Below are 115,343 nucleotides of genomic sequence, written 5' to 3'. Positions count from 1 at the left end.
GACACAGCCAGGTCACGCAGCCCCAGCATAAGGGACTCTGCGTCAACTCCTTCAAAAGACAGGTTGAGTATCCCGGGGACTCGCCCCGTATCACTGCCGTTAAGAGTGACCCCTGCCAGTCCTGACAGCCCCTCCAGAAAAGCATTACGTAGCTGTTCAAGCGCTTCTATTTCAGCGGACAGGCTCTGAGCAGCAATTGCAAAGGCCTTTCCCATACCCACGATCTGGTGAGTCGGAAGCGTGCCGGAACGCATACCCCGCTCATGGCCACCACCGTGAATCTGAGCTTCAATTTTTACATCGGGCGAACGACGGACATAGAGCGCGCCGATCCCTTTCGGTCCATAGACCTTATGACCCGACAACGCCATAAGATCCACTGGCATAGTTGTTACATCAACCGGCATCTTACCTGCTGCCTGAGCGGCATCAACATGGAACAGAATGCCCCGCTCTCTCAACATGCCGCCGATAGACGCAATATCATTAATAGTCCCGAGCTCATTATTCACCAGCATCAGGCTGACCAGAACGGTATTATCCCGCAACGCCCCTTCAACCTGAGCCGGGCTGATCCGGCCCTCGTGATCCGGTTTCAGCCAGGTCACATCCACACCACGACCTTCCAGCCATTTACAGGTATCAACAACCGCCTTGTGCTCGATAGTCGACGTGATCACATGCACATCGGTGCGACCCGCAACAGCGCCCTTGATTGCCAGGTTATCGGATTCCGTCGCGCCGGAGGTCCAGACGATTTCCCTCGGGTCAGCGTGGATCAGGTTAGCCACCTGCTTTCTGGCGGATTCAACGGCAGCCTCAGCCTGCCAGCCAAACGCGTGGGAACGTGAAGCAGGATTACCAAATATGCCGTCCGGGGTCAGGTACCTGACCATATCGTCGGCAACAGAAGGATCAACGGGCGTGGTGGCCGCGTAGTCCAGATATACGGGCTTTTTCATGGCTATTTTTTCAGGACTTGGTTTCAGACCGCCGCCTGGTCTGACAGGCGTTCGGTGTTAATGGTTTCAGAATCGACACCTGATGACTGGAGGCGATTCTGCCGATCCGCCACGTTGCGGATTTCCCGCTTTTTCATCAGATCGCCGAGGCTGATTTGACTGAGGAACTGGTGAATCTGATCACTCAGATCTGACCAGAGATGGTGAGTCAGGCACTTCTCGCCATTCTGGCAGTCGCCCTTGTTACCGCAACGAGTCGTATCCAGGGACTCGCTGACAGCATCGACAACTTCGGCAACATACACTTCATCGGCATTGCGGCTCAGACGGTAACCACCACCAGGGCCGCGTATGCTGATAACAAGCTTTTGCCTGCGCAGACGGGAAAAAAGCTGTTCCAGGTAGGACAACGAGATTTCCTGACGAGCGGAAATGTCCGCAAGACTGACCGGCCCCTGATCTCCATGGAGAGCAAGATCCAGCATTGCCGTAACGGCATAACGGCCTTTGGTGGTCAGTTTCATAGCGTCAGCCCCAAGGCGGGATTGAATCTCGGTTAACAGCAGCGAGTATGTATTGACCGAGTAAATCAGTCAAGTATTCAACCCTGCTTCTCCTCGCCCGGATCACGAACACAATCGAAATCCTCTTCCTGCAATGGCGGCAACTCTCCATTCTGGTATTCACTGTTGACCGTGCGAAGTGCCTTGCACATAGAGTCGATGCGATCATCCACCGCGTGCATGTGATCCAACAGCGAACGAACAGCACGAGCTACCGGGTCCGGCATCTCTTCAGTAACACCGTAGGCATCAAAGCCCATGCGCTCTTCCATTTCTTTGCGGCGCACCTCATCTTCGGTTTGACGCTTGATGATGACCCGCCCTGGAATGCCAACGACCGTAGCACCGGCAGGCACTTCCTTGGTGACCACAGAATTGGAACCTACTTTCGCTCCCTCACCCACCTCAAACGGACCGAGAATTTTGGCGCCGGCGCCAACTACAACGCCGTTACCGATCGTGGGGTGCCGCTTACCCTTATTCCAACTGGTTCCACCAAGGGTGACGCCCTGGTACAGGGTGACGTCATCGCCTATAACCGTTGTTTCGCCGATCACAACCCCCATACCGTGATCGATGAAGAAACGCCGACCGATGGTTGCCCCAGGATGGATCTCGATACCGGTCAGCCACCGGGAAATCGTCGAAATGGTACGAGCGAGCCATTTCAGACCCAGATTCCACAACCAATGAGCAAACCGGTGAAGCAGAAGGGCATGGAGCCCCGGATAGTTGGTGAGAACTTCAAACGTGTTCCGCGCAGCCGGATCCCGATGAAAAACACTGCTAACGTCTTCCCTCAATCTCTCAAACATGCCCATCTTCCTGTTCTGCCGCTTTGTCGACGGCCTCATTGTTTTTACCCAAACCCTGGGCTTTGCCGTGAGTGCCTGCCGCCTTTTGCACGGCGGTCAGTATGCCTCGCAGGATATTAATTTCCATTTGGTCAAGCCCGGCACGCTGAAACAGCCTGCGCAGCCGGGTCATCAACTGACGCGGATTTTCGCGACGATGAAAGTCCACATCCACCAAAACCTGCTCAAGATGACCAAAGAATCCCTCTACGTCATGCACTTCCGCTGGAGGGACATCCCACCCCTCATCCCCCGGCCGAGTCATGGCCTTTAAGTATGGGCTCCCTTCTTCACCTTCAAGCCCCCGTAAGTAGTGCATCCGCAATTCATAGCACATGACCTGAACCGCCATAGCAAGATTCAGCGAACTGTATTCGGGGTTAGACGGGATATGGATGTGGTAATGACAACGCTGAAGCTCATCATTACTCAGACCATGGTTTTCACGGCCAAACACCAGGGCAACCCGGCCGCCTTTTGCAGCCTCTGAGGCTGTAGCCGCTGCATCGGGCGGCGCAATAACCGGCCAGGGAACTTTCCGCCCGCGGGCACTGGTACCCATAACCACAACGCAATCAGCGATGGCTTCATCCAGCGTGGACACCACTGTTGCCCGATCGAGAACATCCGAGGCACCGGAAGAGCGGGCATAGGAAGCTTCATCAGGGAAAGAGTTGGGATTGACCAGCCAGAGATTACCCAACCCCATATTTTTCATGGCGCGGGCAACCGCACCGATATTGCCTGAATGGGAAGTTTCGACCAGTACGATACGAATCTGGTCCTGGAACGTGTCAGTACCTTCCAGAGGAAGTGCCGGCTTGTGCATTGCGAACGAATCCAAGCAGAATGAGTAAAGGACGCAATGATAGCAGAAACTGCCACGCCCCCGCGCCTCCGAAGAACCCGCAATTAGCCATCATCCGTGGTATTGCTGAGTCAAAAAACGTACAAGCGCAGCTATCTTTTGCTATCATACCCGGCCTTCACACATCCGGATAATGAACACTCAGATGCAACCAGCGATTAAAATGGCCCTGCGCGTTGCGCGTCAGGGGTCGGACTATCTGAAAGCCCACTTTGAGCGCCAAGCCTCCAACGCCAACGACGACGAAGAACGCCGTCGCCAGCTGGACCGTGTAGAACAGTCCATTTATGACAGTTTCCTGGAGCAGCTTGAAAAGGCCTACAAGGATCACAGCATTGCCCCTCTGAATGAGGCAGATGCTGGCAGCAGCGAGAAGAGCTGGCACATTTTCCCGGTACTCGGCCGCGACAATTTCCTGCGTGGTATCCCGGAGTTTGCCATTGCTCTCGCGCAGAAGAAGAACAACCGGACCGAGAATCTGTTGATCGTTAACCCGATTACTGGTGAAGAGTTCTCGGCCAGCCGAGGCCACGGCGCAGCACTTAACAGCCGCCGTATCCGCACATCCGACACCAAGGTCACAGGCAAAGCCGCCATTGCGAGCAACCTGCTGGACCAGACCCGCAAGAGCGAAGATCCGCAATTGTGGGGCGAAATGTCTACCGTGCTGGCCCAACACTCCGCAATGTTCCGGACCTCCGGTTGCGCAGTTCTCGATATTGCACGCGTCGCCTCAGGCAACCTGGATGCAGCGGTTATCTTCCGGCCGGAAGCCACAGACCTCGAACTTGGTGCAACCCTGGCTATGGAATCCGGCGCGCTGACCGGAGACTTCTCCGGCAACCCTTCTACCGCCGGTGCTCGCCAACTCGTTGTCGCAAACCCGAAGCTTTTCCGGGAAGTGCTCAAAGCCCTTCATCCGTACCGGGGCCGCCTGCCGCGTTAATCGGCATCAAGCAGGCATAAAAAAACCGCCACTCCTGAGAGTTGGCGGTTTTTTTGTACCACCTACGTGGCGACACCCTTACATCCGATTCAGCCATTCGGGCGGCTGTTCTTCTTCCTCTGCGCCCGCAGCGCCTTCCTTTGCTGGAAGGATCAGATCCTCTCGGGTAACTCCAAACGCGATCAGAAGGTTCGCCGAAACGTAGATGGAAGAATAAGTACCCACAACCACGCCAATAATCAGCGCCAGGGCAAAGTTGTTAATTGCCTCACCACCAAATACGTAAAGAGCGATCAGAACAACCAGCGTCGTCCCCGATGTATTGATGGTACGACCAATGGTCTGGTGAATTGAGCTATTGATGATTTCCCAGGAATCGCCGACCCGCATCTTTCGGAAGTTCTCCCGAATTCGATCAGCGACAACGATCGTATCATTCAGCGAATAACCGATGATCGCCAACAATGCAGCCAGTACCGTGAGGTCGAACGTCCACTGGAACAACGCAAACACCCCCAGAACAATCACAACGTCATGGGCGAGCGGAAGAACAGAGGCAATACCAAACTTGAACTGGAACCGCATGCCGACATAGATCAGCACTACAGCCAGCGCCAACAATAACCCCAGACCGCTGCTCTCACGGAGCTCATCACCAACCTGAGAACCGATAAACTCGGAACTCACAAGTTCCAGCTGCTCGCCACCGGCCTGCAGCGCCGACGTCACATCTTTCGCAAGCTCGTCATTGCCGGCTTCGGCAAGGCGAACCAGCACCGTCGTGTCCGCACCGAAGTTTTGTACAACAAACTGGTCGTACCCGGCCTCAGTGAGGGTTGTCCGAATCTCATCCAGAGACGGGGCTGACGCGTACTCAAACTCTACCGACGTTCCGCCAGTGAAATCCATGCCGAGATTAAGGCCCCGCACAGACAGAAGAATGACAGACGCTACCAGCAAAGTGATAGAGAACACGGAAGCGATTTTCCGCAGCCCCATAAAATCAAATGGCTTTTTCGCTTGATCAGACATTGACCTGCTTTCCTCCGATCGACAATTTCTCGATCTTTCGACCTCCATAAACCAGATTGACGATGCTACGACTGACCATCAGACCACTGAACATGGAGGTCATGATCCCGAGGCACAGCGTCACTGCAAAGCCCTTCACAGGACCTGAGCCCATAGCGAACAGGATCACAGCCACCAGAAGCGTGGTGATGTTGGCATCGAAAATAGACACAAACGCCCTTGAATACCCGGAATTGATCGCCGACTGCGGTGGCACCCCAGCCTTCAGCTCCTCTCGGATTCGCTCGAATATCAGCACGTTGGCATCAACCGCCATACCGACTGTCAAAACGATACCGGCAATACCGGGAAGGGTCAGAGTCGCTGACAGAATCGACATACAGGCGATCAACAGCATCAGGTTGAGAGTCAGAGACACATTGGCAATCAGACCGAAGCCACGGTAGTAAGCCAGCATATAGGCCAGTACCAACGCAAAGCCCAATGCCACCGACATCATGCCGGCATCAATGTTCTGCTGCCCCAGGCTGGGACCAATCGTACGTTCCTGAACAAAATACATCGGCGCTGCAAGCGCACCGGCCCGCAACAGCAGGGCCAGCTCGGACGCTTCCGGAATCGAATCGAGACCCGTAATCCGGAAACTACTGCCCAGCGCGGACTGGACCGTCGCCAGACTGATAATGCCCTTGTCGACAACGCGCTTCTCGACCGCGGTCATCTCACCATCCACCATGCGATTCTCGGTTTCCGTACGGAACTCAATGAAGAGCACAGCCATACGGCGGCCAATCGCATTGCGGGTTGCCCTGTTCATCTGGTCACCACCCACGGAGTCCATGGTGATATTGACCTGAGGCTGACCATTCTCGTCAAACGCCTGCTGGGCGTTGGAAACGTTGTTACCCGTAGTGATAACGTCTTTTTCAAGGCGAGCTGTTCGCTGGGGGGTATCCCGGAACCCGAACGTTTCAATCTCGGCAGCGGAAGCGTCCTGGCGGGCTTCCATACGGAATTCCAGGTTGGCAGTTGCCCCCAGGACCCGTTTGGCCTGAGCGGTATCCTGCACACCTGGCAGCTCAACAATAATGCGATCAGCACCCTGGCGCTGAACCAACGGCTCAGCAACGCCCAGCTCGTTCACCCGGTTACGGATGGTGGTAAGGTTCTGCTCAAGGGCGTATTCCTGAATAGATTTCACTTCAGCTTCAGAAAGCGACAGAACAATCTGGAGATCGCCATCTTCAGTTTGCTCGTCCATCAGGAACTGGTTGTACTTACCACGGATCAGGTCGAATGCTTCCGCCCTCGCCTCTTCATCACGGAAGCTCAGTACGATCTCACGCTGACCCTGTACATCACCGCCGCGATAGCGAATCCGCTCTTCCCGAAGGTCTCCCTTGATCTGGCTGGACAGCGCTTCAAGACGCTGGTTAACCGCCGTTTCCATATCCACTTCGAGCAGGAAGTGAACCCCACCACGCAAATCAAGGCCAAGCTTCATCGGGCCAGCGCCCATGCTCTTCAGCCATTCAGGGGTGGATGGCGCCATATTCAGGGCAACCAGGTACTCACGACCCAGCGCACTCTGGACCACAGGCCGGGCCTGCAACTGGGCATCAGCGCTGGTCAGACGAATAAGGGCGTTACGATCCTGCAGCGCGCTGCTTTTAACCTCGATACCCTCAGACTCAAGGGCCTGAACAGCGCGATCCAGAATGTCGGTGTTCACCTCGGTGCTGCTCCGGGCACCAGTAATCTGAACAGCGTAATCATCAGGGAAGAGGTTAGGTAAGGCGTAGATAAACCCGATCACAAGCGCGACCAGGATAACCAGGTTTTTCCAGAGCGGGTACTTGTTAAGCATGGGATCCCTTTTAGCCGACCGGCTGGACGGCCGTGGTGTTTCTGCCAGAAAAAATCAGGCCGCCATAAAAGGCGGCCTCAGGCTCAGATATCTTTCAGAGTGCCCTTCGGAAGAGCCGCTGCAACAGCAACCTTCTGAACCTTGATTTCAACATTGTCGGCAACTTCGATAACGATAAAGTCGTCAGTTACCTTGGTGATCTTGCCGGCAACACCGCCAGAAGTCACAACCTCATCACCTTTGTTCAGGCCGGACATCAGGTTCTTGTGCTCTTTCGCACGCTTGGATTGCGGACGCCAGATCAGGAAGTAAAAGATGGCGATAAAACCGGCAAAGAAGATGACCTGCCCCATTACACCCATACCCTGAGCTGCCGGGTCCTGTGCCATTGCCAGTGCCGGCATCATCGCTACCAGACCAGCGAGGAGCATTTTGATTGACTTCATTAAGTTTCTCCGTTGATTAAGCAATTAATTCAGACTTCCAATTCAGGCTTCGGCCAGCGGTGGTACGCTTTCGCCGCGAAGTGCGTAGAACTCTGATACAAAGTCCGACAATGTACCTGCTTCAATGGCCCCACGCAATCCAGCCATAAGGTTCTGATAGAACCTGAGGTTGTGAATTGTGTTCAACTGAGAGCCAAGCATTTCTCCGCACTTATCAAGGTGATGCAAGTAACTTTTAGAAAAATTCTTGCATGTGTAACAGTCGCATCGGTCATCCAGAGGACCCGTGTCGTGACGGTTCTTCGCGTTTCGGATCTTTACGATGCCGGTTGATGTGAACAGATAGCCATTCCTGGCATTCCGGGTCGGCATCACGCAGTCGAACATATCCACGCCGCGGCGCACAGCCTCAACAATATCTTCCGGTCGACCAACGCCCATCAGGTAGCGGGGCTTGTCTTCAGGCATTTTGGGAGGCAGATGATCCAGAATCCGGATCATATCGTCTTTGGGTTCACCAACCGAGAGTCCGCCGATGGCGTAGCCGTCAAAACCAATCTCTGTCAGGCCTTCCAGCGAACGATCCCGCAGGTGTTCATACATTCCGCCCTGAACAATACCGAACAGTGCCGACGGATTACCTTCGTGAGCCTTCTTGCTCCGACCGGCCCAGCGCAGAGACAGCTCCATGGAATCCTTAGCTTCGCGCTCTGTGGCAGGATACGGGGTACATTCGTCAAAAATCATGACAATGTCGGAACCCAGATCACGCTGAACCTGCATGGCAATCTCCGGTGACAGCTCAACCGGGGAACCATCGACCGGTGAGCGGAACTTTACGCCCTCCTCGGTGATTTTTCGCATGTCGCCCAGGCTGAACACCTGGAAACCGCCGGAATCGGTCAGGATCGGCCCTTTCCACTGGGTAAAGTCGTGGAGATCACCATGAGCCTTTACCACTTCAGTACCCGGACGCAGCATCAGATGGAAGGTGTTACCGAGAATGATTTCAGCACCGATTTCCTCGATATCACGGGGTAACATGCCCTTCACCGTTCCATAGGTCCCCACAGGCATGAAGGCCGGCGTTTCCACAGTGCCACGGGGAAACGTGAGCCTACCCCGGCGTGCGCGGCCATCCTCGCCGAGCTTCTCAAAAGACATGAAACAGGTCTGGGTCACACAGCCTCCCCGCCACTCTCTGGACGTGATTCGATAGATGATCCCGACGGAGCCTGAAGCATTCCGCGACTGGGCTCCTGTCCGGTGATAAACATGGCATCGCCATAGCTGAAAAACCGGTAACGCTCAGCGACAGCTTCCCGGTAGGCGTTCATAACGTTTTCATAACCGGCAAACGCGCTGACCAGCATGATCAGCGTGGATTCCGGCAAATGGAAATTGGTAATCAAGGCGTCTACGGTCTGGAAACGGTATCCCGGGTGGATAAAGATATCGGTTTCGCCCTGGAAGGCTTGCAGACGACCGCCTCTGCTCGCCGATTCAAGGGAACGCACAGACGTTGTGCCTACGGCAACAACCCGGCCACCCCGGGCCCTGGCGCGCTCAACCGCATCGACGGTTTCCTGGGATACCTGAACCACTTCGCTGTGCATGACATGATCTTCGATCCGGTCAACCCGCACAGGCTGGAACGTGCCCGCCCCTACATGCAGGGTAACGAACGCGGTTTCAACCCCCTGCGCGCGAAGTTTTTCCAGCATCGCCTCGTCAAAATGCAGTCCAGCGGTAGGTGCAGCGACGGCGCCCGCTTCACGGGCGTATACGGTTTGATAGCGTTCCCGGTCAGTGGATTCATCAGGACGGTCGACATACGGCGGCAGTGGCATGTGGCCAATACGCTCAAGCACATCCAGAACCGGCTCAGATGCCTCGCACTTCAGGTGGAAGATCGCATCGTCGCGCCCGGTCATTCTTAGCAGCGTACCGTCTTCGAGAATGACCGCCTGCCCCGTTTTCAGGGCCTTGGAAGCACGGACATGGGCCATGATCTCATGCTGACCGGTTACCCGCTCTACCAATACCTCGACCTGCCCGCCAGTTTCCTTTTTGCCGAACAAGCGCGCAGGAATCACCCGGGTATCATTGAATACCAGCAGGTCACCGGGCTGAAGCAGACCAGGAAGATCGGAAAATTGGCGATGATGCGTCCCACCGGTAATACCTTCAAGGCATAGAAGACGCGAGGCTGTGCGATCTGAAAGCGGATATCGGGCAATCAGTTCATCGGGCAGATCAAAATGAAAATCAGAGACGTTCATGGAGTGGGTATGTCGTGACACTGCAGGAAAGTGGTAGCGGCGGGCGGACTCGAACCGCCACGGGTTTTACCCCAACGGATTTTGAATCCGTCGTGTCTACCAATTTCACCACGCCGCCATCGGAGAGTGAGGGGATTATACTGAGCTTATCCGCGAAATCAACACGTCAGCGGGCAGATCTGCCCGCTGCGTCAATTATTTACAATCTATCGAACAAAGAAAGCTGGGAAACCTGTGCAAATGACTGCTGCGCAGCTTGCAACACGAAGCTCTGAAAGCTCAGGTTACTGATCGCTTCGGCGTAGTCCACATCCTGCAACTGGGAGCGAATTTCATTGCTGTAAACCGATGAATCCTCCAGGAACGTTTTTGTGGACTCAACCGCGTTCATCCGACCACCGATCTCGGTTTGCTTGAGGACCATACTTTCCTGAGCATTATCCAGGTTAACCAGAGACTGAGCGATCAGGTCATCATAGGCAGAATTCCCCTGCCCCGTGGATTTGTCCAGGGTCGTCAAGCCGGCAATCAGGTTTTCGATACTTGCAAAGACCGACTGTTTACCATTCACGTCGATGGTGAACTGATCCCCCGCTCCCGGTACAGCATCCGTAATGGTCATTTCGATGCCTGCAACCACGAACGGCTCTCCGCTCTCATAGGTTGCAGGCTCAACGGTTAACACATCCCCCTGCGCGTCGATCGCAAGGAGAGTACCGTCTGCCTGAATTTCTACCGTGATATCATCCGGAAACGCATTCGGGTATTCCGCCGCCAGATCCGCCTCACTCACCAGCTTGACCCCGGAAATATAGGCATCAGGGTTAACGAGATTGGTGTGCTCTCCAGTAATCGCCTCCGGAACATTCACAAAAATGCCCTTTCCATGGTCGCTGATCGGAACGGTTACGCCATCGTCGATCTCCAGCACCCGCTGGCCTTCGTCGCCCTGATAAACCCAACTGCCCGTCGCGTCCTGCTTGAACGACTGAACCGATCCCTGGAAGCCACTGAAGATATACTCTCCGGATGCATCCTGAGTGTTCGCGACCGTTGCTAACTGTTCCAGGCGCTCTTTCATTTCCGAAGCAATGGACTGCCGGTCATTGACAGACAATGCGCCGTTACCGGCCTGAACGGTAAGCTCCCTGATCCGCTGAATAATATCCGTGGCACTCTGGAGTGCGCTCTCTTCCTGGCTGAGCCGGTTATCCGCCAGATCGACATTGCGCTGATAGGTTTCTACCCGCGCCAGCTCCTGATCCAGCTTGAGTATCCTGGCGGCAGCAACCGGGTCGTCCGATGGCTGGTTAACCCGCTTGCCCGTGGATATCTGCTGCTGGGTATTGTTCAGGCTGGTATTCAGCTCTTGCAGCCGGCTGATACCGCTGGAAAAAATCTGTTGGGATGAAATTCGCATCATCGCACGTCACCTCTTACTGCTTGCGCCGCTGTGATCAACGAAACGTCTGCAGCAATGTATCGAACAAATCCTGGGCCACCGACATAACACGCGCCGACGCGTTATACGCTGCCTGGTACTGAATCAACCTGCCCGCTTCCTCATCCAGGTTAACGCCGGAAACACTCTCCCTCTGAGCGGTCGACTGCTCTACCAGGGTCTTGCTGGCCTCCATATCAAGCTGGCTCTGGCGGGTTTTTACACCAATATCTTCCACCAGCCCGGCGTAGCCTTCAGTGAAGTTCTGGGTACCGTTATTCATCGTATTGGCGGTACCAAGCCCAGCCAGAAGCTCTGCATTCCGGTTATCGGATATGCCGTTGCTGTTGTAGCCGATGGAGAAGGTATCCCCCGGTGCCGGTTCGCCAGTCACCCGGAACTGAAAGCCCTGATAGGCGGCCCCGGCTGCCGGGTCTTCCGTAAACAGCTCGTTGATTTCGCCAACCGCATAGGGCTGATTAGCCGCACCGATCACGGTTCCGCTAACGTCGGTTACGGTGAAGGTCAGCCCCCCCGCGCCATCGTCAGCAAATTCGACAGTTAACGGCCCGTTGCTGAGCTCTCCGGCCGACTGAAATCCCGGCAGCAACGAGTTAGTAAAAGGGTTCCGCACATTCAGCATGGTGCCCTGATCAATCTCGCCGGTTCCGATATTCTGATCGCTGGCGGAGGCCCGGATGGGACTGGCAAAAGCCAGATCTTCCTCACGGTTAATCTGCAGGCCTATGCTCTCCGCTGCATTGCGGGTTGGCTGAATCAGGTATTTGTCTCCGGCATTGAAGGTGCCACCCTCAATGCGGATGTTGAACCCGGGCAATGTGATTTCAGACTGAACAGGATCTGGCAGGCGCCCTTGATTCACTGTTTCGCCAGTGAGGTTGTCCAATACCTCATAGCTACTGCCATCACCTGAGAACTGGATGGTGTAGCTGTTGCCTCCCAGTGCCGAACTGTCGGTTATCTCAACCGCCAGCAATCCGTTCTGGGGCAACTGATTATTGGCATTGGTCACCACCCGGCTGCGCTGGGCTTCCAGGGAGTTGATGTCGTTAAAGAACAAACCGCCCAGATCACCTTCCAGGTCCATTCCAATTTCATGCTGGTGATTGATCGTATCGGCCAGCACAATCGCAATACGGCCCAACTCATCAAACGCGGGCTTCAGTGCCTGGTTATCAAAATAGTAGAGGCCACCCAGTTTGCCCCCGGTGATCTGCTCGTTGATGTTAAGCGTGCGACCACCGCTGGTCAGAGTGAAATCAAGGCGACTGGGGTCCTCGGCACTCTTGCTGGTGCCAAGGGTTGCGGCGTTGTTGCCCACGACCAGAGCCAGCCCGTTGCTTAGCGCAACATTGACCTGACTCCCTTCGGTCTGGGTCACTTTAATGCTCACCAGCTCTGAAAGTTCTTTCAGCTTCTGGTCACGCTGATCCAACAACTCGTTCGGCATCAGACCCTGGGCAATACCAGGCGACTCCGAAATAGCCAGATTCAGATCGGCAATGCTTTTGAGCAGCGTATTGGCATCGGCAACGCCCTGCTGCATTTGCGTTTTGACCGATTCTCTTTGCTGAACAAATTCCTCGTTCAGCCCCTGAAAGCGGTTAACGATCTGCTGGGCTTCGCTCAATACCAACTGGCGCTGAGGTAGGGATGTCGGGTCTTCCGCTGCATTCTGAAGACTGGCAAAGAAATTATTGAGGGCGTTGCTAAGGCCTGTCGTATCACCACCCAACAGGTTATCCAGCCGGCTTAGCTCGGAATTCAAGGCCTGCTGTTCGCCGTAAAGAGTGCTGTCTTCCCGAAGTTGCTGCGACAGGTACTCGTCCGCCAGCCTCCGGATATTGGTGATGGTAACGCCACTGCCCACGGTACCGGCACCGGTGCGCTGACCTTCCTGGGTTTCGAATAACACTTCCTGGCGGCTATAGCCTGGCGTGTTCGCATTGGTAATGTTGTTACCGGTGGTATTCAGTGCTGTCTGATGGCTTAACACGCCACTCAGACCAATGCCCAGCAATCCCGCCATAACGATTACTCCTTACGCTCGCCACTGTCTATGGACAGGGTCATCAGGGAATCCCGGGCCATGATTCTGCGAATCTTCTCGCCGTATGCCGGATCTGTTGCGTAACCTGCCTGCTGAAGTTTTTCAGCGAACACTTCCGGCTGGTCTGCTACTTCAAGCACATCTCGGTATCGGGGATTCGACTCCAGGAACGACACATAGTCCCTGAAACTGGATTCATAATCGGGGTAGGCCCGGAACGAAGCCTGCTCCTTCATGGGGATACCTTCCCGGTATTCTGTTGTCGTGATAGAGACTGAATTTCCTGCCCAGCGGCTGTCAGCCTTGATACCAAACAGGTTGAAGCTGTGCTGATGGTCCTGACCGTTCTGGCCGCGAATCATGTGTCGTCCCCAACCGGTTTCGAGCGCGGCCTGAGCGACCATAACTTTTGCATCAACGCCTGATTCCTCAGCGATGCGTTCCGCCATCGGCAACAGCGTACTCACGAAATGCTCCGGGGATTCAAATCGCTCGGGTAAATCATCAGTCGGCTCACTGACCACCATCGGTTCAGCCGCGGTGATGGCCTTCACCTGCTCAACCTGATCCGCCAGTTTTGGTGAGATCGCAGGCAAGGATCGGTCATAATCCGCGAGACTGCCCTTGTGACCGGCCAGTTTTTCGCCCTTGTCATCCATCCCCGGAATCTGCCGGCTCATTTGTTGCACCAATGCCTCCGCCAGGCCTGCGCCCCGACCGTTGGCCATCGTAAGGCTCAACTGGCTATCAAACATGTCCCGGTAGAACTGGGATTGATTGGTGTTGAGGTAATTACCCTCGGCAAACACATCACCCGCCTTGCGCATGGACTTCAGCATTTCCGACAAAAACATGCTTTCGAACTGACGGGCAACTTCCCGCAGCGCGGCCTGCTTATCGCTGTGCGCTTCGGACTTCAACGCATTCAATCCGCTGAAATCGGTATAAACCTGCGCCTGCTGGAGTTGATAGTCCTGCATCATGCCACCTAGATCACAATCAGCTCGGCGCGCAGTGCGCCTGCCTGTTTCAGCGCTTCGAGAACCGCCATAACATCACCCGGCGCAGCGCCCACCTGGTTTACCGCCTGAACAATCTCGTTCAGGGTGACAGCAGGACCGAACTTGAACATGCGCGCAGGGTCTTCAGTCACGGCAATCTGGCTATCCTGCTGCAGGGCCGTCTCACCACGGGAAAATGGATCAGGCTGTACGATTTCAGGATTTTCCTGAATGGTGACCGTCAGGTTGCCGTGGGTGATGGCCGCCGGGCTCACCTTGACGTTCTGGCCAACCACAATAGTTCCGGTGCGACTGTTGATGACCACTTTGGCCGCTTCTTCCGCAGGGTCGACTTCGATATTTTCGAGAATCGACAGGAAACTGACCCTCTGGGAGGGGTCCCGCGGTGCCCGAACGGAAATCGACGTGGCGTCGTGGGCGTAAGCCATGTCCGGTCCAAGGTAACCGTTAATGGCCTCAACCACCCGCCTGGCCGTAGTGAAATCGGACTGCAGGAGGTTGAAGGTAATGGTGTCTCCTTTGTTGAACGGCGAGGCCACTTCCCGCTCAATGGTTGCGCCATTGGGAATCCGGCCAACACTGGGAATATTTACCGTAATGCGGGAACCGTCCTGGCCACTGGCATCAAAGCCGCCGACCACCAGACTGCCCTGACCAATCGCATAGATCTGTCCGTCTGCGCCTTTCAGCGGGGTCATCAAAAGTGTTCCGCCGCGCAGGCTATCGGCATTACCAATCGATGAAACAGTAATATCGAGTTCCTGACCCGGCTTGGCAAAGGCTGGTAAGGTCGCGCTCACGGTGACCGCAGCAACATTCGCCAGATTGGGGTTTACCCCGTCCGGCAGAGTGACGCCGAACTGGCTCATCATGTTACGGAACGACTGGTTCGTGAATGGCGCCTTGTCCCCCGTCCCATCAAGCCCTACCACCAGGCCATAACCCACCAACTGGTTATTACGAACCCCCTTGATGCGGGCCATATCTTTGAGACGGTCTGCCAACACCGGAGATGCCAGTACCGACAGCATCAGAAACAGGGCAAAGGCCTTTCGCAGCATCATAGCGGCCACCACTCACTGTTGAAGAAGCGCGCAGCCCAACCCATCTGGTTGGCCTGATCAAAATCACCCGTGCCACCATAGGCAATCCGGGCGTCGGCAATCCGGGTGGAGGCCACGGTGTTATCAGGCTGGATATCCTGAGGACGAACCATTCCGGTCAGCCGGATATATTCATCGCCGTTGGTCAGCGACAGCCACTTTTCACCTCGAATCCTCAGCACACCATTTGGCAGTACCTCGGTGACCGTAACGGTGATATTGCCGTCCAGGCTGTTACTCTGGTCAGCTTCAGCCGAGCCCTCAAAATCACGCTCATGGTTGAAGGACGTGTTGAGCCCGAAGTTACCCTTCCCCAGGATCGTGGGCTCCGGCAGTGTCACCTCATTGTCCTTGGTGATACTGGTATCCGCGTTCTTGCTCGCCTGCGTCGATTCTTCCAGGGTGACCGTCAGAATATCGCCGATATTCAGTGCCGTTGTATCACCGTAGAAATTGTAATTCCGGGATGGCTGGAAGATGGCACCCGACGCCGGGTCCGCCTGCATCATTGCCTGGGCGCGGACCGGCGCGTACCGGGGGTCATCCGGCATCGCACGGGGGCGGCTCATCGCGGTGCAACCCTGCAGCACAATCAGAGCTCCGACAAGTGCCAGTGAGCTGGCTCTCCTGACGTTACTGATTTGAATGATGCGTTTCATGGCTTAACCAATATTGTTGGTGATGAATTGCAACATCTGGTCAGTGGTGGACACCACCTTCGAGTTCATCTCGTAGGCACGCTGGGTGGTAATCATGTTCACCAGCTCTTCCACCACTTCGACGTTGGAGGCTTCCACTGATCCCTGCTCAATGGTTCCCAGTCCCGCCAGGCCGGCTTCACCCTCGTTGGGATCACCGCTGGCATTGGTCGCCTTGAACAAATTGTTCCCAATCGCCTGTAACCCCTGCGGGTTAATGAAATCAACCAAGGTGATCTGGCCAAGGTTGACCGGTGACGCCTGGTCGTCGGTCACGGCAGTCACAGTGCCATCCTTGCCGATCGTTACCGTGGTTGCATTGTCCGGAATCGTGATGGCCGGCTCGAGCGGGTAACCATCAGGATTGACCACGTCGCCATTGGAGTTGAGCTGGAACTCGCCATCCCGGGTATAAGCGATCTGACCATCCGGCAACTGCACCTGCAGGAAGCCGCGACCATTGATCGCCATGTCCAGAGGCTGCTCGGTGATCTGGAGGTTGCCCTGGGAAAACTGCTTGGCAGTGCCGACAACCCGCACACCGGTACCCAGCTGAAGGCCAGAGGGCAACTCGGAATTCTGGGTACTCAGGCCGCCCGGCTGACGATGAATCTGGTACAGCAGGTCCTGAAACACCGCACGATCCCGCTTGAAACCGGTGGTGTTCACGTTTGCCAGGTTGTTCGAGATGGTGGACATATTGGTGTCCTGCGCGCTCAACCCGGTTTTGCTGACCCAAAGTGCTGGATGCATGTCTTTACTCCTTGCCGGGGACTTTCCCAAGCGGCCATTTTTTGCCGCTTTTAGCCCGCCAGACCATTGTATTCAGTCGTTATCAGAGGTTTTGCAACAGCCGTGCCGTCGCCTCAGAGTTCTCGTTTGCCGTACGCATGACCTTCACCTGCATTTCGTACTGCCGTGACTGCTCAAGATTGGCAATCATCTCTTCAACGGCGTTAACGTTCGAAGCTTCGAGAAATCCAGTGGCTACCCGCAGGTTGCCATCGGGCGGTTCGGGGCCATCAATAGCCTGGTCAGGCTTGCGGCGAATAAATCCATCGGTTCCCTTCTCGAGGGCTTCGGCTGGTGGGTTCACCAGCTTCAGGCGATCCACTTCCACCAATTCATCCGGTGCACCACCCACCGGAACAATGGAAATGGTTCCATCAGCGCCAACCTGAACGTTTTCAAAGGGAGGCAAGGCCACCGGCCCACCATTCCCCATGACCATCTCGCCGCCAGCCAGTCGCACAATTCCGTTCACATCGATCTGCAAGCTGCCAGTTCGAGTGAAAACTTCCTCGCCCTGGTCATTCTGAACCGCGAGCCAGCCTTCGTTTTCCACCGCAACGTCAAGTTTTCGTCCGGTATCCATCAAGGCGCCACCAGACAGATCGGTGCCTGGCCTTTCGGTCATGGCATAGGCCCGTGTCGGGTAGTGTTCACCAAACACCGGCATACTCCGGGCCTGGGCAAAGTCTTTCTTGAACCCTGTGGTATTAACGTTCGCCAGGTTGTTGGCATGGGCACGCTGGGCCAGCATATTCTGCTTGGCACCAGACATACCGATGTAGAGGGCTTTGTCCATGGGAAAACTCCTGCCGGAATTTTGACTGTTACCAGTCTTCCTGCAGGAGTCGTGCCATGTTCAGTTTATTGCAGATTAGCGGAGGTTGATGATGGTCTGGGTGACCGCATCAGAGGTCTCGATGGTTTTCGCATTGGCCTGATAGTTCCGCTGGGCGATGATCAGGTTAACCAGTTCCTGGGAGAGGTCCACGTTCGACTCCTCAACAGAACTCGCCTCAATAGACCCAAGGGTTCCGGTATCAGGGGAACCGATAATTGGCTGGCCAGACTCGAAGGTTTCCACCCAGGTGGTATCCCCCACCGGAGACAAACCATTGGTGTTACTGAATGCCGCCAGCGCAACCTGCCCCAGTGCCTTGGACTGACCGTTCGTATAACGGGCGAAGATCACACCGGTATCGGAAACATCCAATCCCGACAAGCGCCCTGTCGTGTAACCGTTTTGCTGCTGATCATTGACCCCGAAGGCTGCGCCATACTGGGTGGTTTCACTCAGGTTCAGCACAAACGCCGAAGTGGTTGGCGGCTCCGGAATCGGCGTAACCACCGTTGCTCCGACAGCAGGGGGGCCATCCGCACCGTTAGGCAGGCCAGCTTCGTCCTTGGGCGTCCAGTCGGTGATGACTATTTCGCCGGACGCGTCGCCATTGATGGACTGCAGGTTGCCGCTTTCATCGAAACGCGCCGTGTAGGGCGTGACATCCGTGCCGCCAACCATTTCGCCGTCAATCTGGAGGTAGATAGACCACTCACTGACACCCACGCCACCACCCGGAGACGGCTCCTTCACAAAGAACTGGGTGAACTCATGGGGATTACCCAGGCTGTCGTAAATCGTAGTAGACGTTGCGTGGTTATAGGTTCGCTGATCAATGGGATTGAACTCGTTGGTAATCCTGATCGGCGACGCAGCGTACGCCGCCACAATATCATCATCGCCACCCACGGGTACTTCTGTCAGACCGGCAACCACCCGCTCGCCGGTAATACTTACATCACCCTGAACCGTGGTCGGCCCAACGCTTCCGGATGCATCACCATAGGTGTACTCCAGGGTATCCCCCTGGTTATGAATCACCCTCAGCACATCGTTACCCGCGCCATCATCGACGATGGACGCAGAGATCGAGGTTTCACTGGAGTTATTGATGGAGTCCACCAGATCCTGCAGCGACGTGATATTGCTGGTATCCACCGTCAACGGCGATCCGTTGATGCTCAGACTGAAGGTAAAGTCCGCCGCTCCGGCTGCAGTAATGTAGGCGTCGGTGATTGGAGTCGTAGCCGTCGTGGTGGCCGAAGCGCTGAGCCCCGGCGCATCATTGATTGCTGCTGCCGCCTGACGGGCCGTTGTGATGGGCGTACCATCTGCTGCTGTGGTCAGATCAACGTTGTAGTCGGGAGTACCATCGTTGTATGACACATCAAAGATTTCGTTCTCGATGTCCGAATAGGTAAGAGGCCCCACATCCCGGACTCTCGTTTCAAGGACCGTTTCCCGTGAATCCAGGTTCAGATCAGATACGAGGTTCGTTGTACGATGCGGCGCCAGGTTATCGGTTTCGATCTGCAGATCACCACGAATCCCCGAGAGATTACCATCGTCATCGGCTGTATAGCCCTGCACCCGCATGCTCTGGCTGTTGACCACGAAGCCGTCTTTGTCGATACCGAACTGCCCCGCCCGGCTGTACCGGATTTCCCCGCCGTTGCTCAGGATAAAGAAGCCGTCGCCGGAGATGGCCATGTCGAGACCATTGTCGGTAAAGCTGACATTACCCTGACTAAACGACTGCTTAACGTCCTGAGCCCGAACGCCATCGCCAATCGGATTGCTGCCCGCGCTGAGGAAGCCACTGGCATAGAGATCGCCAAACTGAACGTCACTACCTTTGAACCCTACGGTACTGGCGTTAGCAATATTGTTGCCGGTTACGTCCAGATCCACCGATGCTGCCCGCAGGCCACTGAGTCCTGTATTAAATGCCATGGTTCACCTCTTGGTCTGACACCGGTATCAGTTGATTTGTTTAACGTCGGACAAGGCAAGAGAGCCAAGGCCGGCAAGATTCAGAGTGATGGAGCCATCCTGTCCAAGGGAAACACTGTCCACATTGGCGCTCACCATCGTTGAAAGCTGCTCGGACCCACCGGAATAACTGCCGGAGGCCACGATGCTGTACGGACCCTGCGGCAAGGAATTGCCGTTGCCATCTGTACCATCCCATGAGAACGACAACACACCAGGCTCACTGGCTCCCAGATCCAATTGCCTTACCAACTCGCCGCTGCTATTGAGGACATTGAGCTTCACACCGCCGGTAGAGGCCGGCACCTGAATGGTTCCCGTCACTTCGCCTTCAGACCCGAGAATACCAACACCGGACGGAGCCAGAACCGTTTTGCCAACCATCGCCGAGGCCTGAAGCGCCTGACTGGAACGGAACTGGCCCATCGCATCATCCACCGTACTGGACAGATTCTGAATCTCTTCCAGAGAACTGAACTGGGCCAATTGGGCGATAAAATCGCCATTATCCTGGGGCTCAAGAGGATTCTGATTCTTCAACTGGGCCAGCATGAGTTCCATGAACTCACCCCGCCCGAGTTCACTATTCCCGCTCGCACTGCTTTGCTGCTGGACCTGATACTGGCTCAGAACATCGCTGGCGTTGGCTGTGCTGGATACGCTCATTGTCTGCTCCTCACCGAATTACTGCTGACCCAGCGTCAGAATGCGCTGCATCATGGATTTGGCTGTATTCATCACGTCCACATTTGTCTGAAAGCTTCTGGAGGAAGACATCATGTCTGCCATTTCCTCAACCACATTCACGTTCGGGTAAAAAACGTACCCGTCTTCATTCGCCGCCGGGTGATTGGGCTCATAGCGCATCTGCAACTCAGCATCGCTTTCAACCACCCCTTCAACCCTTACTCCGGCACCAGGCCCGGACTGAACAGGAAATCCAGCCCCCTGCTGATCCGGGTTCAGCATCGACTGCTGGATAGCCGCAAACACCGGCTTACGGGCACGATAGGTGGTATCGATGCTGGAACTCGCCGTCTCCGCGTTGGCAATGTTGGACGCGGTGGTATTAAGCCGCAGTGATTGCGCTGTCATGCCTGAACCGGCGATGTCAAAAATATTGCCCAATGACATGGAGAATCTCCTTCGCTGATCGCGTTACTGCGACTTACTCGCCTTTAATAGCCTTGGTCAGGCCGGAAAATTTGCTGTTCAGGAACTGGAAGCTGGCCTGGTAGTCCATGGCATTACGCATGAAACGGGTCTGCTCCTGCTGTGCATCCACGGTATTCCCATCCACCGATGGCTGGTGTGGAACACGGTACATCAGGTCCGAATCAGCGCCACCTTTACCGGTATCCATGTGATGCTCGTTCGTACGGCTCATTTCGAACCCGCCCATATCCTGCTGGGCACGCGCCATCATAGTCTGAAAATCTATATCCCGGGCCTTGAAACCCGGGGTATCGGCGTTGGCCAGGTTATTCGCAAGCACCTCTGCGCGCTTGACTCGCGCTTCCAGCGCGTACTGGTGAATACCCAGAGCCTTGTCAAAAGAAATCGCCATACTGCCTCCCAAATCGGCACCTGAAGCCCGACAATCTTTGCCGGCTGTGCGTTATAAGAGGGTTAAAGCAAAGGCAGTGCCAGAATACCCAAACCCTTTAATACCGGGGGGCGGGCTGAATTGATGAGCAAAAAGCTGAACAGAGGAAGGGATAGGACCGGCAGAAGCGGCAAGGGTTTTCCCCGCCACTCGCCGGCGAGTAATCACTTGGGCCAGCGTCCCACGTAGTCACTCAGTTCCGGCCGGGGGACCGCCGGTTTTTCGGACGTGACTGTTCCGGTATAGAGAAAAGCGATAATGGATTCACCGTCTTCAAGCCCCAATCCCTGGTGGACCACTGGGCTATAGGCCGGTGAACCCGTACGCCACATGACCCCGAAACCGGCTTCCTGCAGCGCCAACTCTATAAAAGACACTCCTGCAGCGGCCGACATCACCTGCTCAACCTCGGGAACCTTGGGGTGATGTGTCGGTGAGGCAATACCAATAATAACCATCGGTGCCCGCAGCGGTGCATGTCGGGCTTTCTCTATTTCCTGAGAAGTACTGCCCTCGGAACAGGCGCTGGCAAACAGGTCTCCCAAAGCCTGAAGTCCTTCGCCTTCCACAACCAGATAACGCCACGGCCTCAGAAGCGCGTGATCAGGCGCGCGGGCAGCGCAGGCAAAGGCCTGTTCCAACGTCGCCTTATCGGGCGCCGGAGCCTGCAACCGGGGTTCGGAACGTCTGTTAAGCAGGAAATCGGTAACGGCAGTCATAGTGTCTCGCTGTGCCTTAAATTGTGACTTACACTTAATACTGTTAACCTTTAGTCGTAGTCCGGTCTGCCTCATCAAAAAAATAATCGAAGCGGTAGCAGCGCCATGAGTGACCAGCAAACCTTTAGCAGCTTTTCGGAATTCTATCCTTACTATCTGGAAGAACACAGGGACGTTACCTGTCGCCGCCTGCATTTCGTGGGTAGCCTGCTGGTTTTGCTAGTCGCCATCTCGGCACTGGGCACTGGCAAACTGGCCTGGCTCTTGATTCTACCAGTGATTGGCTATGGCTTCGCGTGGGTTGGGCATTTCAAATATGAGAAAAACCGGCCTGCAACCTTCAAGCACCCGATCTACAGCCTGATGGGCGACTGGGTCATGTTCCGCGACATGCTTACGGGCAGGATTCCTTTCTGACATGATGAGCGCACCTGCCGATCTTCGTAACGCCAGCACATGTGCAGGAAAGTCACTGGGTGTCGAAACCAGTGGCGGTACTGTTGCGATTCCTCCTATGCCGGATTACAACGGCCGCATTCTCGCCTATGCTGCTTCGGCCGTTATCGTGGTGTCAGGCGTGCTTCAGGAAGCTTTCCCGCAATGGACACTGTGGTTGGTTGCTGGCGCCCTGATCTGGCCTCATATCGCTCATACCCTGACCCGCAAAACCTTTCTCCGTCAATCGGCCCGCATCCGACAGAAAATTCTGTTTGTCGACTGTGCCGGCGGCGGCATGTTCATTGGCTGTATTGGCCTGGTCGGGATTCCATCAGTTTCTGTCGCCCTCATGCTGATGTTCAGCTGCCTCATCGTCGGTGGTATTCGCCAGTGGCTTGTAGGAACCGGATTCATGGTCGTAGCCATCGCCGCCACCGCAGCCATTGTCGGCCCGGCAGAAACACTACAGTCACCGCTACTGACCAGTATCGCGGCCGTAGCATGTACAGGCCTCTATATTTGCGTTACCGCTTATTACTCGCACCAGCAGGCCCGCGCTCTGATGCTCGCCAAAACCCAGATCCAGAACCAGCGGGAGCAATCGATTGCCCTTTCCCACAAGCTCTCCAAATACCTCTCGCCTCAGGTCTGGCAATCCATTTTCACCGGCGAACGCGACGTCCGCCTGGAAACCCAGCGCAAAAAGCTCGCCATTTTCTTCTCTGACATTAAAGGCTTTACGGAACTGTCGGAGGAGATGGAGCCGGAGGCGCTGACAGAACTGCTCAATCACTACTTCAATGAAATGTCCGAAGTGGCATTAAAGTATGGCGGCACGATCGACAAATTCGTTGGTGACTCCATCATGGTGTTTTTTGGTGACCCCACCAGCCGGGGGCCGAGAGCCGATGCCTTTGCCTGTGTCTCCATGGCGATTGAAATGCGCAAGCACATGAAAATCATGCGGCAGAAATGGCGCAGCCAGGGCATCAAGACGCCGCTGGAAATTCGCATGGGCATCAGTACCGGCTACACCACCGTGGGTAACTTTGGCGCCGAAAACCGGATGGACTACACCATCATCGGCAAGGAAGTGAACCTGGCAAGCCGACTGGAATCGCTGGCTGAACCAGGCGAGATTCTGGTGTCCTACGAAGCCTTCTCGCTGATCAAGGACAAGATCATGTGCCGCGACAAAGGTGAGATCACTGTAAAGGGGTTTGCGAAGCCTGTACCGATCTACGAGGTAGTGGATTTCCGTCGCGACATGGGACCAAACCGGAGCTTCCTGGAACATGAGCACAGCGGTTTTGCCATGTATCTGGACTCGGACAAGATTACAGAGAAAGAGCGGCTGGCTATTCTGACCGCCCTGGAAGACGCTGCCGATCGGTTACGGCGGGAAGAAGAGGACGCCTGAGCGCCCTCTCGCCAAACCATACTTCGAACGCTTCTGGATCAAGCCTACTGACGGATCAGCCTTGGGCCTGCATTACCGTCGGCGTCGGTGCTACGCCAGGGATTGATATCAAGCCCGCCACGTCGCGTGTAGCGAGCACATACCGTGAGCGCCTCCGGCTGGCAGCGCCCCATCAGGTCCGTAAAAATGGTTTCCACACAATGTTCGTGGAAGTCCTGCTTCTGCCTGAAACTCACGATGTACTTCAACAATCCGGCCCGATCAATTCTGGGGCCGGTATAGTCAATCAACACAGTGGCCCAATCAGGCTGCCCGGTCACCGGGCAGTTGCTCTTCAGCAGGTGAGAACACAAGCGCTCTGAGACAACAGCACCGGACGCTGTCAGGGAGTCAGGCGCGTACTCATACACCACCTCATCCAGCGCTTCGTCATCGACCAACAGGTACCCGCCCGGGCGCCCCACGGCTTCACCGGACTCATCAACGCTCCGCATCCACACATCGACGGCAGCGCCGCACGCACTCGACAGATCCGCCTTTATCGTCTCTGCCACCTGCTCGGCTGAAGAAAAGATGGTCTGATTCAGGGAGTTCAGATACAACTTCAGAGATTTCGATTCAATGATCGACGGCGAAGCAGCCGGAAAACGAATCTCGGCCCAGGCCACCGCAGGCACCCCTCCCGGTCGTACCCATGACACTTCCCAGGCCTGCCACAAATCTTCACCAAACCAGGGCCAGCGCCCGTCACTAAGGCCAAGCCGACGGCGATTCTCCTCCCTGGAAACCGGGAAGAGAAGATTTGGATCGTATCGATCCGGATAGGCGCTGTTTTTACCAAGCGGCGCATTATCAAGAGCCATAAAAATTCCTGTGCTCAGTGGCGGATACCTTTACCACGCGCCAGCATTCGCAGAGCAATGATGGTCAGCACGGTAATGAAAACCAGAATCATACCAAGAGAAACGAATGGATTAACGTCCGAAACTCCCAGTATGCCGTAGCGAAACCCGTTGACCATATACAGGATCGGGTTCGCCATGGACACGCCCCGCCAGAAATCCGGCAGCAGATCAATGCTGTAGAACACCCCACCGAGGTAGGTCAGGGGCGTCAGCACGAACGTCGGCACAATGGAAATGTCGTCAAACTTGGTGGCCAGCATTGCGTTGATAAAACCACCCAGGGAAAACAGGGCCGATGTCAGAAAGACGGTAGTCACCATGATGCCCAGGTTGTGAATCGTAAGGTTGGTAAAGGCCAGCGACAATACTGTGACAATCAGCCCGATACTCAGGCCCCGGGCCATTCCGCCACAGACCCAGCCGGCGAGGATGATCCAGTTAGGAACCGGCGACACCAGCAGCTCTTCAATGTTGCGCTGGAACTTCATCGAGAAGAATGACGAAACTACATTCGCGTAGGAGTTAGTGATGACCGACATCATGATCAGGCCGGGCACGATGAAGGCCATATAGTCGAGCCCACCCATCTGCCCGATGCGGGAACCGATCAGGTTACCGAAAATGATGAAATAGAGTGTCATGGTGATGACGGGGGGCAATAGGGTCTGTACCCAGATCCGGGTAAACCGGCGGATTTCCTTCACCACAATCGTTTTAAAAGCGGTGAACAGGGCGGCCGAACTCATACCACTCATGCAACGCCCTCCCCGGCTCTCCGTGTTTCTTCTGCGTTTTCTTCGATCATGCGTATAAACAGTTCTTCCAGGCGATTCGCCTTGGTCCGCATACTCAGTACCTTAATACCCAGCTTCTCGAGCTGAATGAACACACCATTCAGCCCCTGGCCTTTTTCGACATCCACCTCAAGGCTGCCTTCATCATCCAGGCGAACCTCAAAACCGTGGAGCACCGGAACCACATCAAGTGCAGTATCAGTGTCCAGCACGAACGTCTCGATGCTCAGTTGCTGCAACAGTTCCCGCTTGCTGGTGTGTCGTACAATCCGGCCGTGGTCGATAATGGCAATATTCCGGCAGAGCGCTTCCGCCTCTTCCAGATAATGAGTGGTGAGGATGATCGTGGTGCCCTCGCGATTCATCTCTTCCAGAAAGGCCCACATCGAGCGCCTGAGTTCGATATCCACCCCGGCGGTTGGCTCGTCAAGGATGAGCAGGCCGGGCTCGTGTACCAGGGCACGGGCAATCATCAGGCGCCGTTTCATACCGCCAGACAACATTCTCGCTGGCGTGTTGCGCTTGTCCCACAGCCCCAGCTTCCTGAGGTACTTTTCAGCCGAGACCGACGCTTCCTTCAGTGGGATGCCGTAGTAACCCGCCTGAGTAGTGACAATATCGAAGACCTTTTCAAACTGGCCGAAATTGAATTCCTGTGGAACCACGCCGAGATTCACTTTCGCATCCGAAAGATGGGTATCGATGTCGTAACCAAATACCCGGACCTTTCCCGCAGTCTTGTTCACCAGCGAGGAGACGATCCCGAGAGTGGTTGATTTACCTGCCCCATTGGGCCCAAGAAGGGCGAAAAAGTCGCCCTGCTTAACGTTCAGGTCGATGCCTTTCAGGGCCTGGAAACCGCTTCCATAGGTTTTTGTCAGGCCCTCAATTTCCAGTGCGTTGGTCATACAGGTTCCCGATCTGGGTCAGCGACCAGAATACCTGGCCCGCCGAAGAAATTTAGAATGCTATTCATTGTGGCAAGTCATGGTTTTTCAAGCCTGTCAGCCCAAACTGCGACAGATATCGCGATATCCCTGCAGGCCCACCCCTATAATCCGGTTACAACAACTTACAAATAGTGTGATGCCCGGATGCCGGCACCACGTACATCGCACGCGATTCAAGGGAATGTACGAAACACCATGAGATCCGCTCACCTCGTCCGTCTGTCCTTTGGCCTGGCTACGTCACTGGCACTTACTGCATGCCTCGGAGACAGTGGCGGTTCCGGTGGAACTGCTGCAAGCACAGGATACCTGAGCTACAACGGCCTTAGCGGTTTGAGCTACCAGACTGCCAGCCAGACGGGCACAACCGACAGCAGTGGCAGATTTCTCTACTATCCTGGAGAGACCCTGAGCTTCAACATTGGTGACCTGGCCCTGGCCGAAGGCGTTCCAGCCAGGGAGTATGTGACGCCACTGGAGTTTTTTTCCGATGTCCGGGCCGCACTGAATAACGCAGGGGTTGATGGCGAAGGACTCAGCACGCACACCATCACAGAACAACAACTCCTGCATGATGCGACTCTGAGCAACTTCACCCGATTCCTGATGTCTCTGAACTGGACAGAGAACGTAAAGGACGGCGAAGGCATGGACATCCGCGACCGCGTGATACAACAAATCAACGCAGCGTTACCCAAGCTAAGCGGCCCTATCGACTTTGCTGTTCCAGAGCCGGAATTTACCGCTACAGGGACAGCACCGTCTCCTGCCAACCAGCTATTGGCCGCTATCTGTTTCTATCCGGAGGGCGACGAACTCTGTGAAGCCCCCCCCACTCAGGATGAAATCGACAACGCTCCGGGAAAACCCGAGGAAGAAGCCGACTGGGACCCCGATATCGACTACAGCGAGGATCTTCAGGCCAAACGGGACCGGATTCTTGATTCCGTCAGAACCCTTGATGTGATTGATGAAGAAGACGCCAGAATCTATCTGACCCGTGAACTCAACGCCATCAGTACAAACCTGGCAAACCGCTATTACCTTGAAAACCACGTGGCCAGCCACCCAGCATCCGATACCGGGATAAAATCTCTGGAGATTCACGAAATCGGGAAGGTTCTGGCGCTTTCAGATCTGGAAGCCATCAGCACCCGACCGTCCGATGTGGTTATCCATGCAACGGACTGGCAATCAGGCAGAGTGGAATATTTTGTGGATGGAGAATCGGGCGGAGAGTCAGAACTGATCCTGAGCTTCCGCCCGGAGGGCACCTACCGCTGGGTACGAAAGCAGTTGCGAGTAATTATCCGCTGATCAACCGCGAGAAGTTCCAACGGGAATCAACGCCGGTGACATCGTAACCTGCAGGATTCAGCCCCTCAGACCCGTGCGGGAGACATTCACGGACAGTCACCGCCTCAGCTGCATCCCGTTCTTCATTGAACCGGGCCAGATCGACTATTTTTGCGGATTTAAGCGGCTTGCGATCGGTATCCGTCATCACCATGACCCGCGGCCACAACCGGCGCTCCCGGGAATGGGAAATCACAATGCCACGCTGGCCGTCAGTCAGTTCGACGAGGCTGCCGGTGGGGTAGATGCCAATGGCCTGAATGAATACTTCAATCAGGTCTTCCTGGAATTCAATGTTGCGCATGTCGTACAGCATGGTAACGGCTCGCGCCGGCGTCACCGGTTCGCCGCCATCCCGCGGGCCGACCAGCGATTCAAAAAACTCCGCCAGGCCTGCAATCTTCGCCAGCAAGGGAATCCGGTCACCCCGGACACCTTCCGGGAAACCTGAGCCATTATGACGTTCACGGTGTCCCTGAATCACACTCAGCACCGCTCGCGACAAACCCGTACCACTCAGTTTGGCAACACCGCGCGCCACGTAGGTTTTATATTCAGCGAACTCTTCCTGATCCAGTTGCCCTTCCCGAGCCAGCATATCCTGAGACAACTCGGTTTTGCCTACCTGGGACAACAGACATCCCACGCACAGGTGGTTAAGTAAACCTTCGTTAAGGCCAAGCTGCCGGCCACACACCAGGGCCCAAACCGCCGTGTTAAGCGCATGCCGGTAGAGGAAGTCATCATGCTGCCGGGTGCGAGCCAACCACAGCAACGCGTCTGGCTGACGCACGACACTACTTACCATTTGGCTGGTCAGGCGGGCAATCGGTTTGAGGTCCGCAACACCCTCGGACCGAATCGTTTCAAACAGACGATGCAACGACGCTTCGACGTCTCCCAGCAGCTGCCTGGACGTCCTGATTTCCTTCCTGAAGCTTGTCACTTCTTCGTAGACCAGAGGCTCGCGGATACTGATCGGCGGCAACTGCAGTACATCACGTCCACGCCCCCGGCTCTTGGCATTCCGGCCAAATACTACCGGCTTCGCATCGCTGAGTTCGAGGGACTCACGTATCTCCGCAACATCAACCATTACCCAGCGGCAATGGGAAGACACCGCTCGGATATCATCCTGGGAGCGAATATGAAAGCCCTGAATCGGGAAAGGTGTCTGGTGCCAGGGTCGATCAAGGTCTGACACAAACATGCCCACCTCCAGATCGTGTACCGCTACCTTTTTCTGTTGGACGCCCACAAGTCACCTCAGTGCATAAACTTTTTGATGATTACTATTCTGCCCGGCTGCCCGGAAGAGTCCATTACAGTTTGGTAGCACAAAGCAACCCGGGGCAACAAAGCGTAACGCAGATTATCCAAGAGAAACAAAGTGTAGCAGTGTGACGCCGTTCACAAGCCGACGTCAGAAAGTGTCAATTTCCGTCACAGATGCTTTCCTGAAATTCCGGAATGCGGGCCCTGAACGCGCCTCTTGGGGCCTTACGGGTGTATACCATGTAAGGGACTGGAGACGCCCGGAGGTAGTCCAGGTTCCGAATATTGTCACCTTCACCCTCGGAGACTCGTGCGGGCTGGCAGGACACGGCAAGCTCCAGTCTACCGTCGATATCGGCAATTCGCTTACCGGATCCTGATGGGTAGGCCGCCAGACAAACGGTTGAAGGCCCTACCGGAGAAGCACCCGGAAATGAGATGTCACGCTTCGGATCACCGCAGGCCCTGATACCCTCACCGCAACTACCTTCGCCGTCCTGGCTGCTATCTCGCAGACGCCAGATACGTTCACTACACTGGGTTTCGACACTGATCGGCGTTGCCTTATCACTGACCGGCCACCACCCCGGATACTCTGCCGTCTCCCAGGTAAGTCGCACCTGCCGGGGTTCACCGCGGGAATTCTCAGCCTGAAAAACAGCAGAATGGGAATAGTAAGAAGCGCACCCCTGCAACCATAAAGGAAGGAAAATCAGAATAAGGAATCGCTTCATATCAGTCGTCGCAATGGTCGAACTGCAAGCCGTACCCATCGTTAGTCTGGCGCACAACCACCATGTCCAGCACTGGAGCGGGCACCGGAAGCCCTTGCACCTGTACCGTAACACGGTCCCCCAGAACGGGCGTGAACGGTTCCGTATCTACCACCACAAACACGCCGCCGTCCGAAATATCCCGAGTAGAGAAAACGAATTCCCCGAACTCAGGATGGGTCACCTTTACCTTTGCAGTCATTGCCGTACGGATGTGCTCTCTTCGATCTTTCCCGGTCATGAAGTGATTTCCGTCAATTTTTGCATATTTTTTAGGGTGTTCCGAAGCATAGCACCATTCCGTTTGAAATATCCTATCGGGAGTATTGACTATACCTTTAATACTAATGAGAATAGTTGCTGTTTATAACTACCGGTGCAAACCGGAAAATGCATCCATTTCGTGGAAGGACAATTACATGCGAATGAAACTGGCAGCCGCCGCTGCAATCGCCCTGTCTGCTCTCCCCCTCAGCGCCAATGCCGATGGTGAGGTCAACATCTATTCCTACCGTCAGGCTTATCTTCTGAAGCCTCTGATGGATGCCTTTGAAAAAGAAACCGGCATCGATACGAACGTTGTTTTCGCCAAAAAAGGCCTCGCAGAGCGCCTTGAACGCGAAGGCCGCAACAGCCCTGCGGATGTTGTCATGACCGTGGACATTTCCCGCATCAACGAGCTGGTTGAGCGTGACCTGGTCCAGGGAGTGACCACAGACACTCTCGAGCACAACATTCCAGAGAACCTCCGTCACCCGGAGGGTAAGTGGTACGCCCTGACCACACGTGGCCGCCTGATCTTCACCTCCAGGGAACGTGTCAAAGAGGGTGAAATCACAACTTACGAGCAGCTGGCAGACCCTGAATGGGAAGGCCGCATCTGTACTCGCAGCGGCAAACACCCGTACAACATTGCCCTGATCTCATCCATGATCGCCCATCACGGCGAAGCGGATACTGAAAAGTGGCTGGCTGGCCTGAAAAACAACCTGGCCCGCAAACCGCAAGGCGGCGACCGCGACCAGATCAAGGCCATTGCCGAAGGCGTCTGTGACGTATCCATTGGCAACAGCTACTACTATGGCAACATGCTGCAGGACGAAAACCAGCGGCCTATCGCGGAACAGGTTCGCCTGGTATTCCCGAATGCCGAAGGCCGTGGTACCCACATCAATATCAGTGGTATCGCACTGACCAAGAGCGCACCAAACAAAGAAGAAGCCATCAAACTGATGGAATTCCTGTCTTCTCCTGAAGCACAGCGAATCTATGCAGAAGCCAACACAGAGTATCCGGCCAACCCGGATGTGAAGCCTTCAGGTCTTGTGGCCGAGTGGGGTGAAATCCACCCAGACGCACTGCCACTGCACACCATTGCCGAGAACCGCAACGCAGCCGTGAAAATGGTTGACCGCGTCGACTACGACGGCGAATAAGCCATACTGCCCCGGAGTAACCCAGCCTGCTCCGGGGCCACCCTCCCCTGATATCACTGTCGGAAATGACGCCAGTCATTGCAGCAGACTGTTTAGCTGACTAAAATCGACACCCTTTCTCATTCCGATTCAAAAAACAGGACACCGAATGACCGAGGCTGTCACCAGCGTTGAGCCCGGGCTCACTCAGCCCCTTCTGGCAAAGCGCACCTCGAAACGTTGGCTTATTTCAGCCATTGTGACAACCGCTGTCGTTGCCCTTCCTGTTCTATCTGTGATCTTCCTCGCCTTTTTTCCTGAGGAAAACATCTGGCCACACCTTCTGGATACCACCATGCCCCGGTATCTGGTAACCACACTGCAATTAATGGCTGGTGTAGGCATCCTCACCCTGGTGATCGGTCTGGCCTCCGCCTGGGCAGTCACCATGTGTGAATTCCCGGGACGGAAGTTTTTTGAATGGGCCATGCTCCTACCGTTCGCCGTGCCGGCCTACGTAATTGCCTACGTCTATACCAGCTTGCTCGATTATGCCGGCCCCGTTCAGGGCGCCCTCAGGGACTGGTTCGGGTGGCAAAATGCCACTGAATACTGGTTCCCCGAGATCCGTAGCCTTGAAGGCGCCACCCTGATGATCGGGCTGGTGCTCTATCCCTATGTTTATCTGCTTGCGAGAGCCGCTTTCCTTGAGCAGTCCCCGTCCCTGTTTGCCGTAAGCAGGAGTCTTGGGCACTCTGCGCTCAGCACCTTCTTCCGGGTAGTTCTACCCATTGCCCGCCCGGCAATTGCCGTGGGCCTGTCACTGGTCTTGATGGAAACCCTGAATGACTTCGGCACGGTCGACTTCTTCGCAGTGCAAACCCTGACGGCCGGCCTGTTCGATACCTGGATGAACCTTGGCAATCTTGGTGGTGCGGCCCAGATCGCCACCACTATGCTGATCTTCGTGGTTATCCTGGTGACGCTGGAGCGTTACTCACGACGCCGGCAACAGCAGTTTGCGGCCCGGGACAACCGCGACCCGATCCAGCGTTTCACCATGTCCATGCCACGCCAGCTGATCTGCGTTGCTGTTTGTGCCATACCGGTTATTCTCGGCTTTGCTATTCCGGGTGCCACTCTGGCGGTCTATGCGTGGGAATACTTCGACCAGAGCTGGAATCCTGACTTCCTTGAGAATGCGCTGAACAGCCTGCTGCTGTCCGGCACCGCGGCGCTGACAACCCTGATCGTCGGGGTCACCCTGGCGTACAGCCGCAGACTTCACAACACCAGGGGCATGCAGGTGTTGATGCGCCTTTCAAGCCTTGGTTATGCCATGCCGGGGGCCGTATTGGCGGTCGGTGTCATCGTTCCTCTGGCGGGTTTCGACAACTGGCTGGATGCCATTGCCCGGGACTGGTTCGGGTTCAGCACCGGGCTGCTGCTGAGCGGAACGGCGTTTGCCATGGTGTTTGCCTACACGGTCCGCTTCCTGGCGGTGTCGGCCGGAAGCGTTGAAAGTGCCTTGCAGAAGATCACCCCGAGTATGGACATGGCCTCTCGCTCACTTGGCCATACACCAGGTAAAACCCTGGTCCACGTGCACCTACCCATCCTTCGGGGAACCTTGATGACGGCAGCGCTGGTGGTATTTGTGGATTGCATGAAAGAGCTGCCCGCAACACTGATCCTGAGACCGTTCAACTTCGAAACCCTGGCAACCTACGTTTACCAGTTTGCTTCAGATGAGCGGCTGTATCACAGCGCACTGCCTGCACTGATCATCGTGCTTGCGGGGATTATTCCGATCATTCTGATGAGCCGGTCCATCTCCAACGCCCGGGCGATCGGATAAGCTGGGTCAGAGGTTCACCCGGGAACGGGCATCCTGAACAACAAACCGGCCCTGGAATACCGCCACCGGATCACCCTTGGGTTCCGTAGTGGGAGTGCCACAAAATACTTCCGCAGTCAGGTCCAGACGCCCCTTCCCGTGGCGGGCCAGGCTCTTGCGGAACCGATCAGGCACTTCATCGCCGGGCAGCCGGCAAATCACATAAAAATCGCTTTCAACCGGGTCCACATAATCGATGGTACCGGTCTGCACGACCACACTGCCCTTGAGCCCGAGGTCAGCCAACGCAAGTTCGGTTACTCCCCAGGCAGCGGTCACGGCAGCAGAGTAAACACTGCCTCCAAACCCGGTGCCCTGATGATTGCGGTTTGGCTCGAGAGGAGCCTGCAGCAACAGCGCATGGCCGTCCCAGGACAACAGGCGAATTCCCAAAGCGTTGGTTAGCGGTATCTCTTCATTGATACGCTTTTGAAAGACATCCAGCTGACTCATAAAATCTGATTTCCCTTCTGACATTGTGTCAGTCTATGCCCCCTTTCGGGTTTTCCAAATGCTACTTATGTACCCCAATGATTGATTTACGAGAAAACGCTTACGCCCGAACGAAATCAGGCCCGGCAATGCCGGGCCTGATTGTCTGAGTTATCGGAACCTGCCGGGAAGCACTACTGCCAGATGACGGGCTGCCTCTTGGCGTACCAGCTGTCTACCTTCGCCTGGTAGGCATCCTCAACCACATTCCGCTTCAGCTTCAGCGTGGGTGTCAGAAAGCTGTTCTCGATAGACCATTCGTCCTTCACAACGGTGATAAACGCCAGTTGTTCATGGGGATCCACGGTCTTGTTCACTTCCTGGATCAGGTTCTTGAAGCTGGCTTCCAGCTCCTTGCGGAAATTTTCATCAGCCGTCTTGGGCTGAACTTCCTCACCCAGCATGACGAGTGCATAAGGCTGGGTCTGGTTAGCACCAGACACACAAACCATTTCGATGGCATCGTGCGACATCAGACGATTCTCAATGGGCGCAGGCGCAATGTACTTGCCCTTGCTGGTCTTGAAGATCTCTTTGAGGCGCCCAGTCAGTTTCAGGCGACCCATTTCATCGATCTCGCCCTTGTCGCCGGTGCGCAGGAAGCCATCTTCGGTGAAGGCTTCTTTGGTTTTCTCTTCGTCCTTGTAGTAGCCCATCATAGTAGCCGGGCTCTTGATCAGAACCTCGCCCTGTTCGCTGATACGGACTTCAACACCCGGCGCCGCTTCACCCACATACCCGGTACGGGACCGTCCCGGTTTGTTCATATGGGAGTAGGCGAAGTTTTCGGACATGCCATAGCCTTCAAGCAACTCCAGTCCCAGGTTGCGATACCAATCCAGCACATCGCTGGATAAAGGCGCTGACCCGCTGCCGGCGAGCTTGACCTTGTCCAGGCCAAGGCCCTTGAGGATCTTCTTCTTGATCACCTTGTTCAGCAACGGAACCTTCATCAACCGATCGAGCTTCTTCTTCGGCATCTTTTGCAGAACGCCATGCTGGAATTTCACCCACAGACGGGGAACAGAAAGGAACAACGTAGGCTGCGCCCGCTGCAAATCCTGAACAAACGTATCAAGCGATTCAGCGAAGAACAGATGGAACCCCGCGTAGAGAGAACCAAGCTCCACAAACGTACGCTCAAACACGTGGGCCAGCGGCAGGTAAGACAGCATTCGCTCACTCGGCCCGACACCCAGCACTTCCATACCTCCGGTGGCCGCAAACGCCATATTCCGGAAGCTGAGCATCACGCCTTTGGGGCGCCCGGTGCTGCCAGAGGTGTACACAATGGTGGCCAGTTCGTCGGGATCGCGCCGGGTTTCACCTTCAAGGGGCGGGAATTTTCCGACAATATCGTCCCAGGTTTCAAAATCGTTAGGAGGGCTAAGCGGATAGGAGATGCACCGGACCGACTCCGGCACCCCCGGTTTCATCATGTCCCAGTCATCCAGCTTGCCAACAAATAGAACCTCGCATCCGGCGTGGTCCAGAATGTAGTTAACCGTATCTGCGTTCAGCGTGGGATACAAAGGCACAGAAATGTGGCCCGCCATCCAGATGGCCCAATCGGTCATAATCCACTGCGCGCAGTTTTTGGAAATCAGACCAATCCGGCTTTTTTCGGGCAGATTCAGTGATTTCAGATAGGCCGCCATACGGCGCGCCTCGTCAACGGCCCGGCCCCAGGTATACTCAACCACGTTGCCGTCGCCAATGGGCTGAGTCATGTACAAGGCATTCGCCTTGTTCTTTTCCCAGTGGTAGACCATCTCAAGGGGAAGTTTGTTCGTTGCGTCCATGGATCTTCCTTGCGTTATTTGTTCGAGTTATTTTGATCTTATTATTAGACTTTCGTAGGGTATTTCAACACACTATCGCCGGTCAAAACGTGACGCAAGCAAAAAGGTTCCCAAAAACAACTAACTCGTTTTTCTGCCCTTGCCCGCGTTGATTACCACTACCCATCAAAGACGCCCGCTGTGGTAAACTTGCGGGCTTTCGTATAACCAATTCGGAGAACGCCACATGGCCAAAAAAACCCTGCGCACCCTGATTGGTGCCTCGATGCTGGCAGCCGCCAGCCTGGTGCAGGCGCAAGAAGCCCGTACCGTTGCCATCACGCAGATCGTTGAGCACCCGGCTCTTGATGCCGTCTATCAGGGCGTGAAAGACGAACTTGCCGAGCAGGGTTATAACGAAGGCGAAAACCTGACCATCATGCACGAAAGTGCACAGGGTAACGCCGCCATTGCGTCCCAGATTGCCCGCAAGTTTGTGGGTGAAAACCCTGATGTTATCGTCGCGATCGCAACACCTTCAGCCCAGACTGTGGCTGCGGCCGCCCGCGACATCCCGGTGGTATTTTCCGCTGTAACCGATCCGGTGGGTGCCAAGCTGGTCAAAAGCTGGGAGCAGCCGGGAGCCAACATTACCGGTGTGAGCGACATGCTACCGATCGACAAACACCTCGACATGCTGCTGCGGGTGGTTCCGGATGCAAAGCGCATCGGTACCGTTTATAACCCGGGCGAGGCCAATGCAGTATCCCTCGTTGAAATGCTGGAAGAAAAGCTGAAGGCCCGGGGCCTGACTCTGGAGAAAGCGGCTGCCACCAAAACCTCAGAAGTCCTGGGCGCTGCCCGTTCCCTGGTGGGTAAGGCTGACGCAATTTACCTCACCACCGACAACACGGTGATCAGCGCCGCGGAAGCCGTTATCTCCGTGGGCGAGCGCGCCGATATCCCCGTATTTGCGGCGGACACGGCCACCGTTGAGCGTGGTGCCGTTGCAGCCCTTGGTTTCGACTACTACAACCATGGCCGCCAGGCCGGCCGGATGGTACTTCGGGTACTCGACGGCGCCAAACCAGCCGACATCCCGGTTGAAACCATGAGCACCCTTGACCTGTTCGTGAATCCGGCGGCAGCCGAACGGATGGGGATTACCCTGTCTGACGACCTGATTGCAGAAGCCAAAGAGGTCGTCAAAAGCGACAAATAACGCCTGACCTGAACGGGCGGACCCCACAAGGGCCCGCCCGTTTTCTTTCACAGTGAATATTACCCATGCTCAGTGAAATCGCATTTTATGGTGCCGTCGAAACAGGCCTTATCTACGGCCTGGTCGCGTTCGGCATCTACATCTCCTTCCGGGTACTCGACTTCCCGGACCTGACCGTAGACGGAAGCTTCCCCCTTGGGGCAGCCGTGGCTGCCATCCTTATCATTAACGGATGGAATCCCTGGATTGCGACCGGTGCAGCCGTGCTGGCCGGAATGGCCGCCGGTGCTGTCACCGCCATCCTGAATGTAAAGCTGAACATTCTTAATCTGTTGGCTTCTATTCTCACCATGATCGCGCTTTACTCCGTTAACCTGCGCGTCATGGGCCGGCCCAACGTGGCCCTGCTGACAGAAGATACCGTCCTCACCCCCTGGTACGACCTTGGGCTGGCCTATCACCAGGTTCCGGTGGTGCTGTTTATTCTTGTGGTGATCGTCGCCTTTATCCTGCTGTGGCGCTTCATGAAATCTGAAACCGGTCTGGCCATGCGCGCTACCGGCGCCAATGCCCGAATGGCCCGTGCTCAGGGCATTGCCACCGGCGGCATGATTATTCTCGGCGTCGCCCTGTCCAACGGCCTGGTTGGTCTGGCTGGCGCCCTGTTTGCCCAGAGCCAGGGTGCCGCGGACGTGACCATGGGTGTTGGCGTGATCGTAATTGGGCTTGCTTCGCTGATCGGCGGTGAAGCCGTTATCACACCGTCGTCGGTTGTGCGCGCCCTGCTCGCCTGCGTGTTTGGCGCCATCATCTACCGCCTCGCTATTGCGTTTGCCCTTAATGCAGACGTACTCGGCCTGCAGGCGCAGGATCTCAACCTGATCACGGCTGTGCTGGTGACCCTGGCAATTGTACTGCCGGGCGTTCGCACATCGGTGATGGGCAAACTTTCCCGCAAGAAGGCCTGAGGAGGCGATATGATCAGTGCAAGCGATCTCCGGCTGACCTTTGGCAAAGGCACGCCTCTGGAAAACCCCGCACTCCGGGGTATGAGCCTGACCGTAAACCAGGGTGAATTCGTAACGGTTATCGGCAGCAATGGCGCCGGAAAATCCACCTTCCTCAACGCCTTGGCAGGGGAAGTGCTGGTGGATAGCGGTGAAATCATCGTGGACAACACCGATGTCACCAAACTGCCTACCCACAAACGCGCCAACCGCGTTGCCCGGGTATTCCAGGACCCACTCGCGGGAACCTGTGAAGGCCTGTCCATTGAGGAAAATCTCGCTCTGGCCATCAAGCGCGGACAGCGCCGCGGCCTGACAACGGCTGTCAAGAAGCAGTACATGGAGAAATTCCGGGAGAGCCTCTCCTCCCTGAAACTGGGACTTGAAAACCGCCTTGGCGACAAGATGGGCCTGCTCTCCGGTGGACAGCGCCAGGCCGTTAGCCTGTTGATGGCGAGCCTGACGCCTTCCAGCATTCTCCTGCTGGATGAGCACACCGCAGCCCTGGACCCCAAAACGGCAGCCTTCGTACTGGAACTTACCCAGAAGATCATCGAAGAGCAGAAGCTGACGGCCCTGATGGTGACCCATAGTATGAAACAGGCCCTGGAAGTAGGCAGCCGGACCGTGATGCTGCACCAGGGACAGGTGGTGTTCGATATCGCAGGTCAGGAACGGGAAGGTCTTGAGGTTAAGGACCTGCTTGGTCTGTTTGAGAAGCAGCGCGGCCTCTCAGTGGATGACGACAGCCTGCTACTCGGCTGATCGTGCTCTCACTGGTAAAAAGCGGGGCCGGCGGGCCCCGTTTTTTATGAGCTTCACATACAGTGGTTAATGACCATATATGCGCATCGCCGTATTGGTGATCGCCAGGTTATCCATGGCGATCGAACCGATGGATGCACCACCCACAATCACACCACCCACCCGTATATCCGCCTCAAAGGTGTTCAGATCCACCGCAAGGCTCTCCACACCCGCATTATTGGGCGCTTTGTAGATGTCCATATCAACACTGGCAAACAGATCCAGCGGCTGAGGCGCCTGCAAGTCGTAATTCGCACCGGTCAACTGGAAATCCTGGATGCCGATGGCCAGGAAAGGCACATCAAAATCCATGTCATCAATGGCCAGGTTGGTCTTGAAGTTCAGTTTGTCTGTCGCAGTATCCACCCGTATCGTGCCTGAGCCAATCAGGGCATCCATCCGGAAGTTATCCAGAATGGTGGTGCTGTCGGCGGAGACCGCGCTGGTCAGGTTCCACGCTCCGGTTGCCACGGTCAGATCCACTGCCCCGAAGGTCATCGGGAGAATATTGATGATCGCATCACCATCCTGAGCAATGTCGATATTGATCCGCACATTATCCAGCAACTCCGACGGCGCAGCGCCCGTCAGGTTGAATCCCATCTCGGAGAAATAGTCGTTTCGGTTACCGCCACCCACGAAGATATCATTCACTTCCAGTGAGCCTTCGTCGGTATAGATAAAACGATCAATATTTACCCGGGTCTCCAGCTCAATGGTGACACCCGCCTGACCGGTAATGTTTCCCATCGAAGCATCATCCAGCAACTGAATCTCCGCCATGGCAACAGGTGGCGCACCTGCAACGCACAGCGCTAGCAAGGAAGGTTTCAGGCCTTTCATTTTTTATTCCTTTTATAGTGGTTATCACTTCCTGTGGGCCACTGCAGACTCCGACGCCACGCTCATACTTTAGCGACACGTTGTCTGCGGGTACGTGCAGAAGTCACAAATCGGCCCAGGCCAACACCACCCGCCCGGGAGACCATTTTTTAACCACAATATATAGTGGCAAGCGCCTATGTGACCGCAAACCCGCCAACGGCGCCATCTTGCAGGGATGCAAGTCCAGTTTGATTGATTTTCTTTGCGGCATCCTCTTCTTCAATAGTTCCGTTCTTATTCACAGAACACTATATCCTGTTATACTTTCCGAAAAACAAGCCCACATATAGGGCCAAAGACTTCCAGACCGCATAGCTCTCAGGCTATGGGGCAAATGGCCAAAGCCAGGCCTACAACAAGATCCAAAGCAAAAACAGACTCCGTTTCGTATGCCTCGCGGCACATTACGACCACCATATCTAGTGGTTTCGTACGAACAATCGGATAGTCTGGCAAAAACACGAATCAGAAGGGGTACAGACTGTCCAAAGGACAGTGCTGTCAAATCAGTACATACTGGGAAGACCGAGGGTGGCAATGAACGCTAAGGCACAGGCAGTGATCACAACGATTCCGATGCAGGAAGCTTCGCTAGACATCTGGAACAGCAAATATCAGCTGAAAACCAAGACCGGCGAGCCCGTAGATAAAGACATCAACGCCACCTACGAGCGCGTGGCCAAGGCCCTCGCGGAAGTAGAAAACAAGTCCGTGCGCACCAAGCACATGAAGGACTTTATCTGGGCGTTGCAGAACGGCGCCATCCCTGCTGGCCGTATCACTTCCAACGCCGGTGCAGAAGCCCACAAGCCTGCCACCTCCACCATCAACTGCACCGTATCGGGTACCGTTCACGACTCCATGAACGACATCCTGGAGAAAAACCACGAAGCAGGCCTGACCCTCAAGGCCGGCTGTGGTATCGGTTATGAATTCTCCACCCTGCGCCCTCGTGGTGCCTACGTTGCCGGCGCCGGCGCCACCACATCCGGCCCGCTGTCCTTTATGGATATCTTCGACCGCATGTGCTTCACCGTGTCTTCCGCCGGTGGTCGCCGCGGTGCCCAGATGGCTACGTTCGACATTCACCACCCGGACATCATCGAATTCATCCAGGCCAAGCGTGAAGATGGCCGCCTGCGCCAGTTCAACCTGTCCCTGCTGATCACTGAAGACTTCATCGAAGCCGTTCGCAACGGCGACGACTGGCACCTCTCCTTCCCCGTTACCCAGAAGGAAGCCGACGAAGAAGGTCTGGATCTGGCCGACGCTTCCCAGTTCCTGTACCGCGACTTCCCGGTTCTGGATGGCTACGTTGTAAACGACGAAGGCAAAGTGGCCTGCCGTATCTACAAAACGGTGAAAGCCCAGTTCATCTGGGACACCATCATGACCAGCACCTACGACTACGCCGAGCCGGGGTTCATCCTGATCGACAAGGTCAACCAGATGAACAACAACTGGTTCTGCGAAGACATCCGCGCCACCAACCCCTGTGGCGAGCAGCCCCTGCCCCCTTACGGCAGCTGCCTGCTGGGCTCCGTGAACCTAACCAAATTTGTGGACTACCCGTTCACCGAGAAGGCCAGTTTCAACTACGAGAAGTACCGCAAGGTTGTGGGCATCTTCACCCGCATGCTGGACAACGTAGTAGAGATCAACGGCCTGCCGCTGCCTGAGCAGCGCCACGAGATCACCCACAAGCGCCGCCACGGCATGGGCATCCTCGGCCTGGGTTCCACCCTTGCCATGCTGCGAATGCCTTACGGTTCGGACGAGTCTGTAGCCTTTACCGAAGAAGTGGTTCGTGAGATGGCCGTGGAAGGCTGGCGCCAGTCCCTCTCCCTGGCGGACGAGAAAGGCGTTGCCCCGGTGATGGACGAAGACTTCGAAATCACTCCGAAGATGATGGCCAAGCGCCCGGAACTGGCCGAAGACGGCTACAAAATCGGCGACGTACTGAAAGGCAAACTGCTGCACGCGAAATACAGCCGCTACATGCAGGAAATCGCCAAGGTAGAGCCGGAGCTGGTTAAACAACTGGCCGAGAAAGGTGGCCGCTTTACCCACCATACCTCCATCGCGCCGACCGGTACTATCAGCCTGTCGCTGGCCAACAACGCCAGTAACGGTATTGAGCCGAGTTTCTCGCACCACTATGCCCGTAACATCATCCGGGAAGGTCGCAAAACCAAAGAGAAGGTTGACGTATTCTCCTTCGAACTTCTGGCCTACCGTCAGTTGGTGAACGCTGCTGCGATGCCGTTCTCCGATGACGCAGACAAAAAGCTGCCGGCTTACTTCACCACCTCGGATGACGTAACCCCACAGCAGCACGTGGACATCCAGGCCGCCGCTCAGAAATGGGTAGATTCCTCGATTTCCAAAACAGCGAATGTTCCTACAGACTTCGCATACCAGGAATTCAAGGGCATTTACCTCTACGCCTATGACAAAGGCCTGAAGGGCTGCACCACCTTCCGCTTTAACCCGGAAGCCTTCCAGGGCGTTCTGGTTAAAGAGAAAGACCTTGAGAACACCATGTACGAGTTCACCCTGGACGATGGCAGCAAAGTGACGCTGCGTGGTAACGAACAGGTAGAATACGACGGTGAAATCCACACTGCCGCCAACCTGTTTGATGCGCTTAAAGAAGGCACTTACGGCAAGTACTGATCCGGGAACCGACATAGGACAACGAACATGACAGTCAAAATTACCAACCAGATCGTCGGCTACCGCGTTAAGAAAGCCGACGCAGACGCAACCGAACACCAGGCGCCGGTACACGCAGAAACCAAGCCCGTTGAGATGAACGAAAACATCGAACGGCCGGATTTCCTGCTGGGTACCACCTACAAGATCAAGCCGCCGGTGGCTGAGCACGCGATGTACATCACCATCAACGACATCCTGCTCAATGAAGACACCGACCACGAGAGCCGGCAGCCGTACGAAGTGTTCATCAACTCCAAGTCCATGGAGCACTTCCAGTGGGTTATCGCCCTCACCCGCGTTATCTCTGCGGTATTCCGCAAGGGTGGCGACGTGACCTTCCTGGTGGAAGAGCTTCGCTCTGTGTACGACCCGAACGGCGGCTACTTCAAGAAAGGCGGCGTGTTCATGCCGTCTCTGGTAGCTGAAATCGGCGCCGTGATCGAGAAGCACCTGAAGGCCATCGGCCTGCTGGAAAACGACGAACTCAGCGAAACCACCAAGCGCATCCTCGCGGAAAAGCGCGCTGAATTCGAAGCCAGCCAGAGCACGGCGACCAACGACGACACCAGCAACGACTACCCCGCCAACGCCACCATGTGCGGCAAGTGCAACACCAAGGCGGTGATCGTGATGGACGGCTGCGCCACCTGCCTCTCCTGCGGCGACAGCAAGTGCGGTTGAGGTGACTCAGTGGTGAGTTAAAGGAAAGGCCCGAGGTTAACGCTTCGGGCCTTTTTTTGTTTTCGGCTCAGCGAGATTGGAGCTGATCTGTATTCGCTTGACTGCTTCGTGATTGCGCGTTGTTATTTGTGCATCCCCTGCAGGACATAGAAGGAAATCCGATGACTGATCACTGTGGTTCTTGCCTGTGTGGCACTGTGAGGTTTGAGGTACACGGGGCCTTCGACAGTTTTTACCTGTGTCATTGTCAGCATTGCCAAAAGGATACAGGATCGGCCCATGCTGCAAATTTATTCTCGCGTTCAGCTAAATTGGTCTGGCAGTCGGGTGCAGATGCTGTGACTACCTTTACGCTCCCCGGCACTCGTCATAACAAAAGCTTTTGTAAGTTGTGTGGTTCCGCATTGCCAAACACTCAGATTACAGGTCTTCTCGTCGTTCCTGCAGGGTGTCTGGACACTGAGATCTCCGTGTTGCCCACCGCTCATATCTTTTCTTCCAGCAAAGCTACTTGGGAGGGAAAACTAGGGGAAGTGCCGAAGTTCGAGGGCTTGCCGGATTGAGCTACCATCACATAACCAGTGACTGATAGCAGGCGCTGTGTAGCCATCCTTTAAAATCGGTGAATGCGTCATTCAAGTTCGTTCCGGCTACAACCAAGGAGTAAATCGTTTTGCCCGAACTGAAAACCGTTGGCCTTTTCGTCGTTACCGCATTAGCGGAAATTGTCGGCTGTTATTTGCCTTACCTCTGGCTTCGAGAGGGCAAAACGATCTGGCTGCTACTGCCCGGTGCACTGAGTCTTGCACTGTTTGCCTGGCTGTTGTCATTACATCCTACCGCGGCTGGCCGAGTCTATGCGGCGTATGGTGGCGTTTATATTTTTATGGCAATCATCTGGCTTTGGGCAGTGGATGGCATCCGCCCAACTGTGTGGGACTTAGCTGGCTCAGCCGTCGCTTTATTGGGTATGGCCATTATCATGTTTGCACCGCGCAGCACATAACGGGGCCTTGTATGAAATGATGCAACCAATCTCAGGCTTCCACAAAGATGAAGAAAACCACTGGGTAGCAGAACTGGCATGTGGGCACTACCAGCATGTTCGGCATGACCCGCCATGGACCAACCGACCCTGGACTCAGAGCGAAGCTGGCAGATCCGGTATGATCGGCCATGAGCTAAACTGTGTGAAATGTGACCAGGGTAAACCCTTGGATCAGCCTGCCACGGATGGTCTGTTGGGAAGGCAGGTAAACGTCTGACTACGTTGGGGCGGTTTTATGGGTCGTATATTGATTACCCTGCTCTTAGCTGCCCTTGTAGCTGGCTGTGCCAACGTATCACGCTTTGAACGGGGTGCACTTGTTGCCTTTGGCGAGGTTCTTGGGGATTCGCCTGAACCGTTGTACTACCTGATTTCCATCGATCTCACAAAAGCAACCGACGATCATATTCTAGAAGCCCGCTTGCAGTTAGCCCCCGATACGGAATCCATCCCCCTTTCACAGCTGGGCCCGGAAATTGTTGCGAGCTATTTGCCCCCGTTTGTACCACCAACTGAATGGCCAGAAGCCTTGAGGCGCAGAGCCGAAGAAGACGACGGCTATTCGGGGGGAGGATTTTCGATTCGCTTTCGTGACGGCATACTTCTCTCGGTCGGCGCTTGTTCCCATTGCGCGGCTGGACGCGCCTCTCCGGTAATTGTTAGCCCTGACCAATTGCACTATTACCCGCTGCCGCTGACTTTCGATCAAATTACGGAAGTGTTTGGCGAGCCTGATCGGGTCTATAAAGTCGGCGAAGTGCGCTATTAAGATTGCAGAAGGAATATAACCATGCGCACTCCAAAGAACAAAATTTGCCTTTTGTAAGACGGCAATGCCGAAGAGGCAGCCCGCTGGGGATGAACTATAAAGAAAGGTTACAACGCTCCTCCGACGCTGTATAACATACATTGTGCATATTGTTTTAAGCTGTGAAACCGCAACCGCAAGTGAATGCGAACAAGGAGAAAAGGACGATGAAACGGGTTTTCTGCCTTTCAGCTATCATTCCCGTGTGTCTTGCCAGCACCATGGCTCTGGCATCCGAACAGGAAATAGACCGCACAGTACTCCCCATTAAATCACCTGAGTTCAAAGGCAACATCAGCGAGACCTTTGAAAACTCCACACAGGATTATCCTCAGCCGGTTACCCCGCCCGATGGCGCGCCTAACGTTGTAGTGGTGCTGATTGATGACTTCGGTTTCGGACATCCGGGAACATTCGGTGGCCCGGTGCCGACTCCAAACCTTGATCGCCTGGCCGAAGAGGGTTTGCGCTACAACACCTTCCACACAACGGCCATATGCTCTCCCACCCGCTCAGCCCTGCTCACCGGTCGGAATCATCATCAGGTCGGGTTCGGGACTATTACAGAACTCTCTACGGGCTATCCGGGTTATCACAGTATCTGGTCGAGCGAGACCGCGAGTATTGCAGAAATTCTGAAAGACAATGGCTACAACACAGCGGCCTTCGGCAAATGGCACAACACTCCCGACTGGGAAACCAGCCCGATCGGTCCATTCGATCACTGGCCAACCGGTCTCGGATTTGAATATTTCTACGGTTTTCAGGGCGGCGAAACCAGCCAATGGGAGCCCCAGTTGTTCCGCAATACAACTCCTGTCGAACCGGAAAAAACACCGGACGAAGGATATCATCTGACGGAAGATCTGGCCGACGACGCAATTGCGTGGATTAATCAGCAGCAATCCATCGCGCCCGACAAGCCCTTTTTCGTGTACTTCGCACCCGGTGCAACCCACGCGCCTCTGCATGCGCCCCAGGAGTGGATAGACAGGTTCGATGGCCAGTTTGATCAGGGCTGGGACAAGGTTCGCGAGGAGACCCTGGAGCGCCAGAAAGGGCTGGGAGTGGTTCCCCAGAACACCCGCCTGACCCCAAGACCCAAAGAGATTGAAGCGTGGGATTCTCTCTCAGATGATGCCAAGACGTTGTATGCGAAACACCAGGAGGCCTTCGCTGGCTTTGCTGCTCATACCGACCACCACATTGGCCGTATGCTGGATGCGGTAAGGGCCCTGCCAGACGGGGACAACACCCTGGTGATCTACATCGCCGGAGACAACGGCCCCAGTGCGGAAGGCAGTCCCACCGGTACACTCAACAACATAATGACCCAGAATGGCGTACCGGATACCGTGGAGGGCCAGCTCCCCAAGATAGACGAAATTGGCGGGCCGCTGCATGAAAACCATTTTCCGGTTGGCTGGGCCTGGGCCGGTTCCTCTCCATTCCAGTGGATGAAGCGTGTACCTTCTCATTTCGGCGGCACACGCAACGGTATGGTGATTTCCTGGCCTGCACAGATTAAGGATACAGGTTCAATTCGAACCCAGTTCCATCACGTGATCGATGTTGTCCCGACTATTCTTGAGGCCGCCCACCTACCGGAGCCGAAAACAGTCAACGGTGTTGATCAGGTGCCCATCGCCGGCACAAGCATGCTCTATACGTTTGAGGATGCCGACTCACCGAGTCACAGAACCACTCAGTATTTTGAAACCGGTGGGCATCGGGCCATTTACCACGATGGCTGGGTGGCCGCTTCTTTCCATGGCGTGCCCTGGGAGCTTTCTGGATCGACCGGCTTTGGGAACAGTACCTGGGAACTCTATAACATCGAAGAAGATTTTTCTGAAGCCGTTGATTTGGCGAAGGAGTATCCCGAGAAGCTTGACGAGCTAAAAGACATCTTCGATGCCGAGGCCAAAAAATACAGCGTATATCCGTTGGATGACCGGTTTGTAGAGCGCGGCCAGAACCCCGAAAGGCCCAGTGTTACCCGAGGGAAAACACACTTCGAGTACACACCGGGAGCCAAGCGAATTCCGGAAGGCAGTGCTCCACCCGCCTACGCGCGCAGCCACACAATTACCGTGAACCTTGAATCACCGGAGCAAAATGCCAACGGGGTCCTGGTGGCGAACGGTGGGTTAAGTGCTGGCTATACGCTGTATGTCATGGATGGCAAGCCAGTCTATGAGGTTAACTTCTTCGGCAAAGAACGTTACAGGGTCCGGTCTGACAAAACCCTGCCGGAGGGCAAGGTCACACTGACCATGAATTATACCCAACAAGGCAAAGCTCCGATGGGAGGCACCGCGAAGCTGCTGGTGAATGGGCAGGAGGTCGCTACTGGAAAAATCGAGAAGGTGCCGCCGGTCCGATACTCAGCTACGGAAACCCTCGATATTGGCATGGACCTCGGGTCCTCGGTATCCCTGGCTTACCACGGCAAAGGACCCTTCCCATTCAACGGTAAGATCGAAAAGGTCGTTATTGATCTTGAGTGATAAACAGCGGGCCGCGTGTCGTGGCCAGGGATAACCTGGCCACGTCGATAAGCGGTATTAGATTTCGATGCCTCTATATACAATTGCAATCACTGTCGTTTTATTCGTAGTGGCGCTATGGACCTGGCGCCGAATCGACCACTGCGCTGATCGCAAGGCCATGGATAATCTACATTCTCTGCAGCCTGTAGAGCCTGGACGCTTTCAAAGCGAAACAGTGTCAGCCCTCCCGGAGCCTGCCCGGCGTTTCTTCCAGTACACCATCGCCCCCGGCACCACGCTTTACACGGTGGCCGACATCTCCATGACAGGAAAGTTTGGTATGGGCTCAAAAGAACAGCCTAACTATTCCGATATGAAGGCTACGCAGGTTCTGGCGTTGCCGGCCGGATTTGTCTGGAAAATGAGTGCCCGAAAAGGCGCTTTGAGGCTGTCAGGATCTGACAGCGAATCCTGGACGCGTTTCTGGCTGATGGGGCTACTGCCAGTGGCTCGTATGGGGGGCAACATGGATCATGCCCGATCGGCATTTGGCCGGTACGTCGCTGAAGCGGTGATCTGGTCACCGGCAGCCCTACTGCCCGGGCCGGGTATCGAATGGAGCATAGTGAATAATGATTGCGCTCGCGTCACCGTCAGCCATGGGAATCTCACCCAAGCCGTAGACCTCACTTTGGCACCAAACGGGCAACCAATCCAAATCTGTTTCCAGAGATGGAGCAACGCCAACCCGGAAAAGAAATATAAGCTCCAGCCCTTTGGGGCCTCCCTGTCCTCGTTCCGGTTATTTAATGGATTCCAATTGCCTACTCATGTGGAGGCAGGCAACCACTTTGGAACAGAAGACTATTTCCCATTTTTCGTAGCGGACGTGGAATCGATCGCGTTCCCAAGTCCCCCTGATATAGTCAAAGATGATCACACTTAACGAGATCAGCTTTAGCCTTCCCGGAAAGCTTGAACATGCGCATCGGTGTTATTCGTTATCCAGTTCTTTAATGAATTCATCGTAGGAGTAGTCTTCAAAGCCACTACCCTCCCCCTCCTTCAATAACTTCCTGAGGGTGTTCAAGCGGGTCTCAGACTCTTCAAGCAGGCGCAATCCTGCGCGCACCACTTCACTCGTAGAACTATATCGACCAGTCCTGAGCTGTTCGGCGATGAAAGAATCGAAGTGTTGGCCCAGAGCGATGCTCGTATTCTTTTGCATGTTGACACCTCGTTAGTACCAATTATTGGTATATTCTGAGTTGCGCTCAGCACGGATGCAAACGACTTTGATAGGCTCGGAGAGCATGAACAAAACCTACAAAACCCGCATCGATACAGTCATTCAATACATCGAAAGCAATCTCAACTCCCGGATTACGCTCGCAGACGTTGCGGAAGTCAGCCATTTCTCCCCCTACCACTTCCACCGGATTTTTACGGGAATCATGGGTGAGACAGTCAACGACTTCATCGCCCGGCGCCGGCTGGAGAGAGCGGTAAACCAGCTCGTGTTCAATCCGGACATGCCCGTTACCCAGGTTGCGCTGGACCTCGGATTTTCATCAAGCGCCAACTTTTCCAAGGCCGTGAAGCTCCACTTCGGGTATAGCCCGTCGGAGCTCCGGAATCCGGACAAAGTCAAAGACAGCAAGATTGGAAAACTCTTTAGCAAGTATGGAAAAGAGTTCCAACCTTCTGATTTGTATCCTTCTTCCATCACAAATGACGTGATGAACCGAAAGACTTTCAAGGATACAAACATGAAAATTGAAGTAAGAGAACTGGAACGCAAACGGGTTTGCACTCTCGCCTCTGAAAGAGGCTACGAGCCGGAAGGAATCTATGCCGCCTGGGATAAATTGATTTCCTGGGCAAGTAACCATGGCATCATGCCCGGTAATCAGCAGCGATTCGCCCTGGCCTTTGATAACCCCGCGGTGACTCCGATCGATAAGTGCCGCTACACGGCAGCTATCGTGATTGGGGAAGAAACGTTGGTGAATGCACCATTCGAGTTGTCTGAAATTCCCAACGGAAAGTACGCAGTGCTGTACTATAAGGGCCCTGTAGAGGAAACCCTCAACGCCCAACTGAGCATTTACTCAGACTGGCTTCCCGATAGCGGCTTCGAGCCGGATAACTATCCGATGATGGAACGCTATCTGAACGATGCGCGCTCAGATGGGTTCGTTGAGATGGAAATTTACGTAAAGCTGAAGGAGATCTAGTGCCTTCTGCTCTGCGGCTTAAGGTGCTTTATTGATGATCAAATCGTTCGCCCTGGCAGGATTGCTTGTTGTCCTGCTGGGGTTTCTAGGTATTCAGTATTACATTACCTCAGTTCCGGGCCTGGATTCCCCTGTTACCGTTGAGGAAGTTCGGGATCTGGCGTCTGAAAAATCATTGGTTATTACCCTGGTGGATTCCGAAGGGCTGCGCTTTATTGTCGGCCTTCGCGGTGATTCAGATAAACCAGAGGACGCCGCACTTTTCTATATCCGTAACCCCGACGTCATCCCCTACGTTTTCTGGCCAAGCCTTCGCAGTAACGACGAAAAGCGTGTGCTGGAATTACTGGAAGACTGGCTTGAAGGCAACGGGAATGATTCTGCTGCTCCTCAGGTGGAACGCATCTATTCAGTGTTAAAGGAACGCAATTGAAGCTCTCTGGGTCCTGATTTCCCTAGCCATACCCTACAGATCCAAAGAGAAAATCCCCGTTCATACTTTACAAAAGCGGTATCACCCACAATCCTCAATCTGCAGACGTCCCAATGAGTACCGTCGCGCAATCATACACATAGCAGGTACACGCGGACGCCTGACGAAATCGCTACCACGCGTAAAAGTGTGCAGTGAAGTCCTGAAATGATGAAGTTGTCTCGCCCTTTGTGACTGCGCGATCTGTCCGGGCCCGGTTGTATTGTCTGAAGAGTCTGCCCCGCGGGTAATCAAGACACGGATGCAATAGCGACAAGAAGGGCCCCCATCATGCCAGATTTCCTCAAGCTGAGAATCGAACCCAAGGAAAGCGTCGACAGCGTGGAAGCCGAAACCTTACAGGTACGGTTGTCCTACGAAATCCCCGGAAAAGATGACGAAGGCGAACCCATTACCCACCCCGGCAGCGAACTCGTGCGCCTTGATCGCAACGCACGGGCTGAGGCACGAATAGAACCTGTCGCCCTGGATAAGCCGGTCTCCGCCATTCTGGAAAACCGGCAAGGCCTGGAGATTGCAGACCTTGGTTCGGTCAACACCGCGGCGGCAGCGAATGACGAGGCGGTGGTACTTGCCATACCGGCAGCGACCATAAAGCAAGCGCTGACACGTCTCGAACCCGATGAACAGCCGGCCCTGGTCAGGTCAGGACGATTCATCCGGCTAGGCAAGCCGGAGCAACGTTTTGACGGCTATGCCCTGAGCGTCGATCTGGTTGATACGGCAGCAAAGCAAAACGCTCTGAAAGCCCTGCTTGGCCTTGCGGATGGTGCCGCACTGCAGACAAACGCGAAACAGGTTCCTCTGGATGCCACCACTGCCGGTCAGCTTGGCGCCCTTTCTTTGACCGCTGCCGACCTCAAGTTCGATGGCAGCTTCCAGATCCGTCGGCCGTTTCATCCCCGAACAGAGGCCCCCGGCTGGGTCTGGATGCTTAACGGCCCCGAACTGCTCATTGGCTACCGTGAAGATGCAGAACTCAGGGTGCCCCAGCACGATCTGAGAATCCTGCTCCCCTGGCAAGACGACGAGCCCGCAGTGACTGACGGCACACCATCGGATTCCACTTCCGGATCGACGAATCCTCCGCTCGATGTTGACGAAGGCAGCCTTCTGAATGAACCGGACCTGTTCAGCGATGATCCAGGTTCTTTCTGCAAACCGTTCAGCAACCCCGCCAGAATTCTCGGGGAAAGGCGTTTCCACACGGTTTTCCGCGTGGAGCAGCCCGAGATAGAGTCCACCTCCAACAACAGGCCTGATTACAGCGGGTTGCTACACCCCAAAGATATGATTCAGCCCATGGTTGCGATGAATGCTATGGTGGCCAGCCCGGTTGGAGGTGGCAACGTTGTTTCTCCTGTGCCCACAATTACCAATCTCGGTTCCGGCCTCAACCGCTTCATTCCCAGAGACAGCTCGATTCTCAGGCCACCGTCGTCCGCAGTCGATTTCCTGCCGTTCCCGAAGCTTCCCTGGCGAAACCGTCGCCAGCCCGTAGGTCCTGACAATCCAATCGACTGGGATGGCGATTCAACCCAGTACCAGGCATTGTCAGTCGCCGGCGGCCACATTATGGAGTGGCGCGTGCAGTGGCGCTCTAACGGTTATTCCCTTGGGGATGTTGCACACACTCTCACGCTGGCTCCCCGGCAGACCCGCCGAATTGTCAAACTGGATTGGCGCAGGCGGGAACAAAGCGTTCGCCGGGAGCGTACAGAGTTCGGTGAAGAGGTGGCACAAACCACACTAAGGGAAAGGGATTACAACGACGCGGTGCGTTCCAACCTCAATGAATGGAGCAAAGGCGGCAGCAAGTCACAGACTACGGGCGTTGCCGGAGGTATCGGGTTTGCCATGGGCCCCGTGGTTATCGGTGGCGGCGCCGCCCACGGCAGGGCGAGTTCAAGCAGTTGGCAACAGGGTGGGCGCAGCGTGGCAGCGGCTGAAGAACAAAGCCTGCGGGATGCCGTTCGCCAGTTCGGTGATTCTCTGCGTCAGTTTGAAAGCACGGTGGTCAACGAAGTCAGCCAGGACGAATCCATTGAGGGTGTCTCAGAGGTGGTGCGAAACCCCAATTACTGCCACTCCCTCACCGTAATCTATCATGAAATTCTGCGTCACATGCGCGTGGACACGGTGTTGGCAGGCGTCAGGGAATGTCTGTTTGTTCCTTTCTCCATACGCCCGTTTACCCTGGCCCGAATCGCCCGTTGGCAGGATATTTTTGAGCGCTACCTGCTGAAGCCAGAACTCCGTTGGGCACTAAAATATTCCGATGAAATTGCCCGCAGTTGGGCGGGTGTAGAACTCCCCCCCGATGGGCCAAGGAAGTCTCAGTACCTGGTGAGTCTGTCCGGTTCCATCTACATCAAACTTGGTATCGAGCGTCCAAGAGACGAAGTGATGTCGGATGAAATCGACGACCAGCTCAAAGAAGACGGTGCGGTAGGCGAGCGTGTTACCACCAAAGTCTGGCAAACATACGCAAGCATTCTGCCAATCCCGGTAGGGCAAATTGTGGCGAGAATCCGAAGCTACACGGCGTCCCAGAGGGACACGTATTTCCAACGTGAAATCGCTCCGGCCATGGCTCGCCGATGGGTCGACAGGCTAACGGTCAGCGCATCATCTGGCCCCCTGCAAGGCGCGGATTTTACGTTGGTCGGGGAATACGGATTCAATCGCACGGTGCGAGTGGACTTCACCGTGCCGGCAGCAGCCCTGCAGGACGCCCGTCGTGAGAGTATTGAAACTCTCATTCTTTCCGCAACTGAACACCTGCCCAAGGGCTCGGTAGCCAACGTAACCGACGCAAACGTTGAATTTCATACCGACCATTATCACCGCCGCGTGAACTCTTCCGGCGGTACAGATGATCTCATCTCCCCTCCGGCCTGGGATGATGACGAATCTACCCGACCCGCGCCAACCGAAAGTGCCACCCTCAGCTTCACTGCATCGCACTGGGAAAACCAGAACCCAAGACGTAAAGCCGAGGAAGCCATCGACAAAATCCTGGACCACGTGAATGACAACCTTCATTACTACCACAAGGTGCTCTGGTGGACGATGGACCGGGATGAGCTCTACATGCTGCTTGATGGCTTTGCGATTTCGACCAGTGATCGCCGCTCCATAGCTTCCGTCGTCGAACGGGAGCCCATTGCCATTCTTGGAAATGCGCTCGTATTCCGAGTTGCGGCCGGCGCTTTCCTTGGGGTAAATGGCCATAAAAGTTATGAGGATGCATTTAAATACTACAAAGGCGAAGGCGCGCCTTCGACACCCATGCGTGTCAGCCTGCCTACAGATGGCCTTTATGCCCAGGCCATCATGGACCAGTGCGAAGCTTGTGAGGAGCATGAGGGTTCAACAGACTGGGTACTCAACGATGACGACCCTGCCCTCGCCGAGTTCCCCAGCAACTTCTTTGACTCCCGTCGGAGCCAGCCTCAGAACACGACTCCGACAGACATGCCCGACTCCATCATTAATCTTCAGAACGCACCTGCAGCGCCGGCTCCGCAAGGTTTTGGAGATATCCTGAGCACCCTCGGAAGTAACAGCGCATTCCGTGACATGGCGGGGCTCGAAGGAACTCAGAAGAATGCGCTGGGCGCACTCAACTCTGCGGCAAACCTGGCGGGACAGTTTGGGGGATTTGCACTTCAGGCACGTTTGGCGGAACTGCAGGCAGAACGTGACGCCGGGAAGAACTTCGATAAGAAACGCGCAGCCGTAGACCGGGCGGTCAAAAACGGCTCCATATCCAAGTCGGATGGCGAAGCCGCTCTGCGTAAAGAAGCCGAACAGATGGGCCAGAAAACGGCGAAAGGTGTCTCAGACAGAGCCAAGTCCATCATTGATGATTTCGGCAATAACCGGGACGTCACCATAACTGAACAGGATACCGATGGCTCCCGTACAGTCACGGTCAAAAAGCCGGAACCAACAGACAGCGGAGATGATCAGAACAAGCCGCCCCAGAAAAAAGAACCGACAGCCGCCGAGCTCGACGAACAACGGCGACTGGAAGCGCAGGCGCCTTTGTACTTCCTTGAGGAGAAAAGGCCGGGCGTTTGGGAGTTGGTTCTGCTGAACTTTGCTGTTGAATCCAGCAAGCTCAAACCCGGTCACGAAGAAGGCCTGCGTGCCGCGAGCCACCTGATGACGGAGGATCCCAGTCTCGGCACCTATAAAACCGAAGCCTACACAAGCACCACGGGGTCAGCCGCTTTTAACAAGGAGTTGGCCTGGAAGCGAGCTCGCTCTGCTCTCGACGGTATTCGGGAGAAAGGTATTCCCGATGTTCAGATTGACGGTACTGAGTTTTCTACCTTCCGGATACAACCTGTTGGAGAAGCAAGATCTCTTGCGAGTTATCTGAGGGACAATGGATACCCGATACCAGATACGCTGCCGGCGGAAAACCCATACGACCGGGGCGTGGTCATCCAGCTATCCGTGTACCCGGAATTACGCCAGGTAGATGCCGCCGCACCATACTGGAAGCAACCGACAAAAGACTGGCGTATGCGGCTGCTCTATCCGAAAGACGATACCGGCCCGGATCTGAGTATACCCACGAGCGTGAAAGACGTGTTCAATCTGGGACGCTACGGTGAAGTCGACTTTGAGGCCTACGGGATTTATGACGTTAATGGCACTCCCAAAAACGGACCGCTGATCAAAGGTTCGCTGCGCGGTAATCTCATCAAGGCAGTTGCTCTGGCAAAATCCCAAAGAGACGATTGGACAGACTGGCTTGAACTAACCCTCGACCATGCTCCCATGGCAACAGTTGAGCAAGACTGGCACTCAGCAGAGGTCAGCCTTATTGGCGGCCAGCTGGACATGTTCATCTCCAAACTTTTTGATTCCAATCCCATCCTGCGCAACCTTGTCGACATAGAGGACGTTCTCGAAGAAATCAGATCGCAGTACAACATTCCTCAGGGTGGCCAGTATGTTTTACGGATTCTCCGTCATATGACCAGCTTTACAGCGCCCTTTACCTTCGAGCATATTGAGCACGAGCGTATCCTCTTTGTCGCGCTGCAGGTGCCATTGCCCGACATCGTGGAGGAATGGATTGGAGGCATACCTCCGGCAGAATTTGCTATAGCATCCATTGCCGCTCAGCCATTCGTTGACAATTAACCTGAAATGGCCCGAAGCTCTTCGGGCCATTTCCTTTCGGAGCGAACATGAAAACCATCGGCCTGCTCGGCGGAATGAACTGGCACTTTCGGAGAACTGAATGAGCGATCTGGCCAAGCCAATATTCTGGCGCGATGAACGAATGCCCCACGTGGAACTTAGAAAGGTCAGTGATGGCCGCAAGGTCTGCTATGCTCTCCACAGCCACACGCAATGGTCTATAGGCGCCATTACCGGGGGAAAGAGCACTTTCCGCTATCGCGATGATCAGTACCGGATTCAGGAAGGTGACCTGGTGCTGATGAACCCAGACTGGGTGCACGCCTGTAATCCCATTGAAAACCAGCCCTGGGCCTACTTCATGCTCTATGTCGACACAGACTGGCTGACTCAGCTGAGGTACAGGGCAGGACTTCTGAACCAGCCCCGATGGCGCGATATTTCCACACCGGTCGTCTCCGGTCCCGTTTGGTATCAACGATACTGTCAGATGGCGGAGTGCCTGCTGGATGGAGAACGAGATCTGCTGGACAAGCAGACGGAAGTTGTCGAATTTCTCTCAGACCTCATGCACGACCTGGCCCAACAACCTATAGAAGCTATCAAACCAGCACCGTGTCAACTTATGGACCTGGCCCGTTATCTTGATCAGCATGCTACGGATGAGCTTTCTCTCGACACTCTCTGTGAGCTTTCCGGCTATAGCAGTGGCCACCTGATCCGCGCTTTCAAACAGTATTTCGGCCTCACACCGCATGCGTATCTCGTGAACCGCCGCATCCAGCTCGGACGTGATGAACTGCGCAATGGCACGCCTATCGCAGACGTTGCGCAGAACTCGGGATTTGCCGACCAGCCCCACTTCCACCGCACGTTCAAACGCCTTATGGCAGCGACACCCAACCAGTACCAGCGCAGCCTAGGCGAACAGAAGATAGAGACAACTGAGCACCAGTAACGAAGCCAGGGTCCGGTTTATTGTCATCAGCACGGATGGCTTCCGGACGTGCCGGCGAAGAAAGGCGCCTGCGTATACCCAGCAGGCCAGCGACAGCCAGCATATTGGCAGGTACAGGCCGGCAAACAGCAACACCTGATTCAAGTCGTTTGCACTGGTGTAGGCACCTATTCCGGACGCCGACGCCAGCCAGGCTTTGGGGTTTAACCACTGCATCATTGCGCCGGTTCCAAACCCTGGCGCGTCACCCTCATCCCGATCGGGAAGCACGCCACTGTCCATCGCCAGTTTGAAGCTCAGATACAGCAGGAAGGCCACACCGGCCCATCGAAGCAGGGTTTCAAGCACCGGCATCAGCGTGAGCACGGAATACAGCCCGAGCCCGACGCCGATGAATAGCGCGATAAACCCAAGAGTTGCTCCGGTAACAAAAATCAGCCCCTTTGATATGGGGTAGCGTGTACCACTGCTCAGGCACATCAGGTTAACCGGACCGGGGGATATCGAGGCTGCCAGTGCAAAGGCAGACATGGGAAGAATCAGGGACAGAGTCACAGCGTATTGCTCCTTTAACAGATACGCCGCAGTCTGCCCCTTTCTGAACCAGGCTTATTGAACAAAATTGATATTGAGTACCTTGGCGTTCGCGCCTTATGTCAATAACCCCAGCAGAATGCTTTTCCAGATAGAGTCCCGATAGCGTTCACGGAACCATCCAAGGTGGCCAACCTGCTCCTCGCCAATGTCCTCAGGCCGGACTCTGATCATCGTCATCGGAGCGTTTTTGTAGAACCCGTGAATAGAGAGGGTATTACGTTCAGACATCATCTCATCATCGCTGAAAGAGACGGCGGTTATAGGCACTTTTACATCAGCGTAATGCTGACGCAAAGCAGGCCCTTCAACACCTACGGCGTAATCAGGATCAAGGCACCAACGACGCCACTGCCGCATCACGTTGGGAGGAAGGTCGCCCACTATATTCAACCGCTTTCCCGGAAAATATCCGCACAACGGGACGGTCACTGGTACGAGAAAATACCAGAGAAACCACGCAATCCGTTTGGTTGGTGGTGAGTTTTCCCGCCAGTAACCACTGCCGCAGGCCACCGTTATAGCGTTATCCAGCAGGTTCACATTCGGCGTCATACCCAGCAGTTGTCCGCCAACACTATGCCCTACCCACTGCAATCGTTGGTCAGGAAATTTCCGGCGGGCAAATTCTATTACCTCCCTGCAGTCCTCCGTCCCCCAGTCGGTAATGCCCGTTGTGTGATGCTTTAGCTTGCCACTGACGGAAGCCCCCATGCCTGAGTAATCAAAGGTGATCACCGTAAATCCCTGTGCATTCAGAAAACGAGCAAACTTTTCATAGCAGTTCTGAACAACACCCATAGCGCCAGCCATGATCACCACAGACTGTGAAGCCTCAACACGGAATAACCGCGTCGCAATGAGGTGCCCGCCCTCGGTTGTCAGGACCATTTCTTCTGGCTGATGGGATTGCAAGCTGGTTTCCATAACACTCATGTTTCAGCCCTCTGTTAAAATTCGTTGGCCAGGTGATTCAGGAATTTGAGAATCACAGCAACTTCCTGCTCATCAAAACCTTCCGTCATACGTTCGTTCAAACCAGCAATGAGCGGTTTGGCCTGCCGAATCTTTTCGCGCCCCAGATCGGTTAAATAAAGTCTGGATGCCCTTTTATCCTGATCACATGGCCGCCGTTCCAGCAGCCCCCTACTCTCCATGCGCGCCGCAAGGCCGGTCAGTGCCGAGTTATTCAGATTGAGGTTTTTGGCCACGTCCTTCAGCAAGCAGCCTTCGTTCTCCTTGATCAGAAACAGAGCACCAATCTGGGTAACGGAAATACCGAGATTCGACTCGCTTTGTTGGTCAGCCACTTTGTAGACCCTGTGGCGCCCTTTGTTCAGCAAATAGAAAAAACGCTTGTCCATATCCCCACCATTTACTACACATGTGAACCACTTTACTTCACATGTGTATCAAATAACAAGAGTTGATAGAAGGACTGCCCGTTGCCGGCAAACGCCGGTATTAAATCTCATCCATCTACGGACACATTGTTGTCCCGCTAACATTTTCCCGGGTCCGGACTGCTATGCTGTTCCCCATCAATAGCGAGGAATAGTCCATGAAGATGAAAAGCATGGCCCAAGCGTCAATACTCTCTGTGGTGCTGACGTCTGTGCTTACCGGATGCGCAACCTTCGGCAACTCTCAGAGGCTCCACGACATCTGGGGTCTGGAGACAATGAACGGCAAGGAACTGGAGCTCAGTAGCGAGCGGCAACGGCCGAGAATGGAGATTAACCTTCAGGAGATGAAGGTTTCGGGTTTCGATGGCTGTAACAACTATCTCGGCCCCATCGAGGACGTTGGTTTCGGTGACATTGCATTCGGACAGATAGCCGTCACCCGCAGGTTCTGCACGGATATGGCAACTCCAGACCAGTTCGACAGCAATCTGGGCGAAGTCCAATCCTATTCACTTCAGGAACTTAAACTGTATTTCTACGACGACGAGGGCAACGAGCTCTTCTCCTTCCAGAAGACTGACTGAAACCTGGAAGACGAAGCACCCTAAAAACTGGATAATGGCGGGTTCCAGTCCACCGGGACTCGCCAAATTCTCCAATCCGGGTAGCTTCTTCCATGGAAATCAACGTCAACTTTCTCGATAACCTGCGGCTTGAAGCCAAGTTTGACGATTTTACCGTCATCACCGATCAGCCGATTCGCTACAAGGGTGATGGTTCGGCCCCCAGCCCCTTCGATTACTTCCTGGCATCTTCCGCGCTGTGTGCAGCCTATTTTGTCAGGGTTTACTGCCTGGCGCGGGACATTCCCACCGAGAACATCCGGCTTTCCCAGAACAACATTGTTGATCCGGAGAATCGCTACAACCAGATTTTCCGGATTCAGGTCGAGTTACCCGAGGACATCTCGGACAAGGACAGACAAGGCATTCTGCGTTCCATTGAACGCTGCACGGTTAAAAAAGTTGTTCAGACCGGCCCGCAATTTGAAATCGAGACCGTAGAGAACCTGGACGCAGACGCCCAGGCACTGTTGATGGCCGAGCCCGATGGCACCAGCACCTTCATCGAAGGTAAGGACCTGCCGCTGGAGCAGACCATTGCCAACATGACGAAAATGCTCGAAGACCTGGGCATGAAGATCGAGATTGCGTCCTGGCGCAACATTGTTCCCCACGTGTGGTCACTGCACATTCGGGATGCCGCCTCGCCCATGTGCTTCACCAACGGCAAGGGTGCCACAAAAGAAAGCGCCCTGTGCTCTGCCCTCGGCGAATTCATTGAACGCCTGAACTGCAACTTCTTCTACAACGACCAGTACTTCGGTGAAGAAATTGCCAACGCAGAATTCGTCCACTATCCGGATGAAAAATGGTTCCAGCCCGGGCCCGATGATGAATTGCCAGACGGTATTCTCGATGACCACTGTATGGCCATTTATAACCCTGAAGGTGAACTGGCCGGATCCAACCTCATCGATACCAATTCCGGTCGAGCAGACCGTGGTATCTGTGCCCTGCCCTATGTTCGTCAATCTGACGGCGAGGTGGTCTACTTTCCCTCTAACCTGATCGAGAACCTGTTCCTGAGTAACGGCATGAGCGCGGGGAATACCCTGGCGGAAGCTCAGGTCCAGTGCCTGTCAGAAATATTCGAGCGGGCGGTTAAAAAGCAGATCATCGAAGAAGAAATCACACTTCCGGATGTTCCGAAGGAAGTGCTCGCCAAGTACCCGGAGATCGTTGAAGGCATTGAAGCGCTGGAGGCGCAAGGCTTCCCGGTGCTGGTGAAAGACGCTTCTCTCGGCGGCCAGTTCCCGGTCATGTGCGTCACTCTGATGAACCCCAAAACCGGCGGTGTATTTGCGTCCTTCGGTGCTCACCCGAGTTTCCACGTCGCGCTGGAACGCAGCCTTACAGAACTGATGCAAGGCCGCAGCTTCGAAGGCCTGAACGACGTACCACCGCCAACGTTCAACAGCCTGGCAGTGTCTGAGCCGAACAACTTCGTCGAACATTTCATCGACTCTACCGGTGTGGTGTCCTGGCGCTTCTTCAGTGCGCGATCAGATTATGAGTTCTGTGAATGGAACTTCTCTGGCACCAACGACGAAGAAGCCGCGCTGCTATTCGGCATCCTGAGTGATCTGGAAAAAGAGGTTTACGTTGCCGTTCATGACGAGCTGGGTGCCCAGACATGCCGTATTCTGGTGCCCGGTTACTCCGAGGTTTACCCGGTGGAAGACCTGATCTGGGACAACACCAACATGGCCCTGGACTACCGTGAGGACATCCTCAACCTGCACCGTCTAAGCGACGAGCAACTGGCCGAACTGGTGGAACGCCTCGAAGAAAGCCAGATCGACAATTACATGACGATCATCACGCTGATCGGCGTAGAGTTCGATGAAAACACCATCTGGGGTCAGCTCACCATCCTTGAGCTGAAACTGTTGATCTACCTGGCGCTGCAACAGCACGAAGAAGCGCTGGAGATGGTGGAAACATTCCTGCAGTTCAATGACAACACCGTAGCTCGCGGCCTGTTCTATCAAGCCATGCAAGCTGTACTTGAGGTCTCGCTGGACGACGAACTGGAGCTCGACGACTTTATTGACAACTTCCGCCGCATGTTTGGTGAAGACACCATGGATGCGGTGGTCGGCTCGGTCGACGGCAGCGTTCGTTTCCACGGACTCACCCCCACCAACATGCAGCTTGAAGGCCTCGACAGGCACCTGCGCCTGATCGAGAGCTACAAAAAGCTGCACGCCGCCCGGGCCGCCAACGCCGGCCTTAAATAAGATCCAGCCTGGTAAAAGGCAACAAAAAACGGCGCTCCGATAACTTCGAAGCGCCGTTTTTCTTTTGGAGCGCGGGCTGATTTCCGCGCTCTTTTCGCTATGAAGGTATCAGGCCAGATCGAACCGATCCGCGTTCATCACCTTCGCCCAGGCCGCAACAAAGTCGTTCACGAACTTCTCTTTATTGTCGTTCTGGGCATACACCTCAGCGTAGGCACGCAGGATGGAGTTGGAACCAAATACCAGATCCACACGGGTAGCTGTGAACTTCGCGTTACCTGACGTGCGTTCAACAATGTCGTACTTGTTGTAGCCCTTCGGCTCCCAACGGTAGTTCATGTCGGTCAGGTTCACGAAGAAGTCGTTGGTCAGCTGGCCTTCACGGTCCGTAAAGACACCGTCTTTACTGCCGCCGTGGTTGGTACCCAGTACCCGCATGCCACCCAGCAGAACCGTCATCTCAGGCGCTGTCAGTCCCATCAACTGAGCACGGTCCAGCATCAGCTTCTCGGGAGACACCGAGTAGTCCTTCTTGATCCAGTTGCGGAACGCATCGTGGATGGGTTCCAGGAATTCGAAGGACTCGGCGTCTGTCTGCTCTGCGGTGGCATCGCCACGACCCGGAGCAAAAGGCACGGTCACGTTTACGCCAGCAGCTTTTGCAGCCTGCTCAACACCTACGTTACCCGCCAGCACAATCACGTCAGCAACACTGGCACCGGTTTCAGAAGCAATGCCCTCAAGCACACCGAGCACTTTGGCCAGGCGCTGCGGCTCATTGCCTTCCCAGTCCTTTTGCGGAGCCAGGCGGATACGGGCACCGTTGGCACCACCTCGCATGTCAGAACCACGGTAGGTACGTGCGCTATCCCAGGCCGTGCTGACCATTTCACTAACGCTGAGACCGCTGGCGGCGATCTTCGCTTTAACAGCGTCAACATCGTAGTTGGTGCTGCCAGCAGGAACAGGATCCTGCCAGATCAGATCTTCAGCAGGGACTTCCGGGCCAATATAACGGGCTTTCGGGCCCATATCCCGGTGGGTCAGCTTGAACCAGGCGCGAGCGAAAACTTCGTCGAAATAAGCGGGATCTGCGCGGAATTTCTCGGAGATCTTTCGATACTCAGGATCTTCACGCATTGCCATGTCGGCATCGGTCATCATCGGCTTGCGGCGGACGGATGGGTCATCCACGTCAACCGGCATGTCTTCTTCTTTGATGTCTTTCGGCTCCCACTGGTTAGCGCCAGCCGGGCTTTTGGTCAGTTGCCATTCGTGGCCGAGGAGCATCTCAAAATAACCGTTATCCCACTTGGTCGGGTTGGTTGTCCAGGCACCTTCAAGGCCACTGGTAACCGCCTGGCCGCCCACACCACGAGTCTTGTGGTTCATCCAGCCAAGACCCTGTTCTTCAATATCTGCACCTTCGGGATCAGGTCCCAGGTTGTCGGCATTGCCGTTACCGTGACATTTACCAACGGTGTGGCCACCGGCTGTCAATGCAACGGTTTCTTCATCGTTCATCGCCATACGGGCGAAGGTTTCTCTTACATCCTTGGCTGTTTTCAGGGGGTCAGGATTACCGTCAACACCTTCCGGGTTCACATAAATGAGCCCCATCATGACCGCGGCCAGCGGATTTTCCAGATCCCGCTCGCCGGAGTAGCGGCTCTTCGGGTTGTCGCTGGTTGCCAGCCATTCGTCTTCTGCACCCCAGTAAATGTCTTCTTCGGGGTGCCAGATGTCTTCACGACCGAAGGCGAAGCCGAAGGTCTTGAAGCCCATAGATTCATAAGCCACGTTACCAGCCAAGATGATCAGGTCCGCCCAGCTCAGCTTGTTGCCATACTTCTGTTTAATCGGCCACAACAGACGACGGGCCTTGTCGAGGTTGCCGTTGTCGGGCCAGGAATTCAGGGGTGCAAAACGCTGGTTACCGGTGCCTGCACCACCGCGACCATCAGCCACACGGTAGGAGCCGGCTGCGTGCCATGCCATACGAATCATCAGGCCGCCGTAATGGCCCCAGTCCGCCGGCCACCAGTCCTGGCTGCTGGTCATGAGGTCAGTCAGGTCTTTTTTAACGGCTGCAACGTCCAGCTTTTTGACTTCTGCTCGATAATCAAATGCCTGACCCATCGGGTCAGTCTTGGTGTCGTGCTGGCTCAGAATGTCCAGATTCAGGGCATTCGGCCACCATTTCATGTTGGTGCTGCCTTCGGTGGTATTGGCTCCGTGCATCACCGGGCACTTTCCTGATTTGCTCATGTTGTCGGCCATGGTTGTCTCCATTTTTTTGGGTGTACTCAAACTCTTGAACAACATCTCGTTGACACCCATTCAATGTAGATCACACCCTTTAAATTATCTAAATTTCTTTTTTTATTGATTTCATTAGTTTTTAGCTATCATAGATGGAGGTACCCGCCCCTTCTCTATAGCAAAGCCCCTGACCCGCTCAAAATCCCCATCGCCGAACACACCATTCACCCCGGATATAGAAGCCAGCTCCATCCCATGTCGTAGTCCCAGCTTGTAGATTTCCCTCACTTTTTCCCACTCGATATTCCTGCCAAGGGTAAAGTTCTCAAACCTGCCCTCCAGAGCCAGCACAATGGTTTCCGCCAGGCACGCATACGCAATGCCTTTGGGAAGACCAATATCTTTCATGATGGGGTGCCCCGGTAACTGAATCTCGCCCGACTCGATCACCAGCACATCAGGCCGCTTCGCGACGTCCTCCGCTGGAATATCCAGAGGTCGGGCAACATCGGTAATCACACAACCGGGTTTGACTCTTGTAATGTCGAGAATTCGTTTCCCTGCCCCCGATGTCGCAGTGACGATCATGTCCATGTCCGATACGTCCCGGTCAGCAGAACCTGCTACATGTACCTTTGCCCCCGGCGTTTCCTGCTCAATGCTTTCTTTCAGCGACAACAGTTTTGCCGGTTCCGGCGCCGCCAGGTAGATCTCATCCACAGCTTTAGCCAGCAGGCGGGCGCATACGGAACCAATGGCTCCTGTTGCACCGACAACCATCGCCTTCCCTGCCATTTTTCCGCTTTCCCCAATCTCTACCAACCCGATCCGCTTCAGGGCGTCATGGGCTGCCCATAAGGCGCCCGACGCGCTGTAGCTGTTGCCGGTAGTGATAGGTATCGGTGCACGTTTGGCAACGGTTATGCCTGCATCGCCCACGACTTTTGTAAACGCTCCCAAGCCCATGATCTGAGCACCAAGTTTTTTCGCCAGCTTCGCAGCCGCCAACAAACGGCTGTAGGTGAACTCCGGCCCATGAGCCATAATCTCCCGCGGCGTTCCTCCCACCGTTATCAACCAGCCCTCCACTTCGTCCCCGGTCGGGGACCGGATACCGGAGACTTTCGAATAGATAAACGGAGGTGTGTAAGCTACGGCTTTCTCGACCAGATTCATCACGGCAGGAGGAGATACCTCAGCAATCCAGTCCAGTGGCGGGGTCTTGGTGAGGTACTGCTGCGACAAGGGGTGGATCACAAAGGCAAACCGGTTTACCCGACGGTAACCATCCGGATAGATGACTCTGGGTTCAATTCCCAGAGACTGGATGATATCCAGGTAATCATCCGGTGCCAGCTGCTCCGGTGTGCGGGATAAGACCGCAGAAATCATAGCCTCCATCACGTTAACACCAACCGGTCTTCCCTCGAGCCAGGGGCTGTAATCCACCACCATGGCTACCTTCCGGGATCGGAGCCATTCAAGTGCTGCGTCGGTTACGCGGGATGTAATCACGGTTTTGCCGTCGAGCTCTTTATCACCAAACTCAGCAAGCTCGCCGACCGTGGCAACAATCACATGAGCGTTTTCCACCGCACTACTCAGTGATCCCTGCACCAGCCTTTCTCCCAAACGATAGAGCGGCGTTTTCAGCAGAGCGTCAACCGCTTTAGCAGCCGCTGGATGGAAGGTCACCTGAGCGGTCAGGGAGGTGTAGATTTCCAGTTGTCGAAGGGAGGTCAATGTTCTCGGAACACCGAAATCGAGATACGGGTCGGCGAAAAACAGGTTATCTGTGTGTTCTGCCAGGGACTTTGCGATCCGGTATCCGGCCTGCCCGTTCATGAACAATACCCGGGCATTATCGAAAAAGTGCCCCAGCTCAGACTGGCTATGACGCACGGCCCATTCCTGGAGAATGCCGCGCAGACCTGCTCCGGTCGTCACGGGCTTATCCGGGACGCAGGCCTGAAGACGAGCCGTCTCCGGATGTTCGATCAGTTCGTTGCCAACCCGGTAGTGGTCGTGGACCATACTCAGCCCGATCGCATCTGCCTGATCACGAACCGATTCAAGCACAGACTCTGCCCGCGCAATATCGCCATCGGTACCAATCCTGAGAATACGAAACGGCTGCCCCAGGAACTCTGTATCCAGTTCGTAATCGTCTTCCGACGCCCCCAGGCTGACACTCACCACGGTTTTCATAATCCGTCCCTGCGTTTGCCCGCTATTGTTATTTTCAGCGTAATCCACAGTACTCCCTTTTGCCTTGGCTCAGATCAAATTCCAACCAGCGGTACAGGGTCTACAATAACTATCCATCGACAGAGAAACACCTCATGCGCACAGGGGGTGCAACATGGGTATACAGGCAGAACTCACAGCAACCATCGAAAAACTCGTGCAGCCTGGCAAAGGTATTCTGGCCGCCGACGAAAGCCATCCAACCATCGCCAAGCGCTTCAAGGCTATCGGCGTAGAGTCCAGCGAGGACAACCGAAGGGAATACAGAAGTCTGATTCTCTCTGCTCCCGGCCTTGGGGAATTTATCAGCGGTGTCATTCTGTTTGAGGAAACACTGCGACAGTCCAGTCTGGACCTGACCCCATTTCCTGACTTACTTGAAAGCCAGGGAATCGTGCCGGGTATCAAGGTGGACAAAGGCAAGAAGCCACTGATCAACGCTCCCGGCGAAGAAATAACGTATGGCCTGGATGGTCTTGATGACCGGTTGGAGATCTACAGGAGTCAGGGAGCGCGGTTCGCCAAATGGCGGGATGTTTTTTACATTACCGATACATTGCCTTCCCGCCAGGCCATCGAGGCCAACGCGGAAATGCTGGCCCGTTACGCCGCCCTCTGTCAGTCCATTGGCATGGTGCCCATCGTAGAGCCAGAAGTGCTGATGGATGGCGAACACAGTATTGGTCGATGTGCGGAAGTCAGCGAAGCCGTCCTGAAGGAAGTGTTTCAGGCGCTATACCGGCACCGGGTTGAACTGGAAAGCATGATCCTGAAGCCCAACATGGTGACGCCGGGTAAAGGCAGCCCCAAAGCCACCCCAGAGCAAGTCGCCGAAGCCACCCTAGCGGTCTTCCGCCGGACCGTGCCCGCAGCCGTCCCCGGTATCAACTTCCTGTCGGGCGGGCAAGCGCCGGATGAAGCAACCAGAAACCTGAATGCCCTGAACAACCTTGGACCGCAACCCTGGGCGCTCAGTTTTTCTTATGGCCGCGCCTTACAGGAGCCGGCTCAACACGCCTGGGCCGGGAGCCTTGAGAACCGGGCTGCGACTCAACAAGCCATCCTGAAGCGAGCCAGACTCAACGGGGCCGCCCGCTCAGGAAGCTATTCGCCCGAGATGGAGGAGTAATCAGGCCGCCCGATGATTGCCTTGCGCAGTGTCGGGCACCTGCTCCAGACACGCCAGCATGGGTTCGACTTCTCTCAGCTTACGAGCCTGGGGCCAGACCGTATCAGCCTCCGAAAACCCCTGACGCAGGAAGTTCATCCATTGTTTGATGCGGCCTGTGACGTATCGGTCTTCCAGCCATCCCTGCAGAACCTCTGCGTACTCGCGAACGAGGGCGACCGCTTCCAGCCATGCCATATCGGGGATTTCCTCCCCTTTCTGACTGGCTTTGATCTTACGGGCCAGATCAGGTCGCGCGATCAGCCCCCGACCAATCATCACGTCGTCACAGCCGGACACCTCACGGCAGCGCCAGTAGTCCGAAACCGTCCAGATTTCGCCGTTTGCGATGACATGAGCCTGGACGGCTTCACGGACCCTGGCGATTTCTTCCCAGTAGGCCGGCGGTTTGTAACCGTCCACCTTGCTGCGGGCATGAATAACAATTTCAGACGCGCCAGCGGCATCCAGTGCCTGGCCGCAGGCGACGCCCATGGACCGATCGTCGTAGCCCAAGCGCATCTTGGCGGTAACAGGGATGTCTTCCGGCACCGCCTTGCGCACTGCGGACGTAATCTCGTGCATAAGCTCCGGTTCACGCATCAGGACACAACCACCCTTGTGCCGGTTTACGGTCTTGGCCGGGCAACCGAAGTTGATATCCACCTGAGTGGCCCCAAGCTCGGCCGCGCGGGCGCCGTGGAGCCCCATCTGCATCGGATCAGAACCCAGTAACTGCACAGCCACCGGCGTACCCACGCGAGTCAGGGACTGGTTATGAAGTTCCGGAGCATATTTGTAAAACACACGGGGTGGCAGCATGCCGTGAGTCACCCGCACAAATTCTGTGACGCAGCGGTCGATACCACCAACTTTGGTGAGGGTTTCACGAATGGGTGCGTCAACCAGCCCTTCCATAGGGGCGAGGATAATGCGCATACCGGCTCCAGCTTGTTCCGAGAACGTCAGTGACGAGAGTGGTTAAAGATTAGGCGGGCCGGCATTGTAGACAGAATTCGGGACGGATTGAAGCCAAACCGTCCCGAATACTTATTGGGAAATCGCGTAATTGACGTAGTAGTCGATAAACAGCTTGCCTTGCTGCTTCCAGTTTCCTGTCCAGGTCTGCATCCAGTGGGACATCTCACAACTCCTTCACCGCTGTGGATGTATTCAGATTAGTCAGCTGGATGGCTTCTGTGAAATCAAAGAAACAAAATTTTACGAAAGACTTTAACTATTAAAGGCGACTAACCGATTGAAACTTCCCTTGATCGTCAAAAACAATCCGGAAAGAACCGCGCACACCGTCGCTCAGGCAGAAACGGGAAAGGATACGAGCCGGGAAGCGGACACTGCGTCCGTCCCGGGCTCTGGCGTGAACATCGGAAGCAACGCCCTGATAGAGCTTTATCCACTCATCAGGGCCGATGTTGATGTCCACGACAATCTGCTGCATGAACTCAGTTAGCCAGTTCCAGCAGCAAACGGTTCAGGCGGGTCACATAGGCACCCGGATCTTTAAGCTGTTCACCGCTGGCCAGGGTTGCCTGATCCAGAAGAACTGCAGACAGCTCCGTGAACCGCTCTTCGCCTTTCTCATTCTCAAGGCGCTGAACCAGAGGATGCTCAACATTGATTTCGAAGATCGGCTTGCTGTCCGGCACTTTCTGGCCGGCAGCTTCCATGATCTTCTTCATCTGTGCCCCCATGTCGAAGTCGCCAACGACGAGACAGGCCGGAGAATCCGTCAGACGGTTGGTCACACGGACTTCCTGAACACGGTCTTCCAGAGCGTTCTTGATACGCTCCAGCAGATCTTTGTGCTCCGCTGCCGCTTCTTCCTTGTGCTTCTTGTCTTCCTCGGTTTCTACTTCGCCCAGGTCCAGATCACCACGGGCAACATCCTGCAGGGATTTACCGTCGTACTCGTTGAGGTATCCCATCATCCACTCGTCGATACGATCGGAAAGGATCAACACCTCGATGCCCTTCTTCCTGAAGACTTCCAGATGCGGGCTGCTCTTGGCGGCCATGAAGCTGTCAGCGGTGATGAAGTAGATCTTGCTCTGGCCTTCTTTCATCCGGCCGATGTAATCGTCCAGAGAGACGTTCTGGGTGTCTTCACCGGTATGAGTAGAGGCAAAGCGCAGCAGGCTGGCAATCTTTTCGCGGTTGCCGAAGTCTTCCGCCGGGCCTTCTTTCAGGACAGTGCCGAACTCGCCCCAGAACTTCTGGTACTCGTCGCCATCTTTCTTGGCCAGCTTGGACAGCATGTCCAGAACCCGCTTGGTGAGCGCGCTGCGGATGCTCTCAACGGTACTGTCGTTCTGCAGGATCTCACGGGAGACGTTCAGGGACAGGTCGTTGGAATCAATAACTCCCTTGGCGAAACGCAGGTACAACGGCAGGAACTGCTCGGCGTCATCCATGATGAAAACGCGCTGAACGTAGAGCTTCAGACCCCGGGGTGCTTCACGGTTATACATATCGAACGGAGCACGAGCCGGGATATAAAGCAGACTGGTGTAATCCAGCTTGCCTTCAACCTTGTTGTGAGACCAGGTGAGCGGGTCTTCAAAGTCGTGGGCGATGTGCTTGTAAAACTCTTTGTATTCCTCTTCCTTGACCTCGGTGCGGGGAAGAGTCCAGAGAGCGGTGGCATCATTGACGGTTTCGTCCTTGCCTTTTTCCTCTTCTTCCTCTGATTCGGATTTCATGATCACCGGGAACGAGATGTGATCAGAGTACTTCTTCACGAGGCTACGCAGGCGCCAGCCGTCAGCAAATTCCTTGTCTTCGGATTTAAGGTGCAGAACGATCTCGGTACCGCGGTTCTCACGGGTGACCTGCTCAATCGCAAACTCGCCGTCGCCTTTGGATTCCCAGTGAACACCCTCTTCTACCGGAGCACCGGCACGACGGGTAAACACATCAACTTTGTCAGCCACAATGAATGCGGAGTAGAAGCCCACACCAAACTGACCAATCAGTTTGCTGTCCTTCTTCTCATCGCCGGAAAGCTGCTTGAGGAAATCGGCTGTGCCGGACTTGGCGATGGTGCCGAGGTTGGCAATCACATCGTCGCGGGTCATACCAATGCCGTTGTCGGTAATGATGATGGTACCGGCGTCCTTATCGTAATCCAGACGGATATTCAGATCGGACTCACCTTCGTACAGGCCGTCGTCTTTCAATGCGGCAAAGCGCAGTTTGTCCTCGGCATCCGAGGCGTTCGAAATCAGCTCACGAAGGAAGATTTCCTTGTTGGAATAAAGGGAATGGATCATCAGGTGAAGCAACTGCTTCACTTCTGTTTGAAAACCCAGGGTCTCTTTTTTTGACTCAACCGTCATGGCTTATATTTCTCCTGCATTGTTTAGTTTGGTGCAGCGGCACAGTCAGGCCGGGACTTCCAAAACACGCTGTGAATACATCCCTGTACGCTCGGCTCCGCACGGTTTTGGAAGTCCCGGCCTGACTGCACCACCCTACTGTTGAGTAGATTCTGGAGAAAAAAGTGGGGGCACCCGGAGGCTTTTCAAGTCCTGACAGGTCAGGAAATCAATCTTCCATGAGGAAGTGGGCCCTGGCAGTAGCAATCGGCTGGGAACGGGATTTTTGCCATGCGGTAATCATCACATTGGCTACCCGGTTGCCCTGACGGGTCAGGCGGCATTCGGCGTAGGTTTCCCGGTTCAGACCGGCGCGGAGGTAGTCCAGAGAAAAGTCCACGATTCGCGGCATGCGGACTGTATCTTGAGACATCATCAGATAGATCGCAGCCGACATTTCCATGAAGCCGCCGATCACGCCTCCATGAATGGCTGGCAATATCGGGTTACCCAGATTCTGTTCTTTCTGGGGTAACCGGAAAATCAGGTCATCTCCGAACTGGTCGCAGGCAAGGCCGATAAAGCGTGCGTAGGGAATACTTTCCAGCATGCGGGAGAAATCGCCTGTTTCACGGGTATAGCGCAGAACTTCAGGGTCAGTCATTCACCACCTCCCGCAATAAGATCCCGATAGTGCTTAGGGGTTGCTTCCTTACCAATCCGCATGAACGTCCCCACACAGTTCGCTATGGTTTCACCGCCTTCCTGAAAGGCCTCACAGCGGGTAAAGATGATGTTGCGCGTCACTTTGTATGTCTCAGCCCGGGCGTATACCGGCTTTTTCGGTTCTGCCGGACGCATGTAGTCCACCCGCAGATCCAGTGTCGGACAAAGCTCGAAATCCTCGAGAGCACAGAGGATGACAGAGCCGGAGGCCGTGTCCATCAGTGTGGTAATCGCGCCACCGTGTATAACCCCGGTATCCGGATTACCGATGATCCGGTCATCGTAGGGCATGCAGAGTGTCAGGCGCCCGTCACTGGCTTCAGTAGCGGTCAGGCCAAGCTCCCTGGCCTGATTGAGTGTTTCAATAAACCGGGTTACCCGGTCCTTACGGATTTGATCGTTCATTCGGGAAAACCAGCTGTTCAGGATTTTGAATCGGGAGTTGCCTCCCCCTTTACGCCTCTGGTAGGGGCAGGCTCTTCGAATACCTTGCCGGACCGCAGGGCGACCAACGCACTGGAACAGAATTCCCGGCGATAGAGAACCACCACAACCAGTGTAGACGCAGCAATAAACACGGCCGGATGGATAAACCAGCCAACAACCGCCAGAGCATAGTAGTAGGAGCGCAATCCGAGGTTGAATGCATCACCGGCGAGATTGCAGACATTGCCAGCACTGCGGGCGAATGCCTCTTTGGAAGCAGGGCTCGGCTTGGGGTCGTCCGGTGTTGGCGCGCTGCCAATCATCACCGACACAAAGTTATACATCCGCATGGACCAGGTGAATTTGAAGAAGGCATAGATAAACACCACCAGCAGCACCACCATGCGCAATTCCCAGATTTCACGGCTGGGCAATGTTCCAAAGGGCATGGTTCCGAACACTTCCATGACCTGTTCGGTGTACCCCAGCGCCGTGATGATACCGGCCAGGATAAGCAAACAGCTGGAAGCGAAAAAAGCACCGTTACGCTCGAGATTACCCACAACGGATGCATCGGCAATCCGGTTACCCCGTTTCAGCATTACCCGCATCCAGTCCTCCCGGTAAAGGTCCAGGGTATTGGACAGACACGGGCGATCTGCAGCGCGACGTTTAGAGTATGTTGCATAGCCCAGCCAGCAAATCAGGAACCACAGCAACGATGCGAGTTCGAGGACGTTACCCATTAACAACCTTTGGATATGCGTAGAGAATGAAACGGAGAGGGAACAAGTGTTTATCATACGCCATGGGCGCCTTGGCCACCACTGATGCCCGGGATTTTCAGCAGCTTGAAGGCGTGTAATCATGTGGTATAACGCAGGGACGTCGGAGCCGGAAAATTTTGGCAAATCCGCCCGCGGAAGGAAACGCATTAAAATGGAGCAAGGCGTGGCTAAAATAACCAAATTTCATATTATTACATTGCTTTTATCAGCAATCACTTTAACTGGTTGCTCGGTAAATCCTGTGACCGGTGAACAGCAACTGTCCCTGATTTCGGAAAGCCAGGAACTTTCCATGGGTGCGGAACAGTACACACCTACCCAGCAAACCCAGGGTGGTATGTTCTATCTGGACTCCGAACTGACCCTGTACGTGCGAGAAGTTGGTCAGAAACTGGCCAGAGTCAGTGACCGCCCGGACCTGCCTTACGAATTTGTCGTTCTGAACAACAGTGTGCCCAACGCCTGGGCCCTTCCGGGTGGCAAGATTGCCATCAACCGGGGATTGTTGGTCAAGCTGGAAGACGAAGCCCAACTGGCATCGGTCATCGGCCATGAAATCGTTCATGCTGCAGCCCGCCATAGCGTTCAGCGCATGCAGAACGGAATGCTGATCAGCGCAGGCGTCGCAGGACTCGGCATCGCCCTTACCGATAATGAGTGGGCCGGCCTGATCATGGGTGGCGCCGCACTCGGTTCCCAGTTGGCACTGGCCCAGTATGGTCAGGGAGACGAGCTGGAGTCTGACTACTATGGAATCCTGTACATGAAAGAGGCTGGATACGATCCGGTGGCAGCCGTTGAATTACAGGAACTCTTTGTAGAACTATCCAAAGGTCAGGAAAGCGGCTTCATCGATGGCCTGTTCGCTACCCATCCGCCTTCCGTTAAACGGGTTCAGGAGAATCAGGCGCTCGTTAACAAGATTGGTGCCGGCGGATACCGGGGTAAAGACGTATTTGATCGCAAACTTGCCACTCTGCGTAAACTTCAGCCCGCCTACACGGCCCACGATGATGCCCTGAAACTTGCTGCGAACGGTGATTTCACTAGCGCCCTTACCAAGGTGAATGAAGCCATTCGCCTTGCTCCCAATGAAGCCATGTTCTATTCTCTGCGCGGCAGAATCTACGAAGAACAGAATCAGGAACAGAAAGCTGAAGCCGACTTTGAAAAGGCTGTTTCCCTGTATCCGGAAATGTTTGAGTACCGGCTATATAACGGGCTAACAGCCCTGAAGCTCAACCAACTGACCAAGGCCCGCGAAAACCTTTCCCGTGCCAATGAGATTGTCCCGACATCCATCGCCTACCTCAGGCTTGGCGATATTGCGGTGAAAGAAAACCGCCGCGACGAAGCCATAGCCTTGTACACAAAGGTTGCTGAGTCTGGTGGAACTGCCGGTGAAGAGGCCAAGCGCAAGCTGGCCCAATTAACCCAATAACCCGTATACCTTTCCGAAGGCTGGTGCAGCACGGGCTCACCAGCCTTTTTTATATCTCCGATCAATCATTTGCCAAGTTGACGCAACGTCCACGTCAGACCTTTCATTGACTTTTAGAGCATTAACTCTAAAAATCAGACTATACCAACAACGAACGGATGACCGCGATGCTAGCGAAACGTATCCAACCCATGGTTTTCCAGGCCCGCCGAATGTACGTGGAGCTCATGTTCCAGGTGATGGGCAGAGCCCTTCAGGCAGTGAGTGAAGTGGATAACACCGTCAAGGAAGAATCCCGGGTTCTTCCCGAGGGATTTCTATTCGAAATGATGGTCATGCCTGATGGCCCCAGCATGGTCGTTGAACACACCGGGCTTGGCCGTTTTCGGTACCACGGCAACTCGGCTCCGAGGCCGGTAGACCTCTCTATCCAGTTCAAGCACATCGCCCACGCCTTTCTTGTCCTGTCCTTCCAGGAAAAAACCTCGGTCGCCTTTGCCAACGACCGGATGCTGGTGGACGGAGACATCAGTTATGCCGTTCGGATGACCAGGGTACTCAACCGACTAGAGTCGTTCATTCTTCCCAAACTCATTGCTGAACGCGCGGTCAAGGAATACCCCCAGAATCTGCACCTTCCGGAGAAGCTGGTGAGTGCGGCCCGAATTTACCTGAAAGTAGCAACCAATTTTGTCGAGACGGTGAGAGCATAATGACCAACAAATACTATGAGTTCTTCTGCCCGGTAAAAGTCATCGCCGGAAAGGCTGCTCTGGAGCACATTCCTTACGAGTTGGCCGGGCTTGCCGCCAAACGGCCGATGATTATTACCGACAAAGGGGTTCGTGCCGCGGGACTACTGGACCCTGTCGTTGCTGCCTGTGAAGAGAGTGGCCTGGAGATCGTCAGCATATACGACGACGTTCCGCCGGACTCCTCTACCTCAGTCGTCAGGGACATTGCAGGCGTTTACCGCTCTGAAAAATGCGATTCGATTATCGCCATCGGCGGTGGTTCCGCCATCGACACCGGCAAAGCCGTCAATATCCTGGTATCTGAGGGTGGGGACGACATCGCAAAATACAGCGGCGCCGGCATTCTCAAACATCCTCTCAAGCCGTTTTTTGTGGTTCCGACCACGGCTGGAACCGGTTCGGAGGTTACCGCGGTTGCGGTGATCACTGATGAAGCTAAAGGCGTCAAGCTGCCGTTCACATCTTCGTTCCTGCTACCCAACGCTGCCGTTATTGATCCAAGGATGACCCTCACCCTGCCGCCTCATATCACGGCCGCAACAGCGATGGACGCCCTGACCCACGCCACCGAAGCCTTTACGTGTATGGCCAAGAACCCGCTGAGCGACGCCTATGCGACGGCTGCAGTGAAAAAGGTCAGCAATGCACTCCTTGCGGTCATGGACAATCCCAAGGATTCCGACGGCCGTCTTGAACTGGCGCAGGCCTCAACAATGGCGGGGATTGCATTTTCCAACTCCATGGTAGGTCTGGTGCATTCACTCGGGCACGCCACTGGTGCGGTTTGTCACCTGCCCCACGGATTGTGTATGAGCCTTTACCTGCCCTACGTTCTGGAGTTCAATCTGGAATCCATCCGTGAACCTCTGGGCGAGCTCCTGCTTTATCTTGAGGGCCCGGAGGTCTACGCCACCACACCGGCAAGCCGGCGTGCCGAGGCCAGCATTTCAGCCATCCGTAAGCTAAGGGACCAACTCTACAAGCGCTGTCAGCTGCCGAGAACCCTGAAAGAAACCGGCAAAGTTGAGGAAAGCCAGCTTGACCACATTGCCGAGGTTGCGCTGGATGACGGCTCCATCATGTTCAATCCCAGGGAGGTAAGCCTGGAAGATGCGCGGGCAATTCTTCGCCGGGCGTGGGCCTGAATTAACGCCAAGGGGTCGCAACGCGACCCCTTGAATTGTTTCATTTTTTTTACACCGAACTCAGCAGCTTGATTTCCTGTATAAAACACGAAAAAATGATCGAAAATCTGGCAGGGAGGTAGCCGGGCAAGACACCAACATGCACTCTGAGCTCCATATCAATGACAGGCCTTCCCGCTTCCCTACGGTTTTCCTCAGCTCACTATACCCTGACATTTCTGGCAATTTTTGTTCTTGCTTCACTGTTTTCCGCGATGACGTTTGCGGATGAGCCCCCCCAAACCTTCCGTCTCAACGTCTCACCGAATGGCTACCCCCCCTACCTGATCGTGGATCAGGCAGCCCCATCAGGCATTATGTGGGATGTGTTCTCACTGATTGCCGGCCGAATCGGCTACACCGTAGAAGCGGTCAAGATCCCCCGAAAGCGGGTGGACGAACTGCTGTTCGAGGGATACTTCGATGGCACACCAAGAGCCGTAGAGTGGACCAAGCATCCGGAAGATTTTGTGTTTACAGCCCCCATCGTCACGGTCGAGGAAGTGTTCTTTGTACCCCGGGGATCAGATCTGACCTACGACCAACCCGAAGATCTGTTCGGAAAAACAATCGTGACGCCGCTGGGATATTATTACCCGGTGCTGCAACCGCATTTTGAGTCCGGGGCCATCAAGCGCTTTGAAGTACCCCGGGACCGGGACATGTTCACCTTCGCCCGGCATAACGAACGTTTCGATGCCATTGTCGCCGAGCGCCGCCTGGGACAATGGCTACTCCGCAATCTGGGGCTACGTGATGAGTTCGTTTCTCTTCCGAAAAACCTGACCCATTTTGGCTATCGAATTATGGTTCGAAAAGAATTCGCGGATTTCATTGAACCATTCAACAAGGAACTCAGACATATCCAGGAGAATGGCGAACTTGACGCCATTCTCGCCAATTACCGTTAACCCGTTATCGGTCCCGCCAGGTTACTCAAGGCGTCTCAGCAAAAGCATCGGAGAAACGCTGAGCACGGGCCCAAGCTGCCAGCGGCCAAACAACGCAAGAACCACCGCACTGATGACAGGAATCGGCAGAACCACCTGCCAGTGCCAACCGAAGTTACCATCGAACATCCCGAACTGCAGGGCCCATACGGCAGCCTCCGCCGCAGTCACACCCAGAAGCCCGGCGAAACCGCCCAACAGCACGAATTCCAGCATCGTGCTCCGAACCAGCAAAGACTGTTGCCCACCCAATGTTCTTAGCAACGCCCCTTCCCGCTGACGATCCCTGAGCGTCGCACTGACAACCGCCGCCATCACCACCAGCGCTGCCGCAAGGATCAGGGCAAGGATAGCCTCAATCGCCTGGGTTACCTGCTGAACGATTTGCTGGATACGGGCAATGATGTGGTCTATTTCGAGTACCGATATGGTCGGGAATTGCCGCGAAAACTCATTCAGCCCCGGCTTACCTTCTTCAGGCAGGTAGAAGCTCGTAATCCAGGTAGCAGGCATATCGGTCAGCCCCCCGCCCGGAGGAAATGCCATGTAGAAATTCGGTTTCATACTGTCCCACTGGACAGTCCGGATACTGGTAACCGACTCGGTGACCTTTTGGGAGCCAATAGTAAATGTCAGCCGATCTCCGATCGCCAGCCCCAGACGCCCCGCGAGTTCCGCCTCGACAGACACACCCCGGTCCTGCCCCGGAGTGAACCACGCACCCTCGACAATCTCATTGTCCGCAGGCAACGAGGACATCCAGGTCAGATTCAGTTCCCGATTCAAGGCGTTGATACGTTCATCTTTGCTGACCGCCTCTTTCACTGGAAGGCCATTAAGTTCGGTCAGGCGACCCCTCACCATCGGATACAGCTGGTCCAGGTCGTGCCCTCTTTCGCTCCAGAAGCTGGCAACGCTTTCCACCGAATCCGGAGAAATATTGATCAGGAAATGGTTGGGAGCATCATCGGGCAATTGGGCCTGCCAATCATCCAGCAGTGAAGTTCGCACCAGTACAAGTGTTGCCGCCAGCATCAGTGTCATGGCAAATACGGCAATCTGGGACATACTGGCACGACGATGCCGATAAAGGCCGACAAGAGCCAGCCTCCAGGCATTGCCACCACCGCGAACCCGACGCAGACCAGACACCAGCAGCCAACCAAACAACGCAAGAACGCCCAGCAGCAGGAGCAGACCGCCCAGTAGTGCAAGCACCAGACCCAGCTCGCCAGCGTAAAGCCAGACCAGACCAAATACCGCAACAATAGCCACCAGGATGTCCGGAATCGCTTCACGACCCGTTTCCCCTGGCTGGCTTCGAAGCACCCGCATCGCCGGAACATTCCGGAGCCGGCGAATTGGGGGGTAGGCAAACGCAAACAACGACACCACGGCTGTCAGTAGCGCCGGCGCCAGGGCCATGGGATCAAGGTAGAGTTCAACAGGCCGTTCCAGAAGCTCGCTCAGCATACGCGTCAGCCCCCAGAACAGCGGCACCGCGACAAAAAGACCCGCCACCGCTCCGGCAATGCCCCAGAGGGCCAGCCTGCGCAGATACAAACGGCCAATACCGTTACTTCTTACGCCCAGGGTTTTCAGCAAGGCTACCGTGTCGCGCTGGGATAGTGCGTACTGCCGGCTTGCAACTGCAACGGCGACCGCCGCCAGAAGCACGGCAAGGCTACCTCCGAGCAACAAAAATCGTTCAGCCCGTTCGAGGGACCGGGAAAACGTGTCCCCATCCCTGACACCTTCCCATTCCTGACTTGGCTCCAATTGTGGCTGAAGCCAACGGTAATAGTCGTCCAGAGCCGTCTCCGAACCGGCAAAAAGATAAACATATTCGACCCGTGAACCTTCCTGGATAACCCCCGTAGACGGCACGTCATCCGCATGCATCATTACCCTGGGAGCGAGTGCAGACAGCCGGAATCCGCCATCCGGTTCCCGGATCAGTAACCCGGTAACTTTCAGATTTCGGTTGCCTACCTCAAGCGATTCACCAATGGTCAGATCCAACAGGCGCAGCAACCTTGGGTTAATCCAGACTTCACCCCGCCCAGGACCCGCGCCGACCAGCGTTCTCGGGCCTTCGGATTGCCTCTGGACCTCAATTTCGCCGCGCAACGGATACTCATTGCTCACAGCCTTTACCGACACCAACTGGAAATTGTCAGCACCGAACACCATGGTCGAAAATTCCACCATACGACCGGTTTCCAGCCCTCGGGCATGGGCTTCAGTCAGCCATTCGCCAGGGATTTCCCTGCCATTCTCCGCTTCCAACTGGCGATCCGCTGCGAGAAATGAACTCGCAGACGAAACCAATGTCCGCTGAAGCTGCCCTGCAAATAGGGCAATCGTGGCTACTGTGGCAACCGCGATGATGAGTGCGGCGAGAACAACACGAACATCCCTTTCCCGCCAGTCCCGACGGACAGACATAAGCTTGCTGGCTGCAGCCATCAGTCAGCCATCTCCCGAACCGCTGCCGGTTCTGTCAGCACTCCGGATTCAATCGTGAACTGTCTTCCGCACCGTGCAGCAAGCTGCTCATCGTGGGTGACCATGACCAGAGTTGTGCCCTGCTCACGGTTTAACGCCATCAAAAGGTCAGACACCGCCTGCCCGGTACGGTTATCAAGATTACCCGTGGGTTCGTCGGCAAAAAGCACCGACGGTTCGGAAGCAAATGCCCGTGCAATGGCCACTCGTTGCTGCTCACCTCCGGACAATTGCCTGGGCGTATGGTTCAGGCGTTCTCCGAGCCCCACACGCTCCAGCAGGTCCCTGGCACGCTTTTCCGGCGCGTCGATGCCGGCCAGCTCCAGGGGCAGCATGACATTCTCCAGAGCCGTCATCGCGGGTAGAAGCTGAAAGGACTGGAACACAAATCCGACACGGCGGGCCCGCAGCCTGGCACGCTCGTCCTCACTGAGATGGCTGATCACGGCGCCATCCAGCTCAACCGTACCCTCACTGGGTGTGTCCAGCCCGGCCAGCAATCCCAGCAGGGTTGTCTTACCCGATCCCGAGCGGCCCACGATCGCTACGGACTCTCCCCGATTGATTTCGAGGTTGACCCCCTGCAAGATCGTCAGCGTATCGGTTTCAAGACTGACTCTATGGGACAGGTTATCGACCCGCAGCATGGGCTGCGATTGATCGGAACTGAAATCGGTCATCTGATTCACGGAATCTCCCGTTCCTGAATGATTTGAACTGAATTGAGGCACTGAATCTGACTATGCATACGGCACCGAAGTCTGTCCGCCCCATCCTCATCCTGTTTTACGCACTGCTCGCGGTGGTTTTCTCGGCACCCGCTGTGGCTAACCGGAATACCGTTCTGGTTCTTGGCGACAGCATCAGCGCGGCCTATGGCGTGCCGTCTGAAACCGCCTGGGTCCGACTCCTCAGTGATCGGCTCGCCAACAATGGCCTGAGCAGCTGGCAGGTCGTCAATGCCAGTATCAGCGGAGAAACCACCGACGGTGGCGCAAGGCGGTTACCAGCGCTGATCGAAGAACATGACCCCGGAGTTGTCATTATCGAGCTGGGAGGCAACGATGGGCTCCGCGGCTTTCCCCCGAACATCATCGAGAACAATCTGGCCGATATGATCAGCCGGGTTCAGAAATCCGGTGCCGAGGCAATTCTGGTCGGTATGCAGATACCACCTAACTATGGGCGCAGGTACACCGCGATGTTTGCAGACATCTACCCGAAACTCTCCGACCGCTATGGCACCGAATTGGTTCCCTTTTTCCTGGAAGGAATTTACGACCAGGACGGATTAATGCAGGAAGATGGCATCCATCCGACGGCCGAGGCCCAAATCAAACTGCTCGACAACGTGTGGCCGGTTCTGGAGCCCGTTCTCCAGTAACTGGCCAGCTCAACCCAGATCCTGAAGAAACGCGATGGCCCGGCGCTCAGACCAGTAGTAGCCATCCCGGGCGTGCTCAACAAACCCCACGTGCCCGCCCCATCGGGGCGCTTCCATGGTGACATGGGCACCCAGCTCAGCTCGTGATTCGGGAAAGCAGCGTTCGGACAGAAACGGATCGTCTTCCGCATTCAGCATCAGGGTCGGAACCCGAACATCTTTAAGCCGGCCGAGGGAGGAACAGCGTGCCCAATAATCCTCGGCGCTCTCAAAACCGTGCAGCGGAGCCGTATAACGATCATCAAACTCCCGAAAATTACGCATTTCCTCAAAGCCGGTAACATCGATCAGATCCGGGAACTTTCTCGACTTTTCCTTCATTTTCCCGTGAAGATCGTTCAGAAATCGCTGCATGTAAATTTTACGACTGGGCCTCGCCAGCACCTCGGCGCAACCCGCCAGATCACAGGGCACGGAGTAAGCCACGGCGCCACAGATCCGGCTGTCAGTGTGCTCCCCCTGCTGGCCGAGATACAGTAACGTCAGGTTACCCCCCATACTGAAACCGGACAGGAACAGGGTTTCATACCCCTTCCCAAGCCCGTGCTCCACCACCCGCTCCAGATCCTCCGTCGCGCCGCTGTGATAGAAGCGCGGCTGCAGGTTCATCACGCCGCCACAAGAACGATAATTCCAGGCCAGCACATCCCAGCCATCGCTCAGCAGCGCCCTGGTCAGCCCGAGAACGTAGGAACGCCGGCTGTGCCCTTCGAGGCCATGGGAAACAATGGCGAGCCGATTACTGCCCTGACGATACCAGTCGAGGTGCAACTCGTCGTCGTCATCAGTCGGGAGAACTTCGGACTCTGGCGCAACCATTTCCACCTTACGGAACAAGGTCGGCCAGACCGATTGCAGATGCCCGTTTCGCAACCAGGGAGGTGGTCGATAGTACAATTTTTAACCTTTCAATTCAGAGGGTTGACCCCGACGGATAAAGTGCTTAATATGCGCGCCATCTTGATTGATGCTGTTCCCCGATAGCTCAGTTGGTAGAGCAACGGACTGTTAATCCGTTTGTCGCTGGTTCGAGCCCAGCTCGGGGAGCCACTTATTTCTGAATGCCGCTGCTTTTTACGAAGCAGCGGCATTTTTCGTTTACCGCCTCAGAAAATCTTCTTCCGCTGCATAAACTCCGTCAGTACCCGGAACAGAGTATACCCGTCCTCGGTTCCAATCAGCTCACGAATGGAATGCATACCAAACTGAGGCACACCGATATCCAGGGTCGTCACGCCCAGGTTCCCCGCCGTCAGAGGGCCAATGGTACTGCCACAGCCCATGTCACTCCGGACAACAAACGTCTGATGAGGTAAACCCAGTTCATCGCTGATATGGCGATAGACAGCGGCAGAGCGACTATTGGTGGCATACCGCTGGTTGTGATTCACCTTGATTACCGGACCACTGTTCAGCAAAGGACCGTGGTTTTCGTCATGCTTGTCCATATAATTCGGGTGAATACCATGGGCATTGTCTGCCGACACCATCATGGACCCGGCAATTGCCTTGGCCTTCCCGGTACCACACCAACGATCAAGAACCGCTGACAGGAATGGCCCCTGAGCACCCTCAGCCGACACACTACCGACCTCCTCATGGTCATTGCAGACCAGTAGCGCCGCTTCGTCGCCGGAAGTGTTCAACAGGGCCTGCAATCCGATATAACAACTCAGCAGGTTATCCAGACGAGCCGACGCGATGAACTCATCCCGCAGGCCTACAAACGCTGCACCACTCGCATCGTAGAAGCTCAGTTCATAACCGAGAATCTTGCGCGCCTTCTCACCGGATTCTTCACTGATCTGGCGCTGCAGCAAATCATGAAAGCTGGTGGTGTCTCCATCCGGCACCTGCATCATCACCGGAGGCAGGTCGGTCTGGGCGTTTACCGTCCGGCTGGAATTGGCTTCGCGGTCCAGATGAATGGCCAGGCTGGGAATAAACGCCACCGCCTTACGGAAGTCCACCAGCGTATCGTGAACCTCTCCGTCTTCGCCCAGATAAGTCACACGCCCGGCCAGAGACAGATCCCGATCAAACCAGGGGTTCAGCAGTACGCCACCGTATACTTCCACGCCCAGCTGAAAGAAACCCTTGCGGCGTAATTCCGGGTTTGGTTTTACCTTCAGACAAGGACTGTCGGTATGAGCACCGACCATGCGGATACCGGAGGCCGAGACATCGCCATTGCCGGTACGAAATGCCACAATAGACGAACCGTTGCGGGTCACGTAATAGCCGGTACCAGGCTTCAGCTCCCAGTCATCCCGTTCGTTCAACGCGTGAAAACCTGCTGCCGCCAGCCGGCTCTCCATCGTCGCCACGGCGTGCCACGGCGTAGGCGAGGCATTCAGAAACTTCAATAAATCTTTGTTGAATTCAGCGTGTTCCATGATGTCCCTGATTGAATGATAATTGCTTCAACAGTATGGCATGAAGCCGCCAATCAACACACCCAAACGGGAGCCCGAGCGTGCAACTACCGACTTTCCTCGACATCGAATACTGCCAGACCGACGACGCTCTGTTCCCCGTCGCCATGGCCTGGTCGCTAACCGATGGCCGCATGAAAACCGTCGTCATCAGCCCGGAAGACGACTGGCTCCCTGAAGACGGCGACCTGCCGGACATCGATCAGAGATACCTCGATGAACAGGGCGTGCCCCTGCTGGAAATCGTCCGCGAACTCCATGAAGACCTTCCAGACCAGACCGTCTACGTGGATGGCCTGGACCCGGATGAAATCCTCGTGGACCTGATATTCAGTGCCGTGGGCCACGAGCCGCCCTTTGAAATTGCGCCTATCTCCGACCTGATCACCAACCTCGACAGAGAGACTCTGGAAGACCGCCGCCGCCAACTCATGATCGACGAAGGCCTGGAACCACAGCTACCGGAAAACGGCGTATACGCTCTGCTCCTGCTGGCCAGAGAAGAAGGATTGATGGACGAAGACTGAACAGCCCTGAGCCGCAGATAGAACCTGCACGGGGAAGTGTGACACGGGTCGACGTAACAAACAGTTACACAAGGCAGAATCTGCCCCTAACCGTTTTTTACCTCTACCCGCGTCAGGAAACCCGATAACAATGAATAACCTAGCGCTAAACGTCGTGCCATTCCCAAAGTCAGGCGCACTGACGCTGATGCTCACCGTCCTGCTCACAACCCTGCTCGCAACCCCGCTCACAGCAACTAAGGCCATCGCTGACGACACTCCCCGATCCGACAAACACTACATCGGTATACTGGCCACAGCACTGGAACACCGATCCCTCGGCTACCACCAGACACTGCCGCACACAAAAGAAGACGGTTGGAGCCAGGCCGGCACACTGGTCATCGGCGGGCACATCACGGACTACGCCCACGCTGAACTCAGATTCGGAGGGGGATACAGCGATGCAGAAATATCAGACGACCTGACCCTCTCAGTCGACTATTACGCCAGCTGGTACATGGGCCTGCACTACCCGATCACGGAATACGCTAACGTCTATGGGCAAGGCGGATTCAGCTATATCCATGGCGAAGCCGATCTGGAAAACAGGGAAAGCAACCTCAACCGCCAATATCGCTACCTCGACGAGCAATACCCTGCGAGCAGCTTCAGTGTGAGCTGGCTGGTGGGACTGGACTTCGAACTGTTTGACGACACCTTCCTGGTTTTCGAAGGCGGGCGCCTGTTCAAAGATACGGACACCTATGCCAATACTTTTCAGTTCTCGAGTGGGCTTCGATACGAGTTCTGAGGGACAGCTGTCACCCAACGATGGCAGAGGGGGTTGCGACAGGCTATCCCGGAATGTGTGACGCCAAGGACGGCGTCACTCAAGCGCACATGGATGTGCTCGTAGCGATTCCGGGATAGCCTGTCGTAATCCCCGATATTCCAGCGGCAGAGTTAACCCGAATGCCGAATATGCCAACACCTGTGAATCTTCTGGTTCCGCTGAAAATCCTTATCAATGGTTGACCGGGAAACCTCCTTCACCTCGAATTCCGCCTCCAGTTCCTCATCCAGCTTAAAGCGCCGGAAATTGTTGGAAAAAATCAGCAGCCCGTCAGATGACAACCGAGCCATCGCCTGACGAATCATCGTTCCATGATCCTTCTGAATATCCAGCACACCCGCCATACGGGCAGAATTCGAGAACGTCGGCGGATCCATGAAAATCAGATCAAATACCTCATTCGGAGCCGGCCTGGCCGCAAGCCACGCCAGACAGTCCGCCTGCTCCACCCGATGCTTTTTCCGGTCCGCACCGTTCAGCGCCAGATTGTCCTGAGCCCAACCGACATAGGTCTTCGACATATCCAGACTCAGCGAACGACTGGCACCGCCCACCACCGCATGCACCGAGGCCGCTCCGGTATAGCAGAACAGATTCAGGAAACGCTTACCCTTAGAATTCTGCTGAATCCAGTGGCGTACAGGCCGGTGATCCAGGAACAGACCGGTATCCAGGTAGTCTTTGAGATTAACCTTGAGCACACAGCCGTGCTCATGCACCTCGAAAAACTCCCCAGTTGCCCCCTGCTTCTCGTACTGACTCGTACCCGCCTGCCGCTGACGTTGCTTGCACACCATGTCCTCACGCTCAATACCCAGAGCGTCGGGGATCACAGCAAGAGCCTCCGCCAGCCGTTCCCGGGCAGCCCGCTCATCCACAGACTTTGGTGCCGCGTACTCCTGCACATGCACCCGCCCCTCGTATATATCAATGGCCAACGCAAATTCCGGCATATCCGCGTCATACAGGCGATAACAGCCTATTCCCTGCTTGCGAGCCCATTGGCCTATGGTTTTGAGATTCTTTTTCAGCCGGTTCCGCAGCATGTCGGCCCGTTCCTGATTACGAATCCTGGGGGTGAGTTGCCCTGGAACATCCGGCTCATGGGGTTCCATCGCACTGGCTTCATTGATCTCGAATAGCAACAACTGCGCCGGCAACTTACCGTTGAATAGCCGGTATTGCTTATAGCTGCGCAGACCGATGGATTTGCCGTATTCAGGAGCGCCGGTAAAGACACCCAGGCGCCATCCCGTTACCCTTTGCTTCACTGCATCCCCCAGCGACTGGTAAAGCGCGCCGAGCTGCTTGCGTTCGCTCAGCCGTTCACCGTATGGAGGGTTAGTCAGTACCAGACCTGTAGACGACCATTCGCCTTCAAGCTGGAGCTCGCTGACCGGGCGGCTCTCAACGTGAACCACATCCTCAAGCCCAGCCCGCTGAATATTCTTCCATGCCGTTGCAATCACACGGCTGTCCTGATCAAAACCGGCAAACCTGGGAATTCGCCCCTGCCTGCCCTCATGGGCCCGCCTCTCCGCTTCCTGACGCAGCGCCAGCCAGATATCTGGCTGATGCCCTACCCACTTCTCGAAGCCGAACCGATCCTGCCTTCGCCCCGGAGCCAGATCCAGCGCCATCATGGCAGCTTCGATTACCAGGGTTCCGGAGCCACACATAGGGTCAACAAAATCACCGCCTGCGGCCGCAATATCCGGCCAGCCTGCTCGCATTAGCAGAGCCGCAGCAAGGTTTTCCTTGAGCGGCGCAAGGCCCGTCTCCGTCCGGTAGCCACGCATATGCAGACTGTGGCCACTCAGATCAATCCCCAATGCAAGGCGCCCCCGGTTAAGCCGGGCAGACACAATCACGTCAGGCGTCTTGGCATCCACCGAAGGCCTGGCCGTGCCACCAGCACGGAACCGGTCAACGATGCCATCTTTGACCCTCTGGGCACCGAACTGGGTATTCCGGATGGTTTCATTCTGACCAAGGAAAGTAACGCGAAAACTGCCATTCAGCGGGATGTGTTGCTGCCAGTCGAGGTGTACCACACCGTCATAGAGCTGATCGCCACTATTGGCGTCCACCTCGGCGAGATGGAGTATTACCCGGTTGGCAAGCCGGGACCACAAACAAGCTCGATAGCCGGCTTCCAGAGGGCCTTCTACCCAGACACCTGCCGGCGCATTGCGGACAGTCTCCAGTCCGAATGTGCTGAGCTCATCCGCCAACAGGTATTCAACACCCTTGGGACAGGTTACAAAAAAGACAGACTTGGACAAGTTCAACTCCCGGTTCTTCAGGCCTTCTGGGTAAGTTTCTGGAATGGCAGCGGAAACTCCCGTTCCCCACCTTCCTTTTATTTCATACAACTATAAGAAAAGCTTCACATAGATGAAATAATTAGTGTACACCGGCGCAAAGTTCGCATTACCTTGTAACTGACGCGTCGTTCTGGAAGTTGGAAAACTTCCATTAACAGGATCCTGACTGCTCTGGCTTGAACTGACAATAGTGGGTTGTCCCTGAATGGGTCTCACAGGTCGCAGCCACTGCAGATGTGTACACGCTTGTTCTGTTAATCCATCAGTGAGGAACGGCATGAAAAGACAGAAAAGAGACATGTACGCTCGTGCATACAAGCGGGGTTATCTGGCCGGAGTTTCCGGTAAACCGAAAGACAGCTGCCCGATTGAACAAGTGGAAGTTCGCCAGGAATGGTTGAACGGGTGGCGCGAAGGACGCACCGATAACTGGGAGGGAATGACCGGCGTATCCGGCATCCACAAACTTTCCAACGTCACCTCAGCATGAGGTGGCATTAACCCACCAACCCCGAATCTTGATCTGTTTTTTACAACACAATTTAGAGCAGTAAAAAAAGAGCAAACCCAAACGGGGCCTCCCGCCCCGTACCATACGAAGAAGCGCTACGGGGTTAATTCCCCGCTCGGGCCCGCTAAGCGGGCCCACCTTCTTTCCGGCAACCGGAACCTGCCGCTCACATTTCCTTCTTCATAGCACGAATACCTTCTACGGCTTCCCGTATCAGATCCGGACCGCGATAGATAAAGCCGGTGTAAACCTGCACGAGCTTCGCACCCGCGCGAATTTTCTCAGCCGCACTTTCACCGTCAGTAATGCCTCCGACCCCAATAATGGGCAAGGCTTCACCCAGCTCGGCATACAACCCCTCAATCACTCTGACGGATGGTGCGCGTACCGGTGCGCCACTGAGCCCTCCAGCCTCGTCAGCATACCGATGGCCTGCAACCGCATCGCGTGTAATGGTTGTGTTAGTCGCGATCACTCCGTCGATGCCACTCTCTTTCAATGCGTTGGCGACGAACCTGATTTCCTGATCATCCATATCCGGGGCGATTTTTACTGCCACCGGCACATAGCGCCCATAGGCCTTCTCGCATTTACGCTGCTCATCCTTGATCGCTTCAAGCAATCCCTTCAGCGAATCGCCGAACTGCAAATCCCTGAGGCCAGGGGTGTTCGGGGAAGATACATTCACCGTGATGTAGTCCGCCTGGTCGTAGACGGCATGAATACCTTTACGGTAATCCGACTCAGATTCTTCATTCGGGGTGTTTTTATTCTTACCGACGTTAATCCCCAGAACACCGCGGTAGTTACGACGTTTTACCTGAGATAGCAGGTGATCAAGGCCCTCGTTGTTAAATCCCATACGGTTAATGATGGCCTGATGCTCCGGCAATCGGAACATTCTTGGCTTGGGATTACCGGGCTGAGCAACCGGCGTTACAGTGCCCACTTCAATAAAGCCAAATCCCAGTGCTCCGAGCGCATCGAGATGATCCGCATTTTTATCAAGCCCCGCAGCCAAACCAACCGGGTTGGGGAAATCCAGCCCCATAACCTTCACCGGCAATGCTTCAACTCGCGGCGCGAGTGCGCCTATCAGGTTCAGCCTGTTTGCAACATCAAGGCTATTGAGTGCCAGGTTATGTGCCTGCTCTGGAGGTAACCGGAACAGGAGGTTGCGGATTAAGCCGTACATCTCATCACTCCTTAACAACAAGTGGGCGGAGTATACCGGAAGTTTTCCACAGCATCCCGACCCAACAATGAATACCTCTCAAATGGCCGTTTGATTAAGTTCTCGTGACCTTTTCCACGGATTCTGTGGATAACTCTGTTGAAAATCACGGGGCAACGGTTGCCATCCCTTGATAACTGCGCCGCTCTACAAATTGATCATTTTTTGATCAGTTTTAAAATTGTTTATTTTCAATGACTTAAATATTAAAAGATGACTAAAGACAGAAAACAAAACACTCTGTTACGTCGTCACGGTATTGAAACCGTGTGCACAATTCGGGAGGAAATAATGTTAACGCACCAACTCGCAGTGTGGTTCGTTAACGGTATACTGCCCTATCAGCTATCACCCTGCCCGGAGCTCCAGGATGGAAGAACCGTTGTCCCCTTCAGAACAGCATCGCAATAATCTGGCCGCCGAAATGAAAGCCGCGTCCAGAGTCACCATCATTGGCATGGTGCTCGATGCCGTTCTGGGGATTATAAAGGTCATAGCCGGTGCCCTGTTTCATTCGCAGGCACTTATTGTTGATGGCGTTCATTCATTCAGTGATGTGGCATCAGATCTCGTTGTGCTCAGCGTGATGCGGGTATCCAGGCAGGCTCCTGACGATAACCATCCCTACGGGCATCAACGCATCGAAACCTTCGGGACCCTTCTCCTGGGCTCCATCCTTATCGCGGTCGGGGCGGCGCTGGCCTGGGAGAACACCTTGCGACTACTGGCCCATGAGGCCGTAATAGCCCCGGGCTGGCCGGTACTGGTCGCCGCAGCCGTTTCTGTCGTGGGCAAAGAGTGGATCTACCGTTATACCCGCCGGGTCGGTGAGCGCATTCGTTCGGATCTGATTATCGCCAATGCCTGGCACAGCCGAACCGACGCCTTTTCTTCTATCGTCGTGCTGGTATCCACCGCAGGCGCCATGCTCGGGTTTATCTGGCTGGATGTTCTTGCGGCCGTGATCATAGCCATCATCATTATTCACATTGGCTGGTCTTTCACCTGGGACAGCGTGAAAGAACTGGTGGACACAGGCCTGTCGCCGGAAGACACGAAATTGCTGAAAGACATCGCCCGTAAAACCGACGGTGTGCGCAACGTGCATGAACTGCGCAGCCGAAAGATGGGCCACGATATTCTTCTGGACGTGCATCTCGTGGTACGCCCGGACATCAGCGTCTCCGAAGGCCACCAGATTGGCATTCAGGTTGTGTCGGGGATGCGCGGTGCACTGGAAAACATCCGGGACATCAACTTCCACATTGACGCGGAAAACGACGAGAACCTGCCCCATACAACCCACGAACTACCCTCCAGAGAGCAGATTCGTCAGGCGCTCTCAGAAGCGCTTGGAGAACTTCCGGCTGACAGCAGGCTGCGTCTTCATTATCTCAAAGGCAAAGTCCATCTGGAGCTGTTTCTGGACTCCCCTGACATCAACAACATGCTGACGACGGAAAACATACGGGAGAAACTAGGCGATAACGAATGGTTTGGCAGCGCCAGGGTCTGGCAGTCCAGACCCTGATTCCTGATTCCTGACCCAGGGCGATCGAAGAACGGTCAACGGCGGCGTTTTTCTTCCATCCGTGACAGGAATTCCTGCATCACCAGGGTATAAAGCTCGCCGCCCAGGAAGCGGTCTTCTACCCCGGCATCAATACTTGGGTTATCGTTTACTTCAATAACCGCAACCCGGTTGCCAGACTGTTTGATATCAACCCCGTACAGACCGTTACCTATCAGACGGGTTGCGTTGAGAGCCGCCTGAATCACATTTCTCGGCACTTCATAGGTCGGCAATGTTTCAAAATCGCCGCTCTCGCTGGATGACTCGCCGTGTTGGTAGATCTGCCAGTGCCCCTTGACCATCATGTACTTGCAGGCATAGATGGCACGACCTCCCAGAACCCCGATGCGCCAGTCATAGTCGGTATAGAGGTACTCCTGGGCCAGGACCAGAGCCGACTGCTTGAACAGCGCCTTGAGTCCGGCACGCAGCGACGCTTCATCTTCTGCCTTGGTTACACCCCTGGAAAAGGCCCCATCAGGTATTTTGAGAACCACCGGATAACCCAGTTCCTCTATTACCTGCTCTGCAGCATTCTTTCTGTCCCTGGACAAGATCAACGTCTTTGGCGTCGGTACTTTGTTGTTCTTCAGCAGGTCTGCAAGAAATACTTTATTCGTGCACTTAAGGATTGAGACCGGGTCATCGATAACGACCATACCTTCGGCCTCCGCCTTGCGCGCAAACCGGTAGGTGTGGTGATCAATAGCCGTTGTTTCCCTGATAAACAGGCCATCGTACTCAGGGAGACGCATGTAATCCCGGCGAGTGATCTGCTCAACATTGATCCCCAGCTTCCTGCCAGCTTTCTCAAATCGCTTCAGGGCAACCTTGTCACTGGGCGGCATGTCTTCGTCAGGGTTGACCAGCACCGCCAGATCATAGCGATAGCGGCGCCGGGTCCGGGGCTTACGCCAGACCATACTGCTGAAACGATCGAGCGCCGAGGCAAACAGGTCTTGTTCCTGTTCATTCAGATCCGCCGGTGCCGCCGGCCTCATGGACTCAATCTGCCAATGTTTGCGACGCTTGAACACCACTTCCAGAATCGGACAAGGGAACCGCTCGAACAATACCCTGGCCACGGGCTTAAGATCCGGATGCTCAGCCTGCCCAAAGTAGGTTCGAATCCGAACTTCATGGGTTGCAGCCCGGTCATCCTTGGCCGGATCGATCTCCGAACCGGAAGCTTCCAGCCAGTTCACAACACTGTCGTCCAGCTCTTCCAGTTCCAGCGAAAACAGGCCCTTACGCCCGAGATCATTGAGCGTCAGAACAGACGGCACAACATGGTGCCCACGGGCTTCGGCCAGTAATGAGCAGTAATAGCCCTGACTGAGATACCGGGCACTCTGACACAAGTTGATTACCCGGACCCTGCCAGCACTGGATGGGGAAAACTGGAGGTACTGGTCGAAGGTCAGCACATCGTCACTGGGGTAGTAAGGAGACCAGTCTTTGGCGCGGTCAACAACGATAAGCAGTCGGGACATCCGGACACTCCTCCCTGAAGGTTCAGCCGGGGAAATTTTCGCAACAATACGCCTGGCTTCCAACCTGCACAATCACCCGTTGATGCGTGCTTTTACGCATGCCGGGGCTACTTGTGCAAGCTGCATGTTCTACCATAATAGCCGCTCAGGGAGTGACTGTTTCGCCGCTTCCCCCACCCATATACCGGGGTTCGAAAAACATGCCTGACATCGAGCTGCGACATGCCACCAACGCTGACCTGAATACCCTTGTTGGTCTTGAAAACCGATGCTTTACCGAAGACCGGTTGTCGCGCCGCAGCTTTCGGCGTTTTCTGGATGTGCCACGGGATCGGCTGATCGTGTGCTGCATGGACGGGGAACTTGTTGGCTATTGCCTCGTACTGATGAATGCCGCCACCCGGCTGGCACGAATTTATTCCCTGGCGGTTGCCCCAGAAGCCCGGGGCTTCGGAGTCGGAGAAAAACTGGTCCGGGAAGCGGAACGAGAAGCCGCCGATGCAGGAAGAATCGTCATGCGCCTGGAAGTCCGGGAAGACAATGCCAGTGCCATCAAACTGTACCGGCGCCTCGGCTATCGCCAGTTCGGAACCTATCGTGATTACTATGAGGATCACGGTGACGCGCTTAGATTCGAGCGTCGCATTCTCTTTTACGAACCTTCCCGTGCCTACCCGCAGGTTCCCTACTATCCGCAGACAACCGATTTCTCATGCGGGCCGGCAGCCCTGCTGATGGCCATGGCGGCACTCGACGAGGATCAACCGCTGACAACGCTTGAGGAGCTCAGGATCTGGCGCGAGGCAACTACCATTTTCATGCTGGCTGGCCACGGCGGCTGTGGTCCCCACGGCCTGGCGCTGGCGGCCTGGAAGCGTGGTTTCGAGGCCAGTGCGTGGATCAGTGCGGAAGGCCCCCTGTTCCGGGATACCGTCAGGAACGAACACAAGAAGAAGGTTCTGGAGTTGGTACATGAGGGATTCATGCACGACCTCGGTGAAACCGGAATCGAACTGCACCACGAACCGCTGACACTTGACCGAATGGAAGAAGCCCTGCATCAACGGCAGGTGCCTGTCATCCTCATCAGTACCTGGCAGTTGAACGGCAGCCGGGTACCACATTGGGTGACGGTATGTGCGATGGATGAGCAGTTTGTCTATCTACACGACCCTGAAATAGACACCGACGCAGGGGAGTCGGTCGCCGACAAGCAATACTTGCCGGTAGACCGCAAGGTGTTCGGAAAAATGTCGAGGTACGGCCGCGTCCAGCCATTACAGGCCGCGGTTATTGTTGGCCCAAAGCGTCCCGCCCTGTTATCCAGTACGTAGCGCCGCTTCTTTGAGTTCGGCAATTTCGTCCCGTAAACGCGCAGCCGTTTCGAAGTCCAGTTCAGAGGCAGCCTTGAACATATCATCCTCCAGCCTGGAAACTCTTTTGAGAACCTCTTCCGGAGACTGATTGCCCACCTTCGTCCGGTATTCTTCCGCTTCTTCAGCCGCCTTCTGACCTGGCCGTTCAGCTTTGCGACGACCACGTCCACCGCCGGTTGCACCTTCCATAATGTCGGCGATTTTCTTGTTCAGTCCTTTGGGTGTTATACCATGCTCTTCGTTGTGTGCTACCTGTTTGGCTCTGCGCCGCTCCGTTTCGTCCATGGCCGTCTGCATGGAGCCGGTAATCCGGTCACCATACAGAATCGCCTTGCCGTTGACGTTACGGGCCGCACGACCGATGGTCTGGATCAACGAACGCTCCGAACGCAGGAAGCCTTCCTTGTCGGCATCAAGAATCGCCACCAGCGACACTTCAGGCATATCCAGACCTTCTCTGAGCAGGTTGATGCCCACCAATACATCAAATTCACCGCGACGCAGGTCCCGGATGATTTCGACCCGTTCAACGGTATCAATATCCGAGTGCAGGTAACGGACCTTGATGTCGTGCTCCATCAGGAAGTCGGTGAGATCTTCCGCCATACGCTTGGTCAACGTGGTTACCAGCACACGTTCCTGCACTGAAATTCGCGCACGAATCTCTGACAACAGGTCGTCAACCTGCGTCGAGGCAGGACGCACTTCGATTTCAGGATCCAGCAGACCGGTAGGCCGCACCACCTGTTCAACGACCTGGCCGGCATGTTCGCCTTCATAGTTGCCAGGCGTTGCCGACACGAAAATCATCTGAGGCGCGATCCGCTCCCACTCCTCAAAGCGCATGGGGCGGTTATCCAAAGCTGACGGCAGCCGGAAACCGTACTCCACCAGAGTCTCCTTCCGCGACCTGTCACCTTTGTACATGGCTCCGATCTGGGGAATCGTCACATGGGACTCATCCACCACCAACAAGGCATTGGGCGGCAGGTAATCAAACAGCGTTGGCGGCGCCTCCCCTGGCTTTCGACCGGACAGATAGCGGGAATAGTTTTCAATGCCATTGCAGTATCCAAGCTCCAGCATCATTTCAATGTCATATCGGGTCCGCTCTTCAAGCCGCTGAGCTTCTACCAGGCGGTTGTTGTCTCGCAACACCTGCAAACGTTCGTCCAGCTCCGCCTTGATCTGCTCTGTTGCATCCAGGACTGTCTGGCGCGGCGTTACATAGTGGGACTTCGGATAGATGGTCACCCGCGGAACCCGGCGCAGAACCTCCCCGGTGAGCGGGTCAAAATAGCTCAGATTCTCTACTTCATCGTCGAACAGTTCGATACGAATGGCTTCCCGCTCTGATTCCGCAGGAAACACATCAATGACATCACCGCGAACCCGGTAGTTGGCCCGATGGAATTCCACGTCATTTCGAGTGTACTGGAGCTCCGCGAGACGGCGAAGAATGAAGCGCTGATCTATCTGATCGCCGCGGTCCAGGTGAAGCATCATCTTCAGGTAGGATTGCGGGTCACCCAGACCGTAAATGGCCGACACGGTAGCGACGATAATCGCATCCGGTCTTTCCAGAAGCGCCTTGGTGGCGGACAACCGCATCTGTTCGATGTGTTCGTTTATGGATGCATCTTTCTCGATAAACGTGTCGGAGGACGGCACGTAGGCTTCAGGCTGGTAATAGTCGTAGTAGGAAACAAAGTATTCCACCGCATTGTCCGGGAAAAACTCTTTGAACTCACCATACAGCTGGGCCGCCAGAGTTTTGTTATGAGCCATGATAATCGTTGGCCGCTGAATTTCCTGGACTACATTGGCGATGGTAAACGTCTTACCTGATCCGGTAACCCCCAGCAATGTCTGGTGGGCCAGGCCCGAATGAATCCCATCAACCAGACCCTCAATTGCCTTTGGCTGATCGCCAGCCGGCTCGTAGGATGAATCGACCCTGAAAACCCCTTCTTTGGGTGTGCTGGACTCATTTTTTGCCATAGCGGGTGGCAAACCTCCGGTTTGTAGCGTGATTGCAGTCTCAGACTATCGAGAAATTTAGTGTTCTGGCGGCTTCATGATACCATCTGTGCGATCGACGGCTGGGCGAAATTCAGCCAGACCTCTTGGTTCCTCCCCGGCCGATCGCAGCCCAATAAGACGCAGCTTTAAGGAGCTCAAAGTTTGGACCTTCAACTTTCCAGCCGAGTACAGGCTATCAAGCCCTCTCCCACCCTTGCTGTCACCAACAAGGCCGCAGAACTCCGTGCGGCTGGCCAGGATATTATTGGCCTCGGTGCAGGCGAGCCGGACTTCGACACCCCAGAACATATCAAACAGGCAGCCATTGAAGCCATTACCAACGGCCAGACCAAGTACACTGCCGTTGACGGTACGCCTGCCCTGAAGAAAGCGATTATTGCGAAGTTCAAACGGGATAACGGCCTGGATTACGAAGCCAACCAGATTCTGGTATCCAGTGGAGGCAAGCAGAGCTTTTTCAACCTCGCACTTGCCACACTGAACCCGGGCGACGAAGCCATTATTCCCGCACCTTACTGGGTTTCCTACCCGGACATGGTGCTGGTGGCCGAAGGCAAGCCAGTCATCATTGAGACAACTGCTGAGACACGCTTCAAGATCACTGCTGAGCAGCTTGAAAGCGCCCTGACCGAGCGCACTCGCCTGTTCGTGATCAACAGCCCGTCCAACCCCAGCGGCATGGCGTATACCCTGGAGGAGCTCAAGGCCCTTGGCGAGGTACTGAAGAAGTACCCGAATGTAATGATCGCCACTGATGACATGTACGAGCCGATCCTGTGGACCGGCAAGCCGTTCTGCAACATTCTGAACGCCACGCCAGAGCTTTATGAGCGCACGTTCGTGTTGAACGGTGTGTCCAAGGCCTACTCCATGACAGGATGGCGTATTGGTTATGCCGCAGGCCCGGCAAAAATCATCGGCGCCATGAAGAAAATCCAGTCCCAGAGCACATCCAACCCCTGCTCTATCTCCCAGGCTGCTGCAACAGCTGCCCTGGACGGTGATCAGGCATGCGTTGGTGAGATGGTCAAAGCGTTCAAAGAGCGCCATGACTGGCTTGTAGACGCTCTGAACAAGCTGCCTGGTGTGGAATGCCTGAACGGCGATGGTACCTTCTATGTGTTCCCGAGCTTCCAGGGCGCTATCGATGCCGACAGCAGCGTCAGCACTGACGTTGAGTTTGCCGAGAAGCTGCTCAGCGAAGCTGGTGTTGCACTGGTTCCCGGCTCTGCGTTCGGTAGCCCGGGCCACATGCGACTAAGTTTTGCGACCAGCATGGAGAACCTGCAGAAGGCCATTGAGCGTCTGCAGAAAGCCCTTGGATAAAAAGTTTATTTAAGGGGTTGACGAGGCGCTGCCTCCCACTTAATATACGCGCCTCGTCACATGACGACGTTCCCCGATAGCTCAGTTGGTAGAGCAACGGACTGTTAATCCGTTTGTCGCTGGTTCGAGCCCAGCTCGGGGAGCCACTATTCCGAAAGCCCGCTAATTCTCTGAGTTAGCGGGCTTTTTTATTGCCCTTCTTTTCGTTGCCCCCTCATCCCGAGAACACCGTCCCGCCCGTCCCGAGCCTGCTTGGGCGCGGAGTCAGGGGTAGGAGAACAGCACGCCCAAAAACCGCTACAAGCACATCCATGTGCGCTTGGGCTCCGCCATCCATGGCTCCGCACATTTTTGGGCGTGCTGTTCTCCTACCCCTTTCGCATCCCGTGCTATCCGCAAAGAAATACAACAAAAATATTTGGCGCTAACAGCTGAAAGCCGAACCAACTGGAAGAGGCACTGGAGGTAACCGAAAGGTTCGGACCGGAGATGCCGGGCCTTCCTCCCGAAAATGTTGGAGGCCAAGGATGGCCGGAAACAAGCGCACATGGACGTGCTCGTAGCGGTTTTCGGGAGGAAGGCCCGGCATCTCCGCCCCCATAACCAACAGGCTTGGAGAAGGCCAGACCAATCCAGGACTATACGTTAGAGACCTGAGATTTCGGAGTGAATCGCGTCAAGGGCAGCAAGGGGATCGGCGGCCTGGGTTATCGGACGACCGATAACGAGGTAGTCGGAGCCAGCTTTGAGGGCATCTGTTGGGGTCATGATCCGCTGCTGGTCGCCCTTGTCGGCAGACAGAGGCCTGATCCCCGGGGTGACCAGCTGGAAGCCTGCACCCTGCTCGGCTTTGAGCTTGGGCGCTTCCTGTGCGGAACAGACGACACCATCCAGTCCACAGTTTTTGGTCAGGGCGGCCAAACGGGACACCTGCGCTTCCGGAGAGTCGGTGATACCAACCCCCACCAGATCCGACGCACCCATGCTGGTAAGCACGGTAACCGCAATGAGAAGCGGCTTGTCGGCGCCGAAGGATTCCAGGCGCTCACGGCAGGCCACCATCATTTTTTCGCCACCGGAGGCATGCACATTGACCATCCAGACCCCCAGGTCTGCAGCAGCAGCCACGGCCGCAGAGGTGGTGTTAGGAATGTCATGGAATTTCAGGTCCAGGAAAACATCAAACCCGCGGTTCTGCAGCCCCTTTACCAGCTGCGGGCCGGAGCGGGTAAACAGCTCCTTGCCGACCTTCAGGCGGCACTTTGCCGGATCGAGTTGATCAACGAGCGCCAGGGCCGGGTCTTCAGATGGGAAATCCAGGGCAACGATAATTTTCGGGTCATTCAGGGTTTGCACGGCGGGTATCCTGCACTCAGTCGGTGAATTTATTCGGCTTCAACGCCCTGAATCGGGCGAATGGTTTCCCATTGTTTACAGCTCGGGCATAACCAGTGTAACTGCTGACCAGAGAAGCCACAGCTGACACAACGATACACCGGGCGATTGGCCAGAATGAGGTGACCAATCCGGCTGACCAGGCGCCCCTCGTCGGTGGTCATACCTTTCTCGTATCCTGCAATCTCGACCAGACGGAGCAGCCCTCTGACACTTGGTCGGGTTTCAAGCTCCAGCCTCAGCAAATCAATAGCGGCCTGACGGCCATGGGAGCGCTCAACCGATTCGACCAGTGCGAGCAATAGACTCGTGCTGGGATAGCTTTCATAGAGCTTGCGGAGTTTCTTGACCAGACGCCCTACATCGCCATGCTCATGCTCCAACTTCATGAGCCGGTCGACGGCCTCGGAGCCGAATTCAGGGTTCTGGTCGAAGACTTTCAGGCTCTGGTTCGCGGCTTCGCGAAAATTACCCTGCCGCATCAACAGCTTCATCATAATAAAGGTCGCCCGAACACATGAGCGATCATACTCCAGAGCTTCCCTGGTAAGTTTCTGCGCAGTCCAGCGATCGTCCTGCTTCAGAGCCTCGTCGGCGAGCTCACAGGTGATATAAGCCAGTATTTTCTGCATGTCGGGGTCCGCATCCCCCCGGGTCAGGGTTCTGGCAACGTCGCCCGCTTTACGCCACTCCCGCTCCTGCTGGTATAGCTCGATTAGCTGCTGAGCCGATTTCCGACCATAGTCCCGGTCACCCATTAGCTGATGAAGCAAAGCCTCTGCCCTGTCCAGCAACCCGGCCTTGAGGTAGTCCTTGGCCAGCTCTAACGTTACCTGAGGCGTAAATCGAGTAGGAAGCTCCGGGCGGGCGAGAAGGTTCTGGTGGATCAGGATAGCCCGGTCGCTTTCGCCCTTCAGACGAAAATGACTACCGATAGAAAGGTGAAGACTGACAGTATCCTTGTTAACAGCCAGGGACTGAACAAAGTTCTCTACCGCCTCATCAGAATAGTTGGTAAACAGAAACTGAAGGCGGTCACGCACCGAGTCTTCGTCCGCGATCGCCTTATTAGCCTTGCTTCCATTATTACCGAGCCGACCAACCAGCCAGCCAGCCGCCACAGCCACCGTGAGCAGCAGCCATTGAAGCACTATATCCATCAAAGAGTCCGGTCGTTCTGGGCCCTGGATTTCTCCAATGCCTGTTCAGCACGATCAAGTCGCTTCTGAAGGGCGCGGCGGGAGACCGAACCACGAACGGTCGCCAGCATTGTCATTAGCACTCCAAACAGAGAACCAATAACGAAAGACATGATAATCCAGACAGCGACACCGTGAGGCTGAGTTTCAAACAAAAGGAAGTTAAGCGAAACTGCCATCTGGTTGTTCAGCGAAAACACGAGCGCCAGCAGGATTAAAACCAGTACCAACAGAATAATGACGACCTTCTGCAATCCTGCCATAGCAATAGCACTCCTGGGCGAGTCCATTAAAAACCCGCATTATACGCGTTTCCAGCTCGAGCTTTTTAAAAGCCCTTTTTCAGACTGTCGTTCACCTGCTCCCGCAGCTCCTTCCCCGGTTTGAAGTGAGGAACGAACTTTGCCGGCAGCTGTACTGCATCCCCAGTCTTTGGATTTCGACCGGTTCGGGCTGCCCTATGATGAAGGGAAAAGCTCCCGAAACCCCGAATTTCAATTCTCTGCCCATCAGCAAGCGACTGGGACATATGCTCGATGATGGTTTTTACTGCCAGCTCCACATCTTTAACAGACAACTGCGTCTGCTTAGAAGCAATTAACTCAACCAGCTCAGATTTCGTCATGAGGCGCTTCCCTCTTCGTTATTATCAGCCGTCGAATGCCGGACACCCATGACCACTAGTTTAGCCAAACACAAAAAAAACACAAAAAAAACGGGCTCTTAGAGCCCGCTTTTTCTTACCAACCGGAAAATTATTCCTTGTTGGCGTTTTGCTGCTGCATCTGCTCCTTGATGAGATCACCGATGGTGGTCGCACCAGAAGTCTCTGCCGCCTTGCTGCGCACATTTTCCAGCGCCTGCTTGTCGTCCTCAACGTCTTTGGACTTCACAGACAGGTTGATGATGCGGTTCTTGCGGTCGATGCTGATGATCTTCGCTTCTACTTCTTCGCCTTCCTTCAGCGCGTTACGAGCGTCTTCAACGCGGTCACGGCTGATTTCGGAAGCCTTCAGAACAGCTTCAACTTCGTCGTTCAGAGCGATAGTTGCCGCCTTGGCGTCAACTGCAGAAACAGTGCCCTTAACGATAGAGCCCTTGTCGTTCAGCTGAACGAACTCGGCAAACGGATCGCTTTCCAGCTGCTTGATGCCCAGGGAGATGCGCTCACGCTCTGGATCAACAGACAGGATAACGGTTTCAACTTCGTCACCCTTCTTGTATTCGCGAACCGCTTCTTCGCCAGTCTCGTTCCAGCTGATGTCGGACAGGTGAACCAGGCCGTCGATGCCGCCGTCCAGACCGATGAAGATACCGAAGTCAGTGATGGACTTGATCTTACCGGAGATACGGTCGCCTTTGTTGAAGTTGCCGGAGAAATCTTCCCACGGGTTAGCAACACACTGCTTGATACCCAGGGAAATACGACGACGCTCTTCGTCGATATCCAGGATCATAACTTCAACTTCGTCGCCTACCTGAACAACCTTGGACGGATGGATGTTCTTGTTGGTCCAATCCATTTCGGATACGTGAACCAGACCTTCAACACCTTCTTCCAGCTCAGCGAAGCAGCCATAGTCTGTCAGGTTGGTAACACGCGCCTTGACGCGACCACCTTCAGGATAACGACCTTTGATATCTACCCAAGGATCTTCACCCAGCTGCTTCAGACCCAGAGATACACGGTTACGCTCGCGATCGAACTTCAGGACCTTAACGTTGATTTCGTCACCAACGTTTACGATCTCGCTCGGATGCTTGATGCGCTTCCAGGCCATATCAGTGATGTGCAGCAGGCCGTCAACACCGCCCAGATCCACGAATGCACCGTAGTCGGTCAGGTTCTTGACGATACCCTTGATTTCCAGACCTTCGGTCAGGGTTTCAAGCAGAGCTTCACGCTCAGCACTGTTTTCAGCTTCCAGAACGGCGCGGCGGGAAACAACCACGTTGTTACGCTTCTGGTCGAGCTTGATAACTTTGAATTCGAGTTCTTTGTTCTCCAGGTGCGCAGTGTCGCGAACCGGACGAACGTCTACGAGTGAACCAGGCAGGAACGCACGGATGCCAGCCAGGTCGACAGTGAAACCGCCCTTGACCTTGCCGTTAATAACACCCTTGACCACTTCTTCAGCTTCGAAGGACTTCTCGAGCACCTTCCAGGCTTCTGCACGCTTGGCCTTCTCGCGGGACAGACGGGTTTCACCGAAGCCGTCTTCAACAGCGTCGAGAGCTACATCGACAACATCGCCGACAGCAATTTCCAACTCGCCTTTTTCGTTAAGGAACTGGGAGGCGGGGATAACACCTTCGGACTTCAGTCCGGCGTTAACTGTGACCCAGTCGTTGTCGACGTCAACTACGGTTCCCTGGACGATGGAACCTGGTTGCATGTCAATTTCTTTCAGACTTTCTTCAAAAAGATCCGCAAAGCTCTCGCTCATTATGTGCCCTATATGATCTACGCAAGTTTACTCCGTGCTACCAGCAACACGGTCTGTTAGCGATTTCCGGAAGCAACCTGTGGCTGGCAGATTTCGCTGATTCCGGCATTCCAACGACAAAAAGGTGTAGTCAGGCCTGGCTAACCGCAGCCATGCACCTGTCCAACACCTCCTTTATACTCAAACCTGTAGAATCAATGACTTGCGCATCATCCGCAGGCTTGAGAGGGGCCGCAGAACGGTTCATATCCCGCTCGTCACGCACCCGTATCTCTTCCAAGAGGGCGGACATGTTAACATCCACCCCGGCTTCCTTCAACTGATTGTATCGCCTGCGGGCTCGCTCTTCGGCGCTTGCGGTCAGAAAAATCTTGACCGGAGCATCAGGAAAAACCACCGTTCCCATATCGCGGCCATCCGCCACCAAGCCCGGCGCCTGGCGAAAATCCCGCTGGCGCTGCAACAGCGCATCCCGAACCGGCTGCATTACCGCAACCCGGGAGGCATTATCCCCGCAGATTTCCGTACGAATTTCCGAGGTCACATCCTCACCAGCCAGGATCACCTTGGCGGGCTCACCCGGAGGCGTCGGCTCAAAGGACACATCAAGCGTAGCCGCTACATCAACCAGAGCAGACTCATCGTCCAGCGCAACACCCTGCCGAATAGCCGCAAGAGCCGTCAGCCGATACAGGGCACCACTGTCCAGCAGGTGCCAGCCCAATTCCCGGGCCAGCATCTGTGTAACCGTTCCCTTTCCGGATCCACCAGGGCCGTCTACCGTAACAACGGGCGCCTGCACCTGAGACATCATTCAGCTCCTTCGGAGGAAATATTGATCCCGGTCTGACGGGCCAGCTCGACGAATCCCGGGAATGACGTAGCCACGTTCGCGCAATCGGTCACCTCAATCTCGCCTTCCGCCCGAAGCGAAGCAACCGCAAATGACATGGCAATCCGGTGGTCACCGTGGCTGTCGACCTTGCCTCCGCCTATCGTCTGGCCGCCGTCGATAATAATGCCATCTGGCGTGACAGTGGTTTCTACGCCCACTGCCGCGAGGCCATCCGCCATGACCTGAATGCGATCACTTTCCTTGACCCTCAGCTCTTCAGCACCTCTGAGAACAGTACGCCCCTCTGCACAGGTTGCAGCAATAAACAGTACAGGGAACTCATCAATAGCCAGCGGAACCTGATCTTCCGGAATGTCGATGCCCTTCAGTTCTGCCGACCGGACCCGGAGGTCAGCTACCGGCTCGCCACCAATTTCCCGCTCATTGAGCACTTCAATGTTTGCGCCCATCAGTCGAAGAATATTGATAACACCGACCCGCGTCGGGTTCATACCCACATGACGCAGAGTCAGATCAGAACCAGGAGCGATACTCGCTGCGACCAGGAAAAACGCAGCGGAAGAAATATCCGCCGGCACATCAATATTGGTCGCCGTCAACGAGCCGCCACCCACAACGCTTGAGGTCGCCGCATCCCGATGCACGTGGTAACCAAAACCAGCCAGCATGCGCTCTGTGTGATCACGGGTAGGCGCGGGCTCAGTAACCGACGTGCTACCTCCTGCATACAGTCCTGCCAGCAACAGGCAGGATTTCACCTGAGCACTGGCTACGGGCATTTCATAGTGAATGCCTGTGAGCTGCTGGCCGCCGTGAATCTTCAGGGGAGGACGACCGCCCTCTGCGGTGTCGATCCGGGCACCCATTGCACGCAATGGATCAGCAACCCGGCCCATTGGACGCTTGGAGAGACTGGCATCACCCGTCAGCTCGGAATCGAAGGACTGCGCCGCCAACAGGCCAGCAAACAGACGCATGGCCGTACCGGAATTACCGAGATAAAGCGGGCCACGGGGCGCCTGGAGGCCGTTGATACCGACACCATGAATGCGAACGAAGCCATTTTCCGGGCCTTCAATGGTTACTCCCATATCCCGGAATGCCTGGAGTGTCGCGAGGCTGTCTTCGCCCTCCAGAAACCCCTGCACTTCAGTAATGCCGTCGGCCAGCGCCCCAAGCATAATTGAACGGTGAGACATGGATTTATCACCGGGAACCCGGATATCTCCAGAGATAGCACCACCGGGCTGGAGGCGGAACGTTACCTGTTTTTCAGCGTTGTTTGTCACGTAAGCCTGTCCTGAAAGCATCTTCGAAAAATGTTCACGCGCCGCTTTGGCGCGACTGAATACCCGCATGAGCGTAGCGCCATCCTGATTCGCTATCGCTGTTCGCAGCTGGTCCAGATCGTGAGTAAAGTGATCAATAACCCGCAACACAGCATCGCGATTCGACAGGAATATATCGTGCCACATCACCGGATCACTGGCAGCAATCCGGGTGAAATCCCGAAAACCGCCAGCAGCATACCGGAAGATATCCATATTCTCGTCTTCACCGGCGAGGGTATCCACCAGTGAAAACGCAATCAGATGAGGCAGATGGCTGGTCGCGGCCAATACTTCATCGTGATAGGCAACTGACATGGTCAGCACTGTCGCTCCACAACCTTCCCAGAGTTGCCGAAGGCGGCTCAGACCGTCCTGATCAGAATGCCCGGAGGGGGTAAGAATCACTTTGTGGTTAGCGAACAGGTCCGGGTTGGCCGCGCGGATACCGCTCTTCTCGGACCCTGCAATGGGGTGGCCGGGGATGACATTGGCGGGCCACTTCCCGAAAACCGCCTCAACATCAGCAACAAAGCTGGATTTGGTGCTGCCAACGTCTGTCAGCAGAGTATTTCCGGACAACCAAGGTTTGATCTCTTCGAGAACTGACCGCGTAGCACGTACCGGCACAGCGAGGATAACCAGATCGCTTCCTGCTACCGCGTCCCGAACTGTATCAGCAACCTCATCGACAACACCCAGTTCCACGCCCAGAGCCAGTTCGTCGTGACGCGTATCCGTTCCTACCACAGTCCCGGCCAGCCCCTGACGACGAATTGCCGAAGCCAGCGATCCGCCGATAAGGCCAAGCCCGATAACTGCAACCCTCTGAAACAAAGGTGTTTCAGGCACGTCATTCACCCCGGTTCACAGCGTCGAGCGCATGTTCCAATGCCTGGATAAACTTTTCGTTCTCTTCCGGCAGACCAACAGAAACCCTCAGATGCTTCGGCATACCGTAGCCTGCGACTGGCCGGACAATAACGCCCTGCTTGAGCAACGACTGGTAGACCTCCATGGCCTGATCACCGACATCCACCGCAATGAAATTGCCAACCGATGGAATGAATGGAAGTCCCATCCTTTCAAACGCCTGCTCAAGCTGGCGCAGCCCTTTAGCATTCACCTCGCGGGAGCGCTGCAGGTAATCCTCATCATCCAGCACCGCAGTTGCCGCGGCCAATGCAATGGAATCCACATTGAACGGCTGTCTTACACGATTAAGGATGTCGGCAATTTCCGGAGAGCTGAAACTGTACCCTACCCTGAGTGCAGCCAATCCCCATGCCTTGGAGAAGGTGCGGCAAACGATCAGGTTGGGATAGCGGGAAAGCAGCTTGAGGCCGTCCGGAGCATCCTCGCCCTCAAAGAATTCGCAGTAGGCTTCGTCGAGAACCACGATGACACTTGCCGGAATGCGATCAAGGAAGGACTGAATGGCTTCCTGTCCGTGTACCGTGCCGGTGGGATTATTCGGGTTGGCAACGAAGATCAGGCGAGTTCGATCGGTAACGGCCTCAGCCATGGCATCCAGATCGTGTCCCCAGTCTTTCGCCGGTACCGAGATACCCTTGGCACCAATAGCCTGGGTAACGATTGGATAGACCGCAAACGCGTACTGGGAAAATATCACCTCAGAATCGCTGCTGACAAAACAGCGGGCGACAACTTCAAGCAGGTCATTAGAACCGTTACCCAGCGTAATCTGGCTCATATCCACGCCAAAACGCTTCGCCAGCGCCTGCTTGAGATCGAAGCCGTTCCCGTCAGGGTACAGGCAAAGCTCGGACAGCGCCTCTCTGGCGGCTGCCAGGGCTTTCTCGCTAGGCCCCAAAGGATTTTCATTACTGGCGAGTTTTACGATATCCGCCGGGTTCAGCCCCAGCTCACGCGCCAGCTCATCAATCGGTTTACCCGGCTGGTAGGGAGACAGTGCCTGAACTCCCCGGACCGCCAGGCTCTGGTAATCAATCGACATAGTCCTTCCTTAATTTTCCGGACTCAAAGAACGCCAATCGGATAGGAACCCAGCCTCTTCAGCTCTACCGCCTCATCATCAACTTCCGCCAGCAGATTTTTCACCTGCTCATCGTCCATGTGCCCTTCGAAGTCGATGTAGAACACATATGCCCAGGTACCACTGGGAGATGGCCGTGTTTCAATGCGGGTCAGGCTCACACCGTGGCGGTGGAACGGCTCCAGCAGCTGGTAAAGCGCGCCGGGCTTGTTACGCATGGAAACCAGGATCGACGATTTGTCGTGACCGCTTGGCGTCACTTCTTCGCGCCCGATGATCAGGAACCGTGTTGTGTTATCCGGGCGATCCTCAATGCTGTTGGCTACGACATCCAGACCATACAGCTCAGCAGCCATATCGCCGGCAATGGCTGCCGTACCGGGTTCTTCAGCAGCGCGACGTGCCGCTTCAGCATTACTGGAAACCGTCACTCGCTCAATGCCATAGCGGTGCGTATCCAGCCACTGGCGACACTGGGCAAACGACTGCTGATGGGAATAGATCCGGGTAATTTCCTGGCCTTCATGCTTGGGAGACACCAGCAGATGATGATGAATCCGGAGCTGTACCTCACCACAGATCTTCAACTGGGATGACATGAACATATCCAGCGTGTGGTTAATCATGCCTTCCGTCGAGTTCTCTACCGGCACAACGCCATAATGAGCCGAACCGGACTCAACTTCACGGAAAACAGCATCAATGGCCGGCAGCGGCACACTGACAACCGAGTGCCCGAAGTGCTTCAGAGCAGCGGCCTGCGTGAAAGTGCCGACCGGCCCGAGAAATGCAATATGCATAGGTTTCTCAAGCGCCAGGCAGGCAGACATGATCTCCCGGAACAAGCGGGCCATTTCCTCACCGGAAAGCGGGCCGGGGTTCTGCTCCTTGATCCGCCGCAGCACCTGAGCTTCGCGCTCAGGACGGTAGAAGAACACATCCTCACCGGGATTGGCGTCCATCTTCACATGGGCCACTTCCTGGGCGCAGCGTGCCCGGGCGCTGATCAGATCCATGATTTCCTGGTCGATCCGGTCAATTTCAACCCGGAGTTTACCCAGGCGAGCCTGCTCGTCACTCATGATCAGCCCCGCTCCTTCGCAAATTCAGCCATGTACTGGATCAAGGCATCCACACCGGCTTCTGGCATGGCGTTGTAGATACTCGCCCGCATCCCGCCAACCGAGCGGTGGCCTTTCAGGTTCAGCAAACCGCGGGCATCAGCACCCTTGAGAAACGCGCCGTTCAGGCCATCATCCGCCAGGGTAAAAGGAATGTTCATCCAGGAACGGAAACGCGCGGCAATCGGATTGGCATAGAAGTCACTGCCATCGATGAAGTCATAGAGCTTCTTCGCCTTACGCGAGTTCAACTCAGCCATCGCCTGAACACCGCCCTGCTCCTTCAGCCACTGGAATACCAGACCGGCCAGGTACCAGGAATAGGTTGCAGGAGTGTTGTACATGGAATCGTTATCTGCGATGACCTGATAGTTCATCATCGTCGGTGTTTCTTTGCGCGCCTTACCCAACAGATCCTTGCGGATAATCACCACCACCAGACCAGACGGACCGATGTTCTTCTGGGCGCCTGCGTAAATCAGGCCGAACTTCGAAACATCCAGGGGACGGGACAGAATGGTTGAGGAAAGGTCAGCAACCAGAGGTACGCTTCCGCTTTCAGGCACAAAATCGAATTCCAGACCACCAATGGTCTCATTCGGCGTGTAGTGCAGATAAGCCGCGTCGGCGCTGGTTGTCCAGGCAGACTGATCGGGAATGCTGGCAAACCCGCTGTCTTCGGCACTGGCCACAACATTCACATTGCCATAACGCTTGGCTTCGGCAATCGCCTTCTTGGACCAGATACCGGTATTGACGTAGTCGGCAGACGTCTTTTCACCGAGCAGGTTCAGCGGGATGCTGGAAAACTGGCTGGACGCACCACCCTGCATGAAAAGAACCGCGTAATCATCTGATATACCAGCCAATTCACGCAGATCTTTCTCCGCTGTTTCAGCAATTTCCACAAATTCGTCACTGCGATGGCTCATTTCCATCACGGACATACCTGTGCCGCGCCAGTCCAGCATTTCGCTCTGGGCCTGTTTCAGCACGGCTTCCGGCAACATGGCCGGACCCGCGCAAAAGTTGAACGCCCTGCTCATTCTTCGCTTTCCTCACCTTCAACTTCTTCATCATCGGATTCTGCAATCCGCTCAACGCCCACCAGGCGCTCATCTTCCTGAGCAAGGCGGATCAGGCGCACACCCTGAGTATTCCGGCTCAGCACAGACACTTCGTCAGTGCGGGTACGTACAAGCGTGCCCTTGTCGGAAATCAGCATCATTTCGTCGCCGTCAAACAACTGCAGGGCGCGAACAAGGTCGCCGTTGCGGTCGGAACACTGCATGGCGATGACACCCTGACTACCACGACTGTAGGCCGGGAAGTCCTCGATGGCGGTTCGCTTACCGTAGCCGTGCTCACTGGCGGTCAGGATAACGCCGCCCTCCTCCGGAATGATCAGGGAGACAACATGCTTGCCTTCCGGCATTTTGATACCACGCACGCCACGAGCCGTGCGGCTCATCGGGCGCACCTGCTCTTCAGCAAAACGCACAGCCTTACCTGCACTGGAGAACAGCATAATCTCGGCGTTGCCGTCAGTGATCGCAGCACCGACCAGGGTATCGCCCTCATCCAGGTTAAGCGCAATCAGGCCACTGCTGCGCGGACGGGAGAAGTTCGGCAGCGGAGTCTTTTTGACGACACCGTTAGAGGTGGCCATCAGAACAAACTGGTCTTCGGGATAATCACGTACCGGGAGGAAGGTGGTAATACGCTCACCCTCATCCAGCGGCAGGATGTTAACCATGGGACGACCACGGGAACCACGACTGCCACGGGGAATTTCAAACACCCTCAGCCAGTAGACCTTACCGCGGTTCGAGAAACACAGGATGGTGTCGTGGGAATTGGCCACCAGCAGCTTCTCGATGAAGTCTTCATCCTTCATTGATGTCGCAGCCTTACCACGGCCACCACGACGCTGCGCCTGATAGTCCTCAACTGCCTGGGTCTTGGCATAACCGGTGTGGGAAATGGTCACCACCAGGTCTTCTTCATCAATCAGGTCAGCGATAGTCAGGTCACGGCGGGAGCTGGTGATTTCGGTACGACGCTCATCGCCGTAATCGTTTACGATTTCTGTCAGCTCGTCACGAATAACCTGCAGCAGGCGCTCCGGATCACCCAGGATATCCAGCAGATCAGCGATTTTCTCGAGAATGTCCTTGTACTCGTTCTGCAGCTTCTCGGTTTCCAGACCGGTCAGGCGGTGCAGACGCAGATCCAGGATTGCCTGTGCCTGTTCCGGAGAAAGATGATACAGGCCATCACGCAGGCCGTAGATTTCCGGCAGATCATCAGGGCGGCAGGCGTCTTCACCGGCACGTTCCAGCATCGCCATCACACCGCCCGGCGACCAGCCCTTAGCCATCAACTTTTCTTTAGCCTCGGCCGCAGAAGGTGATGTCTTAATGAGCTCGATGATTTCATCAATGTTGGCCAGCGCAACGGTCAGACCTTCAAGGATATGGCCACGTTCCCGGGCCTTTCGCAGCTCGTAGATCGTCCGGCGGGTGACGACTTCACGACGATGGCGCAGGAATGCATCCAGCAGCTCTTTCAGGTTCAGCGTCTTCGGTTCGCCATTAATCAGACCAACCATGTTGATGCCGAATACGGTTTCCAGCTGAGTCTGGGCAAACAGGTTATTGATGACCACTTCCGGGTTTTCACCGCGGCGCAGCTCAATTACCACCCGGATGCCTTCCTTGTTGGACTCGTCACGCAGCTCGGTAATACCCTCGATACGCTTTTCTTTCACCAGCTCGGCGATCTTTTCAATCAGACGGGCCTTGTTGAGCTGGTATGGGAGCTCGGTAATGATGATGGACTCTTTACCGCTCTTTTTGTCCTGTTCAATCTCATGGCGGGCACGAATATAAATACGCCCGCGACCGGTCCGATACGCTTCCATGATACCGGCGCGGCCATTGATGATGCCCTGGGTCGGGAAATCAGGCCCCGGGATATATTCCATCAGCTCATCAATCGACAGATCAGGACTGTCGATCAGCGCCAGGCAGCCATTAACGACTTCGGTGAGGTTATGGGGCGGGATATTGGTGGCCATACCAACCGCAATACCGGAGGAGCCATTCACCAGCAGGTTGGGCACACGTGTTGGCAGTACTTCCGGAATTCGCTCCGTGCCGTCGTAGTTATCGACGTAATCCACGGTTTCCTTGTCCAGGTCCGCCAGCAGGGAGTGGGCAATTTTCTCCATGCGGATCTCGGTGTAACGCATGGCTGCCGCGTTGTCACCGTCAATAGAACCGAAGTTACCCTGACCATCCACCAGCGGATAACGCAGGGAGAACGGCTGAGCCATACGAACAATGGTGTCGTATACCGCAGAGTCACCATGGGGGTGGTATTTACCGATAACGTCACCCACCACACGGGCAGACTTCTTGTAGGCTTTGTTCCAGTCGTTGTTCAGCTCTGACATGGCGAACAGAACACGACGGTGTACCGGCTTGAGGCCATCCCTCACGTCCGGAAGCGCCCGGCCGACGATAACGCTCATGGCGTAGTCGAGGTAGGACTGTTTCAGCTCATCTTCAATATTAACCGGCAGGATCTCTTTGGCTAATTCACCCATCGAGAAAGGTTCCTTTGCGTTATCTGGAAGTCGTACCGGGGCCGTATCCGGGCCCCATGATTATTCTGCAATAAGCCGCCAAGTCTACCACAGTCCGCCCGCTTCCGGGGCACCTGCGGAGCGGGCTCAATCAAACACTACGGTTTTGTTTTCGTAGGTGATAACCCTGTCTTCGACGTGGGAACGCAGGCCACGGGCCAGCACATTCTTCTCTACGTCCCGGCCAAGGCGAACCATGTCCTCAATGGAATCGCTGTGGGTAATGCGGATCACGTCCTGCTCGATGATCGGGCCTTCATCCAGATCCTCGGTCACATAATGGCACGTTGCTCCGATCAGCTTCACCCCGCGGCTGTGAGCCTGGTGATATGGCCGGGCACCCGCAAAGGACGGAAGGAAACTGTGGTGAATATTAATGACCTTACCTGCGTATTTGGCGCACAACTCGGACGGCAAAATTTGCATATAGCGCGCCAGTACAACCACATCGGCTTCATACTGCTGGAACAGGTCGTCGATCTGGGCGAAAGCGGCTTCCTTGTTTTCCTTGCTCACCGGAATATGGTGATAGGGAATGTCGTGCCACTCCACCATCCGGCGCAGATCATCGTGATTGGAAATGACCGCAACCATTTCAGCGTTCAATTCACTGCTGTGCCAGCGGTGCAACAGGTCTGCCACGCAGTGGGATTCCTTGCTGCACATCAGGATAACTTTCTTGGGCTGAGCGGAATCCGCGATGTGCCAGTTCATATTGAACTCTTTCGCGATTGGCTCAAACGCCGCGCGGAACTGATCCAGACCGAACGGGATAGAACTGGCCTTGATTTCGTGCCGCATAAAGAACCACCCTGACTGAAAATCCGAGTGGTGGCTCGCCTCAGTAATCCAGCCATTATAGGTGGATAGAAAATTACTCACCTTGGCGACAATTCCGACCCTATCCGGGCAGGAAATCACAAGACGATAGGTATGCTCCATGAAAGCCTTTCCTTAACTGAAATCCGGGAAAGCAGATGCGCAAGGGAATCGCTGACGCATGTGTCGCCAGACTGACGGTACGCACCTATGAAAATGACCGGCTATGATAGCCTATCTGAACGCCAGAAACGAGGAACACGAACATGGACGACCTTCCCCACATGCAAATCCGCCGAGCAGGCTTCTGCAGGCGCTCAGGACGCCTCAGCACCGCCCTGCTGATAGGCACGCTCACCCTGACCAGTGTTCAGGTCTGCGCCCAGGCCATTCTGGAAGGCGAACGATTCCACCCTGCTGTTGCCCGTCAGGGTATGGTCGCCACCAGTCATACGCTGGCAACTACCGTAGCGCTTGAGGTTTTGAAGAATGGCGGAAATGCCGTGGATGCAGCGGTTACCGCAGGCTTTGCCCTGGCCGTGACCCAACCACGATCCGGCAATATAGGTGGCGGAGGCTTCATGCTCATTGCCCCCGGAGATGGTTCCGATCCGGAAGCAATCGACTACCGTGAAACGGCACCTGCCGCGGCGACAGAAGCCATGTTCCAGGATCAGGAAGGCAATGTAGTCAAAGACCGGAGCCGGTTCACTCACCTTGCCGCAGGCGTACCGGGAACCGTTGCCGGGCTCGCACTTGCGCTGGAACGGCACGGTACTATTTCACTGGAGCAGGCGCTGATTCCCGCTATCAGGCTGGCCCAGGACGGATTTATCGTACCCCAGCGATTTACCGACGGACTGGAGCAGGCCCGGGAGCGCCTTACCCGCTGGCCAGCCACTCTGGAAACCTTCTACAAAAAGGACGGCTCAGCCTGGAAACCAGGCGAACGCTTCCGCCAGCCAGAATTGGCAGAAACCTTACGACGCATCGTTGATGACGGTGTGAAAGGTTTCTATGAGGGTAAGACAGCGGAGTTGATTGCCGATGAAATGGAACGCCATGGCGGCCTGATTACCCTGGATGACCTGAAGAATTACACGCCGCAAGTTCGCAAACCGGTGCACGGCAATTATCGTGGCTATGACATCTACTCAATGTCGCCCCCTTCATCCGGCGGTACTCACATTGTACAGATACTGAATATTCTCGAGGGATACCCGATCGGCGAATCTGGCCACAACTCCGCAAAAACCATTCACCTTATGGCAGAAGCCATGAAGCTGGCCTACGCGGACCGATCGGAATATCTGGGCGATACAGACTATGTCGATGTACCACTGAAAGGCCTCACCAGCAAAGTCTACGCAGATAAACTCCGCTCTCGAATCAATCCCGACAAGGCTACTCCGGCCAGCAAAATCAAGCCGGGACAGCCAGCACCGTACGAAAGCAACGAAACCACGCACTTTTCGGTCGTCGATCAGTGGGGCAATGCGGTTTCCAACACCTACACCATTAATTTCAGCTACGGATCCGGCATTACCGTAAAAGGCGCTGGCTTCCTGCTGAATAACGAAATGGATGATTTCAGCGCCAAACCTGGTGTACCCAACACCTACGGACTGATCGGCGGCGCAGCCAACAAAGTGGAACCTGGCAAGCGCATGCTCAGTTCCATGTCCCCCACCATAGTGCGCAAGGATGGCAAAAACGTTCTCGTAACCGGGAGTCCCGGTGGGTCGCGCATCATCACCACGACCTTGCAGGTGATCATGAATGTGATCGACCACGGCATGAATATCCAGACTTCCGTCAGCTCGCCACGGATTCATCACCAGTGGCTGCCGGATGAAATCCGTATTGAGCAGGGTATCAGCCCCGATACTATCCAACTGCTGGAATCCCGTGGCCACAAGGTAGTGACCAACTCGGCGATGGGGGCAATTCAGAGTATTATGGTGGGGGAGGACGGTACCCTTTATGGTGGCGCCGACCCGCGGCGCAGCACCTCGTCAGCCATGGGGTTCTGACCAAGGCGTCGTAGGTATTCCGCAAAAAAGGAGTTGTGTATGTATCTGTCTGTGCAACTGAGCTGCTATCCACTCAAGGACGACTACAAACCTCCCATCTGGGACCTGATTGCCCGGCTGGAGCAGACCGGCCTGGAAGTCTATCCAGGTCGCATGAGCACCGAGATCTTCGGTGAGTATGACGAAGTCATGAAGGTACTCTCCGATACCATGAAGTGGTCCTTCGAGACCTATGGGAAGTCCGTCTTCGTGGCAAAAATCATGGAGGGGGACCGGAGGCCAAAATGACTGCACCGAACGGACCCCAGGAACAGAAGCCATCAAACTCCCAGCAACCGGGCATTCCTAACCAGCTCTCGTTTCTCTGGCTCAGTGCGGCCATCTTTTTGATGGTACTCTGGCTGCAGGATAAAGATCAGCCCCGGCTTCAGGAACTGCCCTACTCCGATTTCAAAACCGCGGTCTCCAGCGATCAGGTATCAGAGGTCACCCTCAAAGAAGAGAATATCAGCGGCCTGTTCACCGACAGCGGTGCAGCCCGGTTCAGCAGCGACACCTCACAATCGTCCCAAGGCACCCCCGGATTTCATACCGTTCGCCCCCCGATGGAGGATCCGGCGCTGCTTGAGCTGCTGGAAGAGCATGAGGTCACCATCAAGGCCGCACCTTCTGGTCTGCCCTGGTGGCAGGAGATGATTCGGGGGTTCTTGCCCTGGATTCTGCTGCTGGCCCTGATGTTCTGGTTCTGGGGCGCTGCCCAGCGGCGGATGGGACAGGGTGGAGGACCGTTCGATTTTGGAAAATCCAAAGCCCGGCGCGCTCGCAAGGAAACCTCTACCACCACACTGGATGACGTGGCCGGCATTGAGTCTGCCAAAAGGGAAATCACCGAAATTATCGACTTCCTCAAGTCCCCCGAACGCTTCAGGGAACTCGGAGCGGTCATGCCCAAGGGTGTGCTGCTGGTCGGCCCGCCAGGCACCGGAAAGACTCTTCTGGCCCGTGCCATCGCCGGCGAAGCGGAAGTGCCTTTCTTCAGTATCAGCGCCTCAGAGTTCATTGAGATGTTTGTGGGTGTTGGCGCCTCCCGGGTGCGGGACATGTTCCAGACTGCACGTAAGGAAGCCCCCGCACTCATCTTTATTGATGAACTTGATGCCGTCGGACGCTCCCGTGGTGCTGGCCTTGGTGGCGGCCACGATGAACGTGAGCAGACCCTCAACCAGATCCTGACGGAAATGGACGGTTTTGAAGCTCACGAAAACATTCTCGTTCTGGCTGCCACCAACCGGCCCGATGTGCTCGACAGCGCCCTGCTCCGCCCCGGCCGGTTTGACCGAAAGATCACCCTGGACCGCCCTCACAAAGATGCGCGAGAGGCCATTCTGAAAGTACACGTGCGCAAAGTACCGCTGGCCAGCGATGTAGACCTGGAGGCAATTGCCGCACGAACTATCGGTTTTTCCGGCGCGGATCTGAAAAACCTGGTGAATGAAGCCGCACTGACCGCCGTCAGGGAAGACCTTGATGAGGTCAACTCCCACTGCTTTGACCTGGCCCGGGACCGGATCATCCTGGGCGAGGAACGGGATGCCCACATGACCCCGGAAGAACGTGAGGCGGTGGCCTATCACGAGTGTGGCCACGCCCTGATGGCGTACTACATGCCCAAGGCAGATCCCCTGACCAAAGTAACCATCATTCCCCACGGCATGGCAATGGGGGTTACAGAGCAGACCCCCCGGGAAGATCATTACACCTATACCGAAAGCTATCTGAAGGACAGGATCAAAGTCATGCTCGGCGGTCGTTCTGCCGAGAAGGTCGTCTATGGAGAAGTGAGCACTGGCGCCCAGAACGATCTCAAGGAGGCGACATCACTGATCAGGAAAATGATCGGCCAATGGGGCATGAGTGAAAAGATTGGACCACTCGGACTCAGCATCGGCGAAGAGAACGTGTTCCTTGGCCGGGAGATGGGCCTGCCCCGTGAATTCAGTGAAAAGATGGCCGAACTAATCGATTCCGAAATCCAGGCGCAACTCCAGGCTCTGGAGAAAGCGACGATAGACTTCCTGCAGGAGCATCGTAGCCAGCTCGATACCTTGGCCAAGGCCGTGCTTGAGCAAGAAACCCTGTCGGCGGACCAAATCGAGGACCTTCTCGGTAAACAGCAGGCACCCAAAATAGCCCGATCAGACCGGGGCGATCATATCGTGACTGAATAGCGCGATACAGAAACCGATCACAGCACCCAAAGGCGGCCCCCAGTGCCGGTCAAGCCGGGACTGGGGTGCAATATCCTGGAACAGCAAGTACAGGATGCCCCCCGAGGCAGTCAGCATGATGGCCCCGAGAATCACCGGCCGATCGGCCAGAAGAAAATAACCCGACAAGCCAGCAAGGGGCCCGGCAGCAACCAGGAAAGTCATAAAGGCAAGGGTTTTCCGGGAGGAGTAACCCAGATTGCACAACTCCCTGAAGGCATTAAACCCCTCAGGTAAATTTTGCATAGCAATCAGTAGCGCAAGCAGCCAGGCCGTATCCGGACTGACAATGGCCACACCGCCCAGCGCCGTTGCCTCTGG

The 115,343-nt window shown here is 55.3% G+C and carries 101 protein-coding genes and 3 tRNA genes (2 of these 104 running past the window's edge); 40 read left to right on the top strand and 64 right to left on the bottom strand.

Annotated elements, in window-relative coordinates; all coding sequences use genetic code 11:
* The 4 genes from FWJ25_RS10695 to trmJ form a co-directional block, all read right to left on the bottom strand.
* Nucleotides 1–962, bottom strand: the 5' portion of a protein-coding gene (locus tag FWJ25_RS10695) for an IscS subfamily cysteine desulfurase (RefSeq protein ID WP_149600273.1). Its footprint begins 187 nt before the window's first position; 962 of the gene's 1,149 nt are visible here — the first part of the coding sequence; it begins with the start codon at nt 960–962; the stop codon falls past the left edge of the window.
* A 23-nt stretch (nt 963–985) separates the two neighbouring features.
* Nucleotides 986–1,486, bottom strand: a complete 501-nt coding sequence (iscR, locus tag FWJ25_RS10690; RefSeq protein ID WP_149600272.1) for a Fe-S cluster assembly transcriptional regulator IscR — start codon at nt 1,484–1,486, stop codon at nt 986–988.
* 77 nt (nt 1,487–1,563) lie between these two features.
* Nucleotides 1,564–2,340 carry a serine O-acetyltransferase gene (cysE, locus tag FWJ25_RS10685; RefSeq protein ID WP_149600271.1) on the bottom strand — a complete coding sequence of 259 codons (777 nt, stop codon included), beginning with the start codon at nt 2,338–2,340 and terminating at the stop codon, nt 1,564–1,566.
* Nucleotides 2,333–3,208, bottom strand: coding sequence for a tRNA (cytosine(32)/uridine(32)-2'-O)-methyltransferase TrmJ (trmJ, locus tag FWJ25_RS10680; RefSeq protein WP_149600270.1), 876 nt, complete (start codon nt 3,206–3,208; stop codon nt 2,333–2,335). Before trmJ ends, cysE begins: the two co-directional genes overlap by 8 nt.
* A 184-nt stretch (nt 3,209–3,392) precedes the next feature.
* Between trmJ and FWJ25_RS10675 the strand changes: the two genes are divergently transcribed.
* A complete protein-coding gene (locus FWJ25_RS10675; protein WP_149600269.1) occupies nt 3,393–4,193 on the top strand; it encodes an inositol monophosphatase family protein in 801 nt (266 codons plus the stop codon).
* 78 nt (nt 4,194–4,271) lie between these two features.
* On the opposite strand, the gene secF is transcribed toward FWJ25_RS10675, so the two are convergent.
* From secF to FWJ25_RS10585, 18 genes are all read right to left on the bottom strand, one after another.
* The gene (gene secF, locus FWJ25_RS10670) at nt 4,272–5,225 is read right to left on the bottom strand and encodes a protein translocase subunit SecF (RefSeq protein WP_149600268.1); all 954 of its coding nucleotides are present in this window, start codon (nt 5,223–5,225) and stop codon (nt 4,272–4,274) included.
* Nucleotides 5,218–7,092: a protein translocase subunit SecD gene (secD, locus tag FWJ25_RS10665; protein WP_149600267.1), complete on the bottom strand. Its 1,875-nt coding sequence runs from the start codon at nt 7,090–7,092 to the stop codon at nt 5,218–5,220. The genes secF and secD overlap by 8 nt, the downstream gene beginning before the upstream one ends.
* Nucleotides 7,093–7,175: 83 nt before the next feature.
* On the bottom strand, nt 7,176–7,538 hold the full coding sequence (gene yajC, locus FWJ25_RS10660) for a preprotein translocase subunit YajC (protein ID WP_149600266.1): 363 nt from the start codon (nt 7,536–7,538) through the stop codon (nt 7,176–7,178).
* Between the two features lie 42 nt (nt 7,539–7,580).
* The gene (tgt, locus tag FWJ25_RS10655) at nt 7,581–8,702 is read right to left on the bottom strand and encodes a tRNA guanosine(34) transglycosylase Tgt (RefSeq protein ID WP_149600412.1); all 1,122 of its coding nucleotides are present in this window, start codon (nt 8,700–8,702) and stop codon (nt 7,581–7,583) included.
* Nucleotides 8,703–8,716: 14 nt separating this feature from the next.
* Complete coding sequence (gene queA, locus FWJ25_RS10650) at nt 8,717–9,820, bottom strand: tRNA preQ1(34) S-adenosylmethionine ribosyltransferase-isomerase QueA (protein ID WP_149600265.1); 1,104 nt, start codon at nt 9,818–9,820, stop codon at nt 8,717–8,719.
* A gap of 31 nt (nt 9,821–9,851) precedes the next feature.
* A tRNA-Leu gene (locus FWJ25_RS10645) sits at nt 9,852–9,938 on the bottom strand.
* A gap of 81 nt (nt 9,939–10,019) precedes the next feature.
* Nucleotides 10,020–11,243 (bottom strand): flagellar hook-associated protein FlgL, encoded by a 1,224-nt coding sequence (gene flgL / locus FWJ25_RS10640; protein WP_149600264.1) that lies wholly within the window; start codon nt 11,241–11,243, stop codon nt 10,020–10,022.
* Between the two features lie 34 nt (nt 11,244–11,277).
* Nucleotides 11,278–13,311 (bottom strand): flagellar hook-associated protein FlgK, encoded by a 2,034-nt coding sequence (gene flgK, locus FWJ25_RS10635; protein ID WP_149600263.1) that lies wholly within the window; start codon nt 13,309–13,311, stop codon nt 11,278–11,280.
* 5 nt (nt 13,312–13,316) lie between these two features.
* Entirely contained in the window at nt 13,317–14,312 is a 996-nt protein-coding gene (gene flgJ / locus FWJ25_RS10630) for a flagellar assembly peptidoglycan hydrolase FlgJ (protein WP_149600262.1), read from the bottom strand.
* A gap of 8 nt (nt 14,313–14,320) precedes the next feature.
* Nucleotides 14,321–15,418: a flagellar basal body P-ring protein FlgI gene (locus FWJ25_RS10625; RefSeq protein WP_149600261.1), complete on the bottom strand. Its 1,098-nt coding sequence runs from the start codon at nt 15,416–15,418 to the stop codon at nt 14,321–14,323.
* Entirely contained in the window at nt 15,415–16,116 is a 702-nt protein-coding gene (gene flgH / locus FWJ25_RS10620) for a flagellar basal body L-ring protein FlgH (RefSeq protein ID WP_149600260.1), read from the bottom strand. The genes FWJ25_RS10625 and flgH overlap by 4 nt, the downstream gene beginning before the upstream one ends.
* Before the next feature lie 3 nt (nt 16,117–16,119).
* A complete protein-coding gene (gene flgG, locus FWJ25_RS10615) occupies nt 16,120–16,908 on the bottom strand; it encodes a flagellar basal-body rod protein FlgG (RefSeq protein ID WP_149600259.1) in 789 nt (262 codons plus the stop codon).
* A gap of 82 nt (nt 16,909–16,990) precedes the next feature.
* Nucleotides 16,991–17,743 (bottom strand): flagellar basal body rod protein FlgF, encoded by a 753-nt coding sequence (locus tag FWJ25_RS10610; RefSeq protein ID WP_149600258.1) that lies wholly within the window; start codon nt 17,741–17,743, stop codon nt 16,991–16,993.
* Between the two features lie 75 nt (nt 17,744–17,818).
* Nucleotides 17,819–19,735 (bottom strand): flagellar hook protein FlgE, encoded by a 1,917-nt coding sequence (locus FWJ25_RS10605; RefSeq protein ID WP_149600257.1) that lies wholly within the window; start codon nt 19,733–19,735, stop codon nt 17,819–17,821.
* A gap of 27 nt (nt 19,736–19,762) precedes the next feature.
* Nucleotides 19,763–20,440 carry a flagellar hook assembly protein FlgD gene (locus FWJ25_RS10600; protein ID WP_149600256.1) on the bottom strand — a complete coding sequence of 226 codons (678 nt, stop codon included), beginning with the start codon at nt 20,438–20,440 and terminating at the stop codon, nt 19,763–19,765.
* Between the two features lie 18 nt (nt 20,441–20,458).
* Nucleotides 20,459–20,908 (bottom strand): flagellar basal body rod protein FlgC, encoded by a 450-nt coding sequence (gene flgC / locus FWJ25_RS10595; RefSeq protein ID WP_149600255.1) that lies wholly within the window; start codon nt 20,906–20,908, stop codon nt 20,459–20,461.
* 34 nt (nt 20,909–20,942) lie between these two features.
* Entirely contained in the window at nt 20,943–21,341 is a 399-nt protein-coding gene (flgB, locus tag FWJ25_RS10590) for a flagellar basal body rod protein FlgB (protein WP_149600254.1), read from the bottom strand.
* A 203-nt stretch (nt 21,342–21,544) separates the two neighbouring features.
* Entirely contained in the window at nt 21,545–22,099 is a 555-nt protein-coding gene (locus tag FWJ25_RS10585) for a nitroreductase family protein (protein WP_149600253.1), read from the bottom strand.
* Nucleotides 22,100–22,204: 105 nt separating this feature from the next.
* Here FWJ25_RS10585 and FWJ25_RS10580 point away from each other — a divergent pair, with 105 nt between their 5' ends.
* Together FWJ25_RS10580 and FWJ25_RS10575 are read left to right on the top strand one after the other, a co-directional pair.
* Nucleotides 22,205–22,516: an Mpo1-like protein gene (locus FWJ25_RS10580; RefSeq protein WP_149600252.1), complete on the top strand. Its 312-nt coding sequence runs from the start codon at nt 22,205–22,207 to the stop codon at nt 22,514–22,516.
* 1 nt (nt 22,517) lies between these two features.
* A complete protein-coding gene (locus tag FWJ25_RS10575; RefSeq protein ID WP_149600251.1) occupies nt 22,518–23,957 on the top strand; it encodes an adenylate/guanylate cyclase domain-containing protein in 1,440 nt (479 codons plus the stop codon).
* 44 nt (nt 23,958–24,001) lie between these two features.
* Here the strand turns inward: FWJ25_RS10575 and queF are convergent, their stop codons facing one another.
* Genes queF through FWJ25_RS10560 form a run of 3 tightly spaced genes read right to left on the bottom strand, consistent with a single transcriptional unit; the run spans nt 24,002 to nt 26,564 of the window.
* Nucleotides 24,002–24,820 carry an NADPH-dependent 7-cyano-7-deazaguanine reductase QueF gene (gene queF, locus FWJ25_RS10570; RefSeq protein WP_149600250.1) on the bottom strand — a complete coding sequence of 273 codons (819 nt, stop codon included), beginning with the start codon at nt 24,818–24,820 and terminating at the stop codon, nt 24,002–24,004.
* Nucleotides 24,821–24,834: 14 nt separating this feature from the next.
* Nucleotides 24,835–25,608: an ABC transporter permease gene (locus FWJ25_RS10565; RefSeq protein ID WP_149600411.1), complete on the bottom strand. Its 774-nt coding sequence runs from the start codon at nt 25,606–25,608 to the stop codon at nt 24,835–24,837.
* 5 nt (nt 25,609–25,613) lie between these two features.
* A complete protein-coding gene (locus FWJ25_RS10560) occupies nt 25,614–26,564 on the bottom strand; it encodes an ABC transporter ATP-binding protein (protein ID WP_149600249.1) in 951 nt (316 codons plus the stop codon).
* A 237-nt stretch (nt 26,565–26,801) separates the two neighbouring features.
* On the opposite strand from FWJ25_RS10560, the gene FWJ25_RS10555 reads away from it, so the two are divergent.
* A complete protein-coding gene (locus FWJ25_RS10555) occupies nt 26,802–27,923 on the top strand; it encodes an organic solvent ABC transporter permease (protein WP_149600248.1) in 1,122 nt (373 codons plus the stop codon).
* On the opposite strand, the gene FWJ25_RS10550 is transcribed toward FWJ25_RS10555, so the two are convergent.
* From FWJ25_RS10550 to FWJ25_RS10540, 3 genes are all read right to left on the bottom strand, one after another.
* The gene (locus tag FWJ25_RS10550) at nt 27,913–29,220 is read right to left on the bottom strand and encodes an HD-GYP domain-containing protein (protein WP_149600247.1); all 1,308 of its coding nucleotides are present in this window, start codon (nt 29,218–29,220) and stop codon (nt 27,913–27,915) included. The genes FWJ25_RS10555 and FWJ25_RS10550 overlap by 11 nt on opposite strands.
* A 175-nt stretch (nt 29,221–29,395) precedes the next feature.
* Complete coding sequence (locus FWJ25_RS10545; protein ID WP_246166763.1) at nt 29,396–29,857, bottom strand: hypothetical protein; 462 nt, start codon at nt 29,855–29,857, stop codon at nt 29,396–29,398.
* A gap of 115 nt (nt 29,858–29,972) precedes the next feature.
* Nucleotides 29,973–30,251: a PilZ domain-containing protein gene (locus FWJ25_RS10540; RefSeq protein ID WP_149600245.1), complete on the bottom strand. Its 279-nt coding sequence runs from the start codon at nt 30,249–30,251 to the stop codon at nt 29,973–29,975.
* A 178-nt stretch (nt 30,252–30,429) separates the two neighbouring features.
* Here FWJ25_RS10540 and FWJ25_RS10535 point away from each other — a divergent pair, with 178 nt between their 5' ends.
* Both FWJ25_RS10535 and FWJ25_RS10530 read left to right on the top strand, forming a co-directional pair.
* On the top strand, nt 30,430–31,446 hold the full coding sequence (locus FWJ25_RS10535) for a Fe(3+) ABC transporter substrate-binding protein (RefSeq protein WP_149600244.1): 1,017 nt from the start codon (nt 30,430–30,432) through the stop codon (nt 31,444–31,446).
* A gap of 148 nt (nt 31,447–31,594) precedes the next feature.
* Nucleotides 31,595–33,283 carry an ABC transporter permease gene (locus FWJ25_RS10530; protein ID WP_149600243.1) on the top strand — a complete coding sequence of 563 codons (1,689 nt, stop codon included), beginning with the start codon at nt 31,595–31,597 and terminating at the stop codon, nt 33,281–33,283.
* A gap of 6 nt (nt 33,284–33,289) precedes the next feature.
* Here FWJ25_RS10530 and FWJ25_RS10525 read toward each other — a convergent pair whose 3' ends face one another.
* Both FWJ25_RS10525 and FWJ25_RS10520 read right to left on the bottom strand, forming a co-directional pair.
* Nucleotides 33,290–33,775 carry a thioesterase domain-containing protein gene (locus FWJ25_RS10525; RefSeq protein ID WP_149600242.1) on the bottom strand — a complete coding sequence of 162 codons (486 nt, stop codon included), beginning with the start codon at nt 33,773–33,775 and terminating at the stop codon, nt 33,290–33,292.
* Nucleotides 33,776–33,948: 173 nt separating this feature from the next.
* On the bottom strand, nt 33,949–35,616 hold the full coding sequence (locus FWJ25_RS10520) for an AMP-binding protein (RefSeq protein ID WP_149600241.1): 1,668 nt from the start codon (nt 35,614–35,616) through the stop codon (nt 33,949–33,951).
* Between the two features lie 226 nt (nt 35,617–35,842).
* On the opposite strand from FWJ25_RS10520, the gene FWJ25_RS10515 reads away from it, so the two are divergent.
* From FWJ25_RS10515 to FWJ25_RS10505, 3 genes are all read left to right on the top strand, one after another.
* Nucleotides 35,843–36,817: an ABC transporter substrate-binding protein gene (locus tag FWJ25_RS10515; RefSeq protein ID WP_149600240.1), complete on the top strand. Its 975-nt coding sequence runs from the start codon at nt 35,843–35,845 to the stop codon at nt 36,815–36,817.
* 65 nt (nt 36,818–36,882) lie between these two features.
* The gene (locus FWJ25_RS10510; protein ID WP_149600239.1) at nt 36,883–37,785 is read left to right on the top strand and encodes an ABC transporter permease; all 903 of its coding nucleotides are present in this window, start codon (nt 36,883–36,885) and stop codon (nt 37,783–37,785) included.
* Nucleotides 37,786–37,794: 9 nt separating this feature from the next.
* Nucleotides 37,795–38,589: an ABC transporter ATP-binding protein gene (locus FWJ25_RS10505; RefSeq protein ID WP_149600238.1), complete on the top strand. Its 795-nt coding sequence runs from the start codon at nt 37,795–37,797 to the stop codon at nt 38,587–38,589.
* A gap of 66 nt (nt 38,590–38,655) precedes the next feature.
* On the opposite strand, the gene FWJ25_RS10500 is transcribed toward FWJ25_RS10505, so the two are convergent.
* Nucleotides 38,656–39,474: a DUF6160 family protein gene (locus FWJ25_RS10500; protein WP_188093610.1), complete on the bottom strand. Its 819-nt coding sequence runs from the start codon at nt 39,472–39,474 to the stop codon at nt 38,656–38,658.
* Nucleotides 39,475–40,053: 579 nt separating this feature from the next.
* On the opposite strand from FWJ25_RS10500, the gene FWJ25_RS10495 reads away from it, so the two are divergent.
* The 8 genes from FWJ25_RS10495 to FWJ25_RS10460 all read left to right on the top strand — a co-directional run bounded on the left by FWJ25_RS10495 (nt 40,054) and on the right by FWJ25_RS10460 (nt 48,209).
* Nucleotides 40,054–42,192 (top strand): adenosylcobalamin-dependent ribonucleoside-diphosphate reductase, encoded by a 2,139-nt coding sequence (locus FWJ25_RS10495; RefSeq protein ID WP_149600237.1) that lies wholly within the window; start codon nt 40,054–40,056, stop codon nt 42,190–42,192.
* Nucleotides 42,193–42,219: 27 nt separating this feature from the next.
* The gene (locus tag FWJ25_RS10490; RefSeq protein WP_149600236.1) at nt 42,220–42,915 is read left to right on the top strand and encodes a TSCPD domain-containing protein; all 696 of its coding nucleotides are present in this window, start codon (nt 42,220–42,222) and stop codon (nt 42,913–42,915) included.
* 161 nt (nt 42,916–43,076) lie between these two features.
* Nucleotides 43,077–43,478 (top strand): GFA family protein, encoded by a 402-nt coding sequence (locus FWJ25_RS10485; RefSeq protein ID WP_149600235.1) that lies wholly within the window; start codon nt 43,077–43,079, stop codon nt 43,476–43,478.
* Nucleotides 43,479–43,588: 110 nt separating this feature from the next.
* Nucleotides 43,589–43,921, top strand: coding sequence for a YnfA family protein (locus tag FWJ25_RS10480; RefSeq protein WP_149600234.1), 333 nt, complete (start codon nt 43,589–43,591; stop codon nt 43,919–43,921).
* Between the two features lie 16 nt (nt 43,922–43,937).
* Nucleotides 43,938–44,180, top strand: a complete 243-nt coding sequence (locus FWJ25_RS10475; RefSeq protein WP_149600233.1) for a DUF3565 domain-containing protein — start codon at nt 43,938–43,940, stop codon at nt 44,178–44,180.
* Between the two features lie 18 nt (nt 44,181–44,198).
* Nucleotides 44,199–44,732 (top strand): hypothetical protein, encoded by a 534-nt coding sequence (locus FWJ25_RS10470; RefSeq protein ID WP_149600232.1) that lies wholly within the window; start codon nt 44,199–44,201, stop codon nt 44,730–44,732.
* 206 nt (nt 44,733–44,938) lie between these two features.
* Entirely contained in the window at nt 44,939–47,281 is a 2,343-nt protein-coding gene (locus tag FWJ25_RS10465) for an arylsulfatase (protein WP_149600231.1), read from the top strand.
* Between the two features lie 67 nt (nt 47,282–47,348).
* Nucleotides 47,349–48,209: a DUF6544 family protein gene (locus FWJ25_RS10460; protein WP_149600230.1), complete on the top strand. Its 861-nt coding sequence runs from the start codon at nt 47,349–47,351 to the stop codon at nt 48,207–48,209.
* A gap of 48 nt (nt 48,210–48,257) precedes the next feature.
* Here FWJ25_RS10460 and FWJ25_RS10455 read toward each other — a convergent pair whose 3' ends face one another.
* Nucleotides 48,258–48,491 (bottom strand): type II toxin-antitoxin system ParD family antitoxin, encoded by a 234-nt coding sequence (locus FWJ25_RS10455; protein ID WP_149600229.1) that lies wholly within the window; start codon nt 48,489–48,491, stop codon nt 48,258–48,260.
* An 85-nt stretch (nt 48,492–48,576) separates the two neighbouring features.
* Between FWJ25_RS10455 and FWJ25_RS10450 the strand changes: the two genes are divergently transcribed.
* The 4 genes from FWJ25_RS10450 (at nt 48,577) to FWJ25_RS10435 (ending at nt 56,114) form a co-directional block, all read left to right on the top strand.
* Nucleotides 48,577–49,500, top strand: coding sequence for an AraC family transcriptional regulator (locus tag FWJ25_RS10450; RefSeq protein WP_149600228.1), 924 nt, complete (start codon nt 48,577–48,579; stop codon nt 49,498–49,500).
* A 34-nt stretch (nt 49,501–49,534) separates the two neighbouring features.
* Nucleotides 49,535–49,933: a hypothetical protein gene (locus FWJ25_RS10445; RefSeq protein WP_149600227.1), complete on the top strand. Its 399-nt coding sequence runs from the start codon at nt 49,535–49,537 to the stop codon at nt 49,931–49,933.
* Nucleotides 49,934–50,263: 330 nt separating this feature from the next.
* A complete protein-coding gene (locus tag FWJ25_RS10440; protein ID WP_149600226.1) occupies nt 50,264–55,156 on the top strand; it encodes an OmpA family protein in 4,893 nt (1,630 codons plus the stop codon).
* A gap of 100 nt (nt 55,157–55,256) precedes the next feature.
* Entirely contained in the window at nt 55,257–56,114 is an 858-nt protein-coding gene (locus tag FWJ25_RS10435) for an AraC family transcriptional regulator (RefSeq protein ID WP_149600225.1), read from the top strand.
* On the opposite strand, the gene FWJ25_RS10430 is transcribed toward FWJ25_RS10435, so the two are convergent.
* From FWJ25_RS10430 to FWJ25_RS10420, 3 genes are all read right to left on the bottom strand, one after another.
* Nucleotides 56,076–56,663, bottom strand: a complete 588-nt coding sequence (locus tag FWJ25_RS10430; RefSeq protein WP_149600409.1) for a LysE family translocator — start codon at nt 56,661–56,663, stop codon at nt 56,076–56,078. The genes FWJ25_RS10435 and FWJ25_RS10430 overlap by 39 nt on opposite strands.
* 102 nt (nt 56,664–56,765) lie before the next feature.
* Nucleotides 56,766–57,644, bottom strand: coding sequence for an alpha/beta hydrolase family protein (locus tag FWJ25_RS10425; RefSeq protein ID WP_149600224.1), 879 nt, complete (start codon nt 57,642–57,644; stop codon nt 56,766–56,768).
* 14 nt (nt 57,645–57,658) lie between these two features.
* Nucleotides 57,659–58,072, bottom strand: a complete 414-nt coding sequence (locus tag FWJ25_RS10420) for a MarR family winged helix-turn-helix transcriptional regulator (protein WP_149600223.1) — start codon at nt 58,070–58,072, stop codon at nt 57,659–57,661.
* Nucleotides 58,073–58,269: 197 nt separating this feature from the next.
* Between FWJ25_RS10420 and FWJ25_RS10415 the strand changes: the two genes are divergently transcribed.
* Both FWJ25_RS10415 and FWJ25_RS10410 read left to right on the top strand, forming a co-directional pair.
* Nucleotides 58,270–58,698 carry an META domain-containing protein gene (locus FWJ25_RS10415; protein WP_149600222.1) on the top strand — a complete coding sequence of 143 codons (429 nt, stop codon included), beginning with the start codon at nt 58,270–58,272 and terminating at the stop codon, nt 58,696–58,698.
* Nucleotides 58,699–58,790: 92 nt separating this feature from the next.
* Nucleotides 58,791–60,977 carry an OsmC domain/YcaO domain-containing protein gene (locus FWJ25_RS10410; protein ID WP_149600221.1) on the top strand — a complete coding sequence of 729 codons (2,187 nt, stop codon included), beginning with the start codon at nt 58,791–58,793 and terminating at the stop codon, nt 60,975–60,977.
* 108 nt (nt 60,978–61,085) lie between these two features.
* Here the strand turns inward: FWJ25_RS10410 and katG are convergent, their stop codons facing one another.
* Entirely contained in the window at nt 61,086–63,245 is a 2,160-nt protein-coding gene (katG, locus tag FWJ25_RS10405) for a catalase/peroxidase HPI (RefSeq protein ID WP_246166779.1), read from the bottom strand.
* Between the two features lie 126 nt (nt 63,246–63,371).
* Nucleotides 63,372–65,447, bottom strand: a complete 2,076-nt coding sequence (locus tag FWJ25_RS10400; RefSeq protein ID WP_149600219.1) for a DUF8754 domain-containing protein — start codon at nt 65,445–65,447, stop codon at nt 63,372–63,374.
* A 154-nt stretch (nt 65,448–65,601) separates the two neighbouring features.
* On the opposite strand from FWJ25_RS10400, the gene FWJ25_RS10395 reads away from it, so the two are divergent.
* Nucleotides 65,602–66,615: a class I fructose-bisphosphate aldolase gene (locus FWJ25_RS10395; protein WP_149600218.1), complete on the top strand. Its 1,014-nt coding sequence runs from the start codon at nt 65,602–65,604 to the stop codon at nt 66,613–66,615.
* Here the strand turns inward: FWJ25_RS10395 and FWJ25_RS10390 are convergent, their stop codons facing one another.
* From FWJ25_RS10390 to FWJ25_RS10365, 6 genes are all read right to left on the bottom strand, one after another.
* Nucleotides 66,616–67,593: a tRNA dihydrouridine synthase gene (locus FWJ25_RS10390; RefSeq protein WP_149600217.1), complete on the bottom strand. Its 978-nt coding sequence runs from the start codon at nt 67,591–67,593 to the stop codon at nt 66,616–66,618.
* A gap of 301 nt (nt 67,594–67,894) precedes the next feature.
* Nucleotides 67,895–68,113, bottom strand: a complete 219-nt coding sequence (locus FWJ25_RS10385) for a DUF2835 domain-containing protein (RefSeq protein WP_149600216.1) — start codon at nt 68,111–68,113, stop codon at nt 67,895–67,897.
* Between the two features lie 4 nt (nt 68,114–68,117).
* Nucleotides 68,118–70,010, bottom strand: a complete 1,893-nt coding sequence (gene htpG / locus FWJ25_RS10380) for a molecular chaperone HtpG (protein ID WP_149600215.1) — start codon at nt 70,008–70,010, stop codon at nt 68,118–68,120.
* Nucleotides 70,011–70,218: 208 nt separating this feature from the next.
* Entirely contained in the window at nt 70,219–70,653 is a 435-nt protein-coding gene (locus tag FWJ25_RS10375) for a PaaI family thioesterase (RefSeq protein WP_149600214.1), read from the bottom strand.
* The gene (locus tag FWJ25_RS10370) at nt 70,650–71,120 is read right to left on the bottom strand and encodes a PaaI family thioesterase (RefSeq protein WP_149600213.1); all 471 of its coding nucleotides are present in this window, start codon (nt 71,118–71,120) and stop codon (nt 70,650–70,652) included. The genes FWJ25_RS10375 and FWJ25_RS10370 overlap by 4 nt, the downstream gene beginning before the upstream one ends.
* 17 nt (nt 71,121–71,137) lie before the next feature.
* Nucleotides 71,138–71,887 carry a DUF599 domain-containing protein gene (locus tag FWJ25_RS10365; RefSeq protein WP_149600212.1) on the bottom strand — a complete coding sequence of 250 codons (750 nt, stop codon included), beginning with the start codon at nt 71,885–71,887 and terminating at the stop codon, nt 71,138–71,140.
* A 193-nt stretch (nt 71,888–72,080) separates the two neighbouring features.
* Here FWJ25_RS10365 and FWJ25_RS10360 point away from each other — a divergent pair, with 193 nt between their 5' ends.
* The 4 genes from FWJ25_RS10360 to FWJ25_RS10345 all read left to right on the top strand — a co-directional run bounded on the left by FWJ25_RS10360 (nt 72,081) and on the right by FWJ25_RS10345 (nt 76,220).
* Nucleotides 72,081–73,370 carry a M48 family metalloprotease gene (locus FWJ25_RS10360; RefSeq protein WP_149600211.1) on the top strand — a complete coding sequence of 430 codons (1,290 nt, stop codon included), beginning with the start codon at nt 72,081–72,083 and terminating at the stop codon, nt 73,368–73,370.
* 167 nt (nt 73,371–73,537) lie between these two features.
* Nucleotides 73,538–74,083, top strand: coding sequence for a hypothetical protein (locus FWJ25_RS10355; RefSeq protein WP_149600210.1), 546 nt, complete (start codon nt 73,538–73,540; stop codon nt 74,081–74,083).
* Entirely contained in the window at nt 74,083–75,270 is a 1,188-nt protein-coding gene (locus FWJ25_RS10350) for an iron-containing alcohol dehydrogenase (RefSeq protein ID WP_149600209.1), read from the top strand. Before FWJ25_RS10355 ends, FWJ25_RS10350 begins: the two co-directional genes overlap by 1 nt.
* Before the next feature lie 161 nt (nt 75,271–75,431).
* Nucleotides 75,432–76,220, top strand: coding sequence for a substrate-binding periplasmic protein (locus FWJ25_RS10345; protein ID WP_149600208.1), 789 nt, complete (start codon nt 75,432–75,434; stop codon nt 76,218–76,220).
* A gap of 21 nt (nt 76,221–76,241) precedes the next feature.
* Here the strand turns inward: FWJ25_RS10345 and FWJ25_RS10340 are convergent, their stop codons facing one another.
* Nucleotides 76,242–78,728: an ABC transporter permease gene (locus FWJ25_RS10340; RefSeq protein WP_149600207.1), complete on the bottom strand. Its 2,487-nt coding sequence runs from the start codon at nt 78,726–78,728 to the stop codon at nt 76,242–76,244.
* Nucleotides 78,728–79,447, bottom strand: a complete 720-nt coding sequence (locus tag FWJ25_RS10335; RefSeq protein WP_149600408.1) for an ABC transporter ATP-binding protein — start codon at nt 79,445–79,447, stop codon at nt 78,728–78,730. Before FWJ25_RS10335 ends, FWJ25_RS10340 begins: the two co-directional genes overlap by 1 nt.
* A 62-nt stretch (nt 79,448–79,509) precedes the next feature.
* Between FWJ25_RS10335 and FWJ25_RS10330 the strand changes: the two genes are divergently transcribed.
* Nucleotides 79,510–80,151 carry an arylesterase gene (locus FWJ25_RS10330; RefSeq protein WP_149600206.1) on the top strand — a complete coding sequence of 214 codons (642 nt, stop codon included), beginning with the start codon at nt 79,510–79,512 and terminating at the stop codon, nt 80,149–80,151.
* Between the two features lie 9 nt (nt 80,152–80,160).
* Here the strand turns inward: FWJ25_RS10330 and FWJ25_RS10325 are convergent, their stop codons facing one another.
* Nucleotides 80,161–81,108, bottom strand: a complete 948-nt coding sequence (locus FWJ25_RS10325) for a YheT family hydrolase (RefSeq protein WP_368732300.1) — start codon at nt 81,106–81,108, stop codon at nt 80,161–80,163.
* 77 nt (nt 81,109–81,185) lie between these two features.
* Here FWJ25_RS10325 and FWJ25_RS10320 point away from each other — a divergent pair.
* Nucleotides 81,186–81,261: transfer RNA gene (locus tag FWJ25_RS10320), tRNA-Asn, on the top strand.
* A 56-nt stretch (nt 81,262–81,317) separates the two neighbouring features.
* Here the strand turns inward: FWJ25_RS10320 and FWJ25_RS10315 are convergent.
* The gene (locus tag FWJ25_RS10315; RefSeq protein WP_149600205.1) at nt 81,318–82,607 is read right to left on the bottom strand and encodes a M18 family aminopeptidase; all 1,290 of its coding nucleotides are present in this window, start codon (nt 82,605–82,607) and stop codon (nt 81,318–81,320) included.
* Nucleotides 82,608–82,687: 80 nt separating this feature from the next.
* Between FWJ25_RS10315 and FWJ25_RS10310 the strand changes: the two genes are divergently transcribed.
* Nucleotides 82,688–83,173 (top strand): hypothetical protein, encoded by a 486-nt coding sequence (locus FWJ25_RS10310; RefSeq protein ID WP_149600204.1) that lies wholly within the window; start codon nt 82,688–82,690, stop codon nt 83,171–83,173.
* Nucleotides 83,174–83,303: 130 nt separating this feature from the next.
* On the top strand, nt 83,304–83,966 hold the full coding sequence (locus tag FWJ25_RS10305; protein ID WP_246166759.1) for an outer membrane beta-barrel protein: 663 nt from the start codon (nt 83,304–83,306) through the stop codon (nt 83,964–83,966).
* A gap of 152 nt (nt 83,967–84,118) precedes the next feature.
* Here the strand turns inward: FWJ25_RS10305 and rlmKL are convergent, their stop codons facing one another.
* Entirely contained in the window at nt 84,119–86,293 is a 2,175-nt protein-coding gene (gene rlmKL / locus FWJ25_RS10300) for a bifunctional 23S rRNA (guanine(2069)-N(7))-methyltransferase RlmK/23S rRNA (guanine(2445)-N(2))-methyltransferase RlmL (RefSeq protein ID WP_149600203.1), read from the bottom strand.
* A 319-nt stretch (nt 86,294–86,612) separates the two neighbouring features.
* Here rlmKL and rmf point away from each other — a divergent pair, with 319 nt between their 5' ends.
* Nucleotides 86,613–86,825, top strand: coding sequence for a ribosome modulation factor (gene rmf / locus FWJ25_RS10295; RefSeq protein WP_149600202.1), 213 nt, complete (start codon nt 86,613–86,615; stop codon nt 86,823–86,825).
* 187 nt (nt 86,826–87,012) lie between these two features.
* Here rmf and FWJ25_RS10290 read toward each other — a convergent pair whose 3' ends face one another.
* The gene (locus tag FWJ25_RS10290; protein ID WP_149600201.1) at nt 87,013–88,041 is read right to left on the bottom strand and encodes a quinone-dependent dihydroorotate dehydrogenase; all 1,029 of its coding nucleotides are present in this window, start codon (nt 88,039–88,041) and stop codon (nt 87,013–87,015) included.
* A 409-nt stretch (nt 88,042–88,450) separates the two neighbouring features.
* On the opposite strand from FWJ25_RS10290, the gene FWJ25_RS10285 reads away from it, so the two are divergent.
* Entirely contained in the window at nt 88,451–89,611 is a 1,161-nt protein-coding gene (locus tag FWJ25_RS10285) for a cation diffusion facilitator family transporter (protein ID WP_149600200.1), read from the top strand.
* Between the two features lie 35 nt (nt 89,612–89,646).
* Here FWJ25_RS10285 and FWJ25_RS10280 read toward each other — a convergent pair whose 3' ends face one another.
* Complete coding sequence (locus tag FWJ25_RS10280) at nt 89,647–91,146, bottom strand: RimK family ATP-grasp domain-containing protein (RefSeq protein ID WP_149600199.1); 1,500 nt, start codon at nt 91,144–91,146, stop codon at nt 89,647–89,649.
* Between the two features lie 200 nt (nt 91,147–91,346).
* Between FWJ25_RS10280 and FWJ25_RS10275 the strand changes: the two genes are divergently transcribed.
* A complete protein-coding gene (locus tag FWJ25_RS10275) occupies nt 91,347–92,480 on the top strand; it encodes a GNAT family N-acetyltransferase/peptidase C39 family protein (protein ID WP_149600198.1) in 1,134 nt (377 codons plus the stop codon).
* Here the strand turns inward: FWJ25_RS10275 and uvrB are convergent.
* Nucleotides 92,466–94,523: an excinuclease ABC subunit UvrB gene (uvrB, locus tag FWJ25_RS10270; RefSeq protein ID WP_149600197.1), complete on the bottom strand. Its 2,058-nt coding sequence runs from the start codon at nt 94,521–94,523 to the stop codon at nt 92,466–92,468. The two genes, FWJ25_RS10275 and uvrB, sit on opposite strands and share 15 nt — an antisense overlap.
* A 183-nt stretch (nt 94,524–94,706) precedes the next feature.
* Between uvrB and FWJ25_RS10265 the strand changes: the two genes are divergently transcribed.
* A complete protein-coding gene (locus tag FWJ25_RS10265; protein ID WP_149600196.1) occupies nt 94,707–95,891 on the top strand; it encodes a pyridoxal phosphate-dependent aminotransferase in 1,185 nt (394 codons plus the stop codon).
* Nucleotides 95,892–95,961: 70 nt separating this feature from the next.
* Nucleotides 95,962–96,037 (top strand) — tRNA-Asn (locus tag FWJ25_RS10260).
* Nucleotides 96,038–96,536: 499 nt separating this feature from the next.
* On the opposite strand, the gene pyrF is transcribed toward FWJ25_RS10260, so the two are convergent.
* The 12 genes from pyrF to purU form a co-directional block, all read right to left on the bottom strand.
* Nucleotides 96,537–97,247, bottom strand: coding sequence for an orotidine-5'-phosphate decarboxylase (gene pyrF, locus FWJ25_RS10255; protein ID WP_149600195.1), 711 nt, complete (start codon nt 97,245–97,247; stop codon nt 96,537–96,539).
* A gap of 29 nt (nt 97,248–97,276) precedes the next feature.
* On the bottom strand, nt 97,277–98,446 hold the full coding sequence (gene lapB, locus FWJ25_RS10250) for a lipopolysaccharide assembly protein LapB (protein WP_149600194.1): 1,170 nt from the start codon (nt 98,444–98,446) through the stop codon (nt 97,277–97,279).
* Entirely contained in the window at nt 98,446–98,748 is a 303-nt protein-coding gene (locus tag FWJ25_RS10245) for a LapA family protein (protein WP_149600193.1), read from the bottom strand. Before FWJ25_RS10245 ends, lapB begins: the two co-directional genes overlap by 1 nt.
* 65 nt (nt 98,749–98,813) lie before the next feature.
* Nucleotides 98,814–99,110 (bottom strand): integration host factor subunit beta, encoded by a 297-nt coding sequence (locus FWJ25_RS10240; protein ID WP_149600192.1) that lies wholly within the window; start codon nt 99,108–99,110, stop codon nt 98,814–98,816.
* A gap of 130 nt (nt 99,111–99,240) precedes the next feature.
* Nucleotides 99,241–100,932, bottom strand: a complete 1,692-nt coding sequence (gene rpsA, locus FWJ25_RS10235; RefSeq protein ID WP_149600191.1) for a 30S ribosomal protein S1 — start codon at nt 100,930–100,932, stop codon at nt 99,241–99,243.
* Nucleotides 100,933–101,062: 130 nt separating this feature from the next.
* Nucleotides 101,063–101,743 (bottom strand): (d)CMP kinase, encoded by a 681-nt coding sequence (gene cmk / locus FWJ25_RS10230; RefSeq protein ID WP_149600190.1) that lies wholly within the window; start codon nt 101,741–101,743, stop codon nt 101,063–101,065.
* Complete coding sequence (locus FWJ25_RS10225; protein ID WP_246166758.1) at nt 101,743–103,977, bottom strand: bifunctional prephenate dehydrogenase/3-phosphoshikimate 1-carboxyvinyltransferase; 2,235 nt, start codon at nt 103,975–103,977, stop codon at nt 101,743–101,745. The genes cmk and FWJ25_RS10225 overlap by 1 nt, the downstream gene beginning before the upstream one ends.
* Complete coding sequence (hisC, locus tag FWJ25_RS10220; protein ID WP_149600188.1) at nt 103,970–105,094, bottom strand: histidinol-phosphate transaminase; 1,125 nt, start codon at nt 105,092–105,094, stop codon at nt 103,970–103,972. Before hisC ends, FWJ25_RS10225 begins: the two co-directional genes overlap by 8 nt.
* 23 nt (nt 105,095–105,117) lie before the next feature.
* The gene (gene pheA / locus FWJ25_RS10215; protein WP_149600187.1) at nt 105,118–106,215 is read right to left on the bottom strand and encodes a prephenate dehydratase; all 1,098 of its coding nucleotides are present in this window, start codon (nt 106,213–106,215) and stop codon (nt 105,118–105,120) included.
* 2 nt (nt 106,216–106,217) lie between these two features.
* Nucleotides 106,218–107,300, bottom strand: a complete 1,083-nt coding sequence (gene serC, locus FWJ25_RS10210; protein ID WP_149600186.1) for a 3-phosphoserine/phosphohydroxythreonine transaminase — start codon at nt 107,298–107,300, stop codon at nt 106,218–106,220.
* On the bottom strand, nt 107,297–109,864 hold the full coding sequence (gyrA, locus tag FWJ25_RS10205; protein ID WP_149600185.1) for a DNA gyrase subunit A: 2,568 nt from the start codon (nt 109,862–109,864) through the stop codon (nt 107,297–107,299). Before gyrA ends, serC begins: the two co-directional genes overlap by 4 nt.
* Nucleotides 109,865–109,990: 126 nt before the next feature.
* A complete protein-coding gene (gene purU, locus FWJ25_RS10200) occupies nt 109,991–110,845 on the bottom strand; it encodes a formyltetrahydrofolate deformylase (protein WP_149600184.1) in 855 nt (284 codons plus the stop codon).
* 143 nt (nt 110,846–110,988) lie between these two features.
* Between purU and ggt the strand changes: the two genes are divergently transcribed.
* From ggt to ftsH, 3 genes are read left to right on the top strand one after another with little or no spacing between them, the layout of a single operon-like run.
* Entirely contained in the window at nt 110,989–112,755 is a 1,767-nt protein-coding gene (ggt, locus tag FWJ25_RS10195; RefSeq protein ID WP_246166757.1) for a gamma-glutamyltransferase, read from the top strand.
* 39 nt (nt 112,756–112,794) lie between these two features.
* Nucleotides 112,795–113,043: a thiamine-binding protein gene (locus FWJ25_RS10190; protein WP_149600183.1), complete on the top strand. Its 249-nt coding sequence runs from the start codon at nt 112,795–112,797 to the stop codon at nt 113,041–113,043.
* A complete protein-coding gene (gene ftsH / locus FWJ25_RS10185) occupies nt 113,040–114,983 on the top strand; it encodes an ATP-dependent zinc metalloprotease FtsH (protein ID WP_149600182.1) in 1,944 nt (647 codons plus the stop codon). The genes FWJ25_RS10190 and ftsH overlap by 4 nt, the downstream gene beginning before the upstream one ends.
* Here ftsH and FWJ25_RS10180 read toward each other — a convergent pair.
* Nucleotides 114,951–115,343, bottom strand: the 3' portion of a protein-coding gene (locus tag FWJ25_RS10180) for a ZIP family metal transporter (protein WP_149600181.1). It continues 330 nt past the right edge of the window; only the last 393 of its 723 coding nucleotides appear in the window; its start codon lies beyond the right edge, outside the window — the gene reads right to left on this strand; its stop codon occupies nt 114,951–114,953. The genes ftsH and FWJ25_RS10180 overlap by 33 nt on opposite strands.

Origin of the sequence: Marinobacter salinexigens (assembly GCF_008370345.1) — a bacterium.
GTDB lineage: Bacteria > Pseudomonadota > Gammaproteobacteria > Pseudomonadales > Oleiphilaceae > Marinobacter > Marinobacter salinexigens.
This window is presented reverse-complemented; position numbering and strand designations above follow the sequence as displayed.

Excerpts from the sequence above, each read along its gene's own strand:
- iscR (WP_149600272.1), bottom strand. The coding sequence starts at position 1,486 with ATGAAACTGACCACCAAAGGCCGTTATGCCGTTACGGCAATGCTGGAT.
- cysE (WP_149600271.1), bottom strand. The coding sequence starts at position 2,340 with ATGTTTGAGAGATTGAGGGAAGACGTTAGCAGTGTTTTTCATCGGGAT.
- trmJ (WP_149600270.1), bottom strand. The coding sequence starts at position 3,208 with ATGCACAAGCCGGCACTTCCTCTGGAAGGTACTGACACGTTCCAGGAC.
- FWJ25_RS10675 (WP_149600269.1), top strand. The coding sequence starts at position 3,393 with ATGCAACCAGCGATTAAAATGGCCCTGCGCGTTGCGCGTCAGGGGTCG.
- secF (WP_149600268.1), bottom strand. The coding sequence starts at position 5,225 with ATGTCTGATCAAGCGAAAAAGCCATTTGATTTTATGGGGCTGCGGAAA.
- secD (WP_149600267.1), bottom strand. The coding sequence starts at position 7,092 with ATGCTTAACAAGTACCCGCTCTGGAAAAACCTGGTTATCCTGGTCGCG.
- yajC (WP_149600266.1), bottom strand. The coding sequence starts at position 7,538 with ATGAAGTCAATCAAAATGCTCCTCGCTGGTCTGGTAGCGATGATGCCG.
- tgt (WP_149600412.1), bottom strand. The coding sequence starts at position 8,702 with ATGTCTTTTGAGAAGCTCGGCGAGGATGGCCGCGCACGCCGGGGTAGG.
- queA (WP_149600265.1), bottom strand. The coding sequence starts at position 9,820 with ATGAACGTCTCTGATTTTCATTTTGATCTGCCCGATGAACTGATTGCC.
- flgL (WP_149600264.1), bottom strand. The coding sequence starts at position 11,243 with ATGATGCGAATTTCATCCCAACAGATTTTTTCCAGCGGTATCAGCCGG.
- flgK (WP_149600263.1), bottom strand. The coding sequence starts at position 13,311 with ATGGCGGGATTGCTGGGCATTGGTCTGAGTGGCGTGTTAAGCCATCAG.
- flgJ (WP_149600262.1), bottom strand. The coding sequence starts at position 14,312 with ATGCAGGACTATCAACTCCAGCAGGCGCAGGTTTATACCGATTTCAGC.
- FWJ25_RS10625 (WP_149600261.1), bottom strand. The coding sequence starts at position 15,418 with ATGATGCTGCGAAAGGCCTTTGCCCTGTTTCTGATGCTGTCGGTACTG.
- flgH (WP_149600260.1), bottom strand. The coding sequence starts at position 16,116 with ATGAAACGCATCATTCAAATCAGTAACGTCAGGAGAGCCAGCTCACTG.
- flgG (WP_149600259.1), bottom strand. The coding sequence starts at position 16,908 with ATGCATCCAGCACTTTGGGTCAGCAAAACCGGGTTGAGCGCGCAGGAC.
- FWJ25_RS10610 (WP_149600258.1), bottom strand. The coding sequence starts at position 17,743 with ATGGACAAAGCCCTCTACATCGGTATGTCTGGTGCCAAGCAGAATATG.
- FWJ25_RS10605 (WP_149600257.1), bottom strand. The coding sequence starts at position 19,735 with ATGGCATTTAATACAGGACTCAGTGGCCTGCGGGCAGCATCGGTGGAT.
- FWJ25_RS10600 (WP_149600256.1), bottom strand. The coding sequence starts at position 20,440 with ATGAGCGTATCCAGCACAGCCAACGCCAGCGATGTTCTGAGCCAGTAT.
- flgC (WP_149600255.1), bottom strand. The coding sequence starts at position 20,908 with ATGTCATTGGGCAATATTTTTGACATCGCCGGTTCAGGCATGACAGCG.
- flgB (WP_149600254.1), bottom strand. The coding sequence starts at position 21,341 with ATGGCGATTTCTTTTGACAAGGCTCTGGGTATTCACCAGTACGCGCTG.
- FWJ25_RS10585 (WP_149600253.1), bottom strand. The coding sequence starts at position 22,099 with ATGACTGCCGTTACCGATTTCCTGCTTAACAGACGTTCCGAACCCCGG.
- FWJ25_RS10580 (WP_149600252.1), top strand. The coding sequence starts at position 22,205 with ATGAGTGACCAGCAAACCTTTAGCAGCTTTTCGGAATTCTATCCTTAC.
- FWJ25_RS10575 (WP_149600251.1), top strand. The coding sequence starts at position 22,518 with ATGATGAGCGCACCTGCCGATCTTCGTAACGCCAGCACATGTGCAGGA.
- queF (WP_149600250.1), bottom strand. The coding sequence starts at position 24,820 with ATGGCTCTTGATAATGCGCCGCTTGGTAAAAACAGCGCCTATCCGGAT.
- FWJ25_RS10565 (WP_149600411.1), bottom strand. The coding sequence starts at position 25,608 with ATGAGTTCGGCCGCCCTGTTCACCGCTTTTAAAACGATTGTGGTGAAG.
- FWJ25_RS10560 (WP_149600249.1), bottom strand. The coding sequence starts at position 26,564 with ATGACCAACGCACTGGAAATTGAGGGCCTGACAAAAACCTATGGAAGC.
- FWJ25_RS10555 (WP_149600248.1), top strand. The coding sequence starts at position 26,802 with ATGAGATCCGCTCACCTCGTCCGTCTGTCCTTTGGCCTGGCTACGTCA.
- FWJ25_RS10540 (WP_149600245.1), bottom strand. The coding sequence starts at position 30,251 with ATGACCGGGAAAGATCGAAGAGAGCACATCCGTACGGCAATGACTGCA.
- FWJ25_RS10535 (WP_149600244.1), top strand. The coding sequence starts at position 30,430 with ATGCGAATGAAACTGGCAGCCGCCGCTGCAATCGCCCTGTCTGCTCTC.
- FWJ25_RS10530 (WP_149600243.1), top strand. The coding sequence starts at position 31,595 with ATGACCGAGGCTGTCACCAGCGTTGAGCCCGGGCTCACTCAGCCCCTT.
- FWJ25_RS10525 (WP_149600242.1), bottom strand. The coding sequence starts at position 33,775 with ATGAGTCAGCTGGATGTCTTTCAAAAGCGTATCAATGAAGAGATACCG.
- FWJ25_RS10520 (WP_149600241.1), bottom strand. The coding sequence starts at position 35,616 with ATGGACGCAACGAACAAACTTCCCCTTGAGATGGTCTACCACTGGGAA.
- FWJ25_RS10515 (WP_149600240.1), top strand. The coding sequence starts at position 35,843 with ATGGCCAAAAAAACCCTGCGCACCCTGATTGGTGCCTCGATGCTGGCA.
- FWJ25_RS10510 (WP_149600239.1), top strand. The coding sequence starts at position 36,883 with ATGCTCAGTGAAATCGCATTTTATGGTGCCGTCGAAACAGGCCTTATC.
- FWJ25_RS10505 (WP_149600238.1), top strand. The coding sequence starts at position 37,795 with ATGATCAGTGCAAGCGATCTCCGGCTGACCTTTGGCAAAGGCACGCCT.
- FWJ25_RS10500 (WP_188093610.1), bottom strand. The coding sequence starts at position 39,474 with ATGAAAGGCCTGAAACCTTCCTTGCTAGCGCTGTGCGTTGCAGGTGCG.
- FWJ25_RS10495 (WP_149600237.1), top strand. The coding sequence starts at position 40,054 with ATGAACGCTAAGGCACAGGCAGTGATCACAACGATTCCGATGCAGGAA.
- FWJ25_RS10490 (WP_149600236.1), top strand. The coding sequence starts at position 42,220 with ATGACAGTCAAAATTACCAACCAGATCGTCGGCTACCGCGTTAAGAAA.
- FWJ25_RS10485 (WP_149600235.1), top strand. The coding sequence starts at position 43,077 with ATGACTGATCACTGTGGTTCTTGCCTGTGTGGCACTGTGAGGTTTGAG.
- FWJ25_RS10475 (WP_149600233.1), top strand. The coding sequence starts at position 43,938 with ATGATGCAACCAATCTCAGGCTTCCACAAAGATGAAGAAAACCACTGG.
- FWJ25_RS10470 (WP_149600232.1), top strand. The coding sequence starts at position 44,199 with ATGGGTCGTATATTGATTACCCTGCTCTTAGCTGCCCTTGTAGCTGGC.
- FWJ25_RS10465 (WP_149600231.1), top strand. The coding sequence starts at position 44,939 with ATGAAACGGGTTTTCTGCCTTTCAGCTATCATTCCCGTGTGTCTTGCC.
- FWJ25_RS10460 (WP_149600230.1), top strand. The coding sequence starts at position 47,349 with ATGCCTCTATATACAATTGCAATCACTGTCGTTTTATTCGTAGTGGCG.
- FWJ25_RS10455 (WP_149600229.1), bottom strand. The coding sequence starts at position 48,491 with ATGCAAAAGAATACGAGCATCGCTCTGGGCCAACACTTCGATTCTTTC.
- FWJ25_RS10450 (WP_149600228.1), top strand. The coding sequence starts at position 48,577 with ATGAACAAAACCTACAAAACCCGCATCGATACAGTCATTCAATACATC.
- FWJ25_RS10445 (WP_149600227.1), top strand. The coding sequence starts at position 49,535 with ATGATCAAATCGTTCGCCCTGGCAGGATTGCTTGTTGTCCTGCTGGGG.
- FWJ25_RS10440 (WP_149600226.1), top strand. The coding sequence starts at position 50,264 with ATGCCAGATTTCCTCAAGCTGAGAATCGAACCCAAGGAAAGCGTCGAC.
- FWJ25_RS10435 (WP_149600225.1), top strand. The coding sequence starts at position 55,257 with ATGAGCGATCTGGCCAAGCCAATATTCTGGCGCGATGAACGAATGCCC.
- FWJ25_RS10425 (WP_149600224.1), bottom strand. The coding sequence starts at position 57,644 with ATGAGTGTTATGGAAACCAGCTTGCAATCCCATCAGCCAGAAGAAATG.
- FWJ25_RS10420 (WP_149600223.1), bottom strand. The coding sequence starts at position 58,072 with ATGGACAAGCGTTTTTTCTATTTGCTGAACAAAGGGCGCCACAGGGTC.
- FWJ25_RS10415 (WP_149600222.1), top strand. The coding sequence starts at position 58,270 with ATGAAGATGAAAAGCATGGCCCAAGCGTCAATACTCTCTGTGGTGCTG.
- FWJ25_RS10410 (WP_149600221.1), top strand. The coding sequence starts at position 58,791 with ATGGAAATCAACGTCAACTTTCTCGATAACCTGCGGCTTGAAGCCAAG.
- katG (WP_246166779.1), bottom strand. The coding sequence starts at position 63,245 with ATGAGCAAATCAGGAAAGTGCCCGGTGATGCACGGAGCCAATACCACC.
- FWJ25_RS10400 (WP_149600219.1), bottom strand. The coding sequence starts at position 65,447 with ATGAAAACCGTGGTGAGTGTCAGCCTGGGGGCGTCGGAAGACGATTAC.
- FWJ25_RS10395 (WP_149600218.1), top strand. The coding sequence starts at position 65,602 with ATGGGTATACAGGCAGAACTCACAGCAACCATCGAAAAACTCGTGCAG.
- FWJ25_RS10390 (WP_149600217.1), bottom strand. The coding sequence starts at position 67,593 with ATGCGCATTATCCTCGCCCCTATGGAAGGGCTGGTTGACGCACCCATT.
- FWJ25_RS10385 (WP_149600216.1), bottom strand. The coding sequence starts at position 68,113 with ATGCAGCAGATTGTCGTGGACATCAACATCGGCCCTGATGAGTGGATA.
- htpG (WP_149600215.1), bottom strand. The coding sequence starts at position 70,010 with ATGACGGTTGAGTCAAAAAAAGAGACCCTGGGTTTTCAAACAGAAGTG.
- FWJ25_RS10375 (WP_149600214.1), bottom strand. The coding sequence starts at position 70,653 with ATGACTGACCCTGAAGTTCTGCGCTATACCCGTGAAACAGGCGATTTC.
- FWJ25_RS10370 (WP_149600213.1), bottom strand. The coding sequence starts at position 71,120 with ATGAACGATCAAATCCGTAAGGACCGGGTAACCCGGTTTATTGAAACA.
- FWJ25_RS10365 (WP_149600212.1), bottom strand. The coding sequence starts at position 71,887 with ATGGGTAACGTCCTCGAACTCGCATCGTTGCTGTGGTTCCTGATTTGC.
- FWJ25_RS10360 (WP_149600211.1), top strand. The coding sequence starts at position 72,081 with ATGGAGCAAGGCGTGGCTAAAATAACCAAATTTCATATTATTACATTG.
- FWJ25_RS10355 (WP_149600210.1), top strand. The coding sequence starts at position 73,538 with ATGCTAGCGAAACGTATCCAACCCATGGTTTTCCAGGCCCGCCGAATG.
- FWJ25_RS10350 (WP_149600209.1), top strand. The coding sequence starts at position 74,083 with ATGACCAACAAATACTATGAGTTCTTCTGCCCGGTAAAAGTCATCGCC.
- FWJ25_RS10345 (WP_149600208.1), top strand. The coding sequence starts at position 75,432 with ATGACAGGCCTTCCCGCTTCCCTACGGTTTTCCTCAGCTCACTATACC.
- FWJ25_RS10340 (WP_149600207.1), bottom strand. The coding sequence starts at position 78,728 with ATGGCTGCAGCCAGCAAGCTTATGTCTGTCCGTCGGGACTGGCGGGAA.
- FWJ25_RS10335 (WP_149600408.1), bottom strand. The coding sequence starts at position 79,447 with ATGACCGATTTCAGTTCCGATCAATCGCAGCCCATGCTGCGGGTCGAT.
- FWJ25_RS10330 (WP_149600206.1), top strand. The coding sequence starts at position 79,510 with ATGCATACGGCACCGAAGTCTGTCCGCCCCATCCTCATCCTGTTTTAC.
- FWJ25_RS10315 (WP_149600205.1), bottom strand. The coding sequence starts at position 82,607 with ATGGAACACGCTGAATTCAACAAAGATTTATTGAAGTTTCTGAATGCC.
- FWJ25_RS10305 (WP_246166759.1), top strand. The coding sequence starts at position 83,304 with ATGAATAACCTAGCGCTAAACGTCGTGCCATTCCCAAAGTCAGGCGCA.
- rmf (WP_149600202.1), top strand. The coding sequence starts at position 86,613 with ATGAAAAGACAGAAAAGAGACATGTACGCTCGTGCATACAAGCGGGGT.
- FWJ25_RS10290 (WP_149600201.1), bottom strand. The coding sequence starts at position 88,041 with ATGTACGGCTTAATCCGCAACCTCCTGTTCCGGTTACCTCCAGAGCAG.
- FWJ25_RS10285 (WP_149600200.1), top strand. The coding sequence starts at position 88,451 with ATGGAAGAACCGTTGTCCCCTTCAGAACAGCATCGCAATAATCTGGCC.
- FWJ25_RS10280 (WP_149600199.1), bottom strand. The coding sequence starts at position 91,146 with ATGTCCCGACTGCTTATCGTTGTTGACCGCGCCAAAGACTGGTCTCCT.
- FWJ25_RS10275 (WP_149600198.1), top strand. The coding sequence starts at position 91,347 with ATGCCTGACATCGAGCTGCGACATGCCACCAACGCTGACCTGAATACC.
- uvrB (WP_149600197.1), bottom strand. The coding sequence starts at position 94,523 with ATGGCAAAAAATGAGTCCAGCACACCCAAAGAAGGGGTTTTCAGGGTC.
- lapB (WP_149600194.1), bottom strand. The coding sequence starts at position 98,446 with ATGGATATAGTGCTTCAATGGCTGCTGCTCACGGTGGCTGTGGCGGCT.
- FWJ25_RS10245 (WP_149600193.1), bottom strand. The coding sequence starts at position 98,748 with ATGGCAGGATTGCAGAAGGTCGTCATTATTCTGTTGGTACTGGTTTTA.
- FWJ25_RS10240 (WP_149600192.1), bottom strand. The coding sequence starts at position 99,110 with ATGACGAAATCTGAGCTGGTTGAGTTAATTGCTTCTAAGCAGACGCAG.
- rpsA (WP_149600191.1), bottom strand. The coding sequence starts at position 100,932 with ATGAGCGAGAGCTTTGCGGATCTTTTTGAAGAAAGTCTGAAAGAAATT.
- cmk (WP_149600190.1), bottom strand. The coding sequence starts at position 101,743 with ATGTCTCAGGTGCAGGCGCCCGTTGTTACGGTAGACGGCCCTGGTGGA.
- hisC (WP_149600188.1), bottom strand. The coding sequence starts at position 105,094 with ATGTCGATTGATTACCAGAGCCTGGCGGTCCGGGGAGTTCAGGCACTG.
- pheA (WP_149600187.1), bottom strand. The coding sequence starts at position 106,215 with ATGAGTGACGAGCAGGCTCGCCTGGGTAAACTCCGGGTTGAAATTGAC.
- serC (WP_149600186.1), bottom strand. The coding sequence starts at position 107,300 with ATGAGCAGGGCGTTCAACTTTTGCGCGGGTCCGGCCATGTTGCCGGAA.
- gyrA (WP_149600185.1), bottom strand. The coding sequence starts at position 109,864 with ATGGGTGAATTAGCCAAAGAGATCCTGCCGGTTAATATTGAAGATGAG.
- purU (WP_149600184.1), bottom strand. The coding sequence starts at position 110,845 with ATGGAGCATACCTATCGTCTTGTGATTTCCTGCCCGGATAGGGTCGGA.
- ggt (WP_246166757.1), top strand. The coding sequence starts at position 110,989 with ATGGACGACCTTCCCCACATGCAAATCCGCCGAGCAGGCTTCTGCAGG.
- FWJ25_RS10190 (WP_149600183.1), top strand. The coding sequence starts at position 112,795 with ATGTATCTGTCTGTGCAACTGAGCTGCTATCCACTCAAGGACGACTAC.
- ftsH (WP_149600182.1), top strand. The coding sequence starts at position 113,040 with ATGACTGCACCGAACGGACCCCAGGAACAGAAGCCATCAAACTCCCAG.